Below are 115,343 nucleotides of genomic sequence, written 5' to 3'. Positions count from 1 at the left end.
AGCCGGCGGGCAGCGCCTTTACCGCCCAAGGCCCCATCAGCTTCTCCAAAGGTGCGCTGATCAGCGCCGACTGCACTATCAAGGTGGCCGGCAAAGTCGCGGCCGATGGCTCATCGGTGAATGTCGACAAAGTGGAATTCGACGGCGGCCTCAAGTGCAGCCGCGTGGAAGCCATCAACTTGCCGTGGGTGTTAGTCGCCAAAGACACCAAGAGTGGTTCCATGTCGAAGATCAGCGTGGACGTGCATGCATTCGGTCTGGGCGGAAAGTGCGGACCTTCGACGGCTGATGGCACTTGGGATAACGCCACCGGCAAGTTGGAAGCCGCCAATGTACCCATTGGCGAAGACTGCAAGATCAAGACGGTGTCGATCAAGATGCCGCCGAACTTCAAAGTTGTTGAATAACCGTCGGATGTTACAGCGGTAATTGAATTGAGATTTGGCTGGAAAGGGAAGTTCTGCAGATTCACCGTGACCTCTCGTTCATGGCCATTACCCCCGGCGAAATGACTTCGCCATAACATGTGAGGAAAAACAATGAAAAGCTTGAAAACCCTCGTATCGTTGTCTGCTTTGGCTGTTTGCATGGGTGCTGCTTCGATGGCGAACGCGTACAGCATCAGTCCTGTAAACACGAGCTTCACCGCGCCAGGCACCATCTCGGTGAAGTCGCCTTCGTCCTTCCAGGCCACCGTTAACTGTGGTGCCACGTTTACCGGGAATGTCGATGCGACAGGCGTGGCCAAGATCACTGGCGTCGCGGTCACCGGTGGCGGCCTGTGCGCGCTGCCGAAGATCACCGGTTTGCCTTGGACCCTGACTGCCACGGGCCCTGCCGCCGGTTCGGTGACAAACGTCGGCTATACCATCGCCAGCTCGATTCTGTACCCAGCCTCCAATTGCGGCCCTTCGACTATTACCGTGGGCTACAGCGGTGGTGTGCTGACCGCTGCCAACCAGACCCTGAGTGGCAGTTGCACCGTGGTGAGCCTGAGCGTGACCCCATCGCCGACGTTGACCATTGTTCCTTGATGGTTGTTTGAGAACAAAGGGCTGATCACCCCTTAAGAAGACAAGCGTCTCTGTTGAGGCGCTTGTTGAGGCGCGCCAGGTGTTCCCTTGAACGTGAAGTGTCCATTTATACCGAGTGAACGCTGTCATTAGTTCAGAGAGGAATACGTCAAGTGCAAAAGACGACTGTGATCGCACGTGTTTGTTTGCTTGATTTAGTTCTGCGGCAGTGCCGATGGCCGCCTATTAACGTGAGTATTGGCAATGGCCCCGGTGGTCTTGATGTTTCAGCAACCCATCAAGTGCCGGCTGGCGGCGGTACGGTGGTATAGATGAGTGTCGAAGTTTCCAACGCTATTTTTATTCCTTGAATAACAGTTCACGCTCATATCAACCGTCACACAGGGAAGAAAAGGTAATGAAGAGTTTGATAGCACTCGTAAAGGCAGGCTCGATAGTGTTGTGTCTTGGCCTGGGAGCGGTTGCCAATGCGGCGTCTTTCAGTCCACCCGGCGCGATTTTAACGACCAGTTCGGGCGGGACTATAACCATTAAATCCGCGTCGACATTTGGAGCTGCGGTCAACTGCAGCTTCGCATTTACAGGCGTGGTGGAGCCAGAGGGTGCAGGGCTGAGAATCAACACCGTGTCACTTTCCGGAGGGGCGATCTGTGCCCTGTATCAGCCCACTGATTTACCCTGGCGGTTGACGCCTACCAGCATCGCCACTGGTCAAATCACTGGCATGGCCTTGACCTACGCGACGACCTCTCCCGCGTGGCCTGCGACTCATTGTGCTCCATCCACCGTCTCTGTCTCGCTGGCTAATACACCTGGCGGCTTGAGTGTGGGCGCGAGCAACCAGGCACTTACAGGTGGCTGCACCATTGTCAGCCTAGGCGCCGTGGCCCCAGGTATTACCGTGCTTCCCTGAGCGGGATGCACAGCAAATCAGGAAAACCAAGTAGCAACACGAGTCGGCTGGGGCCGACTCAGTGAGATAACAATAAGGAGTGCCGTATGAATAATAAAAAACAACAGGTACAGGTTCTGCTGGGCTTGGCATTAATGGGAGGGGTGATGGCTGCCGCGCCTGTGCACGCCGGCGGTTTCTCTACGCCTACTTATGGGGCACCTGGTTGGGGTCGGGCATTTGCTGGCGGTTCGTTGTTCAAGAACGATCCGAGTTCTGCGTACAACAACCCGGCAGCCATGGCTTTCGTAGAACATAACGTTGCGCAGTTTACGGTCGATTACGCGCGCATCAAGATCAAATACAAGGGGAGCGCCAATGATTACAAAGGCGACCCTATTTCCAATATTCCAATTGGGGACAACGGTTTTCCCGATATATCGGCGGCTGCGGTGAACAACAACGATGGGGGACAAGGCGGGTTTACGGCGTGGTTGCCGACAGGGTTCATGGTAATGCCACTTGGCGACCGCTTCGCTTTCGGTTTGAGCCAGGTGGTGCCCCAAGGCATGCGTTCGACATGGAATGAGGACTCCAAATTCCGTGATTTTGCCGTGGATACAAAGATCGAAACCGTTGGGTTGACAGGCTCTCTTTCATTCAAGGTCAATGATCAGTTTTCCATTGGTGGCGGTTTGATTGTTCAGCACAGCAAAGGTTTTGTGAGCCAGAACATCGATTTGTTTTCCGCGGCTTCCCTTTCCAACAGCCCTGAGCTGAGTGGTGTCCAATTTCCCTCAGGCGTGGGGGGCGCGCTGATGCGGGTCAAGGTCGACAATATTTCGACAGGCTGGTTTACCGGTGTGACCTGGAAACCGACTGATCAAGACACCTTGGGCCTTAACTATCATGCCAAGATCAAGAACAAGATGACGGGCAAGTACAATATTCGGGCGGACGCGTATAACAATGCCTTGATGACCCAACCCAGCCCGATAGGTGGCAACGGAACATTGGTTGAAGTGGCTTACCCAGGCCTAAAACTGTTCCCCGATGGTGCCCATGCCAGTACCCAGCTCGATATTCCGGCCACGGCTGGCTTTGACTGGGTGCACCAATTCAACGACCGCTTCACCTTGGGCGCGAGTGTGGTGTGGACGCAATGGTCATCGTTCAAGGATCTCACGCTGAAGTCTGGCGATATCAATATCGTCTCTATTCCTTACAACTACAAAGATACGTGGATGTATTCGGTCGGTGGCGACTTCCGCGCTACCGATGAGTTGACCCTGCGTGCCGGTGTCGCTATTGACCAGACGCCAACGCGTAATTCGACCCGCGATCCACGGATTCCGGACGGCGACCGCACCTTCCTCTCACTCGGAGCCGGGTACGATGTGAAAGCGATCAAGGGCTTGAGTTTTGACGTGGCCTACTCCCACCAGTTCGTACAGGAGGTCAAGCTGAAGACCAAGAACGTCGATCGCCTGGGGGGCGCCAGCCTTGACGGTAAAGCAGAATCGTCGGGCGATGTGGTCAGTCTCTCGGCAACCTACGCGTTCTGACGTTAAGAGGATGATGGAGAAGGGCATCAAGCGCATCTTGCTGCCCTTATCTGTGAGCGTCCTCCTATTCAGGGGTGATGAGCTCTTCACTATCACTTGAGCAGGCTGACGGGTTCAGCCGCTATTTTTTTGCCAATGAATTAAATAAAAATTTCAAAATAAAATTTGAATTTGCTTTTCCGAGTTTGTAGTGTGGCTTTACGCCGCCGCTCATTTCGAGCTGCATAGTGTTTGCCACGCCCTGATCGAGTAGAGGTATCCCCATGGTTATCTGGTTATTGGTGGGTGTCGCAGCTGCGATTGCCCTGGCGTATCGACAAGCTGCTGCCATTCACTGGCTGGGCGCTGGCCTGATCTGGCTGGCAGCCGGTTATCTGTTCAACGTGGTCGCCGGTTTCGGCATGACCGTCGCGGCGCTCCTGGTGCTTCTGCCTGCAGTGCTGATGACCATCAAACCCCTGCGCCGCACCTTGCTCACCAGCAAGGCTCTGGCGCTGTTTCGTACAATCATGCCCGCCATGTCCGATACCGAACGCGCGGCCATCGAGTCTGGCACCGTGTGGTGGGACGCCGAGCTGTTCAGCGGCAAGCCTGACTGGCAGCGCCTGTTGCAAGCCGCGCCTGCCAGCCTGAGCGCCGAAGAACAGGCCTTCCTCGACAATGAAGTGGAAACCCTGTGCGACATCGCCAACGATTGGGAAACCACCCAGGTCTGGCAGGACATGTCCCCCGAGGGCTGGCAATACACCAAGGACGCCGGGTTCCTCGGCATGATCATTCCCAAGCAGTACGGCGGCAAAGGCTTTTCCCACTATGCGCACTCGCAGGTGGTGATGAAGCTGTCGACGCGCTGCTCGGCGGCGGCGATTTCGGTGATGGTGCCCAATTCCCTCGGCCCGGCCGAACTGCTGCTGCACTACGGCACCGACGCCCAGCGCAATTACTACCTGCCGCGTCTGGCACGGGGTGAAGACATCCCGTGCTTTGCCCTGACCAGCCCGTATGCCGGCTCCGATGCCGGGGCGATTCCCGATCTGGGCATCGTCTGCAAAGGGATGCATGAAGGCGAGGAAGTGCTGGGCTTCCGGGTGACCTGGGACAAGCGCTATATCACCCTTGGTCCGATCGCCACGGTACTCGGCCTGGCGTTTCGCGCAGAAGACCCGGACGGGCTGCTGGGGGCGCCGGGTTCGCTGGGCATCACCTGCGCGTTGATTCCTACGTCTCACCCAGGCGTCAACAGCGGTCGCCGCCATTGGCCACTCAACGCCGTGTTCCAGAACGGTCCTACCACCGGCAAGGATGTGTTCATCCCGCTGGAATGGGTGATCGGCGGGCGCGAACAAGTTGGCAACGGCTGGCGCATGCTGATGGAATGCCTGGCCGCCGGGCGCGCGATTTCCCTGCCATCGGCCAACGTCGGCCTGGGCAAGGTCGCGGTGCGCGGCACGACCGCGTATGCGGCGATGCGTAAACAGTTCGGCCTGCCCATCGGCAAGTTCGAGGGGGTACAGGCGCCCTTGGCGCGCATGGCCGGGCACCTGTATGCCTGTGATGCGGTGCGTAAGGTGTCGGTAGCATCCCTGGATGCCGGTGAAAAACCTTCGGTGATCTCGGCCATTGCCAAGTACCACGTTACCGAACGGGCGCGGATCATCGTCAATGACGGCATGGACATCGTCGCCGGCAAAGGCATCTGCATGGGCCCGAATAACTTCCTGGCCCGCGCCTATCAGCAAAGCCCCATCGCCATTACGGTGGAAGGCGCGAACATCATGACGCGCTGCCTGATCATCTTTGGCCAGGGCCTGATCCGTTGCCATCCCTATGTGTTCCGCGAGATGGAAGCGGCGCGCAATCCTGATCGGCGCAAGGCGCTGGAAGCATTCGACAGTGCCATGTTCGGCCATGTGAGTTTTGTGCTGGCCAATACCGTGCGTGCAGTGGTGCATTCCCTTACAGGCGGCCGGCTGATTTCTGCCCCGGCCAAGACCGACCCCGCGCTGGCGTCCTACTACCGCCAGGCCAATCGCCTGTCGGTGGTGCTGGCATTGGTCTCGGACATTTCCATGGGCGTGCTGGGCGGTGCCCTCAAGCGCAAGGAAAGTATCACCGGGCGCCTGGGGGATATTCTGTCGCAGCTGTACATCCTGTCCTGCGTGCTCAAGCGCTTCGAGGATGACGGCCGGCCCCAGGCGGATTTGCCGCTGGTGCACTGGGCGGCCCAGGACGCCTTGCTGCGCGCCCATGAAGCACTGGCCGAAGTGCTCGACAATTACCCGTCGAAAGCCGCCGCCTCCGTGCTGAAGGCCTTGACGTTCCCCTTCGGTATCCCGCTGCGCAAACCGTCGGACCGCCTGCTGGCCCAGGTGGCCGATGTGGTGCAGACGCCGGGGGAAACCCGCGACCGCCTGCTGGCCAATTCCTACATCCCGCGTCCGGAAATCGACAAGCTGGCCTATGGCGAATTGGGCTTTCGCCTGTTGCCGCAAGTGGAGCTGATCGAGGCCCGGCTCAAATCCGCCGTCAAGCAGGGCCTGATCGAGCCGATGCCGATCTCCGCCACGGCGTTCACGACCTGGCGCGTCAAGGCGCGTGCACTGGACCTGATCAGCGACGACGAAGACGCCTTGCTCGGGCGTTATGTGGAATACGCCGACCACGGCATTCAGGTGGACGACTTCCCGCAGGACTTCGGCTTGCTGGAGGCGTTGCAACAGCGCAAGCAAGCGCTGGAGCCGACGACGAAACGTCGCGCCAGCCAGAGTGAAAACGCCTCGGTCAATTAGGAAAAAAACCAATCAATGTGGGAGGGGGCAATCCCCCTCCCACACAGACCGGGTTTACACGGCATGTATGTGTGGTGAGTGAATCTATCTATGAGTGACAGCTACCTCTCGTTTGTCAATTCCCCCTGGGGCCGTCGCCTGGCCCAGGCCGTGGGTTTACCGCAACCGCTGCCGCTGCAACGCCATCGCAGCGGCCAGCACGGCCTGGTCAACCCGGTGATCGTCGCTGGGGCAGGGCGCCTGGCCGCTGAAGTGCAGCGTGTGTTCGTGGCCACCGACACGGTCATGGCCACCCCGGCCACGCCCAAGGCACCGTCCACGGTCAAGGTGCAGGGCGCAGTGTTTGACGCCAGCGCCGTGGCCAGTCTGCAGCAGCTGGACGAGCTGTATGAATTCTTCCACGCCAACGCCAAACGCATCGGCCACCATGGCCGTGTGGTGGTGCTCGGTACTGCGCCGGAACATTGCCAGGACTTGCCCCAGGCCATCGCCCAACGCGCCCTCGAGGGACTGGTGCGTTCGCTGGCCAAGGAGCTGCGCCGGGCGATCACCGTGCAGTTGATCTACGTGGCGCCTGGTGCCGCAGGCGCGCTGGACAGCAGCCTGCGTTTCTTCCTGTCGCGCCGCTCGGCCTATGTGTCCGGGCAAGTGGTGCGCCTGGAACAACCGGTAGATGGCCAGGTCACGGTCAACTGGGACAAACCCTTCGCCGGCCGCCGCGCCCTGGTCACCGGTGCTTCCCGTGGCATCGGCCTGGCGATTGCCCAGGTGTTAGCCCGGGAGGGCGCGCATGTGGTGTGCGTGGACGTGCCCCAGGCGCAAGACGCATTGCAGCAAGCCGCCACCAGCGTTGGCGGTTCCGCGTTGCCGCTGGACATCACTGCCCCGGACGCTGCCGCCTTGTTGCAGGCCCACACCAGCCAATACGGCGGGTTTGATGTGGTGGTGCACAACGCCGGGATCACCCGTGACAAAACCATCGCCAAAATGCCCGAGGCGGCGTGGCGCAGCGTATTGGCCGTCAACCTCGACGCACCGTTGCAACTCAGCCAGGCGTTGCTGGACAACCAGGGGCTCAATCCCGGTGGGCGCATCGTGTGCGTGTCGTCGATCTCCGGCATCGCCGGCAACCTCGGCCAGAGCAATTACGCCACCTCCAAGGCCGGTGTGATTGGCCTGGTGCAAGGCCTTGCACCCCATGCAGCGGCGCAGCAGGTCACTGTGAATGCGGTGGCGCCCGGGTTCATCGAGACCCAGATGACCGCAAAAATCCCGCTGATGATCCGCGAAGCGGGGCGGCGCATGAACTCGATGTCCCAGGGCGGTCAGCCGATTGATGTGGCCGAGACCATCGCCTGGCTGGCACACCCGGCTTCCGGCGGGGTCAATGGCCAGGTTGTACGCGTGTGCGGGCAAAGCCTGCTGGGGGCCTGAGCCATGGACTATGCGACGCAGATTATCGACCCGCCGCCATCGCGCACCCGCTTGCTGCTGGATGGCGTGCGCGCCTTGCGCAAACCCAAACTCGACGGCGCACCGGTGCTGCCCAGGGAGCGCCTGGTGCGCGCGGCGGCAGAGTTGTCCGGCGCCGGCATTGAGGCCTATGGCCGCGCCTGCGGTTTTCGCCGCCAGCAGGGTGTGCCGTTGTCCTATCCCCATGTGCTGGCGTTCCCGCTGCACCTGATGCTGCTCACGCGCCCAAGCTTCCCGTACCCGGCCAGCGGCATGGTGCACCTGGCCAATCGCATTCGCCAGCACCAGCGCCTGCACCCGGGCCAGGCGTTGCGCCTGGAGGTGTATGCCGAGCGTTGGGTTGCCCATCCCAAAGGCCAGGCGCTGAGCATCGCCACCCGAGCCTACGGCGCCGACACCCTGGTCTGGGAGAGCGACAGCCTGTACCTGCGCCGGGACGTCAAGGACCCGGTCGGCCAGCCATGGGACGACGTGTTGCCGTTGCAGGAGGAGGGGCTGTTGCGCACCCAACGCTGGGTGTTGCCCGCCGACCTGGGCCGGCGTTTTGCCAGGGTGTCGGGGGATTTCAACCCGATTCACACCTCGCTGATCGGCGCGAAACTCTTCGGTTTCCGCCGTGCCATCGCCCATGGCATGTGGACCCTGGGCCGGGCGCTCGCCGCCCAGCAACCACCCGGCGGGCTGGACCAGGCCGAGGCCCATTGCGACTTCAAGCTGCCGATCTTCCTGCCCGGCCAGGTAGCGCTGTGGAATCGCCCCGTGACCGGCCCGCGCCGTGAATTCGAAGTGCGCAACTTCGCCGGCGACAAGCCCCATATGCGTGGCCTATTCATTTGGAATGAGAGCGTTCGATGAGTGACTACAGCTTCAACCCGCCGCCGACCCGCCGCGTGGCGATTATCGGCGGTAACCGCATCCCGTTTGCCCGCTCCAACACGGTGTACGCCCACGACAGCAACCAGGACCTGCTGGTGGCCGCCTTGCAGGGCCTGGTCGACCGTTACAACCTGCACGGCCAGCGCCTCGGGGAGTTTGCCGCCGGGGCGGTGATCAAGCACTCGCGCGATTTCAACCTGGCACGTGAGTCGTTGCTCTCTACCACCTTGTCCCCGGACACGCCGGCCTACGACGTGCAGCAAGCCTGCGGCACCGGCCTGGAAGCGGCCTTGCTGGTGGCGAACAAGATCGCCCTTGGCCAGATCGAGGTGGGCATTGCCGGCGGTTCCGATACCACCTCCGACGCACCGATCGGCATCAACGAATCCCTGCGCCACACCTTGCTCGCTGCCAACCGCGTCAAGGGCATGGGCGCCAAGTTGAAGACGTTGCTCAAGGTTCGGCCGTCGATGTTCTTCAAACCATTGCTGCCGCGCAATGGCGAGCCACGCACCGGCTTGTCCATGGGCGAGCACTGCGAAGCAATGGCCAAGCGCTGGCAGATCAAGCGACTGGCTCAGGATGAGTTGACCCTCACCAGCCATCAGCGCCTGGAAGCGGCCTACAAGCGCGGCTTCTTCGACGATCTGATCAGCCCCCATCGCGGGCTGGCGAAGGACAACAACCTGCGCGCCGACGCCAGCCTGGAGAAACTCGCCGGCCTGGCCCCGGCCTACGACCGTCAGGACGGCACGCTCACGGCGGGCAATTCCACGCCGCTGACCGATGGCGCTTCGGTGGTGTTGTTGGCCAGCGAGGCGTGGGCCGCCGAACACGGCTGGCCGGTGCTGGCCTACCTGCGTACCGGCGAAACCGCCGCGGTGAACTTCGTCGACGGCACCGAAGGCCTTTTGATGGCCCCGGCCTACGCAGTGCCGCGCATGCTCCAGCGTGAAGGTTTGAGCTTCAACGACTTTGATTTCTTCGAGATCCACGAAGCCTTTGCCGCCCAGGTGCTGTGCACGCTCAAGGCCTGGGAAGACGCCGATTATTGCCGCGAGCGCCTAGGCCTGGAGGCACCGCTGGGGGCCATTGACCGCGCAAAAATGAACGTCAACGGTGGCTCACTCGGTTGCGGCCACCCGTTCGCGGCCACCGGTGGCCGCCAACTGGCGGCGCTGGCCAAGATCATCCATGAGAACGGTGGTGGGCGCGGCCTGATTTCCATCTGCGCGGCGGGCGGGCTGGGCATTACCGCCATCGTCGAAAAGTAGCTCTATCAAAAACAACAACAAGGAGACTGCCATGAACGCTGTAAGCCTGGAACACACCGAACGGGTCTGGTTGAACGCTTACCTGCCTGGCGTCCCGGCGGATATCGATGCCGGTATCGAGGACTATCCGTCGTTGCGCGAGGTGTTCCTGGAGCACCTGGATAAGTTTCGCGAGCGGGTCGCGTACGTCAGCATCGGCACCGAAATGACCTATGCCGACTGGCAGGTGCAAGGCTACGCTTTTGCGGCCTGGCTGCAGGGGCAGGGGGTCAAACAGGGCGACCGCGTGGCGCTGATGATGCCCAACTGCTTGCAGTACCCGATCTGCCTGTTGGGCACGATCCTGGCCGGTGCGGTAGTGGTCAATGTCAACCCGTTGTACACCGCCCATGAGCTCAAGCATCTGCTCAAGGACAGCGGCGCAGAAACCGTGGTGATTTTCGAGAACTTCGCCCACACCCTGGAAAAAGTCATCACCGGCAGCAGCGTCAAGCGCGTGGTGATCGCGGCCATCGGTGACCTGCTCGGCACCTTCAAGGGCGCAGCGATGAACTTCATCCTGCGCCGTGTGCAAAAACAGGTGCCGGCGTTCAACCTGCGCGGTTCGGTGCGCTTCAACCAAGTGCTGAAACAGGGGCGGGCACTCAACCATTTTCCAGTGGGGATGCATCTGGACGACCTGGCGTTTCTGCAATACACCGGCGGCACCACCGGCGACGCCAAGGGCGTGATGCTCAGCCACCGCAATATCATCGCCAACCTGCTGCAGGCCAAGGCGTGGGTGGGGGACCAACTGGACCAGGACAAGCAGGAAACCAACGTCACCTTGCTGCCGCTGTACCACATCTTTTCCCTGACGGTGAATTGCCTGATGTTCATGTGCCTGGGCGGGCGCAACATCCTGATCGCCAACCCACGGGATGTGAAACGGGTGCAGATGATCCTGCGCAAGGAGCGTTTCAACGGCATTGCCGGGGTCAACACATTGTTCAACGGCTTGTTGGAGAACAAGGAGTTCTGTGCGCGGGACTTTTCCGACCTGCGCATGGTGATCGCCGGCGGCATGGCCACCCACACGGCGGTGGCCAAGCGCTGGAAAGAAGTCACCGGGCTGCCGATCATCGAAGGCTACGGCCTGACCGAGTGTTCGCCGGTGGTGAGTATCAGCCCGATCAACATTGCGCGCATGCGTGAGATGGAGTTCACCGGCAGCATCGGCGTGCCCTTGCCATCGACCTGGGTGCGCTTCATGCGCGAAGACGGCGAACTGGCCGACATCGGCGAGCAGGGCGAACTGCAAGTGCGCGGGCCGCAGGTGATGCAGGGCTACTGGAAACGCCCGGAGGCGACCGCCGAGGTGCTGGACGCCGACGGCTGGCTGTCGACCGGCGATATCGGCGTAATGGACGAGCGCGGCTATATCCGCCTGGTGGACCGCAAGAAGGACATGATCCTGGTCTCGGGCTTCAACGTGTACCCCAATGAAATCGAGGATGTGGTGGCGCTGCATCCAGGCGTGGGCGAAGTGGCGGCGATTGGGGTGGAAGATGGCGTGACGGGGGAGAAGGTGAAGATCATCGTGGTGCGCAAGGACCCGAACCTCACGCAGGAGCAGATTCTGGCGCATTGCCGGGAGTACCTGACAGGGTACAAGGTGCCCAAGTTCGTGGAGTTTCGTAGCACTGAACTGCCCAAGACCACCGTCGGCAAAGTACTGCGCCGGGCCTTGCGCTGACCTCGAATTGTCTATGATCCGAATGTGGGAGGGGGCAAGCCCCCTTCCACAATGGACCTGTGCTGTGTTTCAGGCGGCGTTCACGGTTACCCAGCGCTCTTCTTGGGCCGCTACGCGAATCGCCGTTGCCAGTCGCTCAACCTCCCACGCTGCTTCAAAGTCCGTGCCATCCGCACCTTGGCCTGCCAGCGCCAGAATCAACTCCTGCACCTCCAGCGTCTTCAGTTCGTTGTACCCCAGTTGATGCCCCGCCGCCGGGCTGAACGCCGCATAACCCGGCAGGGCAGGGCCAGCGAGCAAACGCTGGAACCCCTCCTGACCCACGCGGCACACCTGCAATTCATTCAAGCGTTCCTGATCGAACGCCAGGGTGCCTTGCGTCCCGCTGATCTCGAAACTCAGGTGGTTCTTGTAGCCGTGCTTGAGCCAACTGCTGCTGACGGTGCCTCGGGCGCCATTGGCGAAACGCAGCAGGGCATGCACCTGGTCATCCACGGCGATGGATTTCAGCTCGGCGCTGCCTTTGACGGCAGGGCGCTGGCCATGGACGGTCTGGGTGTCGGCGCACACGCTCAGCACATCCCCCACCAGATAACGGGCCATCGACAACAAATGACTGCCCAGGTCCGCCAGGGCGCCTCCGGCATGTTCGACTTCGCACCGCCATGACCACGGGGAGGCCGGGTCGGCCATGAAGTCCTCGCTGAACTCGCCCTGGAAGCTGATGATTTCGCCGAGCTCGCCGCTGGCGATCATCTGCCGCGCCAGTGTGATCATCGGGTTGTGCTGGTAGTTGTAGCCGACCCGCGTCACCACCCCGGCGGCACTGGCGGCGCGGCGCATGGCGTCGGCCTGTTCCAGGCTCACGGCCAGGGGTTTTTCGCAGTACACCGCCTTGCCTGCGGCTATCGCGGCCATGGCCATGGGGTAGTGCAAATGGTTGGGCGTGGTGATAGCCACCACATCGACGCACGGATCATTGATCAGCGCCTGCCAGTCGCCATGGGCCTGGGCAAACCCCCAGGCGGTGGCACAGCGCCGGGCGCGTTCGCTGTCGGCATCGGCCAGGGCGGCCAGCTTGAGGTGTACCGGCAGTTCGAATACCGCACGGGCGTTATTGAATGCCAATGCATGGGCGCGGCCCATGAAGCCTGTGCCGATCAAGCCGATTCCGAGTTCACGCATCGCCGTGGTCCTTTGGATTATTGTTTTCAGGAAGGCTATTAATGGAATAAAAATTCCTTAAATTCAATAGATGGAATAAAAATTCATTTGTGCGCTGGCAATCACCCCGGCGAATGCAGCTACATTCACCATGGGGCCAAATGCCTGCAGTTAACAAAAGATAACGTAGCGCCGATTGTCAGACGATTCGAAAGCCCGATAGGATGGCCCTGCTTCCTCCAGGCGCTCTAGATTGCAGGTTCCAAGGCCCCGGAAGGCGAGCGATAACAATAATAAATGGGAGAAAGGTCTATGAGTGAGCCTGTCATGGGGTGGGTTGTCTGCCGCCCACGCGCCGCACGCAGGGTTGCGATGCTGGCCGCAGCGCTCTCGCTGTTTGGACTGGGGGTAGCGTCAGCCGCATTGTCGACCTCCGTCCAGGCCGCCGGCGATACCGCTTTTGCGATTGAATCCCCCAAGGCCGCCAAGGGCCTGATGATCGACGTGGTCCACGCAGGCAAGCGCCTGGTGGCGGTCGGTGATCGCGGGCACATCCTCTATTCGGACGACCAGGGCAGCACCTGGACCCAAGCCAAAGTCCCCACCCGGCAATTGCTCACGGCGGTGTTTTTTGTCGATGACAAGCAAGGCTGGGCGGTCGGCCACGATGCACAGATCCTCGCCAGCACCGACGGCGGCGCGACCTGGAGCCAGCAGTATCAGGACCTCAAGCGCGAAGCGCCTCTACTCGATGTGTGGTTCAACGACGCGAACCACGGCCTGGCCGTGGGCGCCTACGGTGCGCTGATTGAAACCACCGACGGTGGCAAGACCTGGAATGACGTCAGCGACCGCCTCGACAACGAAGACCAGTATCACCTCAACGCCATTGCCCACATCAAGGATGCCGGCCTGTTCATCGTCGGCGAGCAGGGCAGCATGTTCCGCTCCAGTGACGACGGCCAGACCTGGGAAAAACTCGAAGGCCCCTACGAGGGTTCGTTGTTTGGCGTGATCGGCACCGCCCAAGCGCAAACGCTGTTGGCCTACGGCTTGCGCGGCAACCTGTACCGCTCCACGGATTTCGGCAGTACCTGGGAACAGGTCGAATTGAACGCGGCGCGGGGAGCGCTGGAGTTTGGTTTGTCGGGCGCGGCGTTGCTGGAGGACGGTGCCATCGTCGTGGTGGGCAACGGCGGCAGCGTGGTGGTCAGCCATGACGATGGGCTGACCTTCAGCGTGTTCAACCGTCCGGACCGGATTTCGCTGTCGTCCGTCACGGCGGCCGGCAACGGCAACTTGATTCTGGCCGGGCAGGGTGGGGTGCGGGTTGCCACGCCGACTGGCGCCGAACTGCTCCTGAAATAAAGAGCCAAAATAAGAAGAAGGCGGGGAACTATGAGCAGTCATCACAACGATAAAGCGACCTTTCTTGAGCGCCTGATCTTCAACAACCGCCCGGCAGTGATCGTGATCTGCCTGCTGGTGAGTATTTTCCTGTTCTGGCAGGCAACGTTGATACGCCCGTCCACCAGCTTTGAAAAGATGATCCCCCTCAAGCACCCCTTCATCGAAAAGATGATGGAACACCGCAACGACCTGGCCAACCTGGGCAATACGGTGCGCATCTCGGTGGAGGCCAAGGACGGTGACATTTTTACCAGGGAGTACATGGAGACCCTGCGGCAGATCAACGACGAGGTGTTCTACATCTCCGGCGTCGACCGTTCGGGGCTCAAGTCGCTGTGGAGCCCCAGCGTACGCTGGACCGAAGTGACCGAAGAGGGTTTTGCCGGCGGTGAAGTGATCCCGCAGAGCTACAACGGCTCGCCGGAAAGTCTCGATCAACTGCGCAACAACGTGCTCAAGTCTGGCCAGGTCGGGCGACTGGTGGCCAACGATTTCAAATCGAGCATTGTCGACATCCCGCTGTTGGAGTCCTACCCGGACCCGCAGGACCAGGGCAAGTTGCTGGCCCTGGACTACCGCAAGTTCTCCCACGAACTGGAAGACAAGATCCGCGACAAGTTCGAAGCCCAGAACCCCAACGTCAAGATCCACATCGTCGGCTTCGCCAAGAAGGTCGGTGACCTGATCGACGGCCTGGTCATGGTGGTGATGTTCTTCGGCATCGCGTTTGTTATCACCCTGATTCTGTTGCTGTGGTTCACCAACTGCCTGCGCAGCACCGTTGCGGTGTTGAGCACCACGCTGGTGGCGGTGATCTGGCAGCTGGGGTTGATGCATTTCTTCGGTTTCGGCCTTGATCCCTATTCGATGCTGGTGCCGTTCCTGATCTTCGCCATCGGGATCTCTCACGGCGTGCAGAAGATCAACGGCATCGCGCTGCAGTCCAGCGAGGCGGACAACGCGCTGACCGCCGCCCGGCGCACCTTTCGGCAACTGTTCCTGCCGGGGATGATCGCAATCCTGGCCGACGCCGTGGGCTTCATCACGCTGTTGATCATCGACATCGGTGTAATCCGTGAACTGGCGATCGGCGCGTCCATCGGCGTGGCGGTGATTGTGTTTACCAACCTGATCCTGTTGCCGGTAGCGATCTCCTATGTCGGTATCAGCAAGCGCGCCATCGCCAAGAGCAAGAAAGACGCGAATCGCGAACATTCGTTCTGGCGCCTGCTGTCGAATTTTGCCAACCCGAAAGTCGCGCCGATCTCCATCGCCCTGGCGCTTGTCGCCTTTGGCGGCGGCCTCTGGTACAGCCAGAACCTGAAGATCGGCGACCTTGACCAGGGTGCGCCGGAGTTGCGCCCGGACTCGCGCTACAACAAGGACAACAACTTCATCATCAGCAATTACTCCACCAGTTCCGACGTGCTGGTGGTGATGGTCAAGACCAAGGCCGAAGGTTGCTCGCGCTATGAAGCCATGGCGCCCATCGACCAACTGATGTGGAAGATGCAGAACACCGAGGGCGTGCAGTCGGCGATTTCGCTGGTGACCGTGTCCAAGCAGATGATCAAGGGCATGAACGAGGGCAACCTGAAATGGGAAACCCTGTCGCGCAACCCGGATGTGCTGAACAACTCCATCGCCCGTGCCGATGGCCTGTACAACAACAACTGTTCCCTGGCGCCGGTGCTGGTGTTCCTCAACGACCACAAGGCCGAGACCCTCGACCGTGCGGTGCATGCGGTGCAGGACTTTGCCAGGGAGAACAACAAGGACGGCCTGGAATTCATCCTCGCCGCCGGTAACGCCGGGATCGAAGCGGCCACCAACGAAGTGATCAAGGAGTCGGAACTGACCATCCTGATCCTGGTGTACCTGTGCGTGGCGACCATGTGCATGATCACCTTCCGCTCCTGGGCCGCGACGCTGTGCATCGTGCTGCCGCTGGTGCTGACCTCGGTGCTGGGCAACGCGCTGATGGCATTCATGGGCATCGGCGTCAAGGTCGCGACCTTGCCGGTGGTGGCCCTGGGTGTGGGCATCGGCGTGGACTACGGCATCTACATCTACAGCCGCCTGGAAAGCTTCCTGCGTGCCGGTTTGCCATTGCAGGAGGCGTACTACCAGACGCTCAAGTCCACCGGTAAAGCCGTGCTGTTCACCGGCCTGTGCCTGGCGATCGGCGTGTGCACCTGGATCTTCTCGGCCATCAAGTTCCAGGCGGATATGGGCCTGATGCTGACCTTCATGTTGCTGTGGAACATGTTCGGTGCACTGTGGCTGTTGCCGGCCCTGGCGCGTTTCCTGATCAAACCGGAAAAACTGGCGGGGCAGAAGGGCAACTCGCTGTTTGCGCACTGAGTCGCCGCCCCCGAAAAAGCCGCACAGGGTGCGGCTTTTTTGCGGGTTACAGTTTCAGGAACAGTTTCTCATCCAGTGGCTTGCCAATCTGCGCACGGACAAGCTCCACCGCCCCGGCAGAACCCGGCTCGTTGACCAGGTCTTTCTGGGTCAGGTAGCGCTGGGCGGGTATCTTCAGGTGCGCCGCCGTGTACGTGTCACGCGGTGTCCCGGGTTTCGGGTTTCTCGAGTTTCTTTTTCGGATGCTTGATAGCGACCACGCTAATACCCCATCCTCTGGTCAGCCAGCCTTGTTCACGCCTGAACACCCTTGGGCTTAGGCGCTATCTTGAGGAACAGGTTGTCCAGCGGTGAAGTGATGAGCACGTAGACGATTTTCGCCACGGGTTCGCTGCCGGGGTCTTTCAAGCGGCTCAGGTAATCCTGCACATGGGCCTTGAGCAAATCCTTCTGGGTGAGTTTGCGTTGCTCCGGCAATTTCAGGTGGGCCCGGGTATAGCGGTTGGGCGGTGCGTCGGCGGTGGCGTAGTGGAAATGGGCGTACCACAACACCACCGGCGGTTTTTGCGCCCTGTCGTACACCGCGTATTCGGTGAAAAAGTCTCCACTGAGGGTCGGGCGTTGCGGGTCGGCCTGGCTCGTGAGGTTGATATCGATCTGCTGGTGGTCCCAGAGGTAGGCGACGGCTTCCATTGTCGGCCACTGGCGTTTGTAGGCATCGCTGCAGATGCGCTTTGCCCAGCGATTGATGTCCTTGGCTTGCGCCAGGCATTCGTCAATCAGGTTCTGGGCCGTGGGCGCGTCGAGATGGTCGCGTTTGATTTCATTGGCGAGCTGGGTAAATTTTTCGGCTTGCGCGTTGAGCAGCGTGTCCCATTCGCCGGGATTGGCATCCTGGCGAGTGAGAGGGTTGTCCAGTTTCGCCTGGTCCGCCGCGACCAATTGCTCCAGGTCCTGGCGTTGTCCGATCAATCCCTGGGCTTCACTCTTGAGGGTCGCGAGTGAGCGAAGCTGCGGGGCCGGCGTCGAGGTAGTTGCCTCGTCGATGGGGGCCCAACCGTCCGTGTGCTGGTTATACGAAGCCAGGGTCTTGCCAAGCAACGTGTCGGTGATGGTGATGTGTTCCTCGCCGTTCTGCGCGTCGGCGGGCTTGAGCTCGCCGATCAGGTATTCCTTTTTACGGGTCTTGAACACGCGCTTTGCCGCAGGCTTGGCACGTAGCGTCTTGGACAGTGGCAGTTCGACCTTGAGGTCTTCCTGTTCTCTGACCACCGCCTCCAGTTCGTTTTGCGCCAACACCTTGGCGAATTCGAGGCCCTTGAGCACACGTTCGGCTTCGGGCCCCAACGCATCGGGCTTCAACGTCTTGAGGGCCCGCAGGGCGAACTCGGCTTGCTGGTATTTATCGAGAACTGTCTCGTAGACATTGCGTTGCTCGGCCAACGGGTATTCGGTACTGCTGCGTACCTCAATGTGGGATTTTAGGCCTATGTCCAGCCCGCACACTTGATAACGTGCCTTGTAATACCGCTGCAACGCCGACAGTGATGAAGGCATCTCGAAGCGTATTTGGCTCAGGCTGGTAAGCAGTTCCAGCGCACTGAGCTTGAGGTTGTCGGAGAAAAACAATTCAACGCTTGGAATACTTGCCAGCAGTTCTTGACGTACCGCGCGCGCTGTCGCCGACGCTTGTCCCAGGTGCTGGAGGCTAGCTTCCATGATGGCGGAATGGGCGACCATGTGTTCGAGGTAGTCGATGTAGCCCGTGGCCATCCGCAGGTTTTCGTCGATGGGGGTCGAGTCTCCCGCGACGATTCGCGGTTGCATCCGCTTGTGCCATTCCTCCAATGGCTCGCCTGCCTCGGTAACGATATGGAACTCCAACGCATTCAATTGCATCTTGTGGAGGAACATCTGCTGGTTCCAGACCTCTTTAACAATGGTTGCCGCATTGATCAGGGGCAGGCCGGCATTGGCGGCTTCCTCCAGCTGACGGGTCAAGGTGGTCAACTCCAAGTACACTGGCGAGGATTGGGCCAGTTGAGTTTCGAGTTGCTGCAGCAATACATCAAACTGGTTGCGAAGGCGTTTGTACTCAGAGATTTCAGTCTGTTGACGTACTTCCAGGTCTGGACGTTGGGTTTGCGAGGCCTTGAGCAGCAGATCCTGGATGATTCGCAGGGTCTTGAGTTGTTTCTCCAGACCCTGGAGGGCGGCTGCCAGTTGGGTTCCTGTCTGAATAATGGGTGCCATCAGGAACTTCGCCTCCGGAACGAGCTGGAGCAAGCGATCCGTCAACCGTTCGTTCTCAAGTTGTTTTTCACGGCGCAGCTCCTGCAACCGCTTGCGTCCGCCCCCCAGTAACTTGAGACCACGGTCCAGCGTCCAATGGCCGTTGCCGTCGGTTTTCAGCTTGATGCCCGGGTGGTCTGGTTTGAGCGGGTGAATGATAAAGACTTCACCGAAACCCGGCACGATGTTGACCCTGAACAGCAGGCCTCCCACCGAGGCATGCCATTGGTCGTTGATCTTGTACAAACCCCGATAGGGCCCGAGACTGATCGGCTCGGGAACAGGCGTGGGCCAGGGCACATTGACGCCCCGCAGTCTCTCGAGAAGCATCGCCGAGGCGCCATCACCGGCCAGGGAGCGATCAAAGTCCAACAGCGTGCGACCACCCCCCGGTGGCTCGGAAGGCAGGCCGACAGCGCCTCGTTCAACCACGGCCGGCCTGATCAAGCGCTGGCCTGGCAGTGGGTGCTTGAAGGGTGAGGGGATCGTGGCCTGTTCATCACGCTGGGATTCTTCGTGCGATGCGCCGGTCGATCCGTGATGCAACATAGCCATGCCGATATTGAGCAGCAGATCAATCCACGCCAGCTCCCTGGCTGTCGGATCGTTACTCTCCAGTGCCGGCAGGTCCTTCACTACGCCTTGCATGGCCTGCATCAGCCAACCGATTGTCGCCATGGGGCCGCGTACAGCCAGCAGCAGAGTGTTGAACCCTAGTTGCAGGCCTTCGAGGATAAGCGCCCAGCGGCTTTCACTGTTGGAGGTCGACTCCCGTTCGGCCTGATCCACCAGTTGCTGTGTTTCACTGCCGAACAGATATTCCATGAGGCTGCCGTTGCGCAGCGCCAGGCCTATTTCATCGTTGCTTTCGTCGTCGGCACCGGCCAGCTCGGCGGGCTTTGGCACGCTGGGCAGGCGGTCGAACTCCGAGCCCATGCCGACGCGCACGTAGTGAGGCTCGTTGAAACCGCCGTTGCTGTAGACCGCCCTGGACTGGTCCGGCAACCAGGTCAGCACGCTCTCCTGCAGGTCGCCGGGTTGCACGATGGCCGCCAGCAACTGTTCGCGATGGGGGTATTCCAACAGCGCCTCGGCATAGGCCGGTCGATACAGCAGGTGCGGTCCCGACTGCGTGTCGCGGGGTTCGATGACGAACATATTGCGCACCACATCCGCCTTGGCGCCTGGCTTGCGTACAAAGGCCAGCGGCCGGATGACAATATCCTCGCCATTGACCCGGCGCTCCAGCGGGTTCGGGTTGACCAGCGCTTTCACACACTCGAAACCACGCTGGGTGAGGCCGGCTTCACTCTTGATCAAACGCTCCAGTGCCTGGGTTTTCAGATGCAGGGGGCGCAGTTGCTCGAACAGGCCTTGACGCTTGCGTGCGGCCTCGGTCTGCCCCATCAGTTCCCGGCGCAGGTAAGCGGGGTAGTTTTTGCCGATGTCGACGCGTTGGACCAGTTGAAGGAGGTAATCGGGCGTCAGCCAGGCTTCGATTGCGCGGCCTTTGACGTGGCGTATGGTCATGCGGCCTTTGGGGCGGCCCGACAGGTTCTTCAGGGCCAGGTCGACCAGGTTCATGACGACAGGTTCGATGTAACCCCCTTCGATGATACCCACCGGCACATGAAAGGTCAGTTCCAGATCGCCAGCATCGTAGCCGGTCGCCAGCGCTTCATGGGTGCAGGCGCGCAGTCCGCCCTTGGCAACCGCGCGGTCCATGCACAACTGGTGGTTCACATGCGCGGTGGCATAGCCGCGCAGTGTTTCCAGGCTATCGAAGTCGGCGTCGCCAAGGGTCTGGCGCTTGAGGCTGGCGTGTTCCAGCAGGGTGTGTCGGTAGGCCAGGCGGTTGGCGGCGCTGGTGGCTTGCAGATGATCCGGCAGGGCGGCCTGGATGGCCGCCACCGTTGCCGGCGACGTGGCGTTTGATGGCGACAGCCACTGCGCAGGGTCGGTGGTGACGGCAAACAGGCGTTCCACTGCTTGTCGCGTGGATTGGGCGGGAAGCTGGATCGTCGCGAGATCGTCCAACTGCTGGTTCAGGATGAGCGCCGCTTGCACTTCGAAAATATTGCCATCGGGTTCGTACTGCTGCCAAGTGATGCGCTCGGCCATGAAGCGCTGTTGCAACTGCTCGCCCCACGCCTGGCCGAAGGTTTCCAGGTCGGGGTAGGTCTGGATCTCACCGTTGAGGCGAAAAAGCAGTGCTTGCTTGCCGCGCACCACCAGAATCTCGGTGCCTTGTACGGTCAGCCGCTTGCCGGCGCGTTGCAAGTGGGTTTCCAAGGTGTAGGCGTGGACCTCGTTGGCGGGGGCGGGGCTGAGCGCGCGCGATGCCCGGTCGGGATAACGGTTCAACGCGCTGAGTATTTCAATGTGCTGGGCAGTGAGGCCGGTCTGGCGTGTGGCGACTTCGAGCAACACACCTTGCAGCACATCGGCCAGCCACTTCCAGCGAACGCTCCCCGCGTCGCTGTCCTGTCCCCAGTACGCAGCCAAGGCTTCTTGAAAACCGATGAACAGCACCCGTGGCAGCTCCCGGATGAGGGCTTCGATAACCCGCAGGTCGAAGTCGCGGCGCTCTCCGTTCTCGTGAGAGCCAAGCCGGGTGCCAGTGGCATCGCTCAGGTAGCAATCCAGGTTCTGGCGTGCCGTCAGCTCGGGGAAACTGCCGTCGGCGATATGGTCAAGCGCAACGTCCAGCAACGGCAGCAGGGCGCGGCCACCGCCGTCACGGGGTACGGCCAGCCGAAGGTCGGCGACGGGCAGCGTCAGCGGTGGGTACTTCTCCACCAGGTGGGTGCCCAGCATTTGCGCGGTGACGGTACGCAAAGTGGGGCGCCCGAGAAATTGCGCAGCAACCGCTTGTCGTGTGGGGTCCGCCACTGGGGCGGGGGGCTGTACGGGCATGTGGGTTCCTTTACGTCGGATAAGAGTGCGTCCTTGCAAGGTAATGCCCAGCGTTGTCGCCATGCGGTAGCCCGCTATGGTTTTAGGCCCTGGCGGCAAACTGGCCTATGATTAGCGCTTTGAACCTGATGAAAGACTGTGATGACTGAGAATTTGCCTGCCGTCCTTGAAACCAGCGACATGCTTGAAATCGATGGGCTGCATGCCTTTGATTTTGAACTCGATAACGAAAAACTGCTGATCACCGCCATGGACGGCCGAGCAGAAAAACGCTGGCGTTTCAGCCTGGAACAGGTCAACGCCGCGACGTTCGATGACACCTTGCAAAGCTGGACCCTTACCGGTGATTCGGGCGAGCACCGCCTGATCTGCATGAGCGCCTTCACCGGCAACAATAACGACGAGGATGAAGCGGATGATGATGCGTAAATTCTGGCCGCTGCTGATGGCCGGCAGCGTGGGAGCGATGTCGGTGCAAGCCGCGCCGGCCGATACCTATGAACTGTTGGTGGGCAGCTACACCGCCGGCAGCAGTGAAGGGATCTACCGCCTGCAATTTGACAGCCGCACAGGCCAGTTCAGCGGTAAACCGGTGCTCGCGGCCAAAGCGCCCAACCCGTCCTGGCTGACAATCTCCAAGGACCAGAAGCACCTGTTCGTGGTCAACGAGAACGGCCCCGGCCAGAAGGACCCGGTCGGGCGCGTCAGCAGCTACAGCATCGATCCGCAGACTCGCCAATTGACCCTGATCAACCAGGTGCAGAGCCTGGGCAACGAGCCGACCCATTCCAGTGTGGCCGCCGATGGGCGCTATCTGTTCGTCGCCAACTATTCGGTCGTGGAAGACCCGGGCGGCAGCCTGGCGGTGCTGCCAGTCGATGCCACGGGCAAGCTGTCGCCTCCGGTGCAACTGAGCGGGCACCCGGCCAGCCGCGTGAACCCTGAGCGCCAGGCGTCCAACCATGTGCACTCGGTGGTGTCGTCGCCGGATGGCAAGTACGTGTTTGTACAGGACCTGGGGGCGGACAAGCTGTTTGCCTACCGCTACGATCCCAAGGCCAACCATGAGCTGCCATTGACCCCGGCCAATCCGGCCTCGGTGCAACTGCCGCCAGGCAGCGGCCCGCGTCACTTGTTGTTCAGCGCCGATGGCAAGCACGCCTGGCTGACCACTGAGATGAGTGCGCAGGTGGCAGTGTTCGACTACAAGGATGGCCAGTTGACCCAGACGCAACTGGTGGACTTCGCCGCCGGCCAACCGGTGTCCGACAAGGCCGGTGCCGCGTTGCACGCCTCCAGTGACGGAAAATTCCTCTACGTGAGCAACCGTGGCACGGCCAACCAGTTGCTGGTGTTCAGCATCGATCCGGCCACCGCGCACCTCAAGGAATTGCAACGTCGCTCGGTGGACGGTGACCACCCGCGCGAATTCAGCCTGGACCCCAGCGGTCGGTTCCTGCTGATCGCCAATCAGAAAAGCAACGAAATCGTCGTGGTCGAACGCGACCCCAAAACCGGCCTGCTGGGTAAAACCGTACAGAAATTGCCGATCGATGCCCCCAGCGACCTCAAGTTCCTGGTGCGTCAATAAGCCACAGGCCCCGCCGTGCGGGGCCTGACCCTTTCTATTAATTCTGTTAATAGCGGCTACTGTTTCAAAGCATTTCTAAGGTTCAGCCCTCGGGCGTAAGTTGGGTTCCAAGGCCTTCCCCGGCCACTCAACCAAACGAACACAAGGGTTACCGACATGAATCTGAATCTCTTCTCCATCATCGCCGCTTCCGCTGTTTCCGCCACTGTTGCCCTGCCTGCCGCAGCCAGCGTGGAAGTCACCGGCAAAAAATCCAGCACCAGCGCCTACACCCAGAAATACCTGCAACAGAGCGCCAACTTCTACGCCGCACTGGATCACAAGACCCAGCACTAAGCGGTAGGTCACTGAGATCAAATGTGGGAGGGGGCTTGCCCCCGATAGCAGTGGGTCAGCTACAGATTAGCTGACTGATCCACCGTCATCGGGGGCAAGCCCCCTCCCACATTTGATTGTGCCGGCCTCAGGGTTTTGTCATCACGGCGATAAATAGCGGTGAAGTAAGGACGCGCTGAAGCCAGGCTTGTAACCGTTGATACGGCGTCCCGGCGAACCACTCCCGATCCACATGGGCAAACTGGCGCACAAACGGCGCGAGGGCCATGTCCGCCAGGCTCGGATACCGCGCCAGCAAGTAGGCGCGTTCCGTCAGTAACCCTTCCAGCTTCTGCAAGAACACCTCGCCCTCGGCCCGATAATGTTCCATCGGGTATTCCGGGTAGCGGTCGGCGTACTTGTATCGATCCAAGTGATACTTGAAACCCTGGTCGTTCTCGGCAATCAGTGCCAATACCGCCGGGTCACCCTGCAGCAGCCAATCATCCGGGTCGTGCTGGGCCAGGGCCCATTGCATGATCTCCAGGCTCTCTTCAATCACGCGTCCGTCAACGCTCAGTACCGGCACCGTACCCTTGGGCGACAGTGCCAGCATCTCGGCCGGCTTGGCCTTGAGGCTGACCTCGATGATCTGTACGGGTACGCCTGAATAACGCAAGGCCAGGCGTGCCCGCATCGCATACGGGCAACGCCGGAACGAATACAGCAGCACCTCGCTCACTTCACCTCCAGGGTGCTCAAACCATTACCCTGGCGCTTGACCTGGATTTGGACCGGGATGCGTTCGTGCATTTCCTGCACGTGGGAAATCACCGCCACCTTGCGCCCCTGGGCCTGCAAACCGTCCAGCGCGTCCATCGCCAGTTGCAGCGATTCCGGGTCCAGGCTGCCGAAGCCTTCATCGATAAACAGCGACTCGATCTTCAAGGTGCTGGATGCCATCGAAGCCAGGCCCAAGGCCAACGCCAGTGACACCAGGAAGGTTTCGCCGCCGGACAACGAGTGCACCGAGCGCAGTTCGTCGCCCATTTCCGTGTCCATCACCAGTAGCCCCAACATGCTGCCGCCGCGCTTGAGGCGATAGCGGCGCACCAGTTGGCGCAATTGCACGTTGGCGTGGTGCACCAGCAGGTCGAGGTTGTAGGCCTGGGCGATCTTGCGGAAGGTGTCACCGGTAGCCGAGCCGATCAGTGCGTTCAGGCGCGCCCAGCGTTGCCATTCGTCATACGCCTTGGCGATCTGTTCGGCAAACGCCTGGTTGGCGTCCTGGCGGCGCTGGTCTTCGGACTGGCGCGCGCGCAGTTCGGCGCAGTGTTTCTCGGCCTCGGCCAACTGTTGGTTGAGCGTGGCCAGGGCGGTGTCCAGTTCATCGGCTTCGAAGTTGCCATTGTGCTGGGCTTGGTGTTCGGCGAGGCGTTGCTCACGTTCTTGCAGCAGGACCCTGGCCTGTTCGACGGCTTTCTCGCTGTGTTGCAACTGCTGGCGCAAGTGGCTGACCTGGGCGTCGTCGTAGGCCAGCAAACGGTCGAGGCCAGCGTCGTCGAGTTCCGGGTGCAGCGCGCGCCAGTCGTGCAGGCGCGTGTCGAGGCTGTGCTGTTCGGCCTGCAATGCCTGCTCGCGTTCCTGCTGGGCCTTGAGGTCGGCGGCCAGTTGGATCAGGGCGTTGTGGATGTCCTGCAGTTGTTGGTTGGCGTCGGTTTCGCTCTGGCGTGACTGTGTCACGGCGTGTTCCAACTGTTGCTGCCACTGCTCGGCGCTGGTGTGTTCACCGAGCAACGCGTTGAGTTTTTCCTGAGCCGCTTGCTGTTGGGTCGCCAGTTCGGTGACTTGCTGGAGCAGGGCGTCGAGTTGCTGTTGGCGATGCTGCTGGTGGGTCTGTTCCTTCTCGATCGCCTGTTGACGCTCTTGTTGCTCGGCCAATTCGTCGCGCTGATGGCCCAGCTGTTCCAGGCGCTGGCTGACCTGCTGGTCCAGCTGCATAAAGGTGGCTGCGGGCTCGGCGCGCAGACCTGCCAGGGTGTCTGCGGGCAGCAGGCTGGTGAAGGCACTCAGTTCCTGCTCAAGGCGTTCGCGGTCGCTGGCCAACTCGCGCTGCTGGTCCACCAGCAATTGACGGGCCTGCTGGCTTGCTTCCTGGGCGGCTTGCAGTTGTTGCTGCAGGCGCCCGGCGTTTTGTTGCAGGTTGAGCAGGGCGCCTTGGCGCTGTTCGTCCTGGGTGATGCTTTGGGTCAACTGGCCCAGTTGCTGCTCAAGCCAGGCGCTGCGCTTGGCCGGTTCCTGATTGAACAGCGACGCGGACAGCGGGTGTGCCTCCAGGCTCGGTTTCAGCGCTTGCTGTTGCGTCGCCAGGTGTTCCTGCTGTTGCAGGTATTCCTTTTGCTGGGCGATCAAACCGCCCACTTCGCCACGCAACTCCGTGAGTTTTTCCTTGAGGGTGTCCACCGCTTTCTGCGCGCTGGCTTCTTCGTTTTCGTCATGACGACCGAGGCTTTGCAGCAGGGCTTCGGGCTGGTGGTACGGGTGTTCGTGGCTGCCGCACACCGGGCAGGGCTGATCGTCCTGCAGCTGCTCGCGCAACTCCTCGACGCTGGCACTGCGGGCCAGGCGCTGGCGTTCCAGCAGTTGTCTGGTCACGTTCAGCGTTTGTTCGGCCACCGTCAGCTCGGCCTTGGTCTGCAAGCCGGTCTGGTTCAACTGCTCGCGTTGCTGTTGGGCCACGGTGAGCTTTTGCGTCAGGCCAGCGGCTTGCTGATCCAGCTGTTGCTGGTGGTCCCACAGGCGCGTCAGGTCTTCGAAGGCACGCTGCTGTTTGCGATTGTCTTGCAGCAGGCTGGCCAGCAATTGGATCTGCTCGGCCACGGCGTGAGGCTCGGCACCGGCCTCCTGGTACAGCAAGTCCAGGGCTTCGCGTTGCTGGGTGAACTGTTCGGCGGCGCGGGTTGCACGTTGCTCCAATTGCGACAGTTCGGCCTGGCCTTTATTCAGGCGGTTACCGATCAGCATCAGTTGTTGCAGGCGGTCGCGGTAGGCGGTCCACGCATCACTCAAGGGCGCGAGGGCGGCGCTGCGCTCAAGCTCGTTGGCCAGGCGTTGCAGGCGCTCCGCGACTTCGCTCTGTTTTTCCAGCAGGCCGGTGAGCCGGGCCTGGCCTTCGGTGCAGGCGCTTGCGTGTTGCTGTTTGTCCTCGGTGCGCTTGGCCAGCTCTTTGGTCAAGTGGGTGAGGGTGCTGTGTTCGTCGAACGCCTGGCGCAGCAAAGGCGCGGCATCCGCCTGGTTTTTCAGGGCTTGCGCCAAGGCGGTTTGCGCGCTGGCCAGTTGCTGCCGGGCCTGGTCCTGGCGGGCCTGCAATTCGGCTTGTTGCCGCGTATGGGACTGAATCTGCGCCGCCAACGGCGCCAGCTGTGTGCCGAGTTCCGCCTGGCGCACGAACAGATGACGCTGCGGCGCCAACTGTTCCAGGCGGCCGAGGTCCTGGCGTTGCGCGTCCTGGTTATTCCAATCGGCCTGTGCCTGCTGCAGCTGTTCGGTGGCGGCCAGTTGGCGTTCCTGCCATTCGCGCAGTTCCTTGAGCCAGGTGTGCTGAAGCTCCAACTGCTTGAGTTGGGCTTGATGGACCTTGAGTTGCTGCTGCGCGGCATCGAATTGCTGATCGAGCTCGGCACGGGCTTCAGGGGCCAGGGGCACCACGCCGGTGGCCTGGTCCTGCAACTGTTTGTGCGCGTCCCGGGCCTCTTTGGCCTTGTCGAAGGCACGCCGGCCCAGCTGGGTGTACAGGGCCGTGTCGGTGAGCTTTTCCAGCAGTTCGCTGCGCTCGTTGTCGTTGGCCTTGAGGAACGCACTGAACTCGCTCTGCGCCAGCAACACGGCGCGGGTGAACTGTTCGAAGTTCAGGCCCAGGGCCAATTCCAGCTGGGTCTTGTATTCGGTTTTCTGGCTGGCCAGCAGTTGGTCGCTGTCCAGGTCGATCAGGCTCTGGCGGCTGTTCTGCAACTTGCCGCTGGCCTTGTCGCGCGCGCGATTGGCTTCCCAGCGCGCGCGGTAGCGGCGGCCACTGACGCCGACAAAATCCACCTCGGCATAACCGCCACCGGTGCCGCGGCGCAGCAGGGTACGTGGGTCACCGATGGAGATGTCGCTGTCGGCATCCGGCATCTTCGCCTGGCCGGTATCACCCAGGCGTGGCACGGCGCCAAACAACGCCAGGCACAAGGCATCGAGCAAGGTGCTTTTACCGGCGCCGGTCGGCCCGGTGATTGCGAACAACCCGGCGCTGGCCAGGGGCTCGGCGGTGAAGTCGATCTCGAACGGGCCGGCCAGGGACGCGAGGTTTTTCAGGCGGATGGCGAGGATCTTCATGGCTGTTCCTCCTCTTGCTGCACTTCCTGGAGCAACACGGCGAAGTCCTTCAAGGTCTGTTCATCCACCTCGCTGCCGTAGCTGTCCTGCCAGGCGCGGCTGAACAATTCCTGAGGCGTGAGCTGGTCGAGTTCGATCAGGCGGTCGTCGCCTTCGTCCTCACGCGGGCCCTTGCCAGCGTACTCGGCAGCGATGCGCACCAGGCGCACAGCCTTGCCTTGCAGCGCGGCTTCGATTTGCTGACGCAGGTCGGGCTGCGGTTCGTCGAGCAGGACGCGCACTTCGAGCCAGGGGTGGCGTTGGGTTTCAGCCAGCAGGTCGATGTCCGGCAACTCGGCCAGGGCCTTGAGGATATCCGCCAGGGGCGCGGCTTCCAGACGTTGCAGGTCGACCGAACGCGGGATCAGGATGGGTTCGACGCTCACCAGGCATTGGCCCTGGAACACCACATCGAGGATCTGGTGCTTGTAGCCGATTTCGGAAAACGACAGTGGGATCGGCGAGCCACTGTAGCGAATACGTTCTTCGCCATTGACCTTTTGCGGCTTGTGCAAATGGCCGAGGGCAACATAGCCGACACTTTTATCGAACAGGCTGGCCGGCAGCGCCTCGGCATTGCCGATGATCAGGCTGCGCTCGGAGTCTTCCGACACCGAACCACCGGCCATGTGCGCATGGCTGATGGCAATCAGCGCCTGGCCTTTTTTGCGCTTGGCGTTGGCCGCGGCGATCAGCCATTCATGCACCTGGCCGATACCCCGCAGGTAGTCGTCACCCAGGTGCGCGCCGGTGACTTCCGCCGGGCGCAAAAAGGGCAGGGCCAGGCACCACGCGGCAACCTTGCCTTTGGCGTCGGGCAGCGGGATCAGCAGCCGTTCGGCGTCGAGCTGGCCATCGTCCAGCCACAGCACGCGGCCGAGAGCATGGGTGTGCAGGCGGCGCATCAACGGTGCCGGCAGCTCGATACGTGAGCCGGAGTCGTGGTTGCCAGCGATCATCACGATGGTCAGCTTGGGGTTTTGTTCGTGGGCGCTGATGATGAAGTCATACAGCCGCTCCTGGGCCTTGAGCGGCGGGTTGACCGTGTCGAAGATATCGCCGGCGATGAGCAGAGCGTCCGGCTGATGGGTCTTGAGCTGGCCCAGCAGCCATTCGAGGAAACAGGCGTGTTCGAAGTCGCGTTCCTGGCCGTGGAGGTTTTGACCCAGGTGCCAGTCGGAGGTGTGAAACAGACGCAAGGCGAACTCCGTGGAATAGATGAAAAGGAGGGGAGTTTACCTGTAATGCGACCCTGCTGCCCCAGGCGATACAGATTCAATGTGGGAGGGGGCTTGTTCCCGATGGCGGTGGGTCAGTCAGTGCATTTCTATCTGACACATCGCCTTCGCGAGCAAGCCCGCTCCGTGCCAAGGGTTAGAATATTTCTCTGAAAAAACGCAAAGTAAAATGTTATTAAATGCCGATCCCATAAGTGGGCGGCAGGATTAGGAAACGCCTTACTTATTCCTGCACTAAAAAATGACAGGACTTTCCTTCCAGAATTTAGGAAGTAGCTGGCTTACTTTGATAAAAAATTCATGCAGCCTGGCAAGCGTGGAGTGGTCAAGTAACGCGCTCCTCGTGTGATGCGCTTTTGTGTTTTCTTAATATTGATGGAGATTATTATGAAAAGCCTTATTGCATTTCCGCTTGCTGTATTGATGTTTGTTTCCTTTCAGGCTTCTGCGTTGTGTTTGAATATTGCTGATAGTTATACCGGGATAATGCAGCCCAATGATGAGATCACGGTATATGGTCCATTTAAAATAACCGGTGCCAATGGCTGTTCTGCCGCGAATATCGATGCAACGGTTTCAGCGGGAGGAGCGGGAAGTGCTCCGGCGATTTTTATTGAGCGTGAAGTAGGCTCTTCCTGGAGCAGAGTGTCATTCAGTATCGGCACTAACGCGTCTTACGTGGGGCCATTCGGTACCTATCGAGTACGGCTGAAGAACGAAACCAGTGCGTCTAAATCCTATTCAGGTACGGTAAGATACGGGCGCTAGACGGGCAGGCGGCGCGTCAGGTTGAACCTGGCGCGCCTTGACTCATACGTCAAAGTCAAGCGTACTCATTTATTGATAAATCATTACTAGTGGACTTGATAAAGTACGCCAATGCACCAACAGCTTGATTTGCGCTGACCATCCCTTGCAAGTGGTCCATGGCACCGTCTTGCATTGCAACCATTGGTTCACTTTTGAAAAAAGCCCGCGTATCTTCCAGTTTCTCGTTGAATAGCGCGATGGCATTAAATTTTACGTGGGTGTTAGTTTGGCGACCATTGGCATCCGATGCACCATCTCCAGAAATGAACATCCCAAAAGCGCGTTGGCTGATCATTCCGTCGTCGTAGAGCCTTCTGCCGACTTTCTTAAGCTCATCCGTACTGATTGACGTCATATCATAATCTTTCAAAAACTCCTTAAGCTGACTGATCTTCTCCTGATCGCCAACCTTCAATGTATCCGCCGCCTCGGAGGCTTCGGTAATGGTGAATGCATTCGTGACTTGCTGCGGATTTTTGATGGTATAAGCGTCTGTTTGCTTACTTAATGGCGGATAGGAAACATTCAACGTAATGGCCATTTTAAAAACTCCATTAATCGAAAGCTACATCGCTTTATCGGCGTCGCCTGTCCTATCTTGAGTAGTGACCTTGGCTACTTGGGATACAGCGGCGGCAGGCTGGTGGTATCCGCCGCCGGGTCCGGTTCGCGCTCAGCTATCGGAATCGCCTTCACCGCACGCCACAGGTCTTCACCCAACCAGAAATGCCCGCTCTCGCTGTACAGTGCACCATTCAAGCCGTCCAACGCGTCCGACAGCGGCACAAACCGCGCCGCCATATCCGCCAGGGTTTCCGGCTGTTGCCGCGCCCAGGCGTCAAGGGCCTGTCGGGTGGCTTGGGGGTCGTTGGCCTGGGTGGCGCGTTTAAGGTCATCGAGCAGGGTGCGCGGGCTCGGGCCGGTCTGTGCGGCGCGCTGCACGGCCGGTTGCCGGCGTGCACGCCACCACAGGCCAAAACCCAGCAGGGTGGTGCAGGCCAGGATCAGCGTACTCAGTTGCCACAGCCAAAGGCGTTCATCGTCCGGTGCGGTGATCACCGTCGGCGTAGCGGGGGTATCCACGGCCAGGCTCGGGTTGATGGCGACCTGCAAGGTGCGCGCCGGCAGGCTGGTGCGTTCGAGGTGGTCTTCGTGGGTGTTCCACCACACCACGTCCACGGCGGGCAGTTCCAGGTTGCCGGCGCGAGTGGGCACCAGGGCCTCGCGGTCTTCGCGGCTGCCGATCAGGCCATGGTCGCTGGTCTGGTTGCCGAGCACCGGCTGGTCCGGGTAACGGCGCAGGCCGTTGATTTCGGTGCTGGGCAGCGCCGGCAGTTGTGCGCTGGAAAGACCCTCGGCCTTGACCGTAAGGCTGCGGGTCAGGGAGTCGCCGACCTGCACATGCTCGGGCTCCGGGTTCCAGTGTTCGCTCAAGGTCAGGCTGCGTGCCGGCAACCACGGCGCACCGGCGGGATACAGCGCCGGTTTGGGTTTGACCACCAGCGGCAGCTCTGCGGAACTCACGTGGATCAACTTGCCCGGCTTGGTGCCTTGCAGGGTGTTTTCCTGGGGCGGGCGCGATTCCACCAGGGTCGCGCTGAAGGTCTGCGTCGGGATCGCCAACGTGCCGCTGTGCTGCGGGTAGATCGCGTAGCGGGTCTCGATCACGCCGTGGCGGATGCTGTTGATGACCTTTTCATAGGTGCGCGACTCGCCCAACTGCTCCACACGCGCATCGGCAATCTGCAACGGCGTGAGGCTGCTGTCGTCATACAGCGACACCGAGTGGTAGACGCGCACGGTCAACAGCGCCTGCGCCTGGACATAGACGCTGGTCTGGTCGAGGTTGGCCTCGATAAATACCGGCGCCAGCTCGGCAGCGGTGTTCTGGCTGGCGGTCTCCACCACTTGCAGGCTGATCGCCTGGGTCTTGTGTTCGCCCACTTGCAGGGGCGGGATGACCACCGTGCCGTTTTCCCTGGGCAGCAGGGTGATGATCCAGCGCGTGGTGGCGTGGTTGTCGCCGCCCAGCGTGGTGAGTTGGTTGATCTGCCGCGTGCCGCTGACTTCGAACTGCGCATCCAGCGGCGACAGGTCGGGTTTGCCGAACTGAGTGACGTCGCTGGACTCCACCGTCAGTTCCACCGTTTCCCCGGAGTTGACGCGGCTGCGGTCGACGCTGGCGACCAGGCTCGCCGCCTGGGCGTGGCCGGCCGACAAGGCGAGCAGAAGCAGTAGGGTGGTGCGGCGGCTCATCGAGTCTTGTCCTGATGTTGTTGCTGTTCGTACCAGAATTTGCGGCGCAGCAGTTCGCCGGGGTTGTCCGGGATCTCTTGCAGCCATTGCTCCAGGGCCTGGCGATGTTCACCGTCGAGGCTGGCCTCGCTAGGCCGCAGCGGTGGGGTGGTGGTCTGTTCGTCGCCCAGTTCGCTGCCCGGTACTTCATTACCCACGGTTTGCGGCGTGTTGCCGGGGTCGGTGTCGCCAGTGCCGGCTTGACCCTGGCCCTGGGATGACTGTTCGCCGCCTGTGGCGTTTTGCCCGGTGGCGCCCGGTTGCGCAGTTTGGCCGGGTTGGGTGGTTTCGTCATCCTCGTTTTTTGCCGCAGGAGACGGCTCCGGCTGGGCCTGTTCCTGCATAAGGGTTTCTACCAGCGCTTTGTTTTTCAGCGCCGGTTGCAGGTCGGGCTGGGCTTCGAGGGCTTGCTCGTAGGCGTCGATAGCGGCTTCCAGTTCCCCGGATTTTGCCAGCGCATTGCCCCGATTGTAGTGGGAGTAGGCGTCATTGCCTTCGGCAAACAGCTTGATGGCCTCGGCATAGTTGCCGGCCTCGTAAAGCGCCACGCCCTTCCACTGCGGGTCCTGGAAGTGTTCGGCGGCTTCGGCCGGGCGTTTTTTCTTCAGCAGATATTGGCCCTGCTGGTCGGGACGCAGCCACAGGTCTTGCAGGCCGAAGGCGTAGCTGGGTTGCGGTGCAATCAACAGCAGCAACGGCAGGCAGAACAACCAGCCGCGCCGACCGGCGCAGGCGGCCAGTAGCAACAGCGGCAGGAGCAGCCAGTAGCCCTGGTCGGCCCAGGTGTCGAGGTGCAGCAACTGGCCGTCGTTGCGCAGGGTTTGCGGTGGGTCGAGCACGCCGAGCTGGCGCAGGTCCTTGTCGTCCAGCCGCGCAGCGCGGTAGCGGCCACCCATTTCGCTGGCGAAGGCCTTGAGGGTCGGGCTGTCCAGGCGCGGCACCAGGATCGCGCCTTGTTCGTCCTTGAGGAACTCGCCGCTTTCCTGGGTCACCGGCGTGCCCTCGCGGCTGCCGATGCCGAGGATCGACAAGCTCGGCGCCTGGCCGCTTTGCAGCAACAGGCGGATGCCCTGGCGCTCCTGTTTGGACAGCGAAGAACCGATCAGCAACAGGCGCCCCTGGCCGAGGCCGCCTTGTTTGAGCAGGCCCAGGGCCTTCTCGACGGCCAGGTCGGCGCGGTGGCCGGGTTCGGGCATGATCGAGGGGCGCAAGGCCTCCAGCAGGTTGCGGCTGGTGGCCAGGTCGTCCGACAGCGGCACCAGCGTGTGGGCGCTGCCGGCATAGACGACAATGGCGGTTTGCGCATCGGTGCGCGCCTGCAACAGGTCGTACAGCTTGCGCCGCGCCTGCTCCAGGCGGTTGGGCGGGCTGTCGGTGGCGAGCATTTCCGGGGTCAGTTCCAGCAACACCACCAATGGGTCGGACGGCTTCTGGCTGGACTGCTCGACTCTTTGCCAACTGGGGCCGAGCAACGCCAGCACTGCCAACAGCCAGGCGATGCCCAGCACCACCCAGGGCGATTTGCTCTCGCGGCCGTTGCCACCGCTGAGCAATACCGCGTGGAAGGCCGGCGGCAGGATCATTTGCCAGCGCCCGGCGCGCTTTTGCCGGTGCCACAGATGCCACAGCAGCCAGCCGAGCAACGGCAACAGCAACAACCACCAGGGACGGAACCAGTGCGGCCACAGGTCGATCATCGACGCCTCCGCAAACGCAGGCGTTTGAGGCGCTGGCGCCATTCCGGGTGTTGCTGCAGGAAAATCCCCTTGCTCGACAGCTTATTGAAAACGCGTTGCAGGGCGTTGTTCGGCCAACGTTCCTGGATCACCAGCAACATGCTCAGCACCAGCGCGAGGGCCAGCGGCGCGCTGTACAAGGCCAGGGCGGGCCGCGCCTGGGTGGGTTGTTGTTCGACAGGTTCGAGCTTGTCGAGGGTTTGCTTGATCGCTTGCAACTCTTCGCCATCACGTGCTCGGAAGTACTGGCCGTGGGTGGCTTCGGCGATGGCCTTGAGCGCCGGTTCGTCGAGGTCCAGGCTCGGGTTGACGCCAAGGATGCCCAGGGAACCCGTTTGCTCCGGGTCGGCGCCGATGCCGATGGGGTAGATCTTCACGCCTTCTTCGGCCGCCAGGCGCGCAGCGGTCAGCGGGTCGATCTGCCCGGCATTGTTGGCGCCGTCAGTGACCAGGATCAGCACGCGGCTCTGCGCCGGACGCTGGCGCAGGCGTTTCAAGGCCAGGCCGATGGCATCGCCAATCGCAGTGTTCTTGCCGGCAATGCCGATGCGCGCTTCATCCAGCCAGGTGCGCACGGTGCGGCGGTCGAACGTCAGCGGTGCCTGCAGGTAGGCCTGGCTGCCGAACAGGATCAGGCCGACGCGATCACCCTCACGACCCTCAAGAAAGTCGCCGAGCAGGTGCTTGACCAGGCTCAAGCGACTCACGTCTTCGTCCTGCCAGTTCATATCGGGAAAATCCATGGAGCCGGACACGTCCACCGCCACCAGCAGGTCGCGGCCACTGGCGGCGATGGGCAGTGGCTCACCGAGCCATTCCGGGCGTGCGGCGGCGGTCAACAGCAGCAACCACAGCACCACGAACGGCGCTTGCTGGCGCCAGCCCGGCAGGTTGACGCGGGCGCGGCGACGGGCCAGGCCTTCGAGGTCGCTGAGGTAGCTGACTTTCAATGCGGGCTCACCACTGTCGGCGGCGGGCAGCAGCAGGCGCATCAACCAGGGCAATGGCAACAGGGCAAAGATCCACGGCCAGGCGAACTCAAACATGTTTGCGAATCCAGGTATCGACCGCTTGGGTCAGGCCGGCGATGGCCTTGTCGTCGAGTCTGCATTCGGGTTTGTAGGCGCCTTCCACCAGCACCATCCAGCGCGTGAGGCCGGCGGCAGGGCAGCGGTTGTCGAGGAACGCCAGCCATTTGCGGCCGTTGAGGGTGTGGCTCTGGCTGTAGGGGTAGTCGTTGCGGCACAGGCGCTTGAGCAGGCCGTTGAGCTGTTGCAGCCAGGCGCCGGCAGGCGCGCCGTCGTAGGGTTTGGGCATCAGCGCCAGTTCCGCCAGGGCGGCAATGCGCAGCGGGTCCAGCGGTTGTTCGGCGCGAGCCACGGGGCGGCGGGCCGGCAGGAAACGGCGCAGGGACCACAGGCCCCAACCGAGCAACGGAATCACCAGCAGCAACAGCCACCAACCTGGCGCAGGCGGCCAGAACCCGATGGCGGGCGGGGCGATCAGCGGTTGCAGTTGGTCCAGGCTGCTCATTGTTTTTTAACCGGGCGTTGCGGGTTGAGGTATTCGCGCAATTGCTCGACCATTTCGCTCTGGGTGCTCAAGGGCATCAACAGCACACGCAGTTTCTGCGCGAGCAGTTCCCAGCGGGCAATGCGCGCTTCGGCCTGGGCCTTGTAGGCCTGGCGCAGGTCGAAGTTGAGTGTGTCCAGTTCCAGCTGGGCGCCGCGTTCGGCGAAGCGCAACAGCCCGGCGGCGGGCAGGGCGTGGTCCAGCGGGTCGGAGATCGGCAGCAGCAACAGGTCGCAGTGGCGTGACAGCAGGCTGAGTTGTTGCTCGGCGCCCTCGGTCAGCGCGCGTTCATCGCAGATCACAATCACCAGGCTGCCGGGGCGCAGCACTTCGCGGCCACGGCGCAGGGCCATGCCGAGGGCGTCGGCTTCGGGGCGGCTCTCGGTGTTCAGGCTCTGGTTGACTCGCACCAGGCGGTTGAGCAATTGCAGCAGGCTTTGTTTGCTGCGCCGGGGCTTGATTTCGTAGTGCTCGCTATCGCCGAACACCAGCCCGCCCACGCGGTCGTTGTGGCCCAGCGCGGCCCAGCCGATCAGGCTGGCCGCCTGTGCCGCCAGCACCGACTTGAACATTTGCCCGGAGCCGAAAAACAGCCGGCAGCTTTGCTCCACCATGATGAAGATGGGCCGCTCGCGCTCTTCATGGAACAGCTTGGTGTGCGGCTCCTGGGTGCGCGCCGTCACGCGCCAGTCGATGGTGCGCACATCGTCCCCGGCCTGGTACACGCGCACCTGGTCGAAGTCCACACCGCGTCCGCGCAGTTTGGAGTGGTGCAGGCCGATCAGCGGGCTGCGCTGGCTTGGGGTGGAAAACAGCTGCACTTCGCGCACGCGATGGCGCATCTCGATCAACTCGCTGAGCGTGATGCGGATCCCATCGCCTGCGTTCATGGGTTTCAAGCGACGGCAACGACGTCGAGAATGCGTTGCACCACGCGGTCCTGGTCGATGCCGGCGGCTTCGGCTTCGAACGACAGGATGATGCGATGGCGCAGCACGTCGAACAGCACCGCCTGGATGTCTTCCGGGCTGACGAAGTCGCGACCGGCCAGCCAGGCATGGGCGCGGGCGCAGCGGTCGAGGGCGATGGAGCCGCGAGGGCTGGCGCCGTAGGCGATCCACTCGGCCATCTCCGGATCAAATTTGGCCGGCGTGCGCGTGGCCATGACCAGTTGCACCAGGTATTCCTCCACCGCGTCGGCCATGTACAGGCCGAGGATTTCCTTGCGTGCGGCGAAGATCGCCTGCTGGCTGACGCGGCGTTCCGGCTTGGTTTCGCCGTTGAGCGCTTCGCCACGGGCCTGTTGCAGGATGCGTCGCTCCACGGCGGCGTCGGGGAAGCCGATCTTGACGTGCATCAGGAAACGGTCGAGCTGGGCCTCCGGCAGGGGGTAGGTGCCTTCCTGTTCGATGGGGTTTTGCGTGGCCATCACCAGGAACAGCGGCGACAGGTCATAGGTACTGCGCCCGACGCTGACCTGGCGCTCGGCCATGGCTTCCAGCAGCGCCGATTGCACCTTGGCCGGGGCGCGGTTGATTTCGTCCGCCAGCACCAGGTTGTGGAAGATCGGGCCCTGCTGGAACACGAAGCTGCCGGTTTCCGGGCGATAGATCTCGGTGCCGGTGATGTCGGCGGGCAACAGGTCGGGGGTGAACTGGATACGATGGAACTGCGCTTCGATCCCTTCGGCCAACTCTTTGATGGCCTTGGTCTTGGCCAGGCCCGGCGCGCCTTCCACCAGCATATGGCCGTCGGCGAGCAAGGCGATCAACAGGCGATCGATGAGTTTTTCCTGGCCGAGAATCTGCGTAGAAAGAAAGGTTCGCAGCGCAAGCAGCGCTTCACGATGTTCCATCGATGACGGTTCCTGGAGAGATGAGCCTTGGCGTTGTGAAAAATGCCAAGACCTGGGGCGTCTACTTTAATGCATCGAGGGGGGTGGCGACTAACGGCGTGACGGGTATTTTTGGCAAATCTTGTAGGAAATTTGTGTGGGAACGCGGTCGATGTGGGAGGGGGCTTGCCCCCGATTGCAGTGGGTCACACGCAGATGCAGGAACTGGTTCGCCGCTATCGGGGCAAGCCCCCTCCCACATTTGATTGTGGGTGCCGCTTAAATTCGGGTGAAAGTGCCGGTGCCTTTCAGGATGTTTTGCAGGGTTTGCTCGACTTCGGCCATATCCGACGCCGCCGTGGCGTGGGTAATCTCCAGCTGGTCCTTGCCACCCAAGGCATCGGCATCCCCGGCAGCCAATTCGACCAGCAGGGTAGTGTCACTGAGCGTGACCTTCAGCCCATCCAGCGTCGAGGGCTCGTAATCCCAGGTCAGTTCCACTTCGTCCTCATCCGGGTAGCGGGTCAGCATGAACATTTCGCCGTTCTTGCCGTGGCAGCAGAGCATCGCCATGTTGTCTTCTTCGTCGTCGCACGGCGTGGCCATCAGGGCGTCGGTTTTCAGTTGCAGCATGGGCAATCCTGTCTGGGGGAGGGCGTAATGCGCGCAATTGTGCCATTGCGGCGAATTTTGTGCTGCTTCCTGTGTCAGAACTCGTGCATGACCTGGCGGGCAATATCGGTCATTTCTGATACTCGCCGGCGTGGAAATAGCCGGTTTTTCTCCCGGAAATGATGGGTTGCCCAAGTCGCAACCCGGCGCCTGCTTGCCGATGACCGAATATGTCGCAGCGTCGCAAGCAGCTGGCTTCCCACACTCGTTAAGCTGCACAACGGATGTGCATGAGCCTGGCGCCTGACCTGCCCGTCGTACCGTCACCCGGCAAGGTGCACATCTTATGGAAGTTGTATGTGACCTCATTGTCTTGTCCAGCTTCACCCACCTGTCACCCTGATTCGTTTATGGTGCTTAACTCGTCACCCAGCGAACAGCGCTGACGGTCTCCCCGCAAGGGGATAACACGCGACGCTTCCATCAATAACAAGCCCAAGCGGAGTACCACAGATGGCGTTTTTCACCGCAGCCAGCAAGGCCGACTTCCAGCATCAACTGCAAGCGGCACTGGCGCAGCACATCAGTGAACAGGCACTGCCACAAGTGGCGCTGTTCGCTGAACAATTCTTCGGCATCATTTCCCTGGACGAACTGACCCAGCGTCGCCTTTCCGACCTGGCCGGTTGCACCCTCTCTGCGTGGCGCCTGCTTGAGCGCTTTGACCACACCCAACCGCAAGTGCGGGTCTACAACCCCGATTACGAACGTCATGGCTGGCAGTCGACCCACACCGCGGTCGAAGTGCTGCACCATGACCTGCCCTTCCTGGTGGACTCGGTCCGCACCGAGCTGAACCGCCGTGGCTACAGCATCCACACCCTGCAGACCACCGTGCTCAGCGTACGCCGTGGCGCCAAGGGCGAGTTGCTGGAAATCCTGCCCAAAGGCACCCAGGGCGAAGGCATCCAGCAAGAATCGCTGATGTACCTGGAAATCGATCGTTGCGCCAACGCCGCCGAACTGAACGTGCTGAGCAAAGAGCTTGAGCAGGTGCTGGGCGAAGTGCGCGTGGCCGTGGCCGATTTCGAATCGATGAAAGCCAAGGTCCAGGACCTGCTGGCCGGTATCGACGCAAGCCAGTTCGCTATCGACGGCGAAGAAAAAGCCGAGATCAAAAACTTCCTGGAATGGCTGGTGGGCAACCACTTCACCTTCCTCGGCTATGAAGAGTTCGTGGTACGTGACGAGGCGGACGGCGGTCATATCGAATATGACGCCGTTTCCTTCCTCGGTCTGACCAAGCTGCTGCGCGCCGGCCTCACCGCCGACGATCTGCGCATCGAAGATTACGCCGTGGCCTACCTGCGTGAGCCAACCGTGCTGTCCTTCGCCAAGGCCGCGCACCCGAGCCGCGTGCACCGCCCGGCCTACCCGGACTACGTGTCGATCCGTGAGATCGACGCCGACGGCAAGGTCATCAAGGAACACCGCTTCATGGGCTTGTACACCTCCTCGGTGTATGGCGAAAGCGTACGGGTCATTCCATACATCCGCCGCAAGGTCGCGGAAATCGAACGCCGCTCGGGCTTCCAGCCCAAGGCGCACCTGGGCAAGGAACTGGCCCAGGTCGTTGAAGTGCTGCCCCGTGACGACCTGTTCCAGACCCCGGTCGACGAGTTGTTCAGCACTGTGATGTCGATCGTGCAGATCCAGGAGCGCAACAAGATTCGCGTGTTCCTGCGCAAAGACCCGTACGGTCGTTTCTGCTACTGCCTGGCCTACGTGCCACGCGACATCTATTCCACCGAAGTGCGCCAGAAGATCCAGCAAGTATTGATGGATCGCCTGAAGGCCTCGGACTGCGAGTTCTGGACCTTCTTCTCCGAATCCGTGCTGGCCCGTGTGCAGCTGATTCTGCGGGTTGACCCGAAGAACCGCCTGGATATCGACCCGCTGCAACTGGAAAAGGAAGTGGTGCAGGCCTGCCGCAGCTGGCAGGACGACTACTCCAGCCTGGTGGTGGAAAGCTTTGGCGAAGCCCACGGCACCAATGTGCTGGCGGACTTCCCGAAAGGCTTCCCGGCCGGTTACCGCGAGCGCTTTGCCGCGCACTCGGCGGTGGTCGACATGCAGCACTTGCTCAGCCTCACCGAAGCCAACCCGCTGGTGATGAGCTTCTATCAGCCGCTGGGCCAGGTCTCCGGCCAACGCGAGCTGCATTGCAAGCTGTACCACGCCGACACCCCGCTGGCGCTGTCCGACGTGCTGCCGATCCTGGAAAACCTCGGCCTGCGCGTGCTGGGTGAGTTCCCGTACCGTCTGCGTCATGCCAATGGCCGTGAGTTCTGGATCCATGATTTCGCGTTCATCGCCGCCGAAGGTGTGAACCTGGATATCCAGCAACTCAACGACACCCTGCAGGACGCGTTCGTGCACATCGTGCATGGCGACGCCGAGAACGATGCGTTCAACCGCCTGGTGCTCACCGCTGGCCTGCCATGGCGCGACGTCGCGCTGCTGCGTGCCTACGCCCGTTACCTCAAGCAGATCCGCCTGGGCTTCGACCTCGGTTACATCGCCAGCACCCTGAACAACCACACCGACATCGCCCGCGAGTTGACCCGGTTGTTCAAGACCCGCTTCTACCTGGCGCGCAAGCTCACCGCCGACGACCTGGAAGACAAGCAGCAACGCCTGGAGCAAGCGATCCTCACCGCCCTGGACGATGTCCAGGTGCTCAACGAAGACCGCATCCTGCGTCGCTACCTGGACCTGATCAAGGCGACCCTGCGCACCAACTTCTACCAGACCGACGCCAACGGCCAGAACAAGTCGTACTTCAGCTTCAAGTTCAACCCGCACGCGATCCCTGAACTGCCCAAGCCTGTGCCGAAGTTTGAAATCTTTGTGTACTCGCCACGCGTCGAAGGCGTGCACCTGCGTTTCGGCAACGTCGCACGTGGTGGCCTGCGCTGGTCCGACCGTGAAGAAGACTTCCGTACTGAAGTGCTTGGCCTGGTAAAAGCCCAGCAAGTCAAGAACTCGGTGATCGTGCCGGTGGGTGCGAAGGGCGGCTTCCTGCCGCGTCGCCTGCCTCTGGGCGGCAGCCGTGACGAGATCGCGGCCGAGGGCATCGCCTGCTACCGCATCTTCATTTCCGGCCTGCTGGACATTACCGATAACCTCAAGGACGGCGCCCTGGTGCCCCCGGCCAACGTCGTGCGCCATGACGACGATGACCCGTACCTGGTGGTGGCGGCGGACAAGGGCACTGCGACCTTCTCCGACATCGCCAACGGCATCGCCATCGACTACGGTTTCTGGCTGGGTGACGCGTTCGCCTCCGGTGGTTCCGCCGGTTACGACCACAAGAAAATGGGCATCACCGCCAAGGGCGCGTGGGTCGGTGTGCAGCGTCACTTCCGTGAGCGCGGCATCAACGTGCAGGAAGACAGTATCACCGTGGTGGGCGTCGGCGACATGGCCGGTGACGTGTTCGGCAACGGCCTGTTGATGTCCGACAAGCTGCAACTGGTCGCGGCCTTCAACCACCTGCATATCTTCATCGACCCGAACCCGAACCCGGCCACCAGCTTCGTCGAGCGCAAGCGCCTGTTCGAGCTGCCGCGTTCGGCCTGGACCGACTACGACACCAGCATCATGTCCGAAGGCGGCGGTATCTTCTCGCGCAGCGCGAAGAGCATTGCCATCTCGCCACAGATGAAAGAACGCTTCGACATCTCGGCCGACAAGCTGACGCCGACCGAACTGCTGAATGCCTTGCTCAAGGCGCCGGTAGACCTGTTGTGGAACGGCGGTATTGGCACTTACGTCAAGGCCAGCAGCGAAAGCCACGCCGATGTGGGCGACAAGGCCAACGACGCCCTGCGCGTCAACGGCAACGAGCTGCGCTGCAAGGTGGTGGGCGAGGGCGGTAACCTCGGCATGACCCAGCTGGGTCGTGTGGAATTCGGCCTCAATGGCGGCGGTTCCAACACCGACTTCATCGACAACGCCGGTGGCGTGGACTGCTCCGACCACGAAGTGAACATCAAGATCCTGCTCAACGAAGTGGTGCAGGCCGGTGACATGACCGACAAGCAACGCAACCAGTTGCTGGCGAGCATGACCGACGAAGTCGGCAACCTGGTGTTGGGCAACAACTACAAGCAGACCCAGGCCCTGTCCCTGGCAGCGCGCCGTGCCTACGAGCGTGCTGCCGAGTACAAGCGCCTGATGAGCGACCTGGAAGGCCGTGGCAAGCTGGACCGCGCCATCGAGTACCTGCCGACCGAGGAGCAGCTGACCGAGCGCGCCGCGAACGGCAAGGGCCTGACCCGTCCGGAGCTGTCGGTGTTGATCTCGTACAGCAAGATCGACCTCAAGGAAGCGCTGCTCAAGTCGCTGGTACCGGATGACGAGTACCTGACCCGCGACATGGAGACCGCGTTCCCGCCGAGCCTGGTGGCCAAGTTCGGTGAGGCCATGCGTCGCCACCGCCTCAAGCGCGAGATCGTCAGCACCCAGATCGCCAACGACCTGGTCAACCACATGGGCATCACCTTCGTGCAGCGACTCAAAGAGTCGACCGGCATGAGCCCGGCGAACGTGGCCGGCGCCTATGTGATCGTGCGTGACATCTTCCACCTCCCGCACTGGTTCCGCCAAATAGAAGCCCTGGACCACCAGGTCTCCGCCGATGTGCAATTGCAGTTGATGGACGAGCTGATGCGCCTGGGCCGTCGCGCCACGCGCTGGTTCCTGCGCAGTCGTCGCAACGAGCAGGACGCAGGCCGAGACACCGCGCACTTCGGACCGCACCTGGCCGCGTTGGGCCTCAAGCTCGACGAACTGCTGGAAGGGCCGACCCGCGAAGGCTGGCAGAAGCGCTACCAGGCCTACACCGAAGCCGGTGTGCCGGAGCTGCTGGCGCGCATGGTTGCAGGTACGACCCACCTGTACACCTTGCTGCCGATCATCGAAGCCGCTGACGTGACCGGGCATGACGCCGCCGAAGTGGCCAAGGCCTACTTCGCCGTTGGCAGCGCTTTGGACTTGCCATGGTACCTGCAGCAGATCAGCGATCTGCCGGTGGGCAACAACTGGCAGGCTGCGGCCCGCGAAGCGTTCCGCGACGATGTGGACTGGCAGCAACGCGCGATCACCATCTCCGTCCTGCAAATGGCCGACGCGCCACAAGACATGGAAGCCCGCGTGGCCCTGTGGCTTGAGCAGCACAAGGACATGGCCGAGCGTTGGGTGGCGATGATGGTGGAAATCCGTGCGGCGGTCGGCACGGACTACGCCATGTACGCGGTGGCCAACCGTGAGTTGCTGGACCTGGCGTTGAGTGGTCAGTCGGTGCTTTAAACGGCTGATCCGTCGTAGAAAACAAAAATCCCCGCATGCAATGATGCGGGGATTTTTTATGGGGCCTTCAATGTCGCTGATGTTCCGGGATCAATGCGGTGCGCCCACGATGATGAAGGGGGCGATGGATTTGAATACGTGTTCTATCCGTTCGTGCAGGCTGACGCGGATTGCTTCGCTGGCCGAATACTGTTGCGGCGTCATTTGATGCCAAATAGCATCCATGTCATGTTGCAGGTTTTCAGCCGCGAGGGGGTTGGTCAGTTTTGGCAGAACCATGCCCAGCACTGCATAGGCCTTGGCGAAATCCCTTTCAAGTCCGTACGTCCGCGGTGCCACGGTGTGTCGCTGTACGGCAAGGGACAACCCTTGGTTGATATGCGGCATGCCTGCCAGTGCATACCCATATTCCACCAACGCATCGAGTTGACCCAATAAAGCGAGCTGGACCAGTCGTTGTTGTTTTTCCAGAATGTCTGCGGTGGACGTAGGGGAGAAAACACGCTCAGCCAGCGCCGGCACGCTACCGCCGTCGGCCGCTTTCTGCCGAAGCTCTTCGATCAGTGCGTGACGTTCCACGGCGTTGGGGACCAGTTGCGGAGTATCGTGATAGGCCTCGGCGAGCTCGAATTGCGCTGAAGAATCGTTGAGGGCAACGGCTTTTTTCAACCAATTCACATCCTTGTCGAGTTTAAACAGGAAGCTCATGGCCTGAGTATCTCCGGCCTCCGCCTTGGGGGTGAGTATTTCAGCGGCTTTGCGCAGGGATTGGGTATCGCCCAAACGCATCAGTGCCGGGACGTAGTCTTGAGCCGCCGCCAGCCTCAGCCATTGGCGAGTTTCTTGCGAGGCAATGCGAAAACCACCATCCCGGCGGGTAACGCAGGTTGCCATTGCGTACTGGGCTTGAGCCTTGCCTTGGGCGGCGGCAATCGTCAGGCATAGCTCGGCTTTGTCATAGCTCTCAAGCGCGAGCAGTTCAAAGCCGATCTTTGTCGCGATCTCATTCAGTTGTCCCAGTGATCCATTGATTGTTTCACCCAGTAGGCTTTTCTGCGCATTCAGCTGTGTGAGCAGCGCGAACAGCGCAGGCATGGTTTGAGTATCTACATACATGATGATGACCTGTGATTAGGCACTTTAGTTGTGCAGACACAGGGTATGGAGCAGGTCGGTATCCGGGCGGTACATACCTAGGGGGTGAGGGGCGTGGTCATTGATTCAGTTGTCTTTCCAGGTGATTCAGGTGCAGGGTCATCAGGTTGACGGCGCGGGTGACGTCCTGCTGTTCAATGGCGTCGGCAATTGCCCCATGCTCCTGCCATGCGCAGTAGGTACAGGCTTGCGCTTCATAGCGAGCGATTGCGAGTGACGTCAGCGGCACCAGGCTGTTGAGGAACTGTGCAAGCGGCTCGTTACCGGCGATCTTTGCCAGTTGCAGGTGAAACTCCCCGGATAACCGAATCGCCGGCCCACGCTGGTCGCGCTCAATGCATTCGCGCTCCCTGGTGATCAAGTCGCGCAACTGGCGTATTTTCGCGGGAGTGGCTTGGGCGCAGGCCAATTGCACCACCGTGATTTCCGTCAGTCGCCGCGCTTCCAGAATTTCCCGGGTCTGTTGTGCGTCCGGTGCTGCCACCTGGGCACGCTGGTTGGGGCGCAGGATGATTACTTGCTGATGGGACAGCTTGGCCAGGACCCGGCGGATCACACTGCGACTCACACCAAAGGTCTCGCCCAGGCCTTCTTCGGTAAAACGGCTGGCCGGGGCAATACGCTGTTCGAGGATGGCGTCGAACAAGCGCGGATAGATGTCATCCACTGAGGGCTTTTTACCGGCGACCAGGCGCAGGGTCGGGAGGATAGGGTCGTAGTGCAAGGCGTGGGCGGTCATGGCCTGTCTCCAAAAAATCAGCTGCCCAGATGGTCGTCCGGGATGTTCAAGCGAATACCCATGCGCAGGCCTTCCTGAAGGATGTGCCGCCGCATCTCGGCACTGGCCAGGGCGCTGTTCTTGTTGCGGATGGCGCGTACTACGGCTTCGTTTTCCTGCAGGCGTTCGGCCAGGTGTTCGGGCGAGTTGCGCAGTACCTGGGCGCTTTGCTTGAGGGCATTGCTGGTCTGTTGCACCACGTTCTGGAAGATCGGGTTGGAGGTAAGGGCGAACAGCTCTTCGTGAAAGCCGATGTAGGCGTTCATGCCGGCTTCGGCGTCGCCCGCGTCGAGGGCTTCGCGCATGTCCATCAAGGTCAGGCGCAGTTGGCCGACTTCCTTGCTGCTGATGGACTGCGCTACCAGGCCGACAATGAAGGGTTCGAGGGTGTAGCGCAGTTGCAGGATGTCTTCCAGGCTGGCGTCGGCTACCGCGTCGCTGGATTGCGGTTCGCTGACGCTGGTTTCCAGCACCACCACGCCTTTGCCAGGCATGGAGCGCACCAGGCCGAGGGTCTCCAGCACGATCACCGCTTCACGCAGGCTGGGGCGGCTGATGCCCATCTGTTCGGCCAGTTCGCGTTGGCCGGGGAGCATTTCACCCCGGCGCCACTGTCCACGTGCCAAGGCGGCGCGGAGTTTTTCTACGACTGAATTGACGACGGTTGAGGTGCTGATCACGTCGTGCGTCTCCCTGTTCTTGCAAATAGATGTGTGGGAGGGGGCTGCCCCCTCCCACATTTCAGAACTCTTGATGCGCCGGTAATACCGGCTTCTTGGCCTGGAAGGCATAGCCTTGCTGACCGTCCAGCACCTTGTTGGCGCGCTGGATATCGATGTCTTTTTCCCAGCGAGCAATGGCCACGGTCGCCACGCAGTTGCCGATCAGGTTAGTCAATGCACGGCCGATGCCCATGAACCAATCCACCGCCAGCACCAGCACCAGGCCCACCACCGGAATCGCCGGGATCGCGGTGAGGGTCGCCGCCAGGATCACCAGCGCCGACCCCGGAATGCCGTGGGCGCCCTTGGAGGTGATCAACGACACCAGCAGGATCGTCAGCAGGTCGGTCATCGACAGGGGGGTACCAGTGGCGTTGGCGATAAACACAATGGCCAGGGTCAGGTAGATCGAGAACCCATCGAGGTTGAACGAATACCCCGTTGGAATCACCAGGCCCACGGTGGAACTGCCAATGCCCAGGTGCTCTAGCTTGCGCATGATCTGTGGCAATACGGCGTCAGAGGAAGCGGTGCCCATCACGATCAGCAGTTCTTCACGCAGGTACTTGAGCAGCGGCAACATGCGCAGGCCCGACAGGCGCATCACCATGCCGAGGATCAGTGCGACAAAGGCAAGACACGTCAGGTAGAACAGGCCCACCAGGCTGCCCAGGTGTTGCAGGGAGTCCAGGCCATAGGTGCTGGTGGTGAAGGCGATCGCGCCGAACACACCGATCGGCGCCAGGCGCACGATCATGCCCATGATGCGGAAAATGATGTGGCTCAGTTCGTTGATCAGTCGCGAGATGCCCGACGCCGCTTCGCCCACCAGGTTCAGCGCGCTGCCGAACAGCACCGAAAACAGCAGCACTTGCAGCACGTTGTTGTCGGCAAAGGCACCGATGACCGAGTTGGGAATCAGGTCCATCAGGAACTGACTGGTGCCGCGGATGTGCTGGCCCTTGTCGGCCAGTTCATTCAAACCAGCGGAGGACAATTGTTCCAGGTGGATATTGGCGCCTTGGCCGATGCCGGTGCTGAAGGCCATGACCAGGCCGATCACCAGCGCAACGGTGGTGAGGATCTCGAAGTAGATCACTGACTTGAGGCCGATGCGTCCGACTTTCTTCAAGTCGCCGGCGCCGGAAATGCCGCTGACCACCACGCAGAACACGATCAGCCCGATCAGCATTTTGATCAGCTTGATAAAGCCGTCACCCAGGGGTTTGAGTTGCGAGGAGAATTCGGGAAGGGCCAGGCCGCAGGCGATGCCGAGCATCAGGCCAATCACGACTTGCAGGAAAATCGAACGCGAGCACCATCTGAGCATGGGAGGGATCTCTATTCGGTGCCCTGGTGGTTCCAGGGCTTAATTTTTGTGGTCTTACCGGTAAGTCCAGTGCGGGGCCAGTCTACGCCCGGTATTTTTGAAATCACAAGCAATTATTTGGCGGTTTACAGGTCCCGGTCTGACCAGTTGGTCGGTAACGGCGATGCTTGAGCGGTTGGCAGGGCGGAATTTTTTTCGCTTATCATCCGCTGCTCGGCACATGAGGTGATGGATGGACACACCAGGACTGACCACTGACGAAACCGGGCAGACCCACTGCACCTGGCGCACGGCGGCGCCGGAGTACCCGCGTTACCACGACGCCGAATGGGGCGTGCCGGTGGCGGACGATATCCAGTTGTACGAGAAGATCTGCCTCGAAGGCTTTCAGGCGGGCATGGCCTGGATCACCATCCTGCGCAAGCGCGAGCAGTTCCGGGTGGCCTTCGAAGGCTTTGATTTTCGGCGGGTGGCGCAGTACGGCGAAGCGGATGTCGCGCGGTTGATGCAGGACCCGGGCATTGTGCGCAATCGGGCCAAGATCGTGTCCACGATCAACAATGCGCGCCGGGCGTGTGAGCTGGTGGACGAGACCGGTTCGCTGGCGCGCTGGTTGTGGGCGTTCGAACCCGATGAGGATGAACGGCCGGCGGTGGTGGACATGGCTTACTGGACGGGCAATCCCACGTCGCCGGCCTCGGTGCGATTGTCCAAGGCCTTGAAAAAGCGCGGCTGGACGTTCGTGGGGCCGACCACGATGTATGCGTTGATGCAGGCGATGGGCATGGTCAATGATCACCTGGAAGGCTGTGCTTGTCGCGAGCGGATCGAATGCCTGCGCCGCCAGTTCAAACGCCCCTGAGTCACTGACCGATACAAATCAGAAGGTGGGTTACTTGGGCAGAGGGGTAAGCACCTCGGCCTTGTCATCCAGCACCATCACCACCAGCAACCTGGCCGGCTTGGTCTGGCTGGCATTGCTCGATTCAAAGTGGCGGGAACCCGCTGGCTCGTAGAACGACTCGCCGACCTTGTAGGTTTTCGCGGGCTCGTCATTCACCCGTGAAGTGATCGCGCCTTCCAGCACATAGGCGACGGCGGTGCCGGTGTGGCTGTGGGGCACGGTGGCCTGCCCGGGGGCGTAATCGACGGTGAGCATGAGGGTTTTCTTGCCCGGGACATTAGCCAGCGCATGCTCCTGCAGGACCTTGATCGACTCCTGGTTGTACACCGGTTCGTGAGCCACGGCGCTGAGCGAGGCGAGCATCAGGGCGGCGGCGAGCAGTCGTTTCATGATGAGGTTTCCGAGTAGTTCGAGACCTCTTCACCCTACGCCGTGGGGCCTGAGTGACCAATGACCAATCCGGCGGAAAATCCGCTAGCCAATCTGCTGGAGAATATCGCGGACCGTATCCAGCGCCGGGTCGATGTCCAGGGCCTCGATGGCACCGAAGCCGATGATCAGGCCAGGACGTACCGGCGCATCGTGGAAGAACACATCCAGGGGATACAAGCCCACTCCTGCCTGGCGCGCCAGCTCCATCAGCAGCGGCATGTCCACCGGCACCTTGCACAGCGCCGCCATGTGGAACCCGGCCACGGTCGGCACCGCTTCGAACCACGGCGACAGATCCCCCGCCAGGCGCTGCAGGATCCGCTCGCGGCGCCCGGCGTAGACCGTGTGGCAGCGGCGGATGTGCTTGAGCAGGTAGCCCTCGCTGATGAACTTGGCCAACGCCCACTGGGGCAGGGTGGAGCTGTGCTGGTCGGTCAATTGCTTGGCCTTGAGCACCGCGCCGTAGATCGCCGGCGGCAGCACCGCGTAGCCCAGGCGCAACTCGGGCAGCAGGGTTTTCGAGAAGGTGCCCACATAGGTCACCACACCAAGGGTGTCCAGGCTTTGCAGCGAGTCGGTGGGCCGCCCCTCATAGCGGAATTCGCTGTCGTAATCGTCCTCGATAATGATCGCGCCCAGCTCGAACGCCCGCGCCAGCAAGGCATCACGACGCGCCAGGCTCATGGGCATGCCCAGGGGGAACTGGTGGGAGGGCGTCACATAGATCAGCCGTGTGCCGTCGGGAATCAGGTCGACCCGGATGCCCTGTTCATCCACCGGCACGCTGGCGACCTGGGCGCCCACCGCCATGAACATCTGGCGGGCGGGGCTGTAGCCGGGGTCTTCCATCGCCACAACGCTGCCCGGTTCCAGTACCACGCGGGCAATCAGGTCCAGCGCCTGTTGCGCGCCGTTGGTGACCACGATGTCGCTGTCGCGGCAGTTGACGCCACGGGAGAACGCGATGTGCCCGGCGATTGCGCTGCGCAGCGCCGGCAAGCCTTCGGGTTGGCTGTAGAATCCACTGTTCCGGGCAATGCGCCGCAGCGCGTCCTGGGTGCAGCGGCGCCATTCATCCAGGGGGAACTGGTGGCGGCTGGTCGCACCGCCGATAAATTCGTAGCGCAAGGTGCTGTCGCGGGTGGGATGATGCATGGGCGAGGGCAGTGCCTGCCATTTCGCCAGGTTGGCGGCGCAGGCCAGGTCGGTGGCGGTTTGCACGCGATTCGTCTGTGGTGCCCACGCATTGACGAAGGTGCCACGGCCAATCTTGCCCACCAGCAGGCCTTCATAGGTCAACGTGGCGTAGGTGTCGGACACGGTCTTGCGCGATACGCCCAATTGCTCGGCCAGCAGGCGGCTGGGTGGCAATTGCGCGCCCGCCGCGAGTCGGCCGGTGGCGATGGCTTCACGCAACTGCTGATAAAGCTGGGCAGCCAGGTCCTTGCGCCCGTTGATGACGATGTGGAGTTCCATGTTTCATCCTGGGACAGTTCGATCTGCGCCAAGGTTACGCGCAAATCGATCTGTAGAAACCCAGGCGTACTCAGGACAGGAAACCGCCGTCCACATTCAGCGATACGCCGGTGGTGTAGCTGGACGCGTCACTGGCCAGGAACAGCACCGCACCGGCCATCTCGCTCGGGTCGGCCACACGCTTGAGCGGGATCTGCGCCAGGGCCATTTTCAGGATGGAATCGTTCTTCACCAGCGCCGAGGCGAACTTGGTGTCGGTCAGGCCCGGCAGCAGGGCGTTGCAGCGAATGCCGAACGCCGCGCATTCCTTGGCGAACACCTTGGTCATGTTGATCACGGCGGCCTTGGTCACCGAGTAGATGCCCTGGAACACACCCGGCGAGATCCCGTTGATCGAGGCGACGTTGATGATGCTGCCGCCGCCGTTCTCGCGCATCAGTTTGCCGGCTTCCACGGACATGAAGAAGTAGCCGCGGATGTTCACGTCCACGGTCTTCTGGAACGCACCGAGGTCGGTGTCCAGCACGTTGCAGAATTGCGGGTTGGTCGCGGCATTGTTGACCAGGATATCCAGGCGGCCGAACTGCTCGCGGATACCGGCGAACACCTGGGTGATCTGCTCCATTTCACCGATATGGCAAGCGATGGCCGTGGCTTTGCCACCGTCGGCGATGATCGCATCGGCGACGTGCTGGCAGCCTTCCAGCTTGCGGCTGGAGACGATCACGTGGGCGCCTTGCTGGGCCAGCAACTTGGCGATGGCCTCGCCGATGCCACGGCTGGCGCCGGAAACGAATGCGATCTTGCCATCGAGGTCGAACAGGTGGGTCTTGGACATAGCGGTTCCTTAAAGGGACGATTTGCCGATGACGTTCAGGCTCATCTGCTCGAGCAGCTTGTTCATGTGAATGAACTGCGCAAAGCGTTTGTCCTGGGTCTGGCCATGGAAGAAGCGGTAGTAGATCTGCTGCACGATGCCGGCCAGGCGGAACAGGCCGTAGGTGTAGTAGAAGTCGAAATTGTCGATCTGGATGCCGGAGCGTTCAGCGTAGTAGTCGACGAATTCACGGCGCGTGAGCATGCCGGGGGCGTTGCTCGGCTGGCGGCGCATCAACTGCACCGGCGCCGGGTCCGCCGCTTCGATCCAGTAGGCGAGGGTGTTGCCCAGGTCCATCAGCGGGTCGCCGAGGGTGGTGAGTTCCCAGTCCAGCACGCCGATGATCTGCATCGGGTTGTGCGGGTCGAGGATCACGTTATCGAAGCGGTAGTCGTTGTGCACGATGCTGGACGTGGGGTGATCGGCCGGCATCTTGTCCTCGAGCCAGGCGCGTACGGCTTCCCAGCTTGGTGCGTCGGGGGTCAGGGCCTTTTCGTAGCGGTCGCTCCAGCCGCGGATCTGGCGCGCCACGTAGCCGTCGGGCTTGCCCAGGTCGGCCAGGCCGCAGGCGTGGTAGTCCACCTGGTGCAGTTCCACGAACTTGTCGATGAAGCTTTTGCACAAAGCCTCGGTCCTGGTTGCATCCAGGCCCAGTTCGGGCGGCAGGTCGGAGCGCAGGATGATGCCGTTGACGCGCTCCATCACATAGAACTCGGCACCGATCACCGACTCGTCAGTGCAATGCACATAGGCCTTGGGGCAATAGGGGAAACCGTCCTTGAGCTGGTTGAGAATGCGGTATTCGCGGCCCATGTCATGGGCGGACTTGGCCTTGTGGCCAAAGGGTGGGCGACGCAGCACGAATTCCTGGCCGGGGTATTCCAACAGGTAGGTCAGGTTCGACGCGCCACCGGGAAACTGGCTGATCCTGGGCGTGCCGTCCAGGCCCGGGATATGGGCCTTGAGGTAGGGATCGATCAGGCTGGCATCAAGCTCTTCGCCTGGGCGAATCTGGGTCGATTGGTCGTTCAGCGCCATGCTTATCCCTTCTGCTTATTCTAAAGGCCTCGGACTATTTCCTAATCTAATGCGCACAGCCGCCCAGCGACAAGGTCGGGGCGGCTTAATAGGTTAGCGTGTTGGAGGATGATCAGCGTGCCTGATCGGTCATTTCGTAGGCGGGGGCAGGGCGACCGGAGTGAGCACCGGGCGGCTGGCAAAGTACTCCACCAGGTTGTCGGCCACGCGCTGCACGGTGTCATGGGCCGCTTCCGGCGACAGCCCGGCCACGTGGGAGGTGAGCACGGTATTGCCGAGTTTCTTGAGCGCGTCGGGCACCTTGGGCTCATCGTCGAACACATCCAGCGCCGCGCCACCGATGCGACGCTGCTCCAGGGCGGCGACCAGGTCGGCGGTGACCACCACGCTGCCACGACCGATATTGACCAGGTAGCCATTCGGCCCCAGGGCATCCAGGGCATGGCGGTCGATCAGGTGGCGGGTGCTGGCACCGCCCGGCGTGGCCAGGATCAGGAAGTCCGAGGTGCGCGCCAGTTCAACGGCGGTGGCGCAGTAGGTGTAGTCCACATCGTCACGGGGCTGGCGGTTGTGATAGCTCACTTGCATGCCGAACCCCAGGGCGGCGCGCTTGGCGATCTCCATACCTACGGCGCCCAACCCGAGAATGCCCAATTGTTTGCCGCCCAGGGACGGGCGCATCACTTTGGGCCATTCGCTGCGGCGCACCGCGGCGTCGGTCTGCGGGATTCCGCGCACCAGCGCCAGCAGCAACGCCATGGCATGATCGGCCACCGACGGCGCATTCACCCCGGCGCCATTGGTGACCACGATCCCGCGGTTGCTGGCGGCCTGCAGGTCGACGTGCTCGTAGCCGGCGCCGATCACGCAGATGATTTCCAGCAGGGGCAGGGCGGCGATTTCCTCGGCGTACAAGCCCAGCGGACCACGGGTCAGCACCGCCTTGATCTGGCTGCCGTGGGCCTTGATGGCTTCGGCGCGTTCGGCGGGTGTCGGCGCCAGGATCACATGAAAGTCATTGCCCTCGATGATGGGCAGGTATTCGTTGATGGTTTCAACCAGGACCAGAACAGTGGCGGTCATCGGAAGGCTCTTCCTGAAGGGTTTGAGGGGAGGAGTATGCGGTATTTGTGCGGTCAGAAGCGGGTCTCGACTGCGCTTGCCCGCCGCCGGAAGCGGTCGTGGTGGTATGGGTGAGGACGAGCCGGAAAAAGTTCATGGCCTGGTCATGCCGGGACGGGGGAAGGGCTGTCAACGGGTAGGAGGGCATTTCTTGCAGCCTTCAGGAACTCGTCCGATAGGCTATTGCCCCGTGTCGCACGTGCCAAGGTCACTGCGCCCACCATCATTGCGTACTGGGCCAGCATGGCTTGACGGTTACCGCCCTCGAGTTGGGCGAAGATCTCCAGGGACTTTTCAACGCCTTCTATAAAGGTGCGCTGCAAAGCGGTATCGGCCGGTTCATGGCACATGTCCGGGGCGAAAGCCGAGACCGGGCAGCCGTCGCCGGGGTTGTCGCGGTGGGTGGCGGTCAGGTAGGGCCCCAGCACCGCCTGGCGCGCGGCCTGTTGATCGTCGCTGTGCTCGATTTTGGCCTGCCAGCCCAGGTTGGCGTGCTCGAATGCCTGTTGGCAGGCTTCGGTGGCCAGGGCTTCCTTGGAGGCGAAGTGCCCGTAGAACCCGCCGTGGGTCAGGCCGGCAGCAGCCATCACGTCTGATAGGCTGATACCGTGCAGTCCGCGCTCACGAAACAGGTGCGTGGCGGCCTCGACGATGATTTCGCGGTTGAGATCGGCTTGTTTGCGGGAGACGCGAGGCATGGCGGGGCTCTCTGGATAAGCGGCGGGCGTTGTGTGAAAACTACAGTAACAGCCGTGATTCTAAAATAGATTGGTGTGGGAATGTATATTCTGCCTTCAGCCACAGGCCCCGAAAACCGCCGTCTACAGCCGCCCCTACGGGCTTGCACCGCACCACCGTTCCTCAGCTAAGTCTTTGCTTATTCACAAGAATCCCGGACAATCCGGCCCCTTCTATGGTCGGGGCGCTGCCTGTCAGGTTTTTCTGACTCGTCCCGGCCGTGTAAATGCGGAGATCCGACCGGATGAATGATCAGGCCAATAGCGTCGACGAACGCTATGCAACGACACCTGCAACCCTCACAAGCTGGAGCCGCCAGGACACCACCTGGATGCTTGGCCTGTTCGGTACCGCCATTGGCGCCGGTACGCTGTTCTTGCCGATCAACGCAGGCCTGGGCGGCTTCTGGCCCCTGGTGATCCTGGCGCTGCTGGCGTTCCCGATGACCTTCTTCGCCCACCGTGGCCTGACCCGCTTCGTGCTGTCCGGCCGTGAAGGTTCCGACATCACCGACGTGGTGGAAGAACACTTCGGCATCAAGGCCGGTGCGCTGATCACCTTGCTGTACTTCTTCGCCATCTTCCCGATCCTGCTGATCTACAGCGTGGCGTTGACCAACACGGTCGGCAGCTTCATGGAACACCAACTGCACATTGCGCCACCGCCCCGGGCGATCCTGTCGTTCGTGCTGATCCTCGGCCTGCTGGCCGTGGTGCGTTGCGGCGAGCAAGTGATCGTCAAGGCCATGAGCCTGATGGTGTATCCGTTTATCGTCGCGTTGCTGTTCCTGGCGGTGTACCTGATTCCGCACTGGAACGGCGGCATCCTCAGCACCGCCAGCGTCATCCCCGCACCGTCCGCACTGCTCAACACGTTGTGGCTGGCGATCCCGGTAATGGTGTTCTCGTTCAACCATTCGCCGATCATCTCGGCCTTCGCGGTGGACCAGAAGCGCCAGTACGGCGCCCACGCCGATGAACGCAGCTCGCAGATCCTGTCCCGCGCGCACCTGTTGATGGTGGTGATGGTGCTGTTCTTCGTATTCAGCTGCGTGCTGACCCTGTCGCCGGCGCAACTGGCCGAAGCGAAGGCGCAGAACCTGTCGATCCTGTCGTACCTGGCCAACCACTTCAATAACCCGACCATCGAGTTCGCAGCGCCGTTGATTGCGTTCGTGGCGATTGCCAAGTCGTTCCTGGGCCATTACATCGGTGCGAGTGAAGGCCTCAAGGGGCTGGTGCTGAAGACCGGTCGTCGCCCTGAGGCCAAGCGCCTGGACCGCATGACGGCGGCGTTCATGCTGGTGGTGTGCTGGATCGTGGCGACGTTGAACCCGAGCATCCTCGGCATGATCGAGGCGCTGGGCGGTCCGATCATTGCTTCGATTCTGTTCCTGATGCCGATGTATGCCATTCGCAAGGTGCCGGCCATGGCCAAGTACCGGGGGCAGGCGTCCAATGTGTTCGTCACGGCGGTTGGCCTGGTGGCGATTACTGCGGTGGTCTATTCGTTCTTCGCTTAAACCTGACGCGGTAAAAATGTGGGAGGGGGCTTGCCCCCGATCGCGGTGTCTCAGTGCCGGATTTATTGGCTGACCCACTGCTATCGGGGGCAAGCCCCCTCCCACATTTGTACTGCATTCCAGGCATAAAAAACGCCGCGTACCTCACGATACGCGGCGTTTTTTCACATCAACACCTTAGGCTTGAATCACCGGGATGTTGGCGCTTGCTGCGATCTTGCGGAACTCGGCGATCTGGTCGAAGTTCAGGTAGCGGTAGACGTCACTGGCCATGGTGTCCAGTTTCGCTGCGTAGCCCATGTACTCTTCGACGGTCGGCAGGCGACCCAGGGTAGAAGCTACCGCTGCCAGCTCGGCCGAAGCCAGGTAGACGTTGGCGCCGTCACCCAGACGGTTCGGGAAGTTACGGGTCGACGTCGACACCACGGTCGAATTCGGCTCAACACGTGCCTGGTTACCCATGCACAGCGAGCAGCCCGGCATTTCCATGCGCGCGCCAGCCTTGCCGTAGATGCCGTAGTAGCCTTCTTCGGTCAGTTGGTGAGCGTCCATCTTGGTCGGCGGCGACAGCCACAGACGGGTTGGCAGCTGACCCTTGACCTGCTCCAGCAGCTTGCCGGCCGCGCGGAAGTGACCGATGTTGGTCATGCACGAACCGATGAACACTTCGTCGATCTTCTCGCCGGCAACGCTCGACAGCAGGCGGGCATCGTCCGGGTCGTTCGGTGCGCAGAGGATCGGCTCGTTGATGTCGGCCAGGTCGATCTCGATGATTTCGGCGTATTCCGCGTCGGCATCGGCTTCCATCAGCTCAGGGTTCTTGACCCAGGCTTCCATCGCTTGGGCGCGACGTTCCAGGGTGCGTGCATCGCCGTAGCCTTCACCGATCATCCAGCGCAGCAGGGTGATGTTGGAGTTCAGGTATTCGGTGATCGACTCTTTCGACAGCTTGATGGTGCAACCGGCAGCCGAACGTTCAGCCGAGGCGTCGGACAGCTCGAAAGCCTGTTCCAGCGTCAGGTCGTTCAGGCCTTCGATTTCCAGGATGCGGCCGGAGAAGGCGTTCTTCTTGCCTTTCTTCTCTACAGTCAGCAGACCCGACTGGATCGCGTAGTAAGGAATGGCATGAACCAGGTCACGCAGGGTGATGCCAGGCTTCATCTTGCCTTTGAAGCGCACCAGGATCGATTCCGGCATGTCCAGTGGCATCACGCCAGTGGCTGCGGCGAACGCAACCAGACCGGAACCGGCCGGGAACGAGATGCCCATCGGGAAACGGGTGTGGGAGTCACCACCGGTACCCACGGTGTCCGGCAGCAGCATGCGGTTCAGCCAGCTGTGGATGATGCCGTCGCCTGGACGCAGCGATACACCGCCACGGGTCATGATGAAGTCAGGCAGGGTGTGGTGGGTGGTCACGTCGATCGGCTTTGGATAGGCCGCGGTGTGGCAGAACGACTGCATTACCAGGTCGGTCGAGAAGCCCAGGCACGCCAGGTCTTTCAGTTCGTCACGGGTCATCGGACCGGTGGTGTCCTGGGAACCCACGGTGGTCATCTTCGGTTCGCAGTAGGTGCCAGGACGAACGCCTTTGCCTTCTGGCAGGCCGCACGCCTTGCCGACCATTTTCTGCGCCAGGGTGAAGCCTTTGCCGGTGTCGACAGGCGCTTCAGGCAGCTTGAACAGGTCGGTTGGGCCCAGGCCCAGCTCGGCACGGGCCTTGTCGGTCAGGCCGCGACCGATGATCAGCGGGATACGACCACCGGCGCGGACTTCGTCCAACAGCACCGGAGTCTTCATTTCGAAGGTGGTGATGACTTCGTCGGTGCCGTGTTTGCAGACCTTGCCAGCATGCGGGTACAGGTCGATCACGTCGCCCATGTTGATGTTGGAAACGTCGAATTCGATGGGCAGTGCGCCGGCATCTTCCATGGTGTTGTAGAAGATCGGGGCGATCTTGCTGCCGAAGCAGAAGCCGCCAGCGCGCTTGTTCGGCACGTACGGAACGTCGTCGCCGAAGAACCACAGTACGGAGTTGGTCGCGGATTTACGCGAGGAACCGGTACCGACCACGTCACCGACGTAGGCGATCGGGAAGCCCTGGCCGCGCATTTCTTCGATCTGCTTCATCGGGCCGGTCTTGCCTTGCTCGTCCGGCACAATGCCTTCACGGGCCATTTTCAGCATGGCCAGGGCGTGCAGTGGGATGTCGGGACGGGACCAGGCATCCGGCGCAGGGGACAGGTCGTCGGTGTTGGTTTCGCCGGTCACCTTGAATACGCGCAGGCTGATCTTGTCGGCCAGGGTAGGGCGGTTGCGGAACCACTCGCCGTCAGCCCAGGACTGGATAACGGCTTTGGCGTGTTCGTTGCCGTTACGGGCTTTTTCGGCCACGTCGTGGAACGCATCGAACATCAGCAGGGTGTGCTTGAGTTGGGCGGCGGCGACGGGAGCCAGTGTGGCGTCGTCCAGCAGCTCGACCAGGGTCACGATGTTGTAGCCGCCTTGCATGGTGCCAAGCAGTTCAACGGCGCGTTTCTTGTCGATCAGGGGGGAAGTGGCTTCGCCCTTGGCCAGGGCAGACAGGAAACCGGCCTTGACGTAGGCAGCTTCGTCAACGCCTGGTGGAATGCGGTTGGTAATCAGGTCAACGAGGAATTCTTCTTCGCCAGCCGGGGGATTTTTCAGCAGCTCGACCAGGCCTGCGGTTTGTTCGGCGTTAAGCGGCTGGGGAACAATACCCAGGGCTGCGCGCTCTTCGATATGTTTGCGGTAGGCTTCAAGCACAGTTATTACCCTCATCAGTGGTCCCACGGGACGCTCATCCAGAAATGAACGGCACGCATGCGCTCGGGGGCTTTTTGGGCCGCAAAGCCAGCGCTGCCGGCATTCCTCACAGAAGCTGCTTTCAAAGTTTTACGCCTGCAGAACGGAGCTGATGAGGGTTGGCGAGGGCTTTGACCTACCGAGTCAGGGCCCGCGCCAACACCGTTCTGAAGGAACGACTGTGCTCGTGACGCTTTGAAAACAGCTTCCAGCGGATTATTGGCGCCTTACAAGGCCGGATGATTCTACGGCAAAAAATTTCTAAAGGTAAGTTGCCTGACCAAGTTTGCTGGGTGATCACGCTTAGACAAAGGGCTAACATGGCGCATTGTTTTGCTGATCTGCGTGTCGTTACCCATGTCCAACCAAACCATCAAGACCCCCTGCGTCGGCCTGTGCTCCACGGTTTACGGCGATGTGGTGTGCCGTGGCTGCAAGCGCTTCCACCACGAAGTGATCCAGTGGAATGGCTATAACGAGGAAGAAAAACGCGCGGTCTGGCTGCGATTGGAGCAGCTGTTGGTGCAGGTGATGGCCGGCAAACTGGAGGTGTTCGACCCCAAGACCCTGCGCGGCCAGCTGGAACAGCGCAAGATCCGCTTCGTGCCGCACCAGTCCGAGTACTGCTGGGCCTACCAGTTGATCGCCCGGGGCGCGCGGGTGATTTCCAACCTGGAGGCGTATGGGATGGTGCTATTACCGGAATTTCGCGATTGGCCGTTGCCGGACCTGCGCGACGCGATTGACCGTGAGTTCTTTATCCTGTCCGAGGCGCATTACCAGCGCTATATCGCGCCCGGCTTTCTGCGTGATGTGTTTTCCAACTGACAACGGATAACCCCTGTGGGAGGGGGCTTGCCCCCGATGGCGGTGTGTCAGCCCGGGATGTATCAACTGACACACCCTCATCGGGGGCAAGCCCCCTCCCACATTTTTTATCTTCATTGTTTGAAAGGTCGGCATCAGGCCTTGGTGGCCTGCTCCAACAGACGGTCCATCACTTCGTCAGGTTTCAGCACCAGCACATCACTCTCCAGGGCATCCAGCACCACCTCTGCGGTGTTACCGATCAACGCCCCGGAAAGACCTGTGCGCCCCACGGTGCCGAGGATGGTAACCGCCGCCGGCAATTGGTGGGCAAGGTAGGGGATCACTACATCGGCAGGGCCTTCTTCAATATGCAGGTGCTTGTCATCCACATCGAACTCAGCCTGGAACGTCCTGCATTGCTCGCGATACCGCGCCTCGATGGTTTCCTTGAGTTGGAATGTTGGGTCCGCCGCCGACAGCATCGGTGACGGATGTGCGCTGATCACATGCAACTGCGCCTTGGCCAGGTTGGCGATATCAAAGCCATGGTCAATGATCGAGTTGTGCAGCGAACGGTGTTCGCCATCGGTATTGCCTACGTCGATCGCCGCCAGGATCTTTCCGCCCATCCAGGGTGTAGACGTCTTGACCAGCAATACCGCGCTCGGGCAATAGCGCAGCAGCTTCCAGTCCGCCGGCGTCAGCAGGGCTTTTTTCAGTGGGCTGTCCGGGAAATGCTGCTTGATCACCAGCCCGCAGCCTTCGGCCTGCTGCACGTCGATAATGGTTTCATGCAGGCTGGTATTCCATGCCTGCTCGGTGCTGACGCGGTAGCCGTCTTCCTGCAGGCCCGCCTTGAGTAGCGCCAGCAGCGCCGAGTGCTCATGCTTCTTGTCGCAGACCAGCAAGTGCAGGTGCGCGTCGGTGACCCCGGCGATCAACTTGGCGCGCTTGAGGGCCAGGCTTTCCGAGTGCTCGGGCTCGATGATCACCAGAATGCTGCGGATGGCTTGCATGATCGGGATCTCCATAAAAAAGGGCGGGGCCTGGAACAACTATAGTTGCTGGCGCGCGCACGTCATGTTGATGCACATCAAGGCCGGTGGCTGGTGGTCTGCGGCGGGGTCGGTATAATCGCCGGCCTTTTGTGATCCTTTTGCCCGTGAGCCCGATGAACCTGCCAGAAATCCACGAATTCCTCGGTTGCCGCACCCCTGATGCCTGGGTCCAGGCCGCGCTGGCCGATCAGGAAACCCTGCTGATCGACCACAAGAACTGCGAATTCAAAGCCGCCAGCACCGCCCTGAGCCTGATCGCCAAGTACTACAGCCATGTCGACCTGATCAACATGATGTCGCGCCTGGCCCGCGAGGAGTTGGTGCATCACGAGCAGGTCATGCGCCTGATGAAAAAGCGCAAGATCGAGCTGCGCCAGCTGCATGCCGGGCGTTACGCCTCGGGCTTGCGCAAAGTGGTGCGCAGCCATGAACCGGTGAAACTGGTGGACACCCTGGTGGTCGGTGCTTTTATCGAAGCGCGCAGTTGCGAGCGTTTCGAAGCCCTGGTGCCGCATTTGGACGAAGAACTCGGCAAGTTCTATTTCGGGCTGCTGAAGAGCGAGGCGCGGCACTTCCAGGGTTACCTGAAGCTGGCGTACCAGTACGGCGACGCCAAGGACATCGCCCAGGTGATCGAGCGGGTCAGGGCGACCGAGCAGGACCTGATCGAGTCACCCGACATCGAGTTCCGCTTTCACAGTGGCGTGCCAGCCTGAGGCCACGGCCACACCGAGCAATGCGGCGATCCCGGCCAACAGCAGGATCACCGCCTGCGTCCCCAGCGGCGCCGCCAGCAACGCCACCGCAAGGCCCGCCAAGGGTTGCGGCAGGTTGTTGAGCAGGGTGATCACGCCCACGGTCTTGCCGAAGTCCTGCGCGGGGATCACCCGCTGGCGGGTGCTGCGCAGGTAGACGTTGAACATCTTGTCGAAGCCGGTCACCAGCAGGAAACCCACGGCATACAGCCATACGCCGGGGCTTGCGGCCATGATCAACGCCCCCACCCCGATCATCGAATACGACAAGCCACCCAGCACTTTCAACGGCAGGCCGGCCCGTGCCAGATAAAACAGAATGCCGATGGTCACCAGTGCACCCGCTGCCTGCAGCAGGGCATAGGCGTCCTTGTCTGCTGCAAAGTGGCCGGTGACCATCGCCGCCGATGTGGCCAGGGTGACGCCAATGATCAGGTTCACCCCCACGGCCAGGGTGATGATCCGTTTCAAGTCCGGCAGGCTGCGGATATGCCCGAACGCAATCTTCAGGGGTTGTAGCCAGATATCCTGATGCTGTTCGAAGGTTTCCAGGTGCGCCGTGCTGGAGCGTTGCCACGCGCGCATCGCCAGGTCGGCCAGTACAAACAATCCGGCCACTCCCAGCACCACCCAATGCCAGGCCCAGACTTCCAGCATCAGCGCCGCCACCAGCGGCCCCAGCACCAGCCCGCTCTGGTCGGCGATCTGCGAGTAGGAGAGGGTCTTGGCGTAGCTGTAGTGCGCGAAGATGTGCGGCATCAGCACTTCCCGCGCCATGATGCCCTGGGTCGTCAGCACCCCGCACAACGCCGAGAGCAGGACAATCCAGTAGAGGCCATCGAACACCCCATGCAAGACCACCGCGAGCACACACGCCAGCGCCCGGTAAACCTGGCTGATCTGCAGCAGGCGCACTGGCGCGAACTTGTCGCACAAGGCGCCACACACTGGGAACGCCAGGTAACGCGGTAGCGACTCGACGAAGAATGCCAGTCCGGCCCAGGCTACACTCTGCGTGGTCTGGAATACGATCAGGGGCACGATGAACAGCAGGATCTGGTCCGCCAACCGCGAGAGGAACAGCGAAACAAAGAACGCCAGGTAATCCTTGCGCATACAGCTCCCTGTGGCTGGCGTTAAAGAGTGGGGGGTATTTGTTAAAAACTCTTAAAAGCATGAAGCTTCGTCGGCAACGGCTGGCCAGTTGCTTAAGTTGGGCAGCTTGCCACTTATAATGCCCGCTCTTCAATCTGCGTCTGCACACTGAGAACTTATGGAAAACCTGGGGCTGGGCAAGGTCTTGCTCGTTGAAGACGACGAAAAACTCGCGGGGCTGATCGCGCACTTCCTGGAGCAGCATGGCTTCGAGGTGCGCGTGGAGCACCGGGGCGATGAGGCCCTTGCAGCGTTCCTGGCGTTCAAGCCGAAGATCGTCGTGCTGGACCTGATGCTGCCTGGCCAGAGTGGCCTGCATGTGTGCCGTGGGATCCGCACGGTGTCTGACACGCCGATTGTGATCCTCACGGCCAAGGAAGATGACCTGGACCACATCCTGGGCCTGGAGTCCGGTGCCGACGATTATGTGATCAAGCCGATCAAGCCGCCCGTGCTGCTGGCGCGCCTGCGTGCCCTGCAACGGCGCCAGGCCCCGGAGCCGACGGTGCGCGGTGCCCTGGCGTTCGGGCGGTTGGCCATCGATCGCAGTTGCCGGGGGGTCAGCCTGGGGGATGACAAGATCGATCTGACCACCATGGAATTCGAGCTGTTATGGCTGCTGGCCAGCAACTCAGGCACGATCCTGTCCCGCGATGACATCCTCAACCGCATGCGCGGTATCGCGTTCGACGGCCTCAACCGTAGCGTCGACGTGTACATCAGCAAACTGCGCAGCAAGCTCAACGACAACCCCCGTGAACCGGTGTGCATCAAGACCATCTGGGGCAAGGGCTACCTGTTCAACCCGTTCGCGTGGGAGGCTTAAATGCTGCGGCTGTTTCTGCGCCTGTATGTGATCCTGGCCCTCGGTCTGGCGGGGGCGATCTGGCTGGTCAACTACACCTTCGACGAGCTGCTGCCCGAAGCCAACGAAACCTATAACCGCGAAGCCTTGCGCGGCCCGGCGTATGCCCTGGTAGAGCAACTGCGTCCGCTCGGCGCCGACCAACGCCAGGCCCGGCTGGCCGAGTTGCAGCCCCATTATGGGCTGCACTTGAAATTGGTCCAGAAGGACACCCAGGCGCTCACCGAGCGCGAGACACAACTGCTGGCCGCTGACTTGCTGGTGGTGCGCGGTGATTTCATGGAGTTCCTCGCCAGCATTGACGGTGGCCCGCAGTTGCTGGAAATCAAACTGCCGGAAGAGCCCAAGTGGCTCTACCTGTGGGCCTATGGTTTTCTCGGGGTGTGCCTGGCGATCGTGCTGTATTTCTGGGTGCGCCCGCACTGGCGCGACCTGGAGCATATTCGCCTGGCCGCACAACGCTTCGGTGACAACGACCTCGGTTCACGCATCCTGCTGCCGCGCCGTTCCACCGTGCGCGAGCTGGCGGGGCACTTCAATCAGATGGCCGAACGCATTGAAAGCCTGATCGCCAACCAGCGCGAACTGACCAACGCCGTGTCCCACGAGCTGCGCACGCCGATTGCGCGCCTGTCGTTCGAACTCGACCAGCTCAAGCAACAAATCGACCCGCGTCTGCGCGGCGAACTGATCTCCGACATGTATGCCGACCTGGGCGAGCTGGAAGAAATGGTCTCCGAACTGCTCACCTACGCCAGCCTGGAGCGCGGCGCCACCCAGGTCACCCGCGAGCGCATCGAGGCCCACAGCTGGCTCGACAGTGTGATCGGCAGCGTGGCGCTGGAGGCCGAAGCCGCCGGTATCCAGTTGTCGTTGCGCACCTGCGAAGTGGACTACATCCAGATCGAACCGCGTTTTATGGCGCGGGCGGTGATCAACTTGCTGCGCAATGCCATTCGGTATGCCGAGCGGCGTGTGGAAGTGTCGCTGGTCAAGTTCGGCAGCGGCTATGAAGTGCGGGTGTGTGACGACGGCCCTGGTGTGCCGGAGGAAGGCCGCTCGAAGATCTTCCAGCCCTTCATGCGCCTGGACGACAGCCGCGACCGTCGTACCGGTGGCTTCGGCCTGGGCCTGGCACTGGTGCAGCGGGTATCGCAGTGGCACGGCGGCCAGGTGCAAGTGCAGGATTCGGAATGGGGCGGCGCGTCGTTCCGGATGACCTGGGCCTACGCCGAATAGCGCTTTTACATTCAATGGAGATCAAGTGTGGGAGGGGGCTTGCCCCCGATAGCGATATGGACTGATGCACCGCCATCGGGGGCAAGTCCCCTCCCACCTATCCAATCAGAACGTGTATTCCAGCACGCCCATCACCGACGTCTGCAAGCGCCGCTCCACAATCGGACTCTTGCCCGCTTCATCCGCCAGGTACTGCACATCCAGCAAGGTCGAGAACTCGGTGTGCTCGCTGATCGGCAGGCTCCAGGCCAAGTTCAGGCCATTGCTGATATTGCCGGCACCGGCCTTGTAGGCCTTGAAGCGGCTGCGCGCGGCTTGGCCGGTGGTGACGCCGTACCAGGTCTGCATATAGTCCCGGTCGCCAAAGTGGCTGTTGATGCTGGCATCGACGGAGCCATAACGCCCCTCGTACAGCGTGGTGCCCAGACTCAATTCCAGATGGGTGAACGCCTTGCCGCTGTCCTTGTGGTCATCTTCCTTGAGGGCATGTTCCAGGGTCGCGCCGACAATGGCGCCGCCGAGATTGTAGTGGGCACTCACGCCCAGTTGCGGGCGTGACTTGATTTCGCCCATGCCCTTGAGGCGCTTGGAGCCCAAGTGCAGGGATTCGTTCTTGTCCTTGCGCGATGCGCTGGCGCCGACATACGCACTGAAACTCAAGGCGTTGCCTTCGTAGCCCCAGCCCAGGCCCTTGTCGGTATCGAGGAAAATTCCCCAGGGGCTGACAATGGCGCCGCCGAACACCGGGGCAGTCATGCGCTCGTCACTGCCGCTGTAGCGCGGCAGATTGGCCACGCCGGCTTTGAGGCTGTAGGTCCAGTCCTCGGCCAGTGCAGCGTCGGCGCCTGCCAGCAAACACAACGAGGTGAGGGACAGGCAGAGGTTTTTGGGGTTCATCAGGGTTTTCATGTCGGTCAGAAACTCAAGGGTGGATGGGTACGTTTGAAGGAGTAGCCCGAGGCGCTCAGGCCGTTGACCTGGCGGCTGACGGTGTCGCCCAGGCCATAGCCGTTGCCGGCGAGCACGGCATGGGCGTTGTCCACGGGCAGCAGGATGTAGTCGGTCAGCGGCTCGTCGTGCAGTTGGCCGCGAATCACCAGGAAACCTTCTTCCAGGCGCACGCTGATGCCGCTCAACGGCGCATCGGGCTCGTGGGTGTTGAGCACTTGGTAGGTGCCGACGGTGTCGGCCCAGGCCATGGGCAAGGGTGGCGGGTCGATGCGTTCGCCGATGGCGATGCGCTGGCCGTGGCTGCGCGCGGTGAGCATCTGCCGGCCCTGCACGGTGATCACATCCAACTGCACGCGGCCGAGTTCGCCGAGGTCCTTGAGCCAGAACCCCAGGACTTTCTTCTGCGCGCGCAGCCAGCCGTGGTCGTCACGCAGCAGCTCGAAGTCGTAGCCGGCCAGTTCGCCACGCAGCCGACCGGCGTCGTCCCGGATGCGGAACACGCCCCAGGCGGTGGCGTAAAACCCGGACAGGCGCTGGCGGTCGACGGCGGCCGGCACCTGGCGCAGCTTGAGCCCGTGACGGGGCGCCTGGCAATCTTCGCTGCACACCGGCTCGCCGGTCTGCGCCTGGAGCATCAGGCGCAGGGTGTCGGTGGCCAACGTGGCAACCAGGTCTTCGGCGTTGCTGTCATTGGCCATGATGATCACCGCCAGTTGCTGGTCTGGCAGCACGGTCAACTGCGCGGCGAAATCATCGCCGCCACCGCTGTGCTGATAGGTGCGCACCCCAGGCCCGACCGGCTCGTCACCGCACGGTGCGAGAAACCAGGCCAGGCCGATCCGGCAATCGAAGTCCAGGGCGTTGCCGGTGTTTTGCTGGGTGAACATGTCATTGATGGAGCGCTGGTTCATCACCCGGTTGCCCTTGTACAGACCCTCGGCGAACAGCATCTGCACGTAATGGCTGAGGTCCTTGGGGCTGGCCCATAAGCCGCCGGCCGCCAGGTCGCGCACCTGCGCGTCGGTGCTGGCGATACCGTCCTGATAGCCCTGGGCGCGATAGCTCACCTGTGCGGCGGTGCCGATAAAACTCGCCTGGTTCATCTCTAGCGGCTTGAGCAGGCTGTGTTGCAATTGGGCCTCGAACGCTCTGCCGCTGCTGCGCTCGATCGCCGCGCCGACCAGTGCATAACCCAGGTTGGAATAGGCCACCTGGGTGCCGGGCGGTGTGCTCAGCCAGACGCCGGACAGGCGCATTGGCATCTGCCCCATGGCGTAGCTGTTGCGCAGGTCGCGCAGGTGCTCGCTGGGCAGGCCGGATTGATGGCTGAGCAGGCGGCGCAAGGTGATGTCGCTGTCGGCGGCCTGCTGGTCGGTGTGGAAACGCGAGCGCACATAGAACTCGCGCAACGTCTGTTGGATCGGTGCATCCAGCGCCAGCCGCTGCTGTTCAACCAGTTGCAGGGCGGCGCTGGCGGTGAGCAGCTTGGAGATCGCACCGGCGCGAAACGCCGTGTTCGGCGTCACCGGCACGCCCAGTGTTTTGTCGGCCAAGCCGAACCCACGGGCCCAGATCAACTCCTGGCCATTGACCAGGGCAATCGACAAACCGGGCACGTTGGCGTGGGCCATGTCCCGAGGGATGCGGGTTTGCAGGTAGCGGATGATCGCGCTGTAGTCGCCCTTGGGGATCGGCGGCGGGGCAGAGGCTTGCCCATGGCAGCCGATGCTGCCCAGCAGGCAACCGAGCAATGGAATACCGCGCAATGTGCGAAGCATGAAGAGCACCCGGCAGGTGGTTTGGATGCTCGAATGCTAGGGAGGCCACACCCGGAGGTCTTTGGCAGCTTTGTCGAGAAACTGTCAAAGAGTGTTAACGCACCAGCCCATGAGCACGGCTGACTCCTTACAAGAACATGTAACAACGCTTTGCTATTACCTTGGCCTCAGGCAAGATTCAGCGCTTTGGTTTCAGGGAAGACGCCCATGATTGCTCAGTTGCAAAGCGCTGCCGCGCAAATCCGCCACGCTGTACGTGCCGCAACCGAAGGCTTGGTGGGGCGCGAGCAATTGGCCGAACTGATCGTGCTGGCGGCGGTGGCCCAGGAACATATCCTGGTGATCGGGCCACCCGGCACCGCCAAGAGCGCAGTGGTGCGGCGCGTCGCGCAGTCCATGGGCGGGCGCTATTTCGAGTACCTGCTCGGGCGCTTCACCGAACCGTCCGAACTGTTTGGCGCGGTCGACCTGAAAAAGCTGCGCGAAGGCACGGTGGAAACCGATGTCAGCGGCATGCTGCCGGAAGCCGACATCGTGTTTCTCGACGAAGTCTTCCTGGGCTCCACCGCGATCCTCAATACCTTGCTCGGCGTACTCAACGAGCGGCGTTTCCGCCGTGGCCATACCCAGGTGCAATGCCCGCTGCGGGTGTGCGTCGGCGCGGCCAACGGCCTGCCGGACGATGACGCGCTGGCGGCCTTTGGTGACCGTTTCCTGTTGCACCTGTTTGTCGAGTCGGTGCCGGACAACCAATTGGAGGCGATGTTGGCCGGTGGCTGGCAGTCGGAGCAGCGCCCGGTGCAGCAGTTACTCGGGCTAGCGCAACTGGACACCCTCGGCCAGGCCTTGAAACACGTCGACTTGAGCGTCGTGCGCCCGGCACTGGCCCAGGCCATTCGCCGTTTGCGCGAAGCCGGTATCCAGCTGTCCGACCGGCGTATTGTCAAATCCCAACGCCTGATCGCCGCTGCCGCGTTGCTCGGCGGCCGCCTCGAAGCCAGCGACGCTGACTTGTGGCCGCTGCTTTACGTGTTGCCAACCCAGGCTACCCAGCAACACGGTCGTGAAGTGCTGCGCGACTTGTTTGCCGCCTCCAGCAACAGCCATCTGTTCAGCGCGGTGGAAGAGGCCACGTTGCAGCCGATGTCACGCTTGAATCGCCTGCTGGAAACCGCCGAAGACTATCTCGCCCGCAGCGAACCGCCGACCAGTACGGCGCTCGAAGGGTTGTTGCGCGAAATTGATGCGAACTTCAACAGCCAGACGATGCCCGAGCCGTTGCAGCAGGCACGGGGGCAACTCACACGTTTGCTGACACCTGCCGAATGAGTGCGTTGACCCATTCTTGGCGCTGGCGCTCACGCCAGGCACCCGCCGAGGCGCAAGCCGCCGTGGCCTGGGGTGATGCGGCACGCCGGATGCTCAGGCGCCTGGCGCTGCTGGAGGCTGGACTCGCCGCGCGTCTGCACGCCACGGCCAACGGTGAGGTGCTGGTGGTGACGGGCTCGACGGCTGATCTGCCGTGGGTCGACGGCGTGGCTTACGCGGCCCCCAGCGCCAGCGCGCCACACCTCTGGTTGCCGACCAGTTGGGAGCCGGATGTGCCCCAGGACCTGTTGGGCCAGGCCTTTTCAGCACGCTTCAAGCGTTCGCCACTGCTGGTGTGGCATGAGCCTGCGGCCGTGGTCCCGCTGGACCGCTTGCTGGCTGTTTCGCCCGCCCTTGTGCAACGTATCGCTGATTATTGGGGAGTCACCCATGCAACTGCCTGAGTCGCTGCAACCCTGGCGGCACTGGCTGGAATGGTTTGCCCCGGAACAGTTACCCGTGTTCGCCGACCTGCTGGGCCGCCTCAACCCCCTGTTGGGACCGCTGCGAGGCCTGCACCAGGGCGGTGTGCCGGAGCCCGACGGCCTGGGCGACCTACACCGGCGCGGCCCCTATGAGCGGCTGCTGTCCAGCGAATGGCTGCTGGCCGATGAAGTGCCCGATGAGTTCCTGCGCCGGGCGGTCGGCGGCGAGCATATGTTCCTCGCGCCACAGTACCGCGCCCAGGCGGCGAACCGCCTGATCGTGGTGTTGTTCGACGCCGGTCCCCTGCAACTGGGCGCCGCGCGCCTGGTACACCTGGCACTGCTGATATTGCTGGCGCGGCGAGCCGAGGAGGCGGGGGCGCAATTGCGCTGGGGCATTCTGCAGGGCACGTCGGTGTTGCATGAGCTGGACTCGTCGGCGCAACTCAAGCGCTTGCTCGAAGCCCGCACCTATGAGGTGGTGAGCGACACCCATTGGCTGGCTTGGCGTGACGCCCTGGCCGAACATCGGGTGGGAGAGTGCTGGGTGGTCGGCCAGCGCTTGCCGCCTACCGATTCCAAGACCTGCACCCACCGCGTGCAGATTGCGCGCAACCTGGACGGACGCAGTCTGTCTTTTGCCTTGCAGTCACGACGCGTGTCGCTGCCCATGCCCGACGAGCAACAATCGGTGCGCCTGCTCAAGGGCCAGTTCGAAAACGCCGCGCATACCCCGGCGCCCACCGCCAGCGGGCGGGTGGCGCGGGTGGCTTTGACATTGCCACCGGTCATCTCCGGCTCAGGCAACTATGTCGCCCTGCGCCTGCTCGACGAACATGGCATGGCGGTGATCAAGCTGCCGCACAAAAACCAGAAAAAAGCCCTGGAGGTGCGCCGTCGCCTGTGGGGCAAGCACCAGCATGTGTTTGCCGCCGCGTTTAATTATCGCAGCCTCGGTGCGGTGCTCGGTGATGGCCAGATCCTGACCTTCTGGAATATCCCCGGCCTTGTTTCCTCCAACAAGCCTGCACGCGAAGAGCTGCACTTGCCACCGGGCACCGCGACCTTGCTGCCCGCGGTGTGGCTGCGCGGCCAACAAGCGGAACGCCTGTATGTGCTCGATACAAATGGTCAACTCGCCCACTGGCAGCGTCCCGGTCATGGACCGAGGGGCGCGTTTTTCTCGGTGACCAACAATGTCATAGGCTTGGCGCAGCTGGATGCCTTGTCGTTGGTCTACGCCCGCAGCGAGGCCGGGCAACTGGTGGCGTACCCCGCAACAGCCTCCGGTGTCCGCAGTTCCGGCTATGCGGTCGGTGCAGCGGCCGGGGTTAGCCAGGTACTGTTCGCCAGCACCGCCCACTGGAAGTACACCTTTGGCGGGTGCGCATTACTCACTCACCATGATGGCCGCCAGAGTTGGCGCCTGGTGACCCACGACAGCTTCCCCGCGAAAAGGGCGCAGATCGATTTGGCGCCGGGCTGGAGTGCTATCGGCCTGCATCACCACGTGGCCGCGCAGGAGTGCTATGCACTGGTACTGCTGGGCCCGAACCAGCACACCGTCGGCCTGTACTCGGAAGGCCTGCAACAGACGCTGTTCACCACCTCCGCACCGATTGCCCGTGCGAGCTTCTGTCCCATGAGCGGGCTGGTGGCGGTGCTGACCACCGCCCGGGAACTACTGGTGTTCAACGTCACCGAGCGCGACATGCGTCTGCAAGTCATGTGCGACCTGAAACAAGAGCCTGCCGATGCATGAGCACGAACCCCTGCTGATCCGCCGACCGCTGCTGACCGGCCACCAGTCCATCGACGGTGTGTGGTTGCCTGCTGACCGCTTCACCACGCAGGAGCGGGCTCGCCTGATCCTCGGACACTGGCGCACGGGTGCCGCTGCCTACCGTTTTGCCGACGGAGATGTGTTGCAGTTCAGCGCGCCCGTCGCACTGGATTGCCAGACCCTTGCCGGCTGGCCGCTGGTCCGCCAGGGGCGTGGGTTGTGTTCGGCACGGCTGACCGCTGACGAGCTGCGTGCTTTACCCACCGCCGACTTGTGGCTGGTGCGCGGCAGCCAGGTTCACGCCTTGCAGCTGCGCGACGCCGAGGTCCTTGAACCTGGGTTGTGGCTGGAGATCAGTGCCTACACCTTACTCGATACCTTCGATTGTCATGCGCCGGTTGTGCCGCTGCTGCCCGTGCCGGACATCACCGATGTGCGTGAGATCCTTGGCGGCTTGGCGCCGGTCAGTCCCGAGCAGGAAGGCGTGATCCGCGCATTGCTGGAGCGCCAACTGCCAGCGCCGAAAGCAGCGCCTCCCAAGGCGGCCCAGCCATGGGCCAGTGAGGCGCCCGCGCAGTACCCAGCGTTGAAACTGGGCGCTACCCTGGCGTTGGTCGCCGGGTTGATCTGGATGGCCATTCACAGCCAATCCCAACCCTTGACGCCGATTCCTGCTTCGACCACTGAAGACATCAGCCGCGTGATCCTGGGTATGTTGCTAGGCGCAACGGTGTTCACTGCCTTGTTGATGGGCATCAACAAATACCTGCGTCGAGGCGTGCGGCCCGTCGGCGCCGTGCCTTCAGCACCGGCTGATCCGGGCATCGCCGAGCGGGCCAGACCGGCTCGGTATAAACCCTCCGCCTGGCGCCGTTGGCTGACCCGTCTGACCGAGCGTTCAAAATTGTCCAGGCTCTACGGCAAACGCCAGGCCGCCTACATGCAGCGCATGCTGGAGATGTTCGAGGACGGTGATTTTGCCGAAGCCTTGCGCCATGCCATTCCTCTGGGAGGCCAGGAACCGGAGGCTGAACAGAACTTCGGCACGCCGCAGCGGCGCGAGGACCTGACCCTCAGCCAGCAGAGCGGGCCAGGCCGCGCCTATCACTTCGAACAAAGCCTGACCGAGCACCTGCGCGAGGTCTATCGCCGCTCCTACGAGCGCCTGGCCCGGGAAAACCGGATCGAAGAAGCGGTATTTGTCCTCGCCGAACTGCTCAAGGAGCGGCAGGAAGCCCTCGACTACCTGGAAAAACACGCACGTTACCAACAGGCTGCCGACCTGGCCCTGGCCTGGGACATGCCGTCAGCGGTCATCGTGCGCTTGCTGTGCCTGGCCGAGAACTGGCAGCGTGCCTTATTGGTGGCACGGCGTGACGATGCGTTTGCCGATGCCGTGGTGTTGCTCCAGGCCAGGCAGCCGCAGATTGCCGAGCGTTTGCGCCTGGAGTGGGCCGAATCGCTGATCGCCAAGGGCCTGTGGCTGCAAGCCGTCGAGGTGGTGTGGAGCCTGCCGGATGAGCGCCCGCGCGCGGCGCAATGGTTGCTGGATGCCGAAGCGGCCGGTGGGCGGCTGGCGATGGGCGCCTTGGTCAAACGCGCGATTCTGCTGCCGCAGACCCTGGAAGCTTATGGGCCGTGGATCGAACAGTTGCGTGACGATCCCGACCGATACGCCGAGCGTGATGCCCTGGCGCACGCCCTGTTGGCGCACAAATCCGATGCCGCTGCCCTGAGTTGGCTGGCCGGTGCCACCGTGCACGCGGTGATCGCCGACCAACTCATTGGTCGCGGCGGGCTGAACTTCAATCAGCTGCAAGCGCTGGTCAAGATGAGCCGCGATAAATTATTGCAGGCGGACTTGCCTGGCCAGGCCCTCAAGCGGCCTGCCATGCGCTCGTTGGTACGGGTGGGCGACGCGCTGGAGTGGACCGCCCCGACCCAGGGCAGCCGACCGATATACGACGCGGTGGCGCTGGATGACGAGCGTTACCTGGTGGCGCTGGGCGAGGCCGGTGCGATGGTGACGGATGCCAGCGGCCAGCCACTGTTCCACTTCGCCGTGCCGGCCCAGCGGATTGTCCTGGCACACAGTCGGCAGATGGCGCTGGTGCTGGCCCGGCGTGACCGGGTGTGGCGCATCAGCAAGCTCGACCTGGTCAACCGTACCGCCACCGATCTGGGCGTGCAGGTGTTGGATGTATTCGCCGAGCAGTTTGACGGCAGCGCCTGGACCCTCGGTCACGACCGGCAACTGCGCGTGGTGGACGTGGACCGCAACTTTCAGACCCTGTGGCATGTCAGCGACTTGCCGGGCGCGCTGCGCGCGCTCAAGAGCAACGAACATAATGAATTCCTCTGGCTCTACAACCCGCGCGAGGGTGTCGAACGCTGGCACTATCGCTTGCCTGAGCGTCGCTTGGCCGGGCGCGATCCGGCATCCGCGCAGTCGGAGGAGAGCCACGCGCTGTACTGTGCACTCGACCAAACCATCGAGTACGGGATCAGGTGTCGCGATGACGAAGAGCCGACGCTGATCCTGGATGTCAATGGCAACCGCAAGGGGTATCGCATGCCGGGCTGTGACGAAGGTTTCTTCGACGGCGACCCGGTGCGCGTTGCCCTCGACGCGCAGTGGTTGGTGTTCGGCTATATCGCTGGTGAACGCGACACGCGCTGGCACTTTATCCATCGCGCCAGTGACCACCTGTGTGCGGTGCTGCACTGGCCTCGTTACGAAGTGAACATCCGTCGCACCGAGGACGGCTGGCTGTTATTCGATGACCAGGGGCGTTTGAGCCATGTCACCGTGGACGGTGCGCGTCTGCGTAACCTCAGCTTGCACTGACCGAGTCCGGCATCAACGTGGCAATCAACGCCCGAATGGTGCCGGGCAGCGCCTCCAGCTCCCGCACCAGGATGCTGCGCTCGCGGATTGCCCACGGCTCATCCAGCTTCACCGCCACCAGTTGCATGGTGCGGCTGTGGCGTACAGCGGCGGACTCGGGAATGATGCCGATGCCCACGCCGGCTTCGACCATGCGGCAGATCGCCTCGAAACTCGACACCTGGATGCGCAGCGACAAGTGTTTGCCCAGTCGCTCGACATGTTCACGCAAGAAGCTCAGCAAGGTGCTGCCTTCATGCAGGCCGATGTGCTGGTAGGCGAGGGTCTGTTCCAGGGTGACTGAGGTTTGTTGCGCCAGTGCATGCCCCACCGGCACCATCAGCACCAGTTTATCCGTGCTGAAGTGCAGCACCTGCAACCCCGAGGCTTCCACGGGGCCGGCGATGATGCCCATGTCGCTGGTGCCATCCAGAACACCACGCACGATGTCGCGGGACAGGCGCTCTTGCAGGTCCACCGTTACGCCAGGGCGCTGGGACAGGAAGCCCGCCAGCACCTCTGGCAAGAATTCGGTGACCGCCGTGGTGTTGGCAAAAATGCGGATATGCCCGGCCGAATCCACGCCGTATTGGGTGAACTCGCTTTTCAGGTAATCCACCTGGCGCATGATCAACCGCGCATGGTGCAGAAGGCGCTCCCCGGCCGGGGTGATCTCCACGCCACGGCTGTCGCGGTACAGCAGGCGGGTGTCGAGTTGGCCTTCGAGGGCCTTGATCCGCGCACTGGCGGCGGCCGGCGAGAGGAACGCGCGCTTGGCGCCCTGGGTCAGGCTGGGGGATTCGGCGATGTGGATAAACAGGCGCAGGTCGGCCAGATCGAAGTGCATGCAAGACTCCCGGGACAGGATGGCGGCGTTCAGCATAACCGAACGCTGGTTTATTGAAATGCAAATTCCCGGAACGGGTGCGTCCTTGCATGATCCGGGGCAGACACTCACTGCCCGAGGACCTGCACCCGATGAGCGCCACCGATTGGATCGGCCGAAGCGAAACCGCCCACGACCACCTCAGCCATAACCTGCTCAAGCGTATTGCCGCTACCTTCGGCGAAGCCGTGCCCGAAGACGGCGCAGACATCCCGCCGCTGTGGCAGTGGTGTTTCTTCCAGGACCCACTGCCGGAAACCGCCCTGGGCACTGACGGTCATCCGGCCCGTGGCGGCTTCCTGCCGCCAGCCGACAATCGCAATCGCATGTGGGCCGGTGGGCGCATCGAGTTCCTGCATGCCCTGCGTGCCGGTGAGGCGGCGACCCGGGTGTCGACCATCACCCAGGTCGAAGAAAAGACCGGCCGCACTGGCGCGCTGCTGTTCGTCACCGTGCGCCACGACTACTCCCAGCAAGGCCGCCTGGCGATCCGCGAGGAACAGGACATCGTCTACCGCGAACCCACGCCGCCCAAATCGGGCAGCGGCGAGGCGCTGGAGCAGGGCGAGTGGTCCGAAACCGTCGACCCCACGCCGACCCTGCTGTTTCGCTACAGCGCGGTGACCTTCAACGGCCACCGCATTCACTACGACTACCCCTATGTCACCGGCACCGAAGGCTATTCGGGGTTGGTGGTGCACGGGCCGCTGATCGCCACCCTGGGCCTGCGTGCGTTCTGCCGCGCCCGTCCCGACGCCACCTTGCGCCGGTTTGCCTATCGCGGTGTGCGCCCATTGATCGCGCCGCAACCTTTTGAAGTAGGCGGGCGCGTCACCGAGACCGGCGTAGCCCAACTGTGGGCCGGCAATACCGATGGCCTGGCGCAGCAAGCCCAGGTGCATTTCGAATAATCCAAGAACAACAGGCGGAGAGCCGCAGATGAACCCGAATGACAACGAAGAACTCAATGCCATCCGCGACGGCGTGCGCGCCTTGTGCGCTGAATTCGATGCCGCTTACTGGCGCCGGATCGATGAAGAGAAGGGCTTCCCCGAAGCCTTCGTCAAGGCGCTGACCGACGCCGGCTGGCTGTCGGCGATGATCCCCGAAGAATACGGCGGTTCCGGTCTGGGCCTGGCCGAAGCTTCGGTAATCCTTGAAGAAGTGAACCGCTGCGGCGGCAACTCCGGCACCGTGCACGGCCAGATGTACAACATGTTCACCCTGTTGCGGCACGGCAGCGAAGCGCAGAAACGCTTCTACCTGCCCAAGCTGGCCAGCGGCGAATTGCGCCTGCAATCGATGGGCGTGACCGAGCCCACCACCGGCACCGATACCACCAGGATCAAGACCACCGCGATCAAGCGTGGCGACAAGTACGTGATCAACGGCCAGAAGGTGTGGATCTCGCGGATCCAGCATTCCGACCTGATGATCCTGCTGGCGCGCACCACGCCGTTGGCCGAGGTGAAGAAGAAATCCGAAGGCATGTCGATCTTCCTGGTGGACCTGCGCGAAGCCATCGGCAACGGCCTGACCGTGCAGCCCATCGCCAATATGGTCAACCACGAGACCAACGAGCTGTTCTTCGACAACCTGGAGTTGCCGCTGGACAGCCTGATCGGCGAAGAGGGCAAGGGTTTCAAATACATCCTCGACGGCCTCAACGCCGAACGCACGCTGATCGCCGCCGAATGCATCGGCGACGGCCGCTGGTTTATCGAAAAAGCCTGCGCGTATGCCCGTGACCGCGTGGTGTTTGGCCGGCCCATCGGGCAGAACCAGGGCGTGCAATTCCCGATTGCCGAAGCGCATATCGAGATCGAAGCGGCTGACCTGATGCGCTGGCGTGCCTGCGAGGAATACGACAGCGGCAAGCATGCCGGCGCCAGCGCCAACATGGCCAAGTACCTGGCAGCCAAGGCGTCCTGGGAGGCGGCCAATGCCTGCCTGCAAACCCACGGCGGTTTCGGCTTTGCCTGCGAGTACGACGTGGAGCGCAAATTCCGCGAGACGCGCCTGTACCAGGTGGCGCCGATCTCCACCAACCTGATCCTGTCCTATGTGGCCGAGCACTTGCTCGAACTGCCACGCAGCTTCTGAGGGCCCGACCATGAGCCATACCCAAGCCTTGTGTCGCTTCCTGGCAGACCTGCACTACGCACAGTTGCCCGAAAACGTCCTGGCGCGCACCGAAGACCTGTACCTGGACTGGCTGGCCTCGGCGCTGGCGAGCAAGGGCGCGCATCCGATTCCATTGTTCGAGCGTTATGCGCAGAAGATGGGGCCGAGCAGCGGCCCGGCGCAAGTGATCGTCAATGGCGCCAGCAGCAGCGCCTACTTCGCCGCGTTGGTCAACGGTGCTTCGTCGCACCTGGTGGAGCAGGATGACCTGCACAACAGCTCCGTGTTGCACCCGGCCACCGTGGTGTTTCCGGCTGCCCTGGCCGCCGCCCAGGACCTGGGCAAATCCGGCCGCGACTTGCTGCTGGCCTCGGTGGCCGGCTACGAGGCTGGTATCCGTATCGGCGAATTCATGGGGCGCTCCCATTACCGCATCTTCCACACCACGGCCACCGTCGGCACGTTGGCGGCGGCGGTCGCGGTGGGCAAGCTGCTGGATTTCAACCAGGAACAATTCATCAACCTGCTCGGCAGCGCGGGCACCCAGGCCGCCGGCTTGTGGGAGTTCCTGCGCGATGCCGCCGACTCCAAACAACTGCACACCGCCAAGGCGGCAGCGGATGGGTTGCTCGCCGCATACCTGACGGCGGATGGGCTGACGGGGGCGCGTAATATCCTGGAAGGTGACCAGGGCTTGGCGGCGGGCATGTCCAGCGATGCCGAGCCGAGCAAGTTGTCCGCCGGCCTTGGCAGTCGCTGGGCGCTGCTGGAAACCTCGTTCAAGTTCCACGCCTCGTGCCGCCATACCCATCCGGCCGCCGATGCGCTGCTGGACCTGATGCAACGCGAACGTCTCGCCGCCGCCGATATTGCCCGCGTCGAAACCCGCGTGCATCAAGGCGCGATCGATGTGCTGGGGCGCGTGAACGTACCGACCAGCGTGCACCAGGCCAAGTTCTCCATGGGCACCGTGCTGGGCTTGATTGGCGTGCATGGCAAGGCCGGTCTCACCGAGTTCCATGAGCTGGCATTGACCGATCCAGCCGTCTCGGCTTTTCGCGACAAGGTCAGCATGACCCTCGACCCCGAAGTCGACGGCGCCTACCCGCAACGCTGGCTCGGCCGCGTCACCGTCACCACGGTGGAGGGTCGCACGCTGCACGGTGCTATCGACGAGCCCAAGGGCGACCCGGGCAACACCCTGAGCCGCGCGGAACTGGCGGATAAATTCCAGCGGCTGAGCCAGTTCAGCGGCGCCCGCACACCGGCCCAGGCCAACGCCCTGATCGAGAAGGTCTGGGATTTGCGCAACGCCACGTCCATGGCCCACTGGCTCTGAGGAACTGTCATGACTAACCCGAGACCGCTGGACGGCATCACCGTTGTCAGCCTGGAACATGCGATTGCCGCGCCATTCTGCACACGCCAGTTGGCAGACCTGGGCGCCCGCGTGATCAAGATCGAACGCCCCGGCGCCGGCGACTTTGCCCGTGGCTACGACGAGCGCGTGCGCGGCCTGGCCTCGCATTTCGTGTGGACCAACCGTTCCAAGGAAAGCCTGACCCTGGACCTCAAGCAGGACGAGGCAGGCGATATCCTCGGCACCCTGCTGGCCGATGCCGATGTGCTGGTGCAGAACCTGGCGCCCGGCGCGGCGGCGCGCATGGGCCTGTCGTTCGAGGCGCTGCACGAGCGTTTCCCACGGTTGATCGTCTGCGATATTTCCGGCTACGGCGAGGGCGGGCCGTACGAGAAAAAGAAGGCCTACGACCTGCTGATCCAGAGCGAAGGCGGTTTTCTCTCGGTGACCGGTGGCCCTGGCGACGACCAGATGGCCAAGGCTGGTTGTTCCATCGCCGACATCTCGGCAGGCATGTACGCCTACAGCGGCATCCTCTCGGCGCTGCTGCTGCGCGGCAAGACCGGCAAGGGCAGTCGCATCGACGTGAGCATGCTGGAAAGCCTGGTGGAGTGGATGGGCTACCCGATGTATTACGCCTTCGACGGCGCACCGCAGCCACCGCGTGCCGGCGCTGCGCACTCAACGATCTACCCCTATGGGCCGTTCCCCACTGGCGATGGTGGCACCGTCATGCTGGGGTTGCAGAACGAGCGCGAATGGGCGGCGTTTTGCGACAAGGTGCTGCTCACGCCTGAACTGGCGGCGGACGAGCGTTTCAGCGCCAACTTCAAGCGCTCGGCCAACCGTGAAGTGTTGCGCCAGATCATCGTCGACCGCTTTGCGCAATTGGATGCGGAAGCGGTGATCCAGCGCCTGGAGGAGGCGCAGATCGCCAGCGCCCGGGTCAACGATATGCAAGGCGTGTGGGACCACCCGCAACTCAAGGCGCGCGACAGCTGGCGTGAAGTCGACAGCCCGGCCGGTCCGCTGCCGTCGCTGTTGCCGCCGGCCCGCAATGCCGCGTTCACCCCACGCATGGACGGCGTTCCGGCATTGGGTCAACACAGCCAGGACATTCTCGATCAGCTCGGTTACTCCGGCGATGCCATCGACAGCCTGCGCGCGCGCGGCGTTATCTGAATAAGGAATTGTGTCATGCCAAAGCCATTGGTGCGTTCGGCGTTGTTTGTACCCGGTAGCCGACCGGAACGATTTTCCAAAGCCCTGGCCAGTGGGGCCGATGCGGTGATCGTGGATTTCGAGGACGCGGTGGAAGAGCCGCTCAAGCGCCAGGCGCGGGATAACCTCGGGGTGTTTTTGACGGCGAACCCCGCTGCCCAGGTGTGGGTGCGCATCAATGCGCCGGAACATGCCGAGCATTTTGAGGATGTGGCGTTCTGCAAGGCCCATGCGAATGTGGCGGGGGTGTTGCTGCCCAAGGTTGAAAGTGCCGCGCAGGTGGCGGTGGTTGCCGCCACCGGCAAAGTGATCTGGCCGATTATCGAAAGCGCCCGTGGCTTGTTGGCTGTGGCCGAGATCGCCCATGCGCCGCAGGTGCAGCGCCTGTCGTTTGGTGGGCTGGACCTGGCGCTGGACCTGAACCTGAGCAGCAACTCCCCGGCTGCGCAGTTCGCCCTGGACCAGGCGCGCCTGGCGCTGATCGTACACTCCCGCGCCGCCGGGTTGGTCGCGCCGTTGGACGGCGTCCACCCGGCCATCGATGACCCGGAGGGCCTGCGCCGTTCGATCCGGCATGCCTATGAAATGGGCTTTGCCGGGGCGTTGTGTATCCATCCCAAGCAGGTGGCCGTGATCCATGAAGCGCTCGCACCGAGCGCCGCAGACCTGGCCTGGGCGCAGCGGGTGGTGGACGCCGGCACCCATGGGGCAGGGGCCTACCAGATCGATGGGCAGATGGTGGATGCGCCGGTGTTGCTGCGTGCACAAAGGTTGTTGGCGGCCCAGGCGCAGCGTTCGGCCACTCCGAACGCAGGTATCTAAAATTCGAAATTCACTACACGCGTCACATCAGGCACCTTGCCTTACAACACAACAATAAAAAGGTAATTTTCCATGCTCAAGCTCTCCCGGGCGCTGCTGTGCGCCGCCACCTTGTTTGCCGCAGGCCTGGCTCAGGCGGCGGACCCGATCGTGATCAAGTTCGCCCATGTGGTGGCCGAAAACACCCCCAAAGGCCAGGGCGCGCTGTTGTTCAAGAAGCTCGCCGAAGAGCGTCTGCCCGGTAAGGTGAAGGTCGAGGTATACCCGAACTCGTCGCTGTTCGGCGATGGCAAGGAGATGGAAGCGCTGCTGCTGGGCGACGTGCAGATGCTGGCGCCGTCCCTGGCAAAGTTCGAGCAATACACCAAGCAGGTGCAGATCTATGACCTGCCGTTCCTGTTCAATGACCTGGCTGCTGTCGACCGTTTCCAGGCGGCCCAGGGCAAGGAACTGCTGACCTCGATGCAGGACAAGAACATCCTCGGCCTGGCCTATTGGCACAACGGCCTAAAGCAATTGTCGGCCAACAAAGCGCTGCATGAGCCCAAGGATGCCCGTGGCCTGAAGTTCCGCGTACAGGCCTCCAGCGTGCTGGAAGAGCAGTTCAAGGCGATCCGCGCCAACCCGCGCAAGATGAGCTTCGCCGAGGTGTACCAAGGCCTGCAGACCGGCACGGTCAACGGCACCGAGAACACCTGGTCGAACTATGAAAGCCAGAAGGTCAACGAGGTGCAGAAGTTCTTCACCGAGTCCAATCATGGCCTGATCGACTACATGGTGATCACCAACGCCAAGTTCTGGAACGGCCTGCCACCGGACATCCGCAGCACCCTGGAGCAGATCATGGTCGAGGTCACCGTCGAGGTGAACAAGCAGGCCGAGGCGCTGAACCAGTCGGCCAGGCAGAAGATTGTCGACGCCAAGACCAGCGAAATCATCGAATTGACCCCGGAGCAACGCCAGCTGTGGCGCGAAGCCATGCGCCCGGTGTGGCAGAAGTTCGAAGGTGAGATCGGGGCTGATCTGATCAAGGCCGCGGACGCCTCCAATCGGTAACCCCCAATGTGGGAGGGGGCAAGCCCCCTCCCACATATCGATATCTCATTTGCTTTCGCGAGGTTTTGCCATGCAAACGCTAAGGCGCGTCTGGGAGCACCTGGAGGAAGGTTTCATTGCCTTCCTGCTGGCAGCCATGACCCTGGTGACATTCGTCTACGTCATGCTCAACAACATCTACACGCTGTTCTTTGCCCTGTCGGACAAGTGGGCCTTCAGCAGCACCTTCTTCGCCGCCCTGGGCGACCACACCATGACCTGGGCCCAGGACATGACCTGGAGCGTGGCGCTGACCAAGGCCATGTTTGGCTGGCTGATTTTCTTCGGTATTTCCTACGGCGTGCGCACCGCTGGCCATCTGGGCGTGGACGCCCTGGTCAAGCTGACCAAGCGCCCGGTGCAACGCGTGCTCGGGATGTTCGCCTGCCTGTGCTGCCTGGCCTATGCCGGGCTGTTCATGATCGCCAGCTACAAATGGGTGAGTGCGGTGATGACCGCCCATATCGGCGCCGAAGACCTCGACCAGTACGGCATCGACGTCGGTGACATCGTGATCATCGTGCCCATCGGTTTTGCCATGGTGTTTATCCGCTACCTGGAAATTTTCTACCGCATCCTTACCCACCGTCAGGTCGGGCTGGGTTTGGCCGACGAGGCCGGTGAGGCCAGCAAATTGGCCGGCAGTCATGAGGAGCGTCACTGATGGCCGTGCTCTGTCTGTTTCTGTTGTTGTTTGTGTTCATGTTCCTCGGCGTGCCCATCGCGATTTCCCTGGGCCTGTCCGGTGCGGTGTCGATCCTGATGTTCAGCCAGGACTCGGTGAGTTCCCTGGCGATCAAGCTATTCGAGACCTCCGACGCCTACACCTTCCTGGCGATCCCGTTCTTCCTGTTGTCCGGGGCGTTCATGACCACCGGCGGGGTGGCGCAGCGGCTGATCGACTTTGCCAACGCCTGTGTCGGGCATATTCGTGGCGGCCTGGCGATTGCGGCGGTGTTGGCGTGCATGCTGTTTGCGGCGCTGTCCGGTTCGTCACCGGCGACGGTGGCGGCGGTGGGGTCGATTGCCGTGGCGGGCATGGTGCGTTCCGGTTACCCGAAGGCGTTCGGTGCGGGGATCATCTGTAACGCCGGCACCCTGGGCATCCTGATCCCGCCGTCGATTGTGATGGTGGTGTATTCGGCGGCGACTGAAACCTCGGTCGGCAAGCTGTTCATGGCAGGGGTAATTCCAGGGCTGTTGCTGGGCCTGATGCTGATGATCGCCATCTACATCGTCGCACGCATCAAGAAGCTGCCGGCCCAGCCCCGGGCGACGTTCCGCGAATGGCTGACCTGCGCACGCCGCGCCTTCTGGGGCCTGTTGCTGCTGGTGATCATCCTCGGCGGCATCTACAGCGGCATGTTCACCCCGACCGAAGCGGCCGCAGTGGCGGCGGTATACTCGGCGTTCGTGGCGTTGTTCGTCTACAAGGACATGAAGCTGCGCGACTGTCCCAAAGTGCTGCTGGAGTCCGGGCGCCTGGCAATCATGCTGATGTTCATCATTGCCAACGCCATGCTGTTTGCCCATGTGCTGACCACCGAACAGATCCCCCAGGAAATCACCGCGTGGGTGATCTCCGAAGGGCTGACGCCGATTGGCTTCCTGATCATGGTCAACGTAGTGCTGCTGGTAGCGGGCAGCTTCATGGAGCCGTCGGCCATTGTGCTGATCCTGGCGCCGATCTTCTTCCCGATTGCCATGAAGCTGGGCATCGACCCGATCCACCTGGGGATCGTGATGGTGGTGAACATGGAGATCGGCCTGGTGCACCCGCCGGTGGGGCTGAACCTGTTCGTGACCTCGGCGGTGACCGGGTTGACCCTGGGGCAGACCATCCGCGCGGCGATGCCGTGGCTGATGATTCTGTTGGTGTTCCTGATCATGGTCACGTACTTGCCGTTCATTTCGCTGGCGCTGCCGCATTGGCTCGGTATGTAACCCAACGTGCAGGAGCCGGCTTGCCGGTTCCTGCGGGGCGTGTGCATCAGTGGTCCAGCGCACTCAGGATCGCATGGGCCACTTTCACCCGTTCGGCATTCGGGTAGTTCTTGTTGGCCAGAATCACCACCCCCATGTCCTTGCTCGGCACATAGGCCACATAGGCACCGAACCCACGGGTCGAGCCGGTCTTGTTGTACAGCACGTTGGCCGGCTGCGCCTGGGCCGGGGCCAACCATTTCACCGTGTGCGGCTCCATGGCCATCGGTGTGGAGTTGCCCTCCATCAGCGCTTGCAGCGTGATCGGGTAGGGGTAGTACTCCCAGCCCAGGCCCTGGGTCATGCCGTTCACCGTGTAGTAACCGGTGTGGGTGGTGGCGATGGCCTGTTGCAGCGGTTTCTCCAGGGTTTGCGGGTGCATGTTCAGCATCACGTACTGCGCCAGATCCTGCGTGCTGGTCTTGATGCCATAGGCTTCGCTGTCCAGCGCGCCGGGGCCGACGCGCACGGGTTTCTGGTCCTTGTCGTAGCCTTGGGCGTAGGTAGGGATTTTGTCTGCCGGCACGCTGACATGGGTGTTCGTCAGGCCCAGCTTGGGCAGCAGGGTTTTCTCCATGGCGACGTTGAACGGCTGGCCCAGGCTTTGCGCACTGAGGTAGCCGAACAGGCCAATGCTGGGGTTGGAATACAGACGCTGTGCGCCTGGGGCGTAAGTGGGTTTCCAGTGCTGGAAATAATTGAGCATGGTGCCGGCACTGTCGGCGGCATCTGGAAACTGCAGCGGCAGGCCGCCAGGGGTGTAGGTGGCCAATTGCAGCAGGCTGATGCGGTCGAAGGCACTGCCCTTAAGCGCGGCCAAATACTGGCTGGCCATGTCCGACAGTTTCAGCTTGCCGCTTGCCGCAGCGTAGCCGCCGAGGGTGGCAGTGAAGGTCTTGCTCACCGAGCCGATCTCGAACAGCGTGTCTTCGGTCACGCGCTGTTGTTTGTCTTTGTTGGCGACGCCGTAGTTAAAGTATTGCACCTTGCCCTTGTTCACCACCGCCACCGACAGGCCGGCGATGCCTTGCTGCTGCATCAGGGGTTCGACGCTGCTGTCTACGACCTGGCGCAGGTCGGTGGCGGCCATGCAGGTGCCGGAGCTGATAAATAAGGCTGAAATCAGGAAATTTCTAACGTTGGAATTCATGGTTATTCGCTTCCATGTAAATGATGCACTGACGATCGGGGCCTGCGCAGGCGTGGCAAATCTAGTCAGGTTCGGTTCCTTCGACAAACGATGATATCTTGCAGCTGCCATTAGAAAATCTAGGGTAGGACATGCTGCGTTCCCATTTGCCCCTCAACGCCCTGCGCGCGTTCGAGGCGTCGGCCCGCCATTTGAGCTTTACCCGGGCGGCCATCGAGTTGTGTGTGACCCAGGCTGCGGTCAGCCATCAGGTGAAAAGCCTGGAGGCGCAACTGAATGTCACCTTGTTCAAACGCCTGCCACGAGGGCTGATGCTGACGCGCGAAGGTGAAACCCTGCTGCCGGTGTTGCGCGAGTCCTTCGACCGCATTGCTCACACCCTCGGCCAATTTGAAGGCGGGCATTACCGCGAGGTCCTCACCGTCGGTGCGGTCGGCACGTTCGCGGTCGGCTGGTTGCTGCCACGCCTGGCGGATTTTCAGCAGCGCTACCCGTTTATCGACCTGCGCCTGTCGACCCACAACAACCGTGTCGACGTGGCCGCCGAAGGCCTGGATTACGCCGTCCGTTTCGGCGCCGGCGCCTGGCACGGTACGGATGCCTGCGAACTGCTGGAGGCCCCGCTTACCGTACTCTGCATACCGCAACTGGCCGAACAGTTGCACGCACCGGCCGACCTCTTGAAACACACCTTGCTGCGGTCCTACCGCGCCGATGAGTGGAACCTGTGGTTCCAGGCCGCCGGTTTGCCCGCCGATACCCTGCTGCCGCGCAGCATTGTGTTCGATTCTTCGCTGGCGATGATGGAGGCGGCCTTGCAAGGCCTCGGCGTGGCCTTGGCGCCGGCGATGATGTTTGCGCGGCAACTGGAGAGCGATGTGATTCGCCAGCCGTTCGATGTCGGCATCACCACCGGCAGTTACTGGTTGACGCGCTTGCAGTCGCGGGCCGAGACGGCGGCGATGCTGGCGTTCAAAGGCTGGTTGCGGGACATGGCTGCGGAAGATTGAAACGCTTTTTTTGAAACATAATGAAACATTTGTCGAGGGCCAGCGCTCTACCGCAACACCTGCACTGAGTTTTTCCATGAAGATACCGCGCCCCTCCGCCCGCCTGCCGCACCTGACCCAACTACGTAACCTGAAAATGGCCCGCTCTGCCCACGCCTACGTGCGCGGCAGCACCGTGCAATTCTACGAATGGCTGCACAGCCAGAGCGGGCGCCGCTTGCCCCATGGCCCGGCGATCTGGATCTGCGGTGACTGTCACGCCGGCAACCTGGGGCCTACCGGCGATATCAAGGGGCGCATCGATATGCATATCCGCGACCTTGACCAGACGGTGATCGGCAACCCGGCCCACGACCTGGTGCGCCTGGCGCTGTCCCTGGCCACCGCCGCACGCGGCTCGGACCTGCCCGGCGTCACCACCGCGCGCATGCTCGAAGAAATGATGGTGGGCTACGAACAGGCGTTCAAAGACAAGCCTGACGAAGCGCCGCCGCGTCCGTCCCAGGTCAAGGCGGGCATGCGCAGCGCCGTGGCGCGCACCTGGAAGAACCTGGCGCGTGAACGCATCGAGAACGCTCGCCCGAGTATTCCGCTGGGCAAGCATTTCTGGTCGCTGTCGCGGGCCGAAAAGCACGCGCTGCAAACGCTCTGTGCCTCCGCGGACATCCATCAATTGGTGACGTCACTCAAAGGCCGCCCCAAGGACGCGAGGGTCGAGCTGCTGGATTCGGCCTATTGGGTCAAGGGCTGCAGCTCCCTGGGCCTGCAGCGTTATGCCGCCTTGCTCGGCGTGGGCGACAAGGACGACCAGGAATATTGCCTGATCGATATCAAGCAGGCCGTCGGCGCGGCGGCGCCCCGTGTGGCACGGGCGAAGATGCCCAGGGACAATGGCCGCCGGGTGGTTGAGGGGGCCCGTCAACTGTCACCGAGTTTGGGGGAGCGCATGGTGGCGACGCGGATGCTGGACAACGGTTTCTTCATCCGCGAACTGCTGCCCCAGGACATGAAGCTGGAATTGGACGAATTGAGCGAGATCGACGCCATGCACGCCGCCGGTTACCTGGCGCGGGTGGTGGGTGTCGCCCATGCCCGGCAGATGGACCGCGACACCCGCAAGGACTGGATGGCGGTGTTGCAGGAGAACCGTTCCAGACAGCTGGATGCGCCGTCGTGGCTGTGGACCAGCGTGGTGCAACTGGTGGGGAGCCATGAGCAGGGTTATCTCGACCATTGCCGGCGCTACGCACTGGAACATTGAGCGCGTCCCTGTCTGCCCCGCGCTCAAACCAGGTATTTGCGGAACCAGCCCAGTGTGCGCTCCCACGCCAGGTTCGCCGCCGCTTCGTCATAACGCGGCGTCGAATCATTGTGGAAGCCGTGGTTGGCCCCCTTGTAGATGTACGCCTCATAGGTGGTGCCGGCTGCTTTCAACGCCTTTTCATACGCCGGCCAGCCTTCATTGATCCGCGTATCCAGCTCACCGTAATGCAGCATGATCGGCGCCTTGATGCGCGGTACGTCCTTGGCTTCCGGCTGGCGTCCATAGAACGATACGGCCGCGCCCAGCTCCGGGTAGGCCACGGCCGCCGCATTGGTCACGCCACCGCCATAACAGAAACCGGTGATGCCCACCTTGCCGGTGCTGCTGTCGTGGTGCATGAGCCATTCGATGGCGGCGAAGAAGTCGTTCATCAGCTTGGTTGGGTCGACTTTCTGTTGCAGTTCCACGCCTTTTTCGTCGTTACCGGGGTAGCCGCCCACCGAGGTCAGGCCATCCGGCGCCAGCGCGATAAAACCGGCCTTGGCCAGGCGCCGGGCGACGTCTTCGATGTAAGGGTTGAGGCCACGGTTTTCATGGACCACCACCACCGCCGGCAATTTGCCCGCCGCTTTGGCCGGGCGCACCAGATAGCCGCGCACGCTGCCGTTGCCTTTGGGCGACGGGTAGGTGATGTAGTCGGCGACGATGTCCGGGTCGGTGAATTTCACCTGTTCGGCCAGGGCGTAGTTGGGGCTCAGGGCCGCGAGCAGGGCCGAGGCGGTGAGGCCGCCGAAGGTGAACAGGGCGGCGCGGTCGAGAAATTCGCGACGGTTGAGCTTGCCGTGGGCGTAGCCGTCGTAGAGTTCCAGCAGTTCGGGCGCAAAGTCTTTCGCGGTGAGACGAGTCATCGGTGCAGTCCTCGATTAGCGGTGGCCATCAATGTAGACCAGGATCAGCTGTCACGGCCATGGGCGGCGGCGGCCAGTTGGCCGGTGTCGACGCGCACGAAGATCGAGTCGCCTACCGCGGTCAGCACGTCACCGGCGTACACCTCGCAGATCACGCGGGTTTTGCGCCCCACGTCGCCCTCGACACGGGCGCGCATCGTGAGGGTGACGCCCATGGGGGTCGGCTTGATGAATTTGATGCCCAGGTTGCCGGTCACGCAATCGATGCGCGGCAGGCTGCCGGGTTCGCGGTGTTCGGCGCGGTAGTGGTAGGCCATGGCGGTCCAGTTGGAATGGCAGTCCACCAGCATCGCGATCAGGCCACCGTAGACCAGGTCGGGCCAGCCGCTGTACCTGGCCTCGGGCAGGTGTTCGGCGACCAGGTGGATACCGTCCGCGTCCCAGCGGCTCTTGATATGCAGGCCATGGGGGTTGCTGCCGCCGCAGCCGTAGCAGATGCCTTCCGGCGCGGTGGTGTCCTGGAGCGAAGGGGCGTGCATGCAGCGTCCTTATTGTTGTGGGGCGACTACTCTGTTTAGCAGGACAAACGCCCGATGGGAATAAATCCCTGGTATGAAGTGTCAGCTCGATACTGTGTCCTTACCTGTTGCGGAGTGCTGTATGAAACCTCGAAAGTCCCCGGTCGCCGTCCTCGCCTTGATCCTTGCCTATGGCGCCGGCGCCCAGGCGGTGGAGTACAAGGACGTCAACCGCACCGCCAGCCAGATCAGCTTCACCTACAAGCAATTGGGGCAGCGGGTATACGGCACCTTCAGCGACTTCGAGGGCACCTTGACCTTCGATACGCAACAGCCGGAAGCCGGGCATGCCTTGCTCAGGATACAGCTCGCCAGCATCGACGCCGGCAGCCCGGACGCCAACGATGAGCTGCAACGCGCCTCCTGGTTCGATACCGCGACCTACCCGGTGGGCGTGTATGAATCCACCGGGGTCAAGGCGCTGGGGGGTAACCGCTACACGGTCAGCGGTAACCTGACAATCAAGGGCACCACGCGGCCGGTGGACGTCGACGTGGTGCTCAAGGAGCAGGGCGGCATTGGTGTGTTCGACGGCGAGTTCATCCTCAGGCGTGGCGACTTCAAGATCGGCGAGGGCGAGTGGGCCGGCAACAGCGTGGTGTCCAATGACATCAACATCAAGTTCAAGATGGTCGCGCCGCAGCGTTAACGGGCGAACTTCTTCGCGCCAGCCACACAGCCGATCACCGCGACGGTGACCAGCACCATGCCCAGGCTGACCTGCTCATGCAACAGGCCCGCCGCCAGCGCCAGGCCGAAGAAGGGTTGCAGCAATTGCAACTGGCCGACGGCGGCGATCCCGCCTTGGGCCAAGCCGCGATACCAGAACACAAAGCCGATCAGCATGCTGAACAACGCCACATAGCCCAGGCTGAGCCAGGCGGGCAGCGTGATGTCGCTGAAGCTCGTGGGCGCCAGTATCAGGCTCAGTGGCACCACCACCGGTATCGAGACCACCAACGCCCAGCAGATCACCTGCCAGCCGCCGAGGCTGCGTGACAGCCTGGCGCCTTCGGCATAGCCCAAGCCGCAGACCAGCACCGCCAGCAGCATCAGCAGGTCGCCGGTCGGCGCGGCGCTCAAACCCTGGGCGAAGGCATAGCCCACCACCAGCACACTGCCCAGGATCGAAAACAGCCAGAACACCGGGCGCGGACGCTCGCCGCCGCGCAGCACGCCAAACACTGCGGTGGCCAATGGCAGCAAGCCGATGAACACGATGGAGTGGGCCGAGGTCACGTATTGCAACGCCAGGGCGGTGAGCAGCGGGAAGCCGATCACCACGCCCAGGGCGACAATCGCCAGGGGCATCCACTGCTGGCGGGCGGGGCGTTTTTCCTTGAACAGCCACAGCAGCAGCACGCCCAGCAGGGCGGCGATGGCCGCGCGGATCATGGTGAGGAATACCGGGTCGAACTCCATCACGGCCAGGCGCGTGGCGGGCAAGGAGCCACTGAAGATCACCACGCCGATAAAGCCGTTGATCCAGCCTTGGGCGCTGGTATTCAAGGTGTCGAGAGAGGAGGTGCGTTCCATGATCAGGCGTCCGGACAAGGAGGGGTTGCGTTGCGGTCATCCTAGGGGTGAGGATTGAGACAATCAAAAAATTGTCATGGATACAGCGCAATGCCCCGCGCCCGCTACAAGTCGTTGGTCGATACCTTCGCCCAAGCCATCCGCAGTGGAACCATGCCTCCCGGCACACGCCTGCCGACCCACCGGCAACTGGCCGCCGAGCATGGCCTCGCGCTGGTCACCGCCAGCCGGGTGTATGCGGAGCTTGAGGGGATGGGACTGGTCAGCGGTGAAGCCGGGCGTGGCACCTTCGTGCGCGAAATCTCGCTGCCGCCGGGGCAGGGCAGCGGGCAGATGACGGTGGCGCCGGGCATGCTCGACCTGAACTTCAACTACCCCTCGTTGCCGGGCCAGGCGGATATGTTGCGCACGGCGTTGCGCCAGTTGGCGCTCTCCGGTGACCTCGAAGCCCTGTTGCGTTACCAGCCCCATGCGGGCCGCTTGCATGAGCGCGCAGCGTTTGCGCGGCATTTGCTCAGTCGAGGGTTGAGGGTGGACGCCGAGCAGGTGCTGCTGGTCAGCGGCGCCCAGCACGGCCTGGCGGTGACGATGATGGCCTTGCTCAAGCCTGGCGATGTGATCGCCGTGGATGCCTTGACCTATTCGGGGTTCAAGGTGCTGGCCGAGACCCTGCACCTGGAAATCGTCGCGATCCCGGTCACCCCGCTGGGGCCGGACCTGGATGCGCTGCACAAGCTGTGTCGCAAGCGCCCGGTGCGCGCGGTGTACAGCATGCCAACCCTGCACAATCCATTGGGCTGGGTGATGGACATGGCCCGGCGCGAACAACTGGTGTCGATCGCCCGTCAGCACAATCTGATGATCATCGAAGACGCGGCCTACGCGTTCCTGGCCGAAGACGCGCCGCCGCCGCTGGCGACATTGGCACCGGAGCGCACGGTGTATGTGGGCGGGCTGTCGAAAAGTGTCGCGACCGGGTTACGTGTCGGGTTCGTCGCAGCGCCAATGGAATGGGTAAAACCACTGGAGCGCACCCTCATGGCCACCACCTGGAACGTGCCGGGCGTGATGAGCGCCATTGCGGTGGCCTGGCTTGAAGATGGCACGGTGGCGCAACTGGAAGCACAGAAGCGCCAGGATGCCCAGGCGCGGCAGACCTTGGCGGCGCAGGTGCTGAAGGGGCTGGCCTATGTGAGCCATCCGTCCTCGTATTTCCTGTGGTTGCCCCTCGGGGAAGAGGCGCGGGCCGATCAGGTGGCCATGAGCTTGCAGCGCGAGGGCATTTCCGTGTCCACCGCCGAGCCGTTTGCCGTTTCGGCCCATGTGCCGCACGCACTGCGTCTGGCCTTGGGCTCGGTGGCGCTGCCAGCGCTGCGCGAAGCGCTGTTGACGGTGCGCAAGGGGGTGGCGTGGTGAGCCGGTTTCAGCGGCTCACCGCTGGGCATCAGTACTTGTAGGCCTGACGTCCGATCAGCAGCCATTTGCCTTTTTGCTTCTGCCAGACCTGGAAGTTGTCGATATCGGTGGGCACTTCAACGCCACTGTTCACCGCCAGGGCATGGAAGTGGTTGCGCACCAGTGCGGTGTCGCCTTGCAGGGTGATGGTCTGGTTTTGCATTTCCAGGGTCTTGAACGCGCTGGTGTGGGTTTCCAGGTCAGCAATGAATTGGTCTTTGTTCTGCACCTTGCCGCTGGAGTGGCCGTAGGTGAGCTTGTCGGAGGTCAGCGCGTGAAGCTGCTTGAGGTCCAGGTGCAGCATGGCCTGGGTCAGTTGGTCGACCGCTTGGGCCACGTCCTTTTCGGCTGGGGCAGGCGCTGCGGCGACATAGCCGCTGAACAGGCACAGAAAACCGATCAACACTTTGACGTTTTGCATGGATGTTTCCTTATTGTTGTTGGGGGCTGGCACGACGGGTTGAGTCGTCGTACAACCATGCAATATTTCGGATGGGGAAGGAAAGTGAAATTTTGAAATATCCTGAAAAGCTTCGGTTTTATGGCGTTATAAATAGATCTTGTGCTTATGTGATGTCCTAAGACATCAAGCAATGTACGCCTTGCTTCCTGCACGGGTAGCACATCGCTATGCTAGCGCCGAAACCCCACGGCGCCCGAGAGACAACATGGATTTTGACTGGCACAGCGACCCCATCACCCGCACTACCCCCGTCACCCCACACTACAAGAACACTCAGAACGTTCGCCGCTTCATGCTTGAGCACTGCGGCCCGGGGTTCAAGTTCGACCGGCCGTTCATGGCCTGGATTCGCAACGATAGGCCCAAGACCCTGGGCGACATGGTGGATGAGTGGCAACGTCGCAACGAGGAAACACGCCCATGACCCGCGACGAAAAATACCAGGCCGCCCAATTGCGTATCGGCTATCAGTTGAATGAGTTCAAGATCGGCGGCAACTACACGCCGCTGGTCCGCGATGGCAACCACCTGTATATCAGCGGCCAGATCCCGCGTGTCGGCGATGCCATCGTGCTGCCGGGCAAGGTTGGTGACAGCCTGACTCTGGCCCAGGCGCAAGTCGCCGCTGGCATCAGCGCGTTGCGCTGCCTGGGGTTACTCCAGCAAGCCCTGGGTTCGCTGGACCAGATCAAGGCCATCCCGCGCATCACCGTGTACGTGCGCAGTGCCGAGGATTTTGATCAGCAGAGTGAAGTGGCCAACGGCGCGTCGGACCTGTTGCACGAGGTTCTCGGTAGCGCCGGGGTGCATACGCGGACGTCGATCGGCGTGATGCAGCTGCCGAAGTCGGCGGCGGTGGAGATCGACATGATTGCGCTGGCGCACGGCTGAGCGAGCGATGATTACCCACGGCACGGCAATCCTGTTGATTGCCGTGCCCCTGCCTTGAGTTAGAGTGCCGGCGTACGCGGCGGCACCAGGCGCTTGCTGCCGGTCGACTCATACGCCGACGCAAACCGCAGCAACGCCGAGTCATCATAGGCGCGCCCGGCAAACGTCAGCCCCACCGGCATGCCGATATCGGCCATCACGCCCATGGGCACGGTGACGGTCGGCACGCCCAGGTGGCGGATGGCAAGGTTGCCGTTGGCCACCCAGACACCGTTGCTCCAGGCGATGTCGGCAGAGGCTTCGTTCACATCGGCGTCAGCCGGGCCTACGTCGGCCACGGTGGGGAACAGCACGGCGTCGAGGCCAAGCTTGTCCATCCAGTCTTCCAGGTCGATCCGGCGCGTCTGTTCCAGGCCGCGCAGGCCATCGGGGACGGTGCTGATCCGGTCCCACGGGGTGATGCCACGCTGGGCCATGCGCACGTACTCATCCATGCCGGCGGCCAGGTCGTCTTCGCGGTTGGGCAGGGTGCCCGGGTCGTGGGGGAAGATCTTCGGCCCGTCCACATCCGCCAGACGGTTGAGCGCTGGATCGTCGTTGGCGCGCAGGAAATCATCGAAGGCCCAGGCCGATAGTTCCCACAGTTCATCGTGCAGGAATTCCTTGGACACCAGCCCACGGGTAAACACGGTGGGCGCGCCGGGGCGGTCGCCTTCGCAGTTGGACACCAGCGGGAAATCCACGTCGATCACTTCAGCGCCGGCCGCCACCAAGGCTTGGCGGGCGTCGTTCCACAGGTCGATAACGCTGGCGCGGGTGTTGATCTTCTGCCCGGTGGGGCCGCCGATGCCGGGTTTCTCGCTGGTGCCGGCGTCGGGGTCGGCATTGATGTACATGCGCGGTACGCCAAAGCGCTTGCCTGCGAGGGAGGCCGCGCTCACGGCCAGGTCAGCGTAAGACGCCGGGCGCACCGAGGCGACGCTCGGGATCGGCACCCAGGGCTGCAGGCGCCACAGGTCGCCACGGGTGTCCGGGTCTTCGGCCACCACCACATCGAGCACTTCCAGCAGGTCGGCCATGGTGCGTGCGTAGGGCACCACCACGTCCATGGTGGGTGTGAGCGGCCAGTTGCCGCGCACCGAAATCACCCCCCTGGACGGCGTGTAGGCGCACAGGCCGTTGTTGGACGCCGGACCGCGCCCGCTGGACCAGGTTTCTTCGGCCAGGCCAAAGGCCGAGAAACTGGCTGCCGTCGCCGTGCCGGCACCGTTGGACGAGCCGGAAGCAAACGGTGCCGTCAGGTAGTTGGCGTTGTACGGGCTTTCCGCCCGACCATAGACGCCACGCTGCATGCCGCCATTGGCCATCGGCGGCATATTGGTCTTGCCCAGACAGATAGCGCCGCCGGCGCGCAGGCGCTCGATGGTGAACGCATCGCGTTGGGCCACCAGGTCGGCAAACGCCGGGCTGCCGGAGGCCGCCGTCAGGCCCTTGACCAGGTAGCTGTCCTTGGCGGTGTAGGGAATGCCATCCAAAGGCCCCAGGGTTTCGCCTTTGGCCCGGCGCGCATCGGACGCCTCGGCTTCTTCGAGCGCCCGGGGGTTGCGCACCACCACGGCGTTCAAGGCCGTGGCGGTCTGCGGACCGTCATAGGCATCGATCCGCGCCAGGTAGGCTTCTACCAGTTCAACGGCCGTGGTCTGGCCGGATTCAAGTGCCGCGCGCAATTGGGCAATGGAGACTTCGGTAACTTGCATCAGGTTTTTTTCGCCGCCTTCAGGTGGAGGTATGGCGGCAGTCTACGTACAGATATTTCACAAAACCAGCGCGGCATAACTCGCATAGGCCGCGCGCATCACCTGCCAAGTGGCGTCGTCGGCAGGAATCAGATGTTCGATGCGCAGGGAGGAGAGGGTGATGTCCTGAGGCATGCCGAAGGTGGTGAAGGTGGAGAGAAAGCTCAGTTCGCCCCGGCTTGAGCGGATGCGCGTCAGCACCAGCGGTGGCATGTCGGCGGGCAGCTCGGTGCTGGCCGGTGTCGGTAAACGCGCCAGCAGGGCGGCCAGTTCAGGATTGCCCAACGCCTCACGGGTGGCGCGTTGCCAGGCGAGGGTGCGGACCTCGTTGGCGTTGATCAGGTGATCGCCCAGGCCGCCCGACTGCAACAGCGTGGTCAGCAGGTTCAAGCCCTCGGCTGAATCGGACGGGATGCCAGCCAGTTCAAACAGCACGGCGGTGCTGGCATTCGCTGCCAGCACCTGCCACTGGCTGTCCAGCAGGATGGCCGGCGCGGGGTTGTTGGCGTGCAGCACATGGCTGACCGCTTCGCGGATCGCGGCCATCGCCGGTGAGGCCAGTGGCGTGGCGCTGTAGCGCGGGGCGTAGCCAGCGGCGAGGAACACGCGGTTGCGCTGGTCCAGCGGCGCTTCCAGTGCCGTCAGCAGGTTGTGCAAGGTACCCGGGCTCGGCTTGGCGCGCCCGGTTTCGAGGCAACTGAGGTGGCGCTGGGAAACACCGGTGATCAGGGCCAGGTCGAGCTGGCTGAGCTTGGCTTGCCGGCGCAAGTGGCGCAGGTGTTCGCCGGCGGTGGCAGAGGTGTCCATGGCGGGATCATGACCTCCGAGGTCATTGCGAGGGGCCGAACCTTATCACTAACGTGGGCCTTCATCACCCCAAGGAAGAACCCATGAAAAGATCCCGTGTTGCGCTGGTCGGTTTGCTGCTGTTTTCGTCATACACCCTGTTCACGCTGCTGACGGCCGAGCAGTCGCTGCTGGCGTTCGGGCGCGAATTGATGTCGCGACCGGACACCGCGCAAGTGGTGATCGACCTGTACCTGATGGCGCTGCTGGCGGGCGTGTGGATGTACCGGGATGCGCGGCGGCGCGGGCGGCCGGTGGCTTCGCTGGTGCCGTATTTTGTGCTGACGGCGGTGTTTGTGTCGGTGGGGCCGTTGCTTTATCTGGTGGTGAATGGGCTTGAACCGTTCAGCGAGAAGACCGGTTGACGCAAACTCCCTTTGGTGAGAGGGCTTGTTGTGGCAAGCCCGCTCGCCACAACAGGTTCGTTCGGCTCAAGGGTTGAGGAAGGCCTGGTAGTTGTCCTTGGTGATCTGCTGATAAGGAATGGTCAGCTCAGCCGTGTACGGCTCCTTCTTCACCATCTTCACCGCCAGGTCGATTGAGCCCACGGCCTGGCCCTTGTTGTCCTGATACACCGTCACCAGCAACTGGCCTTTCTTCACCGCATCCAGCCCGGCAGCCCCACCGTCGCTGCCCGCCACCAGGATGTCCTTGCCCGGCTGCATGCCCGCCTGGCTGATCGCCATGGCCGCGCCGATCGCCATCTCATCCGCGTTTGCCGCCACCGCATCGATTTTGCGCCCGGACACGATCCAGTTGTTCATCAGGTCAATCGCTTTGCTGCGCTGCCACTCCGCGCTCTGTTCCTCGACGATCTTGATGTCGGGATACTCCTTGAGCACGGTCTTCACCCCCAGCGTCCGATTATGCGTGGCGTTGTTGGACAGAAGCCCGAGCATGATCGCCAGGTTGCCCTTGCCACCCATTTTCTCGGCCAGGTAACGCATCTGAATTTCACCGGCCTTGACCTCGTCCGAGCCCACATACCCCACGCCCGGTGGCAACTGCTGAGCATCCGGGCGGCGGTTGACGTACACCAGCGGCGTCTTGGCTTGCTGGGCGTTGGCGGTCATTTTTTGCGTGGCAGCAGTGTCCACCGGGTTGACGATAATCGCGTCCATGCCCTGGGCGGTGAAGTTCTGCACCTGGTTGAGCTGGCGCACCACGTCGCCCTGGGCGTCTTCGAATTGCAGGGTCACGCCGGGCAGTTGCTTGGCGTGGGCGGCCATGTAGTCACGCATCTGCGCGAGGAAGACGTCGTCGACCTGGGCGATGCTCACGCCGATGCGTATATCGGCCAGCGCCCAGGGGCTTATCGCCAGGGTCAGGAGTGCCGCAAGGAGTTGCTTATTCATGATGGTGCTCCGTTGTTTTTGTTGTTGTTGAAACAGAGGGTTCACGCCTGGCGCTTGGTCCGCAGTTGCTCCACGGCAGCGGTAAACGCCGGGAATGGCCAGCGTTCGTCGAGGGCTTGCTGCATCAGTTGCTGCCCGGTTTGCGGGGCCAGGCCCTTCAAGGGCGGGTCGGTGTCGAGGTTGGTAGGGAAGGAATAGCCGTCGGCGGTGCAGGCGATCACCGCCGCCACGGCCTGGGCATCCAGTGCGGTGTTGTCCAGCAAGGCCGGGTACACCGCCAGCATCATGCGGTCGCGGTCGAGGGCTTCCATGGGCTTGCCGAACGCCGAGGAAATCTGCAACAGGTTGGCCATGCGTTGGCGGTCGGCTGTGCGGTTGGTGCCGGCGGCATGGAACAGCGCCGGGTTGAAGAACAGCAGGTCGCCCTTGTTCAGCGGCAGTTGCACGGCGTGCTGCTGGAAATAGTCGATAAACTCCGGACGCCGCCACGCCAGGTAACCCAGGGCGTATTGCTGGGAAAACGGCAGCAACTGGGTCGGGCCGGTTTCCAGCGGCATGTCCGAGTGCGCCACCGCGCCTTGCAACGTCAGGTACTGGGACAGCAGGTGCAGGGGCAGGGGAAAGCGCTCCACCACATCATTGGTCTGAAAGCCCAGGTGGTAATCGCGGTGCGGTTGCTGGGCCTGGCCACCGGGATGCACCACGTTGACCTGCGCCGTGACCTGATAGCTCGGCCCCAGCCACGCCTCGGCAATCAACCCCAACAGCGGGTTGGCGTAGTACTCCACAAACGACGACGGCGACTGCAGCGCGGCTTTCTGCAATGAATTCCAGATGCGCCCGTTGCTGCCGGCCTTGGCGAAGTGATCGGCCGCCACGCCCTGCGCCGCCTCATGGGCAAAGATCGCCTCGAACACCTGGCTGTGGCGGTCGACCACTTCCAGGTCTTCATAGGCCCGGCGTACCACCATCACCCCGGGCCCCTCGCGGAAGAGGTGGTGCAGTTCATTCATCACCGCCAGGCGGTCGCTGTTGCGCAGGGTGTGGGCCTGATAGATCGGCACATTGCTCTGCACTTGAGCGCAGAGAGGGTAATCCTCTTGGCTCACGCGTTGCGCACAGAGGTCATTGAAATCCGCCAGGCGCACCGCCTGTTCCGTCACGAACGCCGACATCACATACCTCCCAGCGCCTGATTCGGTTGCGGGCTGCCGCCGTCGGTACAGCCGACCACGCCTTGCTCCAGGTCGATCACCGAGCCGGTCATCATTCCCGACTCGCTGGACAGCAGGAAGGCCACGCTGCGCGCCACTTCTTCAGGCTTGAGCAGGCGCCCGAACGGCTGTGCGCGCTCGGCCTTTTCCAGCCAGCCATCCTGGGCACCGTGGTACTGGCGCTGGATGTCATCTTCGTGGGGCGTGTCCATCCAGCCGATGTTCAGGCCATTGACTCGGATGCGATTGCGCAGGGCACTGAACGCCACATTTTTGGTGAGGATCGCCAGCGCGCCCTTGGACGCGGCATAGGCACTCAGGAACGATTGCCCGCCGTGCCCGGTGACGCTCTGGATATTCACCACCGCGCCTTCCACGCCGTTGCTGATCATCAGCTTCAGCGCCTCCTGCATCAGGAAAAACGGCGCCCGCACATTCACCGCCATCAGCCGATCAAACAGCTCGGGCGAGGTGTCCAGGATGGTGCCGCGATCCGACATCCCGGCGCAGTTGACCAGCCCATGCAAGGTGCCGAAGTGGGTACGCGCCGCATCGATGATCGCGCGGCAATCCTCGACCTTCTCCAGGTCCGCCTCGACAAAAAACGCCGGGCAATCCAGCTGGGCCAACTGCCGCACCTGCTCCTCGCCCTGGGCGCGTCGTCGCCCGCAGATGATCAGCCCGGCGGCGCCACGTTGCGCCAGGGTACGGGCGACCGCCGCGCCCAGGCCCTGGGTGCTGCCGGTGACGACAAAGTATTGGCCGCTGAACGACGTGGCGAGATCGGTGTTAGGCATGCAGTTCTCCAGGCATTTTTGTTGTTGTGCATCGCCCGGCTCGACGCCGGACAAAACTGAGACTAGCATTGAAAAACCTCAGTAATACCCAAAAAACACCTCAAAAACACCTCATGCGAGGCCCCATGCTCGAACGCGCCAAACACTTCTCCATCAAGCAACTGGCGACGCAGGCCGGCGTCAGCAAAGCTACGGTCGACCGCGTCCTGCATCAGCGTGGCAGCGTGCATGCCCAGACCCGGCGGCGTATCGAGCAGGCGCTGGAGGAGTTGGAGTCCCAGGAAAAAAACGGCCTGGCGGTAGGGCGCACGTTCCACGTCGACGTGATCATGCACACGCCCAAGCGCTTCAGTAGCGCGGTGCAGACGGCGATTACCGCACAACTGGGCAGCCTGGCGCCGTTCCGCATTGCCCCGCGCTTTCACCTGTTCGAAGAGATCGAACCCCAGGCCATGCACGACCAACTGCTGCGCTGCCTGGATACCGGCAGCCAGGGCGTGGTGCTCAAGGCCGCCGATGAGCCGGCGGTGAACCTGGCGGTCAAGGAACTGATCGCGGCGGGGATTCCGGTGGTGACCCTGGTTACGGATTTGCCGCAAAGCGAGCGCATCGGCTATGTCGGCATGGACAACCGCACCGCCGGCCAGACCGCTGCCTACCTGATGTCGCGCTGGCTGCCGACGCAGCCCCAGGACGTGGCGGTGGTGATTGGCAGCGAACTGTTCCGTGGCGAAGAAGAGCGCGAGATGGGCTTTCGTGCCTGGCTGCGTGGGCGTGCCGCGCACCTGCGAGTGCTGGACGTGAGCGGCGGCTTTGGGGTGTACGACCGCACCTTCGAGCGGGTGACCCAGGCGCTGCAACAGCATCCCGAGCTCAAGGCGGTGTACAGCGTCGGCGGCGGCAACCGCGCGATTGTCGACGCGTTCGCGGCCCTGGATCGGCCACTGGAGGTGTTTATCGGTCACGACCTTGACGAAGAAAACCGCCAATTGCTGCGCGAAGAAAAGGTCGCGGCGATCATCGATCACAACCTGCAGATCGATGCCCGCCACGTGTTCCTGCACATCCTGCACTACCACCGGCTATGGAAGGCCGGGCCGATTGCACCGTCCCAGGTGCAGATCGTCACGCCGTTCAACCTGCCGGACTGAATCTCCCTCAATAACAACATCAGGAGTTCGACCATGCTGAGAATCGCCGTCCTGGGTGCCGGGCGCATCGCCAGGATCCACGCCGCCAATGTCGCCACCCATCCCAATGCCACGCTGGTGCTGGTGGCCGACCCCTGGCGCGAAGGGGTCGATGCCTTGAGTACCCAACTGGGGTGTGAGGCGGCCTACGATTGCGCCGCGGTGCTTACGCGTAATGACATCGACGCCGTGGTGATCGGTACGCCCACCGACACCCATATCGACCTGTTGCTGGCGGCGGTCGCCGCAGGCAAGGCGGTGCTTTGCGAAAAACCCATCGACCTCGATATCGTCAAGGCCCGTAGCGCCGCCCAAGCCGTGGAGCGCCAGGGCGGCCGCGTGATGCTCGGCTTCAACCGGCGCTTCGACCCAGACATGCTGCGCCTGCGCGCAGCCCTCGACGCCGGGCAGATCGGCGCGGTGCGCCAAGTCATCATCACCAGCCGCGACCCCGGCCTGGCCCCGCGTGACTACCTGGCCCACTCCGGTGGCATCCTGCGCGACATGACCATCCACGACTTCGACACCGCCCGCCACCTGCTCGGCGAAGAACCGGTGGAGGTCAGCGCCATCGCCAGCCGCCTGGTCGACCCCACTCTGGCCGAGATCGACGACTACGACAGCGTGATGGTGCTGCTGCGCACCGCCTCCGGCAAGCAATGCCATATCAATTGCTGCCGCCAGGCGATGTATGGCTACGACCAGCGCGTCGAAGTCTCCGGCGTCACCGGCGTGCTGCTCACCGACAACCACCGCCCCAGCACCTTGCGCCACTGGAGTGCCGAGCACACCGAGGCGCTTGAGCCGTTGCAGCACTTTTTCCTGGAGCGCTATGCGGATGCGTATCGCAATGAGTTGATGCAGTTCATCGACGCGTTGAACAACGGCACAGCATTGCCCACCGGCGTGCGGGACGGGTTGTATGCGTTGCATTTGGCGGAGTGTGCGTTGGAGTCGGTGAGGACTGGGAGTAGTGTGACGGTGAGTTACGACCTTGCGCCATAGGGGCTGGCGCCCGTGCGGTCGACGAGGCGAATGCTATCGCGCCCACCGCGCTTGGTTTCATACAGCGTGGTATCGCCTTGCTCGATCAGTGCCGTCAAACTCGGCGGCGGCTGGTCGAACAGGTTCGCGCCGATGCTCAGGGTCACCGGGGCAGGTGTGGTGAAGCTCTGTGCGGACAGTTGCTGGAACTGGTCGCGCAGGCTGCTGCCCAGTTCGACAATCTGTTCGGTGGACGCCGGGTTCAGCAGGATCACGAATTCATCCCCGCCCAGGCGGGCGGCCAGTGCGCCTCGGGGCACCACGCTGCGGATCATCTCGCTGAGGGCGATCAGCAGGCGGTCGCCGGCGCTGTGGCCGTGGAGGTCGTTGACCGATTTGAAGTTGTCGATGTCGATCAGCAGCAGGGCGCCCGGTTGTGCGGGGGATACCTGGGCGAGCAGGCGTGGTGCGCGCAGGTCGAGGGCACGGCGGTTGTAGAGGGCGGTGAGCGGGTCGCGCGCGGCGAGGCGGGCGATCTGCTGCTCGCGGCGATAGCGTTCGGAGCCGGTCATCGACAGTGCGATGAGCATGATCGCCATGGCGCCTTCCACCAGGGAGATCTGGATGATCTCGCCCTTGAAGGCGGCGAGGTCGATCAAGGTGCCGGGTATCAGCACCGACAAGGCCTTGGCCACATAGAACGCGCCATGGATCAGCAGCACATAACGCAACTGCACCGCGCCGATGCTCAGGGACTTGCCGTGGGGGCGCAGCAAGAAGCTGGCGCGCAGGGTCGGCAGCGCCACCAACAGGGACTGCACCGCCAGCATGGCTTTGGACCATGATGGATCGGCCGGCAACATCAGCATGCCCAGCCAGACCAGCAGCATCAGCAACCACACGGGCGACAGCCGCGTTTGGGTGAACCGCGCCACACCCAGTAAAAACAGGAAGTGCGCGGTCACCAGCAGGCCGTTGGCGAACCAGATGCCGATCATCAGCAAGCCATTGAGCCGCAGCAGGGCGAGGGTGGAGCCGACGGTGATCGTCGCGAAACCGGCGCTCCAGCACAGCAGCGAAGGTTCGCGCACACTGCGCCATTCAACGGCCAGATACAGGGCGGCAGCGGCTGCCAGGGCAACAGTGAGTGCCAAAATGGTAGGAGGGTCGAGCGTCATGTGCTGCCAGGTTTGCGTTGAAAACCGCGATTGTAAGCGTTCGCGCGGCCTTTTCGGAGCCTTACTGGCGAACGGCTATCAACGTGTGCCTGTCACCGTACCGGGACCGTCACGCGGAATACTGTGCCGGATGCCGGATCTGACTCAACCTGGATCTCGCCGTGATGGGCCGTCACGATTTCCGAGGCGATAAACAAGCCAAGCCCCAAGCCTTCCGCCGGGCTGGGCTCGGTTGCCGAACGTTGGGAAAAGCGCCCCATGGGATTGAAGATAAACGGCAGCACTTCGGCCGGAATCGGATTGCCGTGGTTGTGCACGGTAAAGAGCACCGTTTCTGCCGCAGCCGACAATCGCACCGTGATCGGCGACTGCACAGCGCCGTGTTGCACGGCGTTGCTGATGATGTTGGAAAACACCTGCTCCATGCGCGGGCCATCGAACGCACCCGTGGCCGGGCTTTGGGCTTCGAACAGGATGTCGGCGTGCGGGTGAAAGGCGCGTATTTCTTCAACGATACGTTCGCACAGCGGTGCCAGGTCGATGGGTGTGCGCTTGACCGGGATGCCCGGGCCCATCTGGCTGCGCGTCAAATCCAGCAGGTCGCCGACGATCTGGCTGGCGCGTCGGACACTGGTGTAGATCTGCGTGGCCACGCGGGTGCCGCGCTTGTCCAGGGTGGGCGAGCATCTGAGCATATCGGCCCCCAGCAGAATCGCGCCCAGGGGCGTGCGCAGGTCATGGCCAAGTATGCCCAGGAACACATTGCGTGAGGCTTCGACCGCGCGCGAGTAACTGGCGATGGACTCCGCCAATGCCTGGTCGATGGCTTCATGAAAGCGGTTCATGTCGTCGATTTCCAGCGTCGTGCCGTGCTTGACCTGGTTGAGCCACTGGCTGAGCACGCTGGTGCGCAACGCGCGGTATTCGGAGACCATCTGGTCGATGGAGAAGCCGGCCATCAGCCGGGTCATCGCATGGGTTTCAGCCGGGGTTTCGTCTTCACTCTGCGGGGCCATGCCCTGGGCCTTGGCGATTTGCTCCTGGACGGTCTGGGTGGTACGCAGGTCAAGCACGATGGCGCGCAACATCTGCTCGGCGTGGTCACGCAGGCCAACACGATCAAGGTCGGCGCCGGGAGTCTTGAGCGTATCGGCAAAGTCTTCCCAGGCCTGCAGGATCGGTTCGAGGTTCGCAAGAATGAAGTCGGGCAGGCGCATGTGGGGAGTCCTTGTGGAGGCGGCGAGCAGAAACCCACGGGAAGCTGCCAAACAAGGATTTAAGCACGGATTGGCCTGGCGCAGGCGTGCTTGCCTGCGCCAAGCGGGTAACGGGCGTGGTCAGGCGCCTTTGGTCGAGGGCAGCAACAGGGTCAGGATGCCCACCAGCGGCAGGAACGAGCACAGTTTGTAGACATACTCGATGCCGTGGGTGTCCGCCAGCAAACCGAGCAGCGCCGCGCCAATCCCGCTGAAGCCGAACATCAGGCCGAAGAAGATCCCGGCGATCATGCCCACATTGCCGGGCACCAGTTCCTGGGCATACACCACGATGGCCGAGAAGGCCGATGCGATGATGAACCCGATCACCACGCTGAGTACCGCCGTCCAGAACAGGTCGACGTAGGGCAGGGCCAGGGTGAACGGTGCCGCGCCGAGGATCGAGAACCAGATGACTTTCTTGCGGCCGATCTTGTCGCCGATCGGCCCGCCGGCGAAGGTGCCGACGGCCACGGCGCCGAGGAACAGGAACAAATACATCTGCGAGCTTGCGACCGACAGCTGGAATTTCTCGATCAGGTAGAAGGTGAAGTAGCTGGTCAGGCTGGTCATGTACCAGTACTTGGAGAACACCAGTACGGCCAGCACCACCAGGGCAAAGGTCACGCGGCCTTTGGACAGGCCATGGGTGGCTTTGCCGCCTTGCTTGAGCTTGAACAGGTTGAGGTGGTGACGGTACCAGCGGCTCAAGCCATACAGCACCAGGATGGCAAACACCGCAAACAGCCCGAACCAGGCGATATGGCCCTGGCCGTAGGGGATGATGATCGCCGCTGCGAGCAGAGGGCCCAAGGCGCTGCCGGTGTTGCCGCCGACCTGGAAGGTCGACTGCGCCAGGCCGTAGCGCCCGCCGGAGGCCAGGCGCGCGACGCGGGAGGTTTCCGGGTGGAAGGTCGACGAGCCCACGCCCACCAGGCCCGCCGCCAGCAGGATCGCCGGGAAGCTGCCGACAAACGCCAGCATCAGGATGCCGACCAGGGTGCACACCATGCCCGCCGGCAGCAGCCAGGGTTTGGGGTGGCGGTCGGTGTGATAGCCGATCCAGGGTTGCAGCAGGGAGGCGGTCAACTGGAAGGTGAGAGTGATCAGCCCGACCTGGGTAAATGTCAGGCCGTAGTTGGCCTTGAGCATCGGGTAGATCGATGGCAGCACAGCCTGGATCAGGTCATTGATCAAGTGGGCCAGGGCGCAGGCACCGAGGATGCGCATGACCAACGGGCTGGCCTGGGGTGCAGTGGTTGCAGCGGCGGGTGACGCGGTAAGGGTCGACATGCAGGCATTCCATACAAGGCAGCTAATCAGAGGCGGCAACTTCTTAAGGTCGCCATCCATTACAAAATGATTCGGCGTTCATGCTAGATTTGTCAGTAATGCCTGTCTCGCGCAATTGGGGCGGCAACTGTCGCAAAAAGGGCGAAATGATCAAACCTCTGAACGAATTTCTCCAGGAAATCAACGAAGGCGCCTGGGCTGTCATCAGTTCCGCCACCGATTACCCGGAAAACTGGGTGATCCCCGACCACAGCCACGAGAAGCATCAACTGCTCTACGCCATCGAAGGCGTGATGGTGGTGTACTCGGCGCTGAACCAGTGGACCGTGCCGCCCAACCGTGGCATCTGGATGCCCGCCGGGCACGTGCATTCACTGCGTTGCGTGGGCACCCTGAAAATGCGCAGCGTGTTTGTGCGCCCGGATCGCTTCCCGAACATGCCCGGCGAGCCGAAAACCGTGAGTATCTCGCCGTTGCTGAGCGAGCTGATCAAGGCGTCTGTGAGCCTGAAGCCGCCGTACGCCGAAGACTCGCGGGATGCGCGGATCATGCACCTGATCCTCGATGAACTGGCGATCCTGCCGGCGTTGCCGCTGTCCTTGCCGCAGCCCGCCGACCCGCGCCTGCAGCGCATCTGCCTGGCGTTGCAGGAAGAGCCGGGCGATGCCTCCACCGTGGCGGACTGGAGCGAGCGCCTGCACCTGGACCAGAAAACCATCCAGCGCCTGTTTCGCAAGGAAACCGGCATGACCTTCGGCCAATGGCGCCAGCAGGCACGTTTGCTGCTGGCGCTGGAGCGCATTGCAGTGGGCGAGAAGGTGATCGATATCGCCATGGAGCTGGGTTATGACAGCCCGAGTGCGTTCACCAGCATGTTCAGGAAACAGTTTGGCAAGACGCCGAGTCAGTTTTTCCGCTAGTGCCGAGCAGCCCGTTGAACGTGTCGATATCCAGCGGCCGACTGAGGTAGTAGCCCTGGCCTTCGTCGCAGGACACCGCCCGGAGCATCTCCAGGTGCCCGGAGGTCTCGATACCCTCGGCGGTCACCGTCAATGCCAGGGCACGCCCCAGGCCGACGATGGCCTGGATGATCGCCTTGTCATCCTCACTGTCTTCCAGGCGGCTGAGGAAGCTGCGGTCGATCTTCAACCCGTCGAAGGGGAAGGCCCGCAGGTAGCTCAACGAGGAATACCCGGTGCCGAAGTCATCCATGGCAATACGTATGCCCAGGCGTTTGAGGGTGTGCATTACCGCCAGTGCGCCCGCCGCGTCTTCGAGCATCACGCTTTCGGTGATTTCCAGTTCCACTCGCGCCGGATCGATCCCCGAGGTCGTGAGGGCGTTGCGAATGCGCTCTACCAGGTCGCCACGCTTGAACTCCGTGGACGACAGGTTCACCGACACAAACAGTGCTTCGGGCCACTGGGCGGCGCAGGCGCAGGCAGTTTGCAGTACCCAGTCGCTCAGCGACAGGATCAGCCCGGACTCTTCGGCAATCGGTATGAAGGTGTCGGGTGGAATCAGCCCGCGCTGTGGGTGCTGCCAGCGCACCAGCGCTTCGGCGCCGACCATCCGCCCATCGGCAATGCGATAGCGTGGTTGGAAGTGCAGGCGCAGTTCATTGTGCTTGATTGCAAAACGCAGGTCGCTTTCCAGGCGGCGACGCTCGATGATCCGTGCATTCATCTCCCCTGAGTAAAACCGCCAGGTGTTGCGGCCAGCAGCCTTGGCTTCGTATAGCGCGATATCGGCATAACGCAGCAGTTCGGCGGCTTCGCTGGCATCGTCGGGGGCCAGCACGATGCCGATACTCGCGCTGACGAACACTTCCTGCTCACCGATCCTGACCGCCTGTTCAACGGACTCGATCAAGCGCAGGCACAAGGACTCGACATCGTCCTGGGTACCCGCATTCGTGAGGATCATCACAAACTCATCGCCACCCACCCGGGCCACCAGGTCGCCGTGGCGCACGCAATCGGCCAGGCGGGTCGACACTTCGTTGAGCACGTGGTCGCCTGCGGCGTGCCCGAGCAGGTCGTTGACCGGCTTGAAGCGGTCCAGGTCCAGGCTGAGCATGACCAAAGGCTGCCCCGACGCAGGCAGTGTCTTGAGCTTGTCGTCGAGGAACGCTTGCAGGCGCGTTCGGTTGGCCAGCCCGGTGAGCGCGTCGTGCTGAGACAGGAATTCAATGCGCCGCCGTGCTTCGACTTCCTCGGTCACGTCGGTGGCGGTTCCGCGGAAACCGCCACAGGGCATTTGCCTTGCCGCAAGCCGTGTGGTGCGTTCCTGGCCGTGGGCGTCGACGTAGCGGCATTGCACGCTGAGGTCCGCGGTACGGCTGGGCGTGTTCAGCCATTGCGAAAGCGCGCCGGCTTCCGTGTCCAGGAGCTCGTTGATGGCGGCGCCGATCCAGGTATGACGGGCCAGGCCGGTTACGTTCTCGAAGCGCTCCGACAAGTACGTGAAACGCCAGCCGGCGTCGATTTCCCAGACCCAATCGGAGCTGGCTTCCACCACATCGCGAAAGCGCGCTTCACTGGTAGTCAGGGCATTCTGGCTGTCTAGCAGCGACGCATGGCTGGCATCCAGGGCGAGGGCAGCGGCACTGGCGCGACGCAGGATCACCCAGGTCATCAGGCATACCAGCAATGCGGCCAGGCCCAGCAGCGGCAAGCCAACACCCATCAACCGCACACCTGGGCGCGCCGGCTGCCAATGCAGGCTGCCGGCAGCACCGTTTTCGCCCAGGGGGACCAGCAAGGTATTGCCGACCTCATCGGTGCTGGCGATATGCAGTTGATTCACCCCGAAATCATTGCCGATCAGGGCCAGGTGGGCGCTGTCGAGAATGTCGATAAACACCAGTACCGACGCGGGGCGCCCATCCACCTTCACCGTGGGGTCGGTGCCGGGCGTGATGGCGGCTGCGGCCACGAGTGCCGGGCTGCCGCGCACGTTGATGAAGGCGGTGACCGGCGTTTCCTGTTCGGCTCCGGCACGAGCCTGTTCCAGCACCTGCGTGATGGGCTGGGCGAGCCAGTCGCTGAGGTCAATGGGTTGCAGCTCGCCTTCGACTACGGCGTACACCGTGCGGTTGGCGTCGTTGACCACAAACAGCCCCTGGAAGCCGAAATCCTGGAACAGTGTGGCGCCGACGTTGCCGCGACCGTAGGCCCAGTCGGTGTCCACCTTGAGGTGCAAGTGCTTGTAAGCGTCGCTCCAGAAGGCGTAGTCCTTGACGGTCACCCGCAGCGATTTTTCCAGGGACTGCACGGCTTTACGCGTGTAAAACGCGTTTTCCTCTTGCTCGGCGTGGTCCAGTTCATGGGCCAGGTAGATCAGCGAGGAGGCTGCTGCTGCAAATACCAGGACCAACAGGGCCGTGAAATTGAACAGTGAGGTCCGTGTCAGCGACAGGCTGGTGCGGTTGGAGAACGTTCGGGTGATCGGGACGAGAGTGTTCGGCATTGTTTCCCGCAGGGCAGCGCTGCAAGTCAGGGGTATCCCTGGTTATCGGCGGCGCTGCTGGAAAACTGAACGCTCAGGTATCGCTGGTCGTCAGGTTGGCGAAAAAAATGCAGCCGATCAGCCGAGCAAACAGGCTGAGGGTTTCCGGCAGGTTGGGATCTTCGAACAACATTGCCCGCGAATCCAGTGCACACAGCGCGCCGAACAGACGGCCGTCGGGCAGGAAGATCGGTGCACCGGCATAGCTCTCGATGGCGAATTGCTTGACCACCGGACGTGCGGCGAAGCGACCGCTCTGGCTGATCTGCGGGATGAACAGGGTCTGTGGGTTGATACAGAACTCGCTGCACAATGTTGTTTCCAGCTCAAGCACGTCATCGACATGAATGCCCATGTCGACGGTGTCATGCACGGAGCAGACCACCCATTCCAGGTCGGTGAATTTGGCGATGCCGGCGAAGCGCATGCCGGTCAGGCGGGTAACCAGTTGCAGGATGCTGGTGGTGGCTTCTATTTCGGCAATGGCGGCGCGTTCATCTGCGCTGAGCAACGACTGTGGTGCGGTGACGCTTGGAACCATGGTTGAACTCTCCAGAAACATGGCGGCGGGTGGGGCCGCCATGCAGGGTCAGGCTTCAGTTGATACGCGGATGTTGCTGCACCAGGGTCTGGCGCTTGGCTTCCAATTCGGCAATCTGCGCGTCGATATCTTCGATCTTTTGCTCGATGTTGTCGTGATGTTCCTGCAACAACTCCTTGGCTTCTTCCATGTCCGACGCCGCCGGCGCTGCGCCACGCAATGGCTTGTTGGCGGTTTCCTTCATGGTCAGGCCAGTGACCAGGCCGACCACCGCAAACACCATCAGGTAGTAGGCGGGCATGTACAGGTTGTCGGTGCTTTCCACCAGCCAGGCCACGGCGGTCGGCGTGACACCGGCGATCAATACCGAGACATTGAACGCACTGGCCAATGCACTGTAGCGCAAGTGAGTGGGGAACATCGCGGGGAGTGTGGAGGCCATTACGCCGATGAAGAAGTTGAGGATCACCGCGAGGATCAGCAGGCCGGCGAAAATCAGGCCGATCTTGCCGCTGGTGATCAGCATAAACGCCGGAATGGACAGGAACAGCAGACCGATACTGCCAGCGATGATGAACGGCTTGCGGCCGATCTTGTCGCTGACAAAACCGATGAACGGCTGCACGAACAGCATGCCGACCATGATCGCGATGATGATCAGCACGCCGCTGTTTTCTTTGTAGTGCAGGTTATGGGACAGGTAGCTCGGCATGTAGGTGAGCAGCATGTAGTACGTCACGTTGGTGGCCGCGACGATACCGATGCAGGTCAGCAGGCTGCGCCAGTGCTTGGTCGCGACCTCCTTGAACGAGACTTTGGGGCCGTGGGTCAAGCCTTCACGGTCGCCCTGTTCCATTTTGTCCATGTGCTGCTGGAACGCCGGGGTTTCCTCCAGGGCGTGACGCAGGTACAGGCCGATGATGCCCAGGGGCAGGGCAAGGAAGAACGGCAGGCGCCAGCCCCATGACTCGAAGTCGGCTTCGCCCAGGATGCTGGAAATCAGCACCACCACACCGGCGCCCAGCACGAAGCCGGCGATGGAACCGAAGTCCAGCCAGCTGCCGAGGAAGCCGCGCTTGCGGTCCGGCGCATACTCCGCGACGAAGATCGACGCACCGGTGTATTCGCCACCCACCGAAAACCCCTGGGCCATTTTGCACAGCAACAGCAGGATCGGCGCCCAGATGCCAATCGAGGCGTAGGAGGGGATCAGGCCGATGGCGAAGGTGCTCAGGGACATGATCACGATGGTCGCGGCCAGGACCTTTTGCCGCCCGTATTTATCCCCCAGTGCACCGAAGAACAGGCCACCCAGGGGACGGATCAGGAACGGCACGGAGAAGGTGCCCAGTGCTGCGATCATTTGTACGCTGGGCGAGGCATCGGGGAAGAACACCTTGCCGAGCACATAGGCAACAAACCCATAGACGCCAAAGTCGAACCATTCCATGGCGTTACCCAGGGCGGCGGCGGTGATCGCCTTGCGCACCTTGGTGTCGTCGACGATGGTGATGTCTTTCAATCCGATGGGCTTGACGCTTTTCTTACGTAATTTCATGCGGGGCACTCTAAAGCAGAACAGGGGAGGCGCCATCACTGCGATGGCACCGCTCTGTCACTTCAGATACAAGCGGACATGAAATAATTCACCACTATTTGCGTTTTTTTGCAGATGGATTGAACTTTGTCCGCCCACACACGAGTTATGCGAATGCCAGCCGCCCATTCCCGCCTTGTCTACCGCCAGCCGCAGCCGGGCGACCTGCAGCGATTGTTCGCGATCTTCGGCGACCCGCAGACCAACCTGTTCAACCCATCGGGCCCCATGGCCAGCCTGGCGGCGGCGCAGCGCCTGCTGGATCACTGGCGTGAACAGTGGGCGACCCAAGGGTACGGCTGGTGGGCAATTGCACGGCGCGAGACGCCGGACCACATCATCGGCTTCGGCGGTATCGCGCCGCTCAACTACCTGACCGAGCGGCGCATCAACCTGGGTTACCGTTTTGCGGTGGAGGCCTGGGGGCAGGGCTATGCCACCGAGTTGGGGCGCGACGCGTTGGCACTGGCATTCGACAGCCTGGGGTTGCCCGAGGTGTTCGGGCTGGTGCGACCGGATCATGGGGCCTCGATCCGGGTGCTGGAAAAGATCGGCATGCAGCCTTTTGGTGTGCTCGACGATGTACCGGGCAAAGCGCCCAGCCTGGTCATGCGTATTTGTCATCCTACAACTGTATTTGCCTGACCTTTTACAGACCCACGTAGAACCTCGATAAACGGCAATCTTTCGGATTGACAGCCGGTAGGCGGCCCGATATAAAAGTCGCAGTTGTACGACGACATATGACGTTACATATGTCCTACCTAACAAAAATAAAAAGTGATGCCATGAACTTGAACGAGCCCATCCACGCTCACCGCGTTGGCCAAGCGGTAGGCAACTATCGCTGGACCATCTGCGCGATGCTGTTCTTCGCGACTACCGTCAACTACCTCGACCGCCAGGTGCTCAGCCTGTTGGCACCGCAGTTGTCCACGCAATTTGGCTGGAGCAACACCGACTACGCGAACATCGCGGCGGTGTTCCAGTTTGTCTACGCGATCTCCATGCTGTTCGCCGGGCGCTTCGTCGACAAGATCGGCACCAAGGCGGCCTATGTGGTGGCGATTGGCATCTGGTCCACGGGCGCGATCATGCATGCCTTCTCGGTGCCGATGGGCGAGGGTATCGCGGTCATCAGCGGCGCGATCGGCCTGGCGGTGATCCCGGTGTCGATTGCCGGCTTCATGTTGTCCCGTGCGGTACTGGCGATTGGCGAGGCGGGCAACTTCCCGATCGCGATCAAGGCCACCGCCGAATATTTCCCCAAGAAAGAACGCTCGCTGGCCACCGGTATCTTCAACTCCGGCGCCAACGTGGGCGCGATCCTGGCGCCGATCTGCGTGCCATTGATTGCCGGTCTGTGGGGCTGGGAAGCGGCGTTTATCGTCATCGGCGGGCTCGGCTTCGTGTGGGTCGCGGTGTGGATCGCGCTCTACCGCAAGCCGGAGGAGCAAAAACGCCTGTCGGCCGCAGAACTGGCCTATATCCGCAGTGACCAGACCGTGCAGCCGTTCACCCCGTCACCGGCCGGCGCCGTGGAGAAAAAAGTCTCGTGGTTCAAGTTGCTCACCTATCGCCAGACCTGGGCCTTTGCCTTCGGCAAGTTCATGACCGATGGCGTGTGGTGGTTCTTCCTGTTCTGGCTGCCCACCTACCTGTCGGCGCAGTACGGCATGAAAGGCGCCGATATCGTCATGCCGCTGGCGGTGCTGTACAGCATGACCATGGTCGGCAGCATTGGTGGCGGCTGGTTCCCCAGCTACTTCATGGCGCGCGGCGATGCACCGTACGACGGGCGCATGAAAGCCATGCTGGTGATCGCACTGTTCCCGCTGGTGGTGTTGCTGGCCCAGCCGTTGGGCTATATCAGCTTCTGGGTGCCGGTACTGCTGATCGGTGTGGGCGCCTCGGCGCACCAGGCGTGGTCGTGCAACATCTTCACCACCGTCTCGGACATGTTCCCGCAGAAAACCGTGGCCTCGGTGGTCGGTATCGGCGGCATGGCCGGCGGCCTGGGCGGCGTGGTCATGACCAAGATCGGCGGCTGGGTGTTCGACTACTACAAGTCCATCAACGACATCCATACCGGCTACATGATCATGTTCGCGATCTGTGCGCTGGCCTACCTGGTGGCCTGGAGCGTGATGAAGACGTTGGTGCCGCGCCACAAGGAAATCACTGACCTGTAAGGCTCCACGTCCCGCGCCGCCATGGCGCGGGGCTGTTTCACAGCGGGCGAGCCCAGGTCTGGCTGACCAGGGCTTTGCCGAAGCTGACCATCGGCTCTTCCTCCACCAGCTCGAACCCGGCTTTCTGATACAGCTTGCGCGCGTCGGTCAGAATATCCACGGTCCACAGCAGCATGCGTGTGTAGCCCACCTGGCGGGCAAAACGTACGCACTCATCCACCAGGCGCTGGCCGATACCCATGCCCCGTGCGCTGGCATCCACGTAGAGCATGCGCAGCTTGGCCGTGGTCTGGTCATGGCGGATCACGAACACCGAGCCCACCACCTCGCCGTCCTTTTCCGCGATCCAGCAGCGCTCGCACGTGGGGTCATATTCGCGCAGATACTTGGCGACGATCTCCGCCACCAGCGCTTCGAATTCCCAATTCCAGCCGTATTCACGGGCATAGATCGCGGTTTGCTGCTGCACAACGCGGCCCATGTCGCCGGGTTGCGGGTCACGCAACAGATAGCTGGGCGCGGTGCCTTGCAGCAGGGCTTGGATGCGCTTCATCGCTTCGGTGAGTTGTTGCTGTTGCGGTTCGGGCAGGCTCTCGAGCAGGGCGATGACTTCGCGCTGGGTTTGCTGCTCCAGCGGCGCCAGCACGGCGCGGCCGTGGTCGGTGAGGTGCAATTGCACGGCGCGGGCGTCGGTGGCGCAGCGGACTTTCTGGATCAGGCCTTTTTTTTCAAAGCCACTGGTCAGCCGGCTCAGGTAACCCGCGTCGAGGCCGAGCATCTGGCACAGGTCGGCGCTGGTAAGGTCCCCCCGGGAAGACAACTCGTACATCACGCGGATTTCAGTGAGGGAGTAGTCGCTTTGCAGCAAGTGTTCCTGCAACACGCCGATCTGGTGGGTGTAGAAGCGGTTGAAGCCGCGCACGATGCCGGCGCGTTCGACAAGCAAGGGGGTGGACATGCTCAAATGCTCGAATGGTTGCCTTAGGCAACAATATTGTTGCTTCAGGCAACCATGTCAAACATTTTGTTTAGCGGTTCCGCGTCACGCGCCAAACGGTATTGGCCAGGTCATCGGCAATGATCAGCGCACCTTTCGGGTCCACCGTCACACCCACCGGGCGCCCACGGGTCTTGCCGTCGTCGCCGCGAAAGCCGGTGGCGAAGTCGATGGGCTCACCGGACGGCTTGCCATTGCTGAACGGCACGAAGATCACCTTGTAGCCCACCGGGTTGTCGCGGTTCCAACTGCCGTGCTCGCCGACGAACACACCATCGGCAAACTGCTCGCCCATCTGCGGGATGGAAAAGTCCACGCCAAGGGCGGCCACGTGGGAGCCCAGGCTGTAATCCGGCTTGATTGCGGCGGCCACCTTGGCCGGGTTCTGCGGTTGGGCGCGTGGGTCGACGTTCTGACCCCAATAGCTGTACGGCCAGCCGTAGAACGCGCCTTCACGCACCGAGGTCAGGTAGTCCGGTACCAGGTCCGGGCCCAGTTCGTCGCGCTCGTTGACCACCGTCCACAGTTGTCCGGTGTCCGGCTGGATGGTCAGCGCCGTGGGGTTGCGCAAGCCAGTGGCGTAGGGCTTGTGCGCACCGGTGGCGGCATCGATCTGCCAGACCATCGCGCGGTCGATCTCCACTTCCATGCCGCGTTCGGTGACGTTGCTGTTGGAGCCGATGCCCACATAAAGCTGGCTGCCATCGGCGCTCACGGCCAGGGACTTGGTCCAGTGATGGTTGATCTGCGCCGGCAGGTCGGTGACGGTGCTCGGCGGGCCGCTGGCTTTGGTCTGGCCGTCGGCGTAGTCGAAGCTCACCAGTGCGTCCTGGTTGGCCACGTAGAGTTTGCCGTTGGCAAACGCCAGGCCGTAGGGCGCGTTGAGGTTGTCGGCGAACACGGTCTTGAGTTCGTAGGTGCCGTCACCATCGGCGTCGCGCAGCAGGGTCAGGCGGTTGCCGCTCTTGACCTTGGTGTTGCCCTCGGCCTTGATCAGGCTGGCGATCACATCCTTGGGCTTGAGCTTGGCCGCACTGCCGCCACGGCCTTCGGCAACCAGGATATCGCCGTTGGGCAGCACCAGGGTCTGGCGCGGGATGGCCAGGTCGGTGGCAATCGCGGTGATGCTGTAGCCGTCCGGCACCTTGGGTTTCTGTTCGCCCCAGGGCGCAGGCTCGGCGATTTTCATGCTCGGCAACAGGCTGCTTTGCTGTTCCGGCAGCTTGGGATCGGGGCCACGGGCCTGGGTCTTGTCGCCTTCGCCACCGCAGGCACTCAGCAACAGCGCGGCGCTCAATAGGGTCAGGGTGCTGGACGTTTTCATTTGACACCTCCCGAACGCAGGCCGGTCCAGGTGGCCGCCAACGTCAGCAGCAAGACAATGGCCGACAGGATCAGGCCGCCGGGCATCGAGGCGTAGGCGTCCTTGGCATGCTGGAAGGCATTGACCAGGCCCAGTACCCAAGTGGCCAACAGCAACAGCACATAGCGGGTGGGTTGACCGGCCTTGTGCTCGGCGCGCAGCAGGTTGACCAGCGCGAACAGAAACGCGAAACCGGCGAACACCAACGCGCCGGCAATCAGCCAGGAGGCGAAGTTGGCCCATTGGATCTGGTAGGTCTGGGTGTAGGCAATGTCGCTGAGCAAGGCACCAAGAAACAACGGCACGGTGCCGGCGAGCAAGGTCGCATGCAGCGGCCCTGGGGCATATCGGTAAACGGGGAGGGTAGTCATACGGGGGCGGCTCCTTGTTGTACAACGCCCCTGGACGGGGCAGCGCATAAGAAGTGAACGCAGCGCCGGTGAGAAAGTTCAGCGTGAAACGTTTCGAAATAGTGGGAACCCGCCTGGGTCGACCCCGGACTAACCCCGTATCATTCGCTCCTTTTTCCTACGCCAGGCGCCTCCATGACTCACCCACGCATTGGCTTCGCGTGCCAATACAAACATCCCGAACGGCTACTGTCGGCCAGCGCCCAAAAGCTGATCGAAGGTCCGTTCAACCCGCGCACCACCACGTTGCGTTGGATGGACAGCGTTACACCGCAGGTGGCCCGGGACAAACTGGTGGAAGTGGTCACGCACAACCTGGCCGCTCAATTGCGCCTGCTGGCGTATGTCGCTGAATTGCCTTCGACCCTGCGCATGCTGCGCTTGAGCAGCGACCTGTTGCCGTTCTACAGCCATGCCAAAGTGGCCAGCGTCTACAAGGACCCGGCTATCGAGCGTCAATTGGTTGAGGGTTTTGCCGCCATCGGTGAGTTGGCCCGCGCCTCGGATA

General features: G+C 62.3%; 95 protein-coding genes (2 of these 95 running past the window's edge). 47 read left to right on the top strand and 48 right to left on the bottom strand.

The window, feature by feature from the left end; genetic code table 11:
• From praA to LUU92_RS15695, 9 genes are all read left to right on the top strand, one after another.
• A protein-coding gene (praA, locus tag LUU92_RS15730; protein ID WP_071487971.1) for an alkane oxidation protein activator PraA crosses the window boundary here: on the top strand, window positions 1-407 show its 3' portion. Its footprint begins 88 nt before the window's first position; the window shows 407 of its 495 coding nt (coding positions 89-495); the start codon falls outside the window, past its left edge; its stop codon occupies window positions 405-407.
• 132 nt (window positions 408-539) lie between these two features.
• Window positions 540-1,034, top strand: coding sequence for an alkane oxidation protein activator PraB (gene praB, locus LUU92_RS15725; RefSeq protein WP_071487970.1), 495 nt, complete (start codon window positions 540-542; stop codon window positions 1,032-1,034).
• Window positions 1,035-1,431: 397 nt separating this feature from the next.
• On the top strand, window positions 1,432-1,947 hold the full coding sequence (gene praB / locus LUU92_RS29035; protein ID WP_083351458.1) for an alkane oxidation protein activator PraB: 516 nt from the start codon (window positions 1,432-1,434) through the stop codon (window positions 1,945-1,947).
• A gap of 86 nt (window positions 1,948-2,033) precedes the next feature.
• Window positions 2,034-3,491 (top strand): outer membrane protein transport protein, encoded by a 1,458-nt coding sequence (locus LUU92_RS15720; RefSeq protein WP_071487969.1) that lies wholly within the window; start codon window positions 2,034-2,036, stop codon window positions 3,489-3,491.
• 263 nt (window positions 3,492-3,754) lie between these two features.
• The gene (locus tag LUU92_RS15715) at window positions 3,755-6,280 is read left to right on the top strand and encodes an acyl-CoA dehydrogenase (RefSeq protein WP_257102259.1); all 2,526 of its coding nucleotides are present in this window, start codon (window positions 3,755-3,757) and stop codon (window positions 6,278-6,280) included.
• A gap of 90 nt (window positions 6,281-6,370) precedes the next feature.
• On the top strand, window positions 6,371-7,714 hold the full coding sequence (locus LUU92_RS15710) for a 3-oxoacyl-ACP reductase (RefSeq protein ID WP_257102258.1): 1,344 nt from the start codon (window positions 6,371-6,373) through the stop codon (window positions 7,712-7,714).
• Window positions 7,715-7,717: 3 nt separating this feature from the next.
• Entirely contained in the window at window positions 7,718-8,608 is an 891-nt protein-coding gene (locus tag LUU92_RS15705; protein WP_071487966.1) for a MaoC/PaaZ C-terminal domain-containing protein, read from the top strand.
• Window positions 8,605-9,903: an acetyl-CoA C-acetyltransferase gene (locus LUU92_RS15700; protein ID WP_257102257.1), complete on the top strand. Its 1,299-nt coding sequence runs from the start codon at window positions 8,605-8,607 to the stop codon at window positions 9,901-9,903. The genes LUU92_RS15705 and LUU92_RS15700 overlap by 4 nt, the downstream gene beginning before the upstream one ends.
• A 31-nt stretch (window positions 9,904-9,934) precedes the next feature.
• The gene (locus LUU92_RS15695; protein ID WP_257102256.1) at window positions 9,935-11,638 is read left to right on the top strand and encodes an AMP-binding protein; all 1,704 of its coding nucleotides are present in this window, start codon (window positions 9,935-9,937) and stop codon (window positions 11,636-11,638) included.
• A 69-nt stretch (window positions 11,639-11,707) separates the two neighbouring features.
• Here LUU92_RS15695 and LUU92_RS15690 read toward each other — a convergent pair whose 3' ends face one another.
• Entirely contained in the window at window positions 11,708-12,823 is a 1,116-nt protein-coding gene (locus LUU92_RS15690; RefSeq protein ID WP_257102255.1) for a Gfo/Idh/MocA family protein, read from the bottom strand.
• 306 nt (window positions 12,824-13,129) lie between these two features.
• On the opposite strand from LUU92_RS15690, the gene LUU92_RS15685 reads away from it, so the two are divergent.
• Together LUU92_RS15685 and LUU92_RS15680 are read left to right on the top strand one after the other, a co-directional pair.
• Window positions 13,130-14,170: a WD40/YVTN/BNR-like repeat-containing protein gene (locus LUU92_RS15685; protein ID WP_257103859.1), complete on the top strand. Its 1,041-nt coding sequence runs from the start codon at window positions 13,130-13,132 to the stop codon at window positions 14,168-14,170.
• Between the two features lie 30 nt (window positions 14,171-14,200).
• Window positions 14,201-16,576: an efflux RND transporter permease subunit gene (locus LUU92_RS15680; protein ID WP_071487961.1), complete on the top strand. Its 2,376-nt coding sequence runs from the start codon at window positions 14,201-14,203 to the stop codon at window positions 16,574-16,576.
• Window positions 16,577-16,870: 294 nt separating this feature from the next.
• Here the strand turns inward: LUU92_RS15680 and LUU92_RS15675 are convergent, their stop codons facing one another.
• Entirely contained in the window at window positions 16,871-21,784 is a 4,914-nt protein-coding gene (locus tag LUU92_RS15675; RefSeq protein ID WP_257102254.1) for a dermonecrotic toxin domain-containing protein, read from the bottom strand.
• 141 nt (window positions 21,785-21,925) lie between these two features.
• Between LUU92_RS15675 and LUU92_RS15670 the strand changes: the two genes are divergently transcribed.
• From LUU92_RS15670 to LUU92_RS15660, 3 genes are all read left to right on the top strand, one after another.
• The gene (locus LUU92_RS15670) at window positions 21,926-22,213 is read left to right on the top strand and encodes a DUF5629 family protein (protein WP_092244220.1); all 288 of its coding nucleotides are present in this window, start codon (window positions 21,926-21,928) and stop codon (window positions 22,211-22,213) included.
• On the top strand, window positions 22,200-23,375 hold the full coding sequence (locus tag LUU92_RS15665) for a lactonase family protein (RefSeq protein WP_257102253.1): 1,176 nt from the start codon (window positions 22,200-22,202) through the stop codon (window positions 23,373-23,375). The genes LUU92_RS15670 and LUU92_RS15665 overlap by 14 nt, the downstream gene beginning before the upstream one ends.
• Window positions 23,376-23,531: 156 nt before the next feature.
• A complete protein-coding gene (locus LUU92_RS15660) occupies window positions 23,532-23,711 on the top strand; it encodes a hypothetical protein (protein ID WP_058424118.1) in 180 nt (59 codons plus the stop codon).
• Between the two features lie 127 nt (window positions 23,712-23,838).
• Here LUU92_RS15660 and LUU92_RS15655 read toward each other — a convergent pair whose 3' ends face one another.
• The 3 genes from LUU92_RS15655 to LUU92_RS15645 are packed head-to-tail and all read right to left on the bottom strand — an operon-like array spanning window position 23,839 to window position 29,305.
• Window positions 23,839-24,432, bottom strand: coding sequence for a glutathione S-transferase (locus LUU92_RS15655; protein ID WP_257102252.1), 594 nt, complete (start codon window positions 24,430-24,432; stop codon window positions 23,839-23,841).
• On the bottom strand, window positions 24,429-28,067 hold the full coding sequence (locus LUU92_RS15650) for an AAA family ATPase (protein ID WP_257102251.1): 3,639 nt from the start codon (window positions 28,065-28,067) through the stop codon (window positions 24,429-24,431). The genes LUU92_RS15655 and LUU92_RS15650 overlap by 4 nt, the downstream gene beginning before the upstream one ends.
• The gene (locus LUU92_RS15645) at window positions 28,064-29,305 is read right to left on the bottom strand and encodes an exonuclease SbcCD subunit D C-terminal domain-containing protein (protein ID WP_071487955.1); all 1,242 of its coding nucleotides are present in this window, start codon (window positions 29,303-29,305) and stop codon (window positions 28,064-28,066) included. The genes LUU92_RS15650 and LUU92_RS15645 overlap by 4 nt, the downstream gene beginning before the upstream one ends.
• A gap of 426 nt (window positions 29,306-29,731) precedes the next feature.
• On the opposite strand from LUU92_RS15645, the gene LUU92_RS15640 reads away from it, so the two are divergent.
• Entirely contained in the window at window positions 29,732-30,112 is a 381-nt protein-coding gene (locus tag LUU92_RS15640; protein ID WP_257102250.1) for a hypothetical protein, read from the top strand.
• Between the two features lie 55 nt (window positions 30,113-30,167).
• On the opposite strand, the gene LUU92_RS15635 is transcribed toward LUU92_RS15640, so the two are convergent.
• From LUU92_RS15635 to LUU92_RS15600, 8 genes are all read right to left on the bottom strand, one after another.
• A complete protein-coding gene (locus tag LUU92_RS15635; protein WP_257102249.1) occupies window positions 30,168-30,695 on the bottom strand; it encodes a hypothetical protein in 528 nt (175 codons plus the stop codon).
• Between the two features lie 74 nt (window positions 30,696-30,769).
• A complete protein-coding gene (locus tag LUU92_RS15630; RefSeq protein WP_257102248.1) occupies window positions 30,770-32,410 on the bottom strand; it encodes a BatD family protein in 1,641 nt (546 codons plus the stop codon).
• Window positions 32,407-34,146, bottom strand: coding sequence for a tetratricopeptide repeat protein (locus LUU92_RS15625; protein ID WP_257102247.1), 1,740 nt, complete (start codon window positions 34,144-34,146; stop codon window positions 32,407-32,409). Before LUU92_RS15625 ends, LUU92_RS15630 begins: the two co-directional genes overlap by 4 nt.
• Window positions 34,143-35,231 carry a vWA domain-containing protein gene (locus tag LUU92_RS15620; RefSeq protein WP_071487951.1) on the bottom strand — a complete coding sequence of 363 codons (1,089 nt, stop codon included), beginning with the start codon at window positions 35,229-35,231 and terminating at the stop codon, window positions 34,143-34,145. The genes LUU92_RS15625 and LUU92_RS15620 overlap by 4 nt, the downstream gene beginning before the upstream one ends.
• Window positions 35,224-35,718, bottom strand: a complete 495-nt coding sequence (locus tag LUU92_RS15615) for a DUF4381 domain-containing protein (protein WP_071487950.1) — start codon at window positions 35,716-35,718, stop codon at window positions 35,224-35,226. The genes LUU92_RS15620 and LUU92_RS15615 overlap by 8 nt, the downstream gene beginning before the upstream one ends.
• A complete protein-coding gene (locus LUU92_RS15610) occupies window positions 35,715-36,647 on the bottom strand; it encodes a DUF58 domain-containing protein (RefSeq protein ID WP_071487949.1) in 933 nt (310 codons plus the stop codon). The genes LUU92_RS15615 and LUU92_RS15610 overlap by 4 nt, the downstream gene beginning before the upstream one ends.
• Window positions 36,648-36,652: 5 nt before the next feature.
• On the bottom strand, window positions 36,653-37,612 hold the full coding sequence (locus LUU92_RS15605) for an AAA family ATPase (protein WP_003174327.1): 960 nt from the start codon (window positions 37,610-37,612) through the stop codon (window positions 36,653-36,655).
• Between the two features lie 258 nt (window positions 37,613-37,870).
• Window positions 37,871-38,224: a hypothetical protein gene (locus LUU92_RS15600; protein ID WP_071487948.1), complete on the bottom strand. Its 354-nt coding sequence runs from the start codon at window positions 38,222-38,224 to the stop codon at window positions 37,871-37,873.
• A 492-nt stretch (window positions 38,225-38,716) separates the two neighbouring features.
• Here LUU92_RS15600 and LUU92_RS15595 point away from each other — a divergent pair, with 492 nt between their 5' ends.
• Complete coding sequence (locus LUU92_RS15595; RefSeq protein WP_257102246.1) at window positions 38,717-43,576, top strand: NAD-glutamate dehydrogenase; 4,860 nt, start codon at window positions 38,717-38,719, stop codon at window positions 43,574-43,576.
• A gap of 90 nt (window positions 43,577-43,666) precedes the next feature.
• On the opposite strand, the gene LUU92_RS15590 is transcribed toward LUU92_RS15595, so the two are convergent.
• The 4 genes from LUU92_RS15590 to LUU92_RS15575 form a co-directional block, all read right to left on the bottom strand.
• Window positions 43,667-44,692: an SEL1-like repeat protein gene (locus LUU92_RS15590; protein ID WP_222539575.1), complete on the bottom strand. Its 1,026-nt coding sequence runs from the start codon at window positions 44,690-44,692 to the stop codon at window positions 43,667-43,669.
• 97 nt (window positions 44,693-44,789) lie between these two features.
• Complete coding sequence (locus LUU92_RS15585; RefSeq protein WP_071487945.1) at window positions 44,790-45,470, bottom strand: GntR family transcriptional regulator; 681 nt, start codon at window positions 45,468-45,470, stop codon at window positions 44,790-44,792.
• Window positions 45,471-45,487: 17 nt separating this feature from the next.
• The gene (locus tag LUU92_RS15580; protein WP_012724653.1) at window positions 45,488-46,189 is read right to left on the bottom strand and encodes a FadR/GntR family transcriptional regulator; all 702 of its coding nucleotides are present in this window, start codon (window positions 46,187-46,189) and stop codon (window positions 45,488-45,490) included.
• A gap of 61 nt (window positions 46,190-46,250) precedes the next feature.
• Entirely contained in the window at window positions 46,251-47,576 is a 1,326-nt protein-coding gene (locus tag LUU92_RS15575; protein WP_172963357.1) for a C4-dicarboxylate transporter DctA, read from the bottom strand.
• A 217-nt stretch (window positions 47,577-47,793) separates the two neighbouring features.
• Between LUU92_RS15575 and LUU92_RS15570 the strand changes: the two genes are divergently transcribed.
• Window positions 47,794-48,423, top strand: coding sequence for a DNA-3-methyladenine glycosylase I (locus LUU92_RS15570; protein ID WP_257102245.1), 630 nt, complete (start codon window positions 47,794-47,796; stop codon window positions 48,421-48,423).
• A gap of 30 nt (window positions 48,424-48,453) precedes the next feature.
• Here LUU92_RS15570 and LUU92_RS15565 read toward each other — a convergent pair whose 3' ends face one another.
• From LUU92_RS15565 to LUU92_RS15540, 6 genes are all read right to left on the bottom strand, one after another.
• The gene (locus tag LUU92_RS15565) at window positions 48,454-48,855 is read right to left on the bottom strand and encodes a cupin domain-containing protein (protein WP_257102244.1); all 402 of its coding nucleotides are present in this window, start codon (window positions 48,853-48,855) and stop codon (window positions 48,454-48,456) included.
• 84 nt (window positions 48,856-48,939) lie between these two features.
• The gene (gene pdxR, locus LUU92_RS15560; protein ID WP_257102243.1) at window positions 48,940-50,373 is read right to left on the bottom strand and encodes a MocR-like pyridoxine biosynthesis transcription factor PdxR; all 1,434 of its coding nucleotides are present in this window, start codon (window positions 50,371-50,373) and stop codon (window positions 48,940-48,942) included.
• Window positions 50,374-50,443: 70 nt separating this feature from the next.
• Window positions 50,444-51,211, bottom strand: a complete 768-nt coding sequence (locus tag LUU92_RS15555; protein ID WP_071487940.1) for an SDR family oxidoreductase — start codon at window positions 51,209-51,211, stop codon at window positions 50,444-50,446.
• A 9-nt stretch (window positions 51,212-51,220) separates the two neighbouring features.
• Window positions 51,221-52,288, bottom strand: coding sequence for a phosphotransferase family protein (locus tag LUU92_RS15550; protein ID WP_257102242.1), 1,068 nt, complete (start codon window positions 52,286-52,288; stop codon window positions 51,221-51,223).
• A gap of 129 nt (window positions 52,289-52,417) precedes the next feature.
• Window positions 52,418-53,371 carry a 2-hydroxyacid dehydrogenase gene (locus tag LUU92_RS15545; protein WP_257102241.1) on the bottom strand — a complete coding sequence of 318 codons (954 nt, stop codon included), beginning with the start codon at window positions 53,369-53,371 and terminating at the stop codon, window positions 52,418-52,420.
• A gap of 143 nt (window positions 53,372-53,514) precedes the next feature.
• Window positions 53,515-54,108 carry a TetR/AcrR family transcriptional regulator gene (locus LUU92_RS15540; protein WP_257102240.1) on the bottom strand — a complete coding sequence of 198 codons (594 nt, stop codon included), beginning with the start codon at window positions 54,106-54,108 and terminating at the stop codon, window positions 53,515-53,517.
• A gap of 284 nt (window positions 54,109-54,392) precedes the next feature.
• Between LUU92_RS15540 and LUU92_RS15535 the strand changes: the two genes are divergently transcribed.
• The gene (locus LUU92_RS15535; RefSeq protein ID WP_071487936.1) at window positions 54,393-55,670 is read left to right on the top strand and encodes a serine/threonine transporter; all 1,278 of its coding nucleotides are present in this window, start codon (window positions 54,393-54,395) and stop codon (window positions 55,668-55,670) included.
• Window positions 55,671-55,847: 177 nt separating this feature from the next.
• On the opposite strand, the gene acnB is transcribed toward LUU92_RS15535, so the two are convergent.
• The gene (gene acnB, locus LUU92_RS15530) at window positions 55,848-58,457 is read right to left on the bottom strand and encodes a bifunctional aconitate hydratase 2/2-methylisocitrate dehydratase (RefSeq protein WP_071487935.1); all 2,610 of its coding nucleotides are present in this window, start codon (window positions 58,455-58,457) and stop codon (window positions 55,848-55,850) included.
• Window positions 58,458-58,853: 396 nt separating this feature from the next.
• Here acnB and LUU92_RS15525 point away from each other — a divergent pair, with 396 nt between their 5' ends.
• Window positions 58,854-59,324 (top strand): DUF1289 domain-containing protein, encoded by a 471-nt coding sequence (locus LUU92_RS15525; RefSeq protein ID WP_071487934.1) that lies wholly within the window; start codon window positions 58,854-58,856, stop codon window positions 59,322-59,324.
• Window positions 59,325-59,458: 134 nt separating this feature from the next.
• Here the strand turns inward: LUU92_RS15525 and uspL are convergent, their stop codons facing one another.
• Window positions 59,459-60,322, bottom strand: coding sequence for a universal stress protein UspL (gene uspL, locus LUU92_RS15520; protein WP_257102239.1), 864 nt, complete (start codon window positions 60,320-60,322; stop codon window positions 59,459-59,461).
• 155 nt (window positions 60,323-60,477) lie between these two features.
• On the opposite strand from uspL, the gene LUU92_RS15515 reads away from it, so the two are divergent.
• Complete coding sequence (locus tag LUU92_RS15515) at window positions 60,478-61,080, top strand: MiaE family protein (protein ID WP_071487932.1); 603 nt, start codon at window positions 60,478-60,480, stop codon at window positions 61,078-61,080.
• Here LUU92_RS15515 and LUU92_RS15510 read toward each other — a convergent pair.
• A complete protein-coding gene (locus tag LUU92_RS15510; protein WP_071487931.1) occupies window positions 61,036-62,235 on the bottom strand; it encodes an MFS transporter in 1,200 nt (399 codons plus the stop codon). The two genes, LUU92_RS15515 and LUU92_RS15510, sit on opposite strands and share 45 nt — an antisense overlap.
• A 157-nt stretch (window positions 62,236-62,392) precedes the next feature.
• On the opposite strand from LUU92_RS15510, the gene LUU92_RS15505 reads away from it, so the two are divergent.
• Window positions 62,393-63,100 carry a winged helix-turn-helix domain-containing protein gene (locus LUU92_RS15505; RefSeq protein WP_071487930.1) on the top strand — a complete coding sequence of 236 codons (708 nt, stop codon included), beginning with the start codon at window positions 62,393-62,395 and terminating at the stop codon, window positions 63,098-63,100.
• Window positions 63,101-64,378, top strand: a complete 1,278-nt coding sequence (locus LUU92_RS15500; RefSeq protein WP_222539580.1) for an ATP-binding protein — start codon at window positions 63,101-63,103, stop codon at window positions 64,376-64,378.
• A gap of 105 nt (window positions 64,379-64,483) precedes the next feature.
• Here LUU92_RS15500 and LUU92_RS15495 read toward each other — a convergent pair whose 3' ends face one another.
• Together LUU92_RS15495 and LUU92_RS15490 are read right to left on the bottom strand one after the other, a co-directional pair.
• Entirely contained in the window at window positions 64,484-65,275 is a 792-nt protein-coding gene (locus tag LUU92_RS15495; protein ID WP_257102238.1) for a MipA/OmpV family protein, read from the bottom strand.
• 17 nt (window positions 65,276-65,292) lie between these two features.
• Window positions 65,293-67,107, bottom strand: a complete 1,815-nt coding sequence (locus tag LUU92_RS15490) for a serine hydrolase domain-containing protein (protein ID WP_257102237.1) — start codon at window positions 67,105-67,107, stop codon at window positions 65,293-65,295.
• 207 nt (window positions 67,108-67,314) lie between these two features.
• On the opposite strand from LUU92_RS15490, the gene LUU92_RS15485 reads away from it, so the two are divergent.
• From LUU92_RS15485 to LUU92_RS15470, 4 genes are read left to right on the top strand one after another with little or no spacing between them, the layout of a single operon-like run.
• Window positions 67,315-68,436 carry an AAA family ATPase gene (locus LUU92_RS15485; RefSeq protein WP_071487927.1) on the top strand — a complete coding sequence of 374 codons (1,122 nt, stop codon included), beginning with the start codon at window positions 67,315-67,317 and terminating at the stop codon, window positions 68,434-68,436.
• Window positions 68,433-68,879: a bpX5 domain-containing protein gene (locus tag LUU92_RS15480; protein WP_083351457.1), complete on the top strand. Its 447-nt coding sequence runs from the start codon at window positions 68,433-68,435 to the stop codon at window positions 68,877-68,879. Before LUU92_RS15485 ends, LUU92_RS15480 begins: the two co-directional genes overlap by 4 nt.
• The gene (locus tag LUU92_RS15475; protein ID WP_071487926.1) at window positions 68,866-70,662 is read left to right on the top strand and encodes a hypothetical protein; all 1,797 of its coding nucleotides are present in this window, start codon (window positions 68,866-68,868) and stop codon (window positions 70,660-70,662) included. The genes LUU92_RS15480 and LUU92_RS15475 overlap by 14 nt, the downstream gene beginning before the upstream one ends.
• Window positions 70,655-73,531, top strand: a complete 2,877-nt coding sequence (locus LUU92_RS15470; protein WP_257102236.1) for a bpX6 domain-containing protein — start codon at window positions 70,655-70,657, stop codon at window positions 73,529-73,531. The genes LUU92_RS15475 and LUU92_RS15470 overlap by 8 nt, the downstream gene beginning before the upstream one ends.
• Here LUU92_RS15470 and LUU92_RS15465 read toward each other — a convergent pair.
• Window positions 73,518-74,417: a LysR family transcriptional regulator gene (locus tag LUU92_RS15465; protein WP_071487924.1), complete on the bottom strand. Its 900-nt coding sequence runs from the start codon at window positions 74,415-74,417 to the stop codon at window positions 73,518-73,520. The two genes, LUU92_RS15470 and LUU92_RS15465, sit on opposite strands and share 14 nt — an antisense overlap.
• A gap of 131 nt (window positions 74,418-74,548) precedes the next feature.
• Between LUU92_RS15465 and LUU92_RS15460 the strand changes: the two genes are divergently transcribed.
• The 8 genes from LUU92_RS15460 (at window position 74,549) to dctM (ending at window position 83,022) form a co-directional block, all read left to right on the top strand.
• Window positions 74,549-75,367, top strand: a complete 819-nt coding sequence (locus LUU92_RS15460; protein WP_257102235.1) for an HTD2 family dehydratase — start codon at window positions 74,549-74,551, stop codon at window positions 75,365-75,367.
• 28 nt (window positions 75,368-75,395) lie between these two features.
• Window positions 75,396-76,559 carry an acyl-CoA dehydrogenase family protein gene (locus tag LUU92_RS15455; RefSeq protein ID WP_257102234.1) on the top strand — a complete coding sequence of 388 codons (1,164 nt, stop codon included), beginning with the start codon at window positions 75,396-75,398 and terminating at the stop codon, window positions 76,557-76,559.
• A 10-nt stretch (window positions 76,560-76,569) separates the two neighbouring features.
• A complete protein-coding gene (locus LUU92_RS15450; RefSeq protein ID WP_257102233.1) occupies window positions 76,570-77,919 on the top strand; it encodes an MmgE/PrpD family protein in 1,350 nt (449 codons plus the stop codon).
• Between the two features lie 9 nt (window positions 77,920-77,928).
• The gene (locus tag LUU92_RS15445) at window positions 77,929-79,122 is read left to right on the top strand and encodes a CaiB/BaiF CoA transferase family protein (RefSeq protein WP_071487921.1); all 1,194 of its coding nucleotides are present in this window, start codon (window positions 77,929-77,931) and stop codon (window positions 79,120-79,122) included.
• Window positions 79,123-79,137: 15 nt separating this feature from the next.
• Window positions 79,138-79,983: an HpcH/HpaI aldolase/citrate lyase family protein gene (locus LUU92_RS15440; protein WP_257102232.1), complete on the top strand. Its 846-nt coding sequence runs from the start codon at window positions 79,138-79,140 to the stop codon at window positions 79,981-79,983.
• A gap of 72 nt (window positions 79,984-80,055) precedes the next feature.
• Entirely contained in the window at window positions 80,056-81,039 is a 984-nt protein-coding gene (locus tag LUU92_RS15435; RefSeq protein WP_071487919.1) for a TRAP transporter substrate-binding protein, read from the top strand.
• A gap of 70 nt (window positions 81,040-81,109) precedes the next feature.
• Window positions 81,110-81,742 (top strand): TRAP transporter small permease, encoded by a 633-nt coding sequence (locus LUU92_RS15430; protein WP_071487918.1) that lies wholly within the window; start codon window positions 81,110-81,112, stop codon window positions 81,740-81,742.
• Window positions 81,742-83,022 carry a C4-dicarboxylate TRAP transporter large permease protein DctM gene (gene dctM, locus LUU92_RS15425; RefSeq protein WP_071487917.1) on the top strand — a complete coding sequence of 427 codons (1,281 nt, stop codon included), beginning with the start codon at window positions 81,742-81,744 and terminating at the stop codon, window positions 83,020-83,022. The genes LUU92_RS15430 and dctM overlap by 1 nt, the downstream gene beginning before the upstream one ends.
• A gap of 46 nt (window positions 83,023-83,068) precedes the next feature.
• Here dctM and ampC read toward each other — a convergent pair whose 3' ends face one another.
• Window positions 83,069-84,211, bottom strand: a complete 1,143-nt coding sequence (ampC, locus tag LUU92_RS15420) for a class C beta-lactamase (protein ID WP_071487916.1) — start codon at window positions 84,209-84,211, stop codon at window positions 83,069-83,071.
• A gap of 131 nt (window positions 84,212-84,342) precedes the next feature.
• On the opposite strand from ampC, the gene LUU92_RS15415 reads away from it, so the two are divergent.
• Window positions 84,343-85,221, top strand: coding sequence for a LysR family transcriptional regulator (locus LUU92_RS15415; RefSeq protein ID WP_071487915.1), 879 nt, complete (start codon window positions 84,343-84,345; stop codon window positions 85,219-85,221).
• A gap of 76 nt (window positions 85,222-85,297) precedes the next feature.
• Window positions 85,298-86,482, top strand: a complete 1,185-nt coding sequence (locus tag LUU92_RS15410) for a DUF2252 family protein (protein WP_071487914.1) — start codon at window positions 85,298-85,300, stop codon at window positions 86,480-86,482.
• A gap of 23 nt (window positions 86,483-86,505) precedes the next feature.
• Here LUU92_RS15410 and yghX read toward each other — a convergent pair whose 3' ends face one another.
• On the bottom strand, window positions 86,506-87,393 hold the full coding sequence (gene yghX / locus LUU92_RS15405; RefSeq protein ID WP_071487913.1) for a YghX family hydrolase: 888 nt from the start codon (window positions 87,391-87,393) through the stop codon (window positions 86,506-86,508).
• 44 nt (window positions 87,394-87,437) lie between these two features.
• Complete coding sequence (locus LUU92_RS15400) at window positions 87,438-87,932, bottom strand: PaaI family thioesterase (protein WP_257102231.1); 495 nt, start codon at window positions 87,930-87,932, stop codon at window positions 87,438-87,440.
• 121 nt (window positions 87,933-88,053) lie between these two features.
• Here LUU92_RS15400 and LUU92_RS15395 point away from each other — a divergent pair, with 121 nt between their 5' ends.
• Window positions 88,054-88,620 (top strand): YceI family protein, encoded by a 567-nt coding sequence (locus LUU92_RS15395; protein ID WP_071487911.1) that lies wholly within the window; start codon window positions 88,054-88,056, stop codon window positions 88,618-88,620.
• Here the strand turns inward: LUU92_RS15395 and LUU92_RS15390 are convergent.
• Window positions 88,617-89,507, bottom strand: a complete 891-nt coding sequence (locus tag LUU92_RS15390) for a DMT family transporter (protein ID WP_257102230.1) — start codon at window positions 89,505-89,507, stop codon at window positions 88,617-88,619. The genes LUU92_RS15395 and LUU92_RS15390 overlap by 4 nt on opposite strands.
• 90 nt (window positions 89,508-89,597) lie before the next feature.
• Here LUU92_RS15390 and LUU92_RS15385 point away from each other — a divergent pair, with 90 nt between their 5' ends.
• Window positions 89,598-90,923: an aminotransferase-like domain-containing protein gene (locus LUU92_RS15385; RefSeq protein WP_071487909.1), complete on the top strand. Its 1,326-nt coding sequence runs from the start codon at window positions 89,598-89,600 to the stop codon at window positions 90,921-90,923.
• A 28-nt stretch (window positions 90,924-90,951) separates the two neighbouring features.
• Here the strand turns inward: LUU92_RS15385 and LUU92_RS15380 are convergent, their stop codons facing one another.
• Window positions 90,952-91,383, bottom strand: a complete 432-nt coding sequence (locus LUU92_RS15380; protein WP_058424070.1) for a nuclear transport factor 2 family protein — start codon at window positions 91,381-91,383, stop codon at window positions 90,952-90,954.
• Between the two features lie 247 nt (window positions 91,384-91,630).
• Here LUU92_RS15380 and LUU92_RS15375 point away from each other — a divergent pair, with 247 nt between their 5' ends.
• Window positions 91,631-91,849, top strand: a complete 219-nt coding sequence (locus tag LUU92_RS15375; protein WP_071487908.1) for a DUF6434 domain-containing protein — start codon at window positions 91,631-91,633, stop codon at window positions 91,847-91,849.
• Window positions 91,846-92,316 carry a RidA family protein gene (locus LUU92_RS15370; protein ID WP_071487907.1) on the top strand — a complete coding sequence of 157 codons (471 nt, stop codon included), beginning with the start codon at window positions 91,846-91,848 and terminating at the stop codon, window positions 92,314-92,316. The genes LUU92_RS15375 and LUU92_RS15370 overlap by 4 nt, the downstream gene beginning before the upstream one ends.
• 59 nt (window positions 92,317-92,375) lie before the next feature.
• Here the strand turns inward: LUU92_RS15370 and LUU92_RS15365 are convergent, their stop codons facing one another.
• Together LUU92_RS15365 and LUU92_RS15360 are read right to left on the bottom strand one after the other, a co-directional pair.
• Entirely contained in the window at window positions 92,376-94,076 is a 1,701-nt protein-coding gene (locus LUU92_RS15365; RefSeq protein WP_175507963.1) for an amidase, read from the bottom strand.
• A 54-nt stretch (window positions 94,077-94,130) separates the two neighbouring features.
• Entirely contained in the window at window positions 94,131-94,919 is a 789-nt protein-coding gene (locus tag LUU92_RS15360) for a helix-turn-helix domain-containing protein (protein WP_257102229.1), read from the bottom strand.
• An 83-nt stretch (window positions 94,920-95,002) separates the two neighbouring features.
• Here LUU92_RS15360 and LUU92_RS15355 point away from each other — a divergent pair, with 83 nt between their 5' ends.
• On the top strand, window positions 95,003-95,323 hold the full coding sequence (locus LUU92_RS15355) for a DUF2834 domain-containing protein (protein ID WP_257102228.1): 321 nt from the start codon (window positions 95,003-95,005) through the stop codon (window positions 95,321-95,323).
• Window positions 95,324-95,389: 66 nt separating this feature from the next.
• On the opposite strand, the gene LUU92_RS15350 is transcribed toward LUU92_RS15355, so the two are convergent.
• From LUU92_RS15350 to LUU92_RS15340, 3 genes are read right to left on the bottom strand one after another with little or no spacing between them, the layout of a single operon-like run.
• Window positions 95,390-96,313, bottom strand: coding sequence for a sugar ABC transporter substrate-binding protein (locus LUU92_RS15350; RefSeq protein ID WP_257102227.1), 924 nt, complete (start codon window positions 96,311-96,313; stop codon window positions 95,390-95,392).
• Window positions 96,314-96,354: 41 nt separating this feature from the next.
• Entirely contained in the window at window positions 96,355-97,488 is a 1,134-nt protein-coding gene (locus LUU92_RS15345) for a phytanoyl-CoA dioxygenase family protein (protein ID WP_257102226.1), read from the bottom strand.
• A complete protein-coding gene (locus tag LUU92_RS15340) occupies window positions 97,488-98,324 on the bottom strand; it encodes an SDR family oxidoreductase (protein ID WP_257102225.1) in 837 nt (278 codons plus the stop codon). Before LUU92_RS15340 ends, LUU92_RS15345 begins: the two co-directional genes overlap by 1 nt.
• A gap of 125 nt (window positions 98,325-98,449) precedes the next feature.
• On the opposite strand from LUU92_RS15340, the gene LUU92_RS15335 reads away from it, so the two are divergent.
• Together LUU92_RS15335 and iolG are read left to right on the top strand one after the other, a co-directional pair.
• Window positions 98,450-99,475, top strand: a complete 1,026-nt coding sequence (locus tag LUU92_RS15335; RefSeq protein ID WP_071487900.1) for a LacI family DNA-binding transcriptional regulator — start codon at window positions 98,450-98,452, stop codon at window positions 99,473-99,475.
• A 33-nt stretch (window positions 99,476-99,508) separates the two neighbouring features.
• Window positions 99,509-100,519 (top strand): inositol 2-dehydrogenase, encoded by a 1,011-nt coding sequence (gene iolG, locus LUU92_RS15330; protein WP_257102224.1) that lies wholly within the window; start codon window positions 99,509-99,511, stop codon window positions 100,517-100,519.
• Here iolG and LUU92_RS15325 read toward each other — a convergent pair.
• The 3 genes from LUU92_RS15325 to LUU92_RS15315 form a co-directional block, all read right to left on the bottom strand.
• Window positions 100,501-101,676, bottom strand: coding sequence for a GGDEF domain-containing protein (locus LUU92_RS15325; RefSeq protein ID WP_071487898.1), 1,176 nt, complete (start codon window positions 101,674-101,676; stop codon window positions 100,501-100,503). The two genes, iolG and LUU92_RS15325, sit on opposite strands and share 19 nt — an antisense overlap.
• A gap of 92 nt (window positions 101,677-101,768) precedes the next feature.
• Window positions 101,769-102,893, bottom strand: coding sequence for a sensor histidine kinase (locus LUU92_RS15320; protein WP_257102223.1), 1,125 nt, complete (start codon window positions 102,891-102,893; stop codon window positions 101,769-101,771).
• A 120-nt stretch (window positions 102,894-103,013) separates the two neighbouring features.
• Window positions 103,014-104,225, bottom strand: a complete 1,212-nt coding sequence (locus LUU92_RS15315) for an MFS transporter (RefSeq protein WP_071487896.1) — start codon at window positions 104,223-104,225, stop codon at window positions 103,014-103,016.
• Between the two features lie 98 nt (window positions 104,226-104,323).
• Between LUU92_RS15315 and LUU92_RS15310 the strand changes: the two genes are divergently transcribed.
• Window positions 104,324-105,145 carry an AraC family transcriptional regulator gene (locus tag LUU92_RS15310; RefSeq protein WP_222541711.1) on the top strand — a complete coding sequence of 274 codons (822 nt, stop codon included), beginning with the start codon at window positions 104,324-104,326 and terminating at the stop codon, window positions 105,143-105,145.
• On the opposite strand, the gene LUU92_RS15305 is transcribed toward LUU92_RS15310, so the two are convergent.
• The 3 genes from LUU92_RS15305 to proP all read right to left on the bottom strand — a co-directional run bounded on the left by LUU92_RS15305 (window position 105,102) and on the right by proP (window position 109,834).
• Entirely contained in the window at window positions 105,102-107,696 is a 2,595-nt protein-coding gene (locus tag LUU92_RS15305) for a bifunctional diguanylate cyclase/phosphodiesterase (protein WP_257102222.1), read from the bottom strand. The two genes, LUU92_RS15310 and LUU92_RS15305, sit on opposite strands and share 44 nt — an antisense overlap.
• Window positions 107,697-107,769: 73 nt before the next feature.
• Window positions 107,770-108,276 (bottom strand): GAF domain-containing protein, encoded by a 507-nt coding sequence (locus tag LUU92_RS15300; RefSeq protein WP_071487893.1) that lies wholly within the window; start codon window positions 108,274-108,276, stop codon window positions 107,770-107,772.
• A gap of 55 nt (window positions 108,277-108,331) precedes the next feature.
• On the bottom strand, window positions 108,332-109,834 hold the full coding sequence (gene proP / locus LUU92_RS15295) for a glycine betaine/L-proline transporter ProP (protein ID WP_058424053.1): 1,503 nt from the start codon (window positions 109,832-109,834) through the stop codon (window positions 108,332-108,334).
• A gap of 153 nt (window positions 109,835-109,987) precedes the next feature.
• On the opposite strand from proP, the gene LUU92_RS15290 reads away from it, so the two are divergent.
• Together LUU92_RS15290 and LUU92_RS15285 are read left to right on the top strand one after the other, a co-directional pair.
• The gene (locus LUU92_RS15290; RefSeq protein ID WP_222539606.1) at window positions 109,988-110,518 is read left to right on the top strand and encodes a GNAT family N-acetyltransferase; all 531 of its coding nucleotides are present in this window, start codon (window positions 109,988-109,990) and stop codon (window positions 110,516-110,518) included.
• A 143-nt stretch (window positions 110,519-110,661) separates the two neighbouring features.
• Window positions 110,662-112,065, top strand: coding sequence for an MFS transporter (locus LUU92_RS15285; RefSeq protein WP_093121173.1), 1,404 nt, complete (start codon window positions 110,662-110,664; stop codon window positions 112,063-112,065).
• A gap of 37 nt (window positions 112,066-112,102) precedes the next feature.
• On the opposite strand, the gene LUU92_RS15280 is transcribed toward LUU92_RS15285, so the two are convergent.
• The 3 genes from LUU92_RS15280 to LUU92_RS15270 form a co-directional block, all read right to left on the bottom strand.
• Window positions 112,103-113,023, bottom strand: a complete 921-nt coding sequence (locus LUU92_RS15280; protein WP_257102221.1) for a bifunctional helix-turn-helix transcriptional regulator/GNAT family N-acetyltransferase — start codon at window positions 113,021-113,023, stop codon at window positions 112,103-112,105.
• 70 nt (window positions 113,024-113,093) lie between these two features.
• Entirely contained in the window at window positions 113,094-114,386 is a 1,293-nt protein-coding gene (locus LUU92_RS15275) for a PQQ-dependent sugar dehydrogenase (RefSeq protein WP_093513353.1), read from the bottom strand.
• Window positions 114,383-114,796: a DUF2231 domain-containing protein gene (locus tag LUU92_RS15270; RefSeq protein ID WP_071487887.1), complete on the bottom strand. Its 414-nt coding sequence runs from the start codon at window positions 114,794-114,796 to the stop codon at window positions 114,383-114,385. Before LUU92_RS15270 ends, LUU92_RS15275 begins: the two co-directional genes overlap by 4 nt.
• A 174-nt stretch (window positions 114,797-114,970) precedes the next feature.
• Between LUU92_RS15270 and LUU92_RS15265 the strand changes: the two genes are divergently transcribed.
• On the top strand, window positions 114,971-115,343 hold the start of the coding sequence (locus tag LUU92_RS15265; protein WP_257102220.1) for an apurinic/apyrimidinic endonuclease family protein. Its footprint extends 656 nt past the window's final position; only the first 373 of its 1,029 coding nucleotides appear in the window; the start codon lies at window positions 114,971-114,973; its stop codon lies beyond the right edge, outside the window.

It is taken from the genome of Pseudomonas extremorientalis (assembly GCF_024584605.1).
GTDB lineage: Bacteria > Pseudomonadota > Gammaproteobacteria > Pseudomonadales > Pseudomonadaceae > Aquipseudomonas > Aquipseudomonas extremorientalis.
Note: the sequence above shows the minus strand (reverse complement) of the source record. Positions and strands in the feature narration are given on the sequence as shown.

Coding starts and splice junctions, on each gene's coding strand:
- praB (WP_071487970.1), top strand. CDS start 540: ATGAAAAGCTTGAAAACCCTCGTATCGTTGTCTGCTTTGGCTGTTTGC.
- praB (WP_083351458.1), top strand. CDS start 1,432: ATGAAGAGTTTGATAGCACTCGTAAAGGCAGGCTCGATAGTGTTGTGT.
- LUU92_RS15720 (WP_071487969.1), top strand. CDS start 2,034: ATGAATAATAAAAAACAACAGGTACAGGTTCTGCTGGGCTTGGCATTA.
- LUU92_RS15715 (WP_257102259.1), top strand. CDS start 3,755: ATGGTTATCTGGTTATTGGTGGGTGTCGCAGCTGCGATTGCCCTGGCG.
- LUU92_RS15710 (WP_257102258.1), top strand. CDS start 6,371: ATGAGTGACAGCTACCTCTCGTTTGTCAATTCCCCCTGGGGCCGTCGC.
- LUU92_RS15705 (WP_071487966.1), top strand. CDS start 7,718: ATGGACTATGCGACGCAGATTATCGACCCGCCGCCATCGCGCACCCGC.
- LUU92_RS15700 (WP_257102257.1), top strand. CDS start 8,605: ATGAGTGACTACAGCTTCAACCCGCCGCCGACCCGCCGCGTGGCGATT.
- LUU92_RS15695 (WP_257102256.1), top strand. CDS start 9,935: ATGAACGCTGTAAGCCTGGAACACACCGAACGGGTCTGGTTGAACGCT.
- LUU92_RS15690 (WP_257102255.1), bottom strand. CDS start 12,823: ATGCGTGAACTCGGAATCGGCTTGATCGGCACAGGCTTCATGGGCCGC.
- LUU92_RS15685 (WP_257103859.1), top strand. CDS start 13,130: ATGGGGTGGGTTGTCTGCCGCCCACGCGCCGCACGCAGGGTTGCGATG.
- LUU92_RS15680 (WP_071487961.1), top strand. CDS start 14,201: ATGAGCAGTCATCACAACGATAAAGCGACCTTTCTTGAGCGCCTGATC.
- LUU92_RS15675 (WP_257102254.1), bottom strand. CDS start 21,784: ATGCCCGTACAGCCCCCCGCCCCAGTGGCGGACCCCACACGACAAGCG.
- LUU92_RS15670 (WP_092244220.1), top strand. CDS start 21,926: ATGACTGAGAATTTGCCTGCCGTCCTTGAAACCAGCGACATGCTTGAA.
- LUU92_RS15665 (WP_257102253.1), top strand. CDS start 22,200: ATGATGATGCGTAAATTCTGGCCGCTGCTGATGGCCGGCAGCGTGGGA.
- LUU92_RS15660 (WP_058424118.1), top strand. CDS start 23,532: ATGAATCTGAATCTCTTCTCCATCATCGCCGCTTCCGCTGTTTCCGCC.
- LUU92_RS15650 (WP_257102251.1), bottom strand. CDS start 28,067: ATGAAGATCCTCGCCATCCGCCTGAAAAACCTCGCGTCCCTGGCCGGC.
- LUU92_RS15640 (WP_257102250.1), top strand. CDS start 29,732: ATGAAAAGCCTTATTGCATTTCCGCTTGCTGTATTGATGTTTGTTTCC.
- LUU92_RS15635 (WP_257102249.1), bottom strand. CDS start 30,695: ATGGCCATTACGTTGAATGTTTCCTATCCGCCATTAAGTAAGCAAACA.
- LUU92_RS15630 (WP_257102248.1), bottom strand. CDS start 32,410: ATGAGCCGCCGCACCACCCTACTGCTTCTGCTCGCCTTGTCGGCCGGC.
- LUU92_RS15625 (WP_257102247.1), bottom strand. CDS start 34,146: ATGATCGACCTGTGGCCGCACTGGTTCCGTCCCTGGTGGTTGTTGCTG.
- LUU92_RS15620 (WP_071487951.1), bottom strand. CDS start 35,231: ATGTTTGAGTTCGCCTGGCCGTGGATCTTTGCCCTGTTGCCATTGCCC.
- LUU92_RS15615 (WP_071487950.1), bottom strand. CDS start 35,718: ATGAGCAGCCTGGACCAACTGCAACCGCTGATCGCCCCGCCCGCCATC.
- LUU92_RS15610 (WP_071487949.1), bottom strand. CDS start 36,647: ATGAACGCAGGCGATGGGATCCGCATCACGCTCAGCGAGTTGATCGAG.
- LUU92_RS15605 (WP_003174327.1), bottom strand. CDS start 37,612: ATGGAACATCGTGAAGCGCTGCTTGCGCTGCGAACCTTTCTTTCTACG.
- LUU92_RS15600 (WP_071487948.1), bottom strand. CDS start 38,224: ATGCTGCAACTGAAAACCGACGCCCTGATGGCCACGCCGTGCGACGAC.
- LUU92_RS15595 (WP_257102246.1), top strand. CDS start 38,717: ATGGCGTTTTTCACCGCAGCCAGCAAGGCCGACTTCCAGCATCAACTG.
- LUU92_RS15590 (WP_222539575.1), bottom strand. CDS start 44,692: ATGTATGTAGATACTCAAACCATGCCTGCGCTGTTCGCGCTGCTCACA.
- LUU92_RS15585 (WP_071487945.1), bottom strand. CDS start 45,470: ATGACCGCCCACGCCTTGCACTACGACCCTATCCTCCCGACCCTGCGC.
- LUU92_RS15570 (WP_257102245.1), top strand. CDS start 47,794: ATGGACACACCAGGACTGACCACTGACGAAACCGGGCAGACCCACTGC.
- LUU92_RS15565 (WP_257102244.1), bottom strand. CDS start 48,855: ATGAAACGACTGCTCGCCGCCGCCCTGATGCTCGCCTCGCTCAGCGCC.
- pdxR (WP_257102243.1), bottom strand. CDS start 50,373: ATGGAACTCCACATCGTCATCAACGGGCGCAAGGACCTGGCTGCCCAG.
- LUU92_RS15555 (WP_071487940.1), bottom strand. CDS start 51,211: ATGTCCAAGACCCACCTGTTCGACCTCGATGGCAAGATCGCATTCGTT.
- LUU92_RS15550 (WP_257102242.1), bottom strand. CDS start 52,288: ATGGCGCTGAACGACCAATCGACCCAGATTCGCCCAGGCGAAGAGCTT.
- LUU92_RS15545 (WP_257102241.1), bottom strand. CDS start 53,371: ATGACCGCCACTGTTCTGGTCCTGGTTGAAACCATCAACGAATACCTG.
- LUU92_RS15540 (WP_257102240.1), bottom strand. CDS start 54,108: ATGCCTCGCGTCTCCCGCAAACAAGCCGATCTCAACCGCGAAATCATC.
- LUU92_RS15535 (WP_071487936.1), top strand. CDS start 54,393: ATGAATGATCAGGCCAATAGCGTCGACGAACGCTATGCAACGACACCT.
- LUU92_RS15525 (WP_071487934.1), top strand. CDS start 58,854: ATGTCCAACCAAACCATCAAGACCCCCTGCGTCGGCCTGTGCTCCACG.
- uspL (WP_257102239.1), bottom strand. CDS start 60,322: ATGCAAGCCATCCGCAGCATTCTGGTGATCATCGAGCCCGAGCACTCG.
- LUU92_RS15515 (WP_071487932.1), top strand. CDS start 60,478: ATGAACCTGCCAGAAATCCACGAATTCCTCGGTTGCCGCACCCCTGAT.
- LUU92_RS15510 (WP_071487931.1), bottom strand. CDS start 62,235: ATGCGCAAGGATTACCTGGCGTTCTTTGTTTCGCTGTTCCTCTCGCGG.
- LUU92_RS15505 (WP_071487930.1), top strand. CDS start 62,393: ATGGAAAACCTGGGGCTGGGCAAGGTCTTGCTCGTTGAAGACGACGAA.
- LUU92_RS15500 (WP_222539580.1), top strand. CDS start 63,101: ATGCTGCGGCTGTTTCTGCGCCTGTATGTGATCCTGGCCCTCGGTCTG.
- LUU92_RS15495 (WP_257102238.1), bottom strand. CDS start 65,275: ATGAACCCCAAAAACCTCTGCCTGTCCCTCACCTCGTTGTGTTTGCTG.
- LUU92_RS15490 (WP_257102237.1), bottom strand. CDS start 67,107: ATGCTTCGCACATTGCGCGGTATTCCATTGCTCGGTTGCCTGCTGGGC.
- LUU92_RS15485 (WP_071487927.1), top strand. CDS start 67,315: ATGATTGCTCAGTTGCAAAGCGCTGCCGCGCAAATCCGCCACGCTGTA.
- LUU92_RS15480 (WP_083351457.1), top strand. CDS start 68,433: ATGAGTGCGTTGACCCATTCTTGGCGCTGGCGCTCACGCCAGGCACCC.
- LUU92_RS15475 (WP_071487926.1), top strand. CDS start 68,866: ATGCAACTGCCTGAGTCGCTGCAACCCTGGCGGCACTGGCTGGAATGG.
- LUU92_RS15470 (WP_257102236.1), top strand. CDS start 70,655: ATGCATGAGCACGAACCCCTGCTGATCCGCCGACCGCTGCTGACCGGC.
- LUU92_RS15465 (WP_071487924.1), bottom strand. CDS start 74,417: ATGCACTTCGATCTGGCCGACCTGCGCCTGTTTATCCACATCGCCGAA.
- LUU92_RS15460 (WP_257102235.1), top strand. CDS start 74,549: ATGAGCGCCACCGATTGGATCGGCCGAAGCGAAACCGCCCACGACCAC.
- LUU92_RS15455 (WP_257102234.1), top strand. CDS start 75,396: ATGAACCCGAATGACAACGAAGAACTCAATGCCATCCGCGACGGCGTG.
- LUU92_RS15450 (WP_257102233.1), top strand. CDS start 76,570: ATGAGCCATACCCAAGCCTTGTGTCGCTTCCTGGCAGACCTGCACTAC.
- LUU92_RS15445 (WP_071487921.1), top strand. CDS start 77,929: ATGACTAACCCGAGACCGCTGGACGGCATCACCGTTGTCAGCCTGGAA.
- LUU92_RS15440 (WP_257102232.1), top strand. CDS start 79,138: ATGCCAAAGCCATTGGTGCGTTCGGCGTTGTTTGTACCCGGTAGCCGA.
- LUU92_RS15435 (WP_071487919.1), top strand. CDS start 80,056: ATGCTCAAGCTCTCCCGGGCGCTGCTGTGCGCCGCCACCTTGTTTGCC.
- LUU92_RS15430 (WP_071487918.1), top strand. CDS start 81,110: ATGCAAACGCTAAGGCGCGTCTGGGAGCACCTGGAGGAAGGTTTCATT.
- dctM (WP_071487917.1), top strand. CDS start 81,742: ATGGCCGTGCTCTGTCTGTTTCTGTTGTTGTTTGTGTTCATGTTCCTC.
- ampC (WP_071487916.1), bottom strand. CDS start 84,211: ATGAATTCCAACGTTAGAAATTTCCTGATTTCAGCCTTATTTATCAGC.
- LUU92_RS15415 (WP_071487915.1), top strand. CDS start 84,343: ATGCTGCGTTCCCATTTGCCCCTCAACGCCCTGCGCGCGTTCGAGGCG.
- LUU92_RS15410 (WP_071487914.1), top strand. CDS start 85,298: ATGAAGATACCGCGCCCCTCCGCCCGCCTGCCGCACCTGACCCAACTA.
- yghX (WP_071487913.1), bottom strand. CDS start 87,393: ATGACTCGTCTCACCGCGAAAGACTTTGCGCCCGAACTGCTGGAACTC.
- LUU92_RS15400 (WP_257102231.1), bottom strand. CDS start 87,932: ATGCACGCCCCTTCGCTCCAGGACACCACCGCGCCGGAAGGCATCTGC.
- LUU92_RS15395 (WP_071487911.1), top strand. CDS start 88,054: ATGAAACCTCGAAAGTCCCCGGTCGCCGTCCTCGCCTTGATCCTTGCC.
- LUU92_RS15390 (WP_257102230.1), bottom strand. CDS start 89,507: ATGGAACGCACCTCCTCTCTCGACACCTTGAATACCAGCGCCCAAGGC.
- LUU92_RS15385 (WP_071487909.1), top strand. CDS start 89,598: ATGCCCCGCGCCCGCTACAAGTCGTTGGTCGATACCTTCGCCCAAGCC.
- LUU92_RS15380 (WP_058424070.1), bottom strand. CDS start 91,383: ATGCAAAACGTCAAAGTGTTGATCGGTTTTCTGTGCCTGTTCAGCGGC.
- LUU92_RS15375 (WP_071487908.1), top strand. CDS start 91,631: ATGGATTTTGACTGGCACAGCGACCCCATCACCCGCACTACCCCCGTC.
- LUU92_RS15370 (WP_071487907.1), top strand. CDS start 91,846: ATGACCCGCGACGAAAAATACCAGGCCGCCCAATTGCGTATCGGCTAT.
- LUU92_RS15360 (WP_257102229.1), bottom strand. CDS start 94,919: ATGGACACCTCTGCCACCGCCGGCGAACACCTGCGCCACTTGCGCCGG.
- LUU92_RS15355 (WP_257102228.1), top strand. CDS start 95,003: ATGAAAAGATCCCGTGTTGCGCTGGTCGGTTTGCTGCTGTTTTCGTCA.
- LUU92_RS15350 (WP_257102227.1), bottom strand. CDS start 96,313: ATGAATAAGCAACTCCTTGCGGCACTCCTGACCCTGGCGATAAGCCCC.
- LUU92_RS15345 (WP_257102226.1), bottom strand. CDS start 97,488: ATGTCGGCGTTCGTGACGGAACAGGCGGTGCGCCTGGCGGATTTCAAT.
- LUU92_RS15340 (WP_257102225.1), bottom strand. CDS start 98,324: ATGCCTAACACCGATCTCGCCACGTCGTTCAGCGGCCAATACTTTGTC.
- LUU92_RS15335 (WP_071487900.1), top strand. CDS start 98,450: ATGCTCGAACGCGCCAAACACTTCTCCATCAAGCAACTGGCGACGCAG.
- iolG (WP_257102224.1), top strand. CDS start 99,509: ATGCTGAGAATCGCCGTCCTGGGTGCCGGGCGCATCGCCAGGATCCAC.
- LUU92_RS15325 (WP_071487898.1), bottom strand. CDS start 101,676: ATGACGCTCGACCCTCCTACCATTTTGGCACTCACTGTTGCCCTGGCA.
- LUU92_RS15320 (WP_257102223.1), bottom strand. CDS start 102,893: ATGCGCCTGCCCGACTTCATTCTTGCGAACCTCGAACCGATCCTGCAG.
- LUU92_RS15315 (WP_071487896.1), bottom strand. CDS start 104,225: ATGTCGACCCTTACCGCGTCACCCGCCGCTGCAACCACTGCACCCCAG.
- LUU92_RS15310 (WP_222541711.1), top strand. CDS start 104,324: ATGCCTGTCTCGCGCAATTGGGGCGGCAACTGTCGCAAAAAGGGCGAA.
- LUU92_RS15305 (WP_257102222.1), bottom strand. CDS start 107,696: ATGCCGAACACTCTCGTCCCGATCACCCGAACGTTCTCCAACCGCACC.
- LUU92_RS15300 (WP_071487893.1), bottom strand. CDS start 108,276: ATGGTTCCAAGCGTCACCGCACCACAGTCGTTGCTCAGCGCAGATGAA.
- proP (WP_058424053.1), bottom strand. CDS start 109,834: ATGAAATTACGTAAGAAAAGCGTCAAGCCCATCGGATTGAAAGACATC.
- LUU92_RS15290 (WP_222539606.1), top strand. CDS start 109,988: ATGCCAGCCGCCCATTCCCGCCTTGTCTACCGCCAGCCGCAGCCGGGC.
- LUU92_RS15285 (WP_093121173.1), top strand. CDS start 110,662: ATGAACTTGAACGAGCCCATCCACGCTCACCGCGTTGGCCAAGCGGTA.
- LUU92_RS15280 (WP_257102221.1), bottom strand. CDS start 113,023: ATGTCCACCCCCTTGCTTGTCGAACGCGCCGGCATCGTGCGCGGCTTC.
- LUU92_RS15275 (WP_093513353.1), bottom strand. CDS start 114,386: ATGAAAACGTCCAGCACCCTGACCCTATTGAGCGCCGCGCTGTTGCTG.
- LUU92_RS15270 (WP_071487887.1), bottom strand. CDS start 114,796: ATGACTACCCTCCCCGTTTACCGATATGCCCCAGGGCCGCTGCATGCG.